Source organism: Listeria sp. LM90SB2, from assembly GCF_028867355.1.
In the GTDB taxonomy this organism is placed as follows: domain Bacteria; phylum Bacillota; class Bacilli; order Lactobacillales; family Listeriaceae; genus Listeria; species Listeria monocytogenes_B.
The window spans coordinates 2410001-2525343 of sequence record NZ_CP046449.1 but is presented as its reverse complement, the minus strand read 5'-3'; the positions used below and the strand labels follow the sequence as shown (position 1 = coordinate 2525343).

At 38.0% G+C, this 115343-nt stretch carries 112 protein-coding genes, 3 tRNA genes, 2 rRNA genes, 1 other RNA gene and 1 riboswitch (2 of these 119 running past the window's edge); of the genes, 86 read left to right on the top strand and 32 right to left on the bottom strand.

Annotation, left to right across the window (positions count from 1 at the left end; all coding sequences use genetic code 11):
* Positions 1 to 891, top strand: partial view of an NADPH dehydrogenase NamA gene (namA, locus tag GL301_RS12485; protein ID WP_003725406.1) — the 3' portion only. It extends 126 nt beyond the left edge of the window; 891 of the gene's 1017 nt are visible here — the last part of the coding sequence; the start codon falls outside the window, past its left edge; its stop codon occupies positions 889 to 891.
* A 52-nt stretch (positions 892 to 943) separates the two neighbouring features.
* Here namA and inlP read toward each other — a convergent pair whose 3' ends face one another.
* On the bottom strand, positions 944 to 2110 hold the full coding sequence (gene inlP, locus GL301_RS12480; RefSeq protein WP_010959054.1) for a class 3 internalin InlP: 1167 nt from the start codon (positions 2108 to 2110) through the stop codon (positions 944 to 946).
* 216 nt (positions 2111 to 2326) lie between these two features.
* Between inlP and GL301_RS12475 the strand changes: the two genes are divergently transcribed.
* The gene (locus tag GL301_RS12475) at positions 2327 to 3718 is read left to right on the top strand and encodes a branched-chain amino acid transporter BcaP (RefSeq protein ID WP_003734497.1); all 1392 of its coding nucleotides are present in this window, start codon (positions 2327 to 2329) and stop codon (positions 3716 to 3718) included.
* A gap of 49 nt (positions 3719 to 3767) precedes the next feature.
* On the opposite strand, the gene clpP is transcribed toward GL301_RS12475, so the two are convergent.
* The gene (gene clpP, locus GL301_RS12470) at positions 3768 to 4364 is read right to left on the bottom strand and encodes an ATP-dependent Clp endopeptidase proteolytic subunit ClpP (RefSeq protein ID WP_003722600.1); all 597 of its coding nucleotides are present in this window, start codon (positions 4362 to 4364) and stop codon (positions 3768 to 3770) included.
* Positions 4365 to 4520: 156 nt separating this feature from the next.
* On the opposite strand from clpP, the gene GL301_RS12465 reads away from it, so the two are divergent.
* Together GL301_RS12465 and GL301_RS12460 are read left to right on the top strand one after the other, a co-directional pair.
* Positions 4521 to 5957 (top strand): lytic polysaccharide monooxygenase, encoded by a 1437-nt coding sequence (locus GL301_RS12465; protein WP_010959053.1) that lies wholly within the window; start codon positions 4521 to 4523, stop codon positions 5955 to 5957.
* Positions 5958 to 6076: 119 nt separating this feature from the next.
* Positions 6077 to 6148, top strand: a tRNA-Arg gene (locus GL301_RS12460).
* 56 nt (positions 6149 to 6204) lie between these two features.
* Here the strand turns inward: GL301_RS12460 and GL301_RS12455 are convergent.
* Positions 6205 to 6540: a YjgN family protein gene (locus tag GL301_RS12455; protein ID WP_003725402.1), complete on the bottom strand. Its 336-nt coding sequence runs from the start codon at positions 6538 to 6540 to the stop codon at positions 6205 to 6207.
* 232 nt (positions 6541 to 6772) lie between these two features.
* Here GL301_RS12455 and GL301_RS12450 point away from each other — a divergent pair, with 232 nt between their 5' ends.
* The 18 genes from GL301_RS12450 (at position 6773) to smpB (ending at position 26757) form a co-directional block, all read left to right on the top strand.
* Positions 6773 to 7171: a hypothetical protein gene (locus GL301_RS12450; protein ID WP_003741138.1), complete on the top strand. Its 399-nt coding sequence runs from the start codon at positions 6773 to 6775 to the stop codon at positions 7169 to 7171.
* Positions 7172 to 7187: 16 nt separating this feature from the next.
* Positions 7188 to 7796, top strand: coding sequence for a TetR/AcrR family transcriptional regulator (locus tag GL301_RS12445; RefSeq protein WP_003727916.1), 609 nt, complete (start codon positions 7188 to 7190; stop codon positions 7794 to 7796).
* A 79-nt stretch (positions 7797 to 7875) separates the two neighbouring features.
* Complete coding sequence (locus GL301_RS12440; RefSeq protein ID WP_003725399.1) at positions 7876 to 10038, top strand: MMPL family transporter; 2163 nt, start codon at positions 7876 to 7878, stop codon at positions 10036 to 10038.
* A gap of 78 nt (positions 10039 to 10116) precedes the next feature.
* Entirely contained in the window at positions 10117 to 11043 is a 927-nt protein-coding gene (locus GL301_RS12435; RefSeq protein WP_003725398.1) for a dipeptidase, read from the top strand.
* Between the two features lie 159 nt (positions 11044 to 11202).
* A complete protein-coding gene (rpoN, locus tag GL301_RS12430; protein ID WP_003725397.1) occupies positions 11203 to 12546 on the top strand; it encodes an RNA polymerase factor sigma-54 in 1344 nt (447 codons plus the stop codon).
* A gap of 440 nt (positions 12547 to 12986) precedes the next feature.
* Entirely contained in the window at positions 12987 to 14033 is a 1047-nt protein-coding gene (locus GL301_RS12425; protein ID WP_003727920.1) for a sugar-binding transcriptional regulator, read from the top strand.
* A gap of 32 nt (positions 14034 to 14065) precedes the next feature.
* On the top strand, positions 14066 to 15076 hold the full coding sequence (gap, locus tag GL301_RS12420) for a type I glyceraldehyde-3-phosphate dehydrogenase (protein WP_003726583.1): 1011 nt from the start codon (positions 14066 to 14068) through the stop codon (positions 15074 to 15076).
* A gap of 134 nt (positions 15077 to 15210) precedes the next feature.
* The gene (locus GL301_RS12415; RefSeq protein ID WP_010959052.1) at positions 15211 to 16401 is read left to right on the top strand and encodes a phosphoglycerate kinase; all 1191 of its coding nucleotides are present in this window, start codon (positions 15211 to 15213) and stop codon (positions 16399 to 16401) included.
* Between the two features lie 45 nt (positions 16402 to 16446).
* A complete protein-coding gene (gene tpiA / locus GL301_RS12410) occupies positions 16447 to 17202 on the top strand; it encodes a triose-phosphate isomerase (RefSeq protein WP_003726581.1) in 756 nt (251 codons plus the stop codon).
* A gap of 1 nt (position 17203) precedes the next feature.
* A complete protein-coding gene (gene gpmI / locus GL301_RS12405) occupies positions 17204 to 18736 on the top strand; it encodes a 2,3-bisphosphoglycerate-independent phosphoglycerate mutase (RefSeq protein WP_003726580.1) in 1533 nt (510 codons plus the stop codon).
* A 135-nt stretch (positions 18737 to 18871) separates the two neighbouring features.
* Positions 18872 to 20164, top strand: a complete 1293-nt coding sequence (eno, locus tag GL301_RS12400; protein WP_003726579.1) for a phosphopyruvate hydratase — start codon at positions 18872 to 18874, stop codon at positions 20162 to 20164.
* A gap of 102 nt (positions 20165 to 20266) precedes the next feature.
* Positions 20267 to 20440: a hypothetical protein gene (locus tag GL301_RS12395; protein WP_003772391.1), complete on the top strand. Its 174-nt coding sequence runs from the start codon at positions 20267 to 20269 to the stop codon at positions 20438 to 20440.
* A 132-nt stretch (positions 20441 to 20572) separates the two neighbouring features.
* Positions 20573 to 21292: an alpha/beta fold hydrolase gene (locus tag GL301_RS12390; RefSeq protein WP_003726578.1), complete on the top strand. Its 720-nt coding sequence runs from the start codon at positions 20573 to 20575 to the stop codon at positions 21290 to 21292.
* Between the two features lie 182 nt (positions 21293 to 21474).
* Positions 21475 to 22218 (top strand): alpha/beta hydrolase, encoded by a 744-nt coding sequence (locus tag GL301_RS12385; RefSeq protein WP_003727925.1) that lies wholly within the window; start codon positions 21475 to 21477, stop codon positions 22216 to 22218.
* 89 nt (positions 22219 to 22307) lie between these two features.
* The gene (secG, locus tag GL301_RS12380; RefSeq protein ID WP_003727926.1) at positions 22308 to 22541 is read left to right on the top strand and encodes a preprotein translocase subunit SecG; all 234 of its coding nucleotides are present in this window, start codon (positions 22308 to 22310) and stop codon (positions 22539 to 22541) included.
* A gap of 574 nt (positions 22542 to 23115) precedes the next feature.
* Complete coding sequence (locus GL301_RS12375) at positions 23116 to 23862, top strand: alpha/beta hydrolase (RefSeq protein ID WP_003726178.1); 747 nt, start codon at positions 23116 to 23118, stop codon at positions 23860 to 23862.
* A gap of 33 nt (positions 23863 to 23895) precedes the next feature.
* Positions 23896 to 26277, top strand: a complete 2382-nt coding sequence (gene rnr / locus GL301_RS12370; protein ID WP_021495867.1) for a ribonuclease R — start codon at positions 23896 to 23898, stop codon at positions 26275 to 26277.
* Positions 26278 to 26292: 15 nt separating this feature from the next.
* The gene (gene smpB / locus GL301_RS12365) at positions 26293 to 26757 is read left to right on the top strand and encodes an SsrA-binding protein SmpB (protein ID WP_003723350.1); all 465 of its coding nucleotides are present in this window, start codon (positions 26293 to 26295) and stop codon (positions 26755 to 26757) included.
* A 55-nt stretch (positions 26758 to 26812) separates the two neighbouring features.
* Here smpB and GL301_RS12360 read toward each other — a convergent pair whose 3' ends face one another.
* A complete protein-coding gene (locus GL301_RS12360; protein WP_003726176.1) occupies positions 26813 to 27721 on the bottom strand; it encodes a helix-turn-helix domain-containing protein in 909 nt (302 codons plus the stop codon).
* A 382-nt stretch (positions 27722 to 28103) separates the two neighbouring features.
* Between GL301_RS12360 and GL301_RS12355 the strand changes: the two genes are divergently transcribed.
* The 9 genes from GL301_RS12355 to GL301_RS12315 all read left to right on the top strand — a co-directional run bounded on the left by GL301_RS12355 (position 28104) and on the right by GL301_RS12315 (position 40910).
* The gene (locus GL301_RS12355; RefSeq protein ID WP_070298259.1) at positions 28104 to 31379 is read left to right on the top strand and encodes a TIM-barrel domain-containing protein; all 3276 of its coding nucleotides are present in this window, start codon (positions 28104 to 28106) and stop codon (positions 31377 to 31379) included.
* A gap of 60 nt (positions 31380 to 31439) precedes the next feature.
* Complete coding sequence (locus GL301_RS12350; protein ID WP_003726173.1) at positions 31440 to 32384, top strand: lmo2445 family class 3 internalin; 945 nt, start codon at positions 31440 to 31442, stop codon at positions 32382 to 32384.
* A gap of 14 nt (positions 32385 to 32398) precedes the next feature.
* Positions 32399 to 36331, top strand: a complete 3933-nt coding sequence (locus GL301_RS12345) for a TIM-barrel domain-containing protein (RefSeq protein ID WP_003731282.1) — start codon at positions 32399 to 32401, stop codon at positions 36329 to 36331.
* A 50-nt stretch (positions 36332 to 36381) separates the two neighbouring features.
* Positions 36382 to 37443, top strand: a complete 1062-nt coding sequence (locus GL301_RS12340; protein ID WP_010959051.1) for an internalin N-terminal domain-containing protein — start codon at positions 36382 to 36384, stop codon at positions 37441 to 37443.
* Between the two features lie 115 nt (positions 37444 to 37558).
* Positions 37559 to 37928, top strand: a transfer-messenger RNA (tmRNA) gene (gene ssrA / locus GL301_RS12335).
* A gap of 437 nt (positions 37929 to 38365) precedes the next feature.
* Positions 38366 to 38785 (top strand): hypothetical protein, encoded by a 420-nt coding sequence (locus tag GL301_RS12330; RefSeq protein ID WP_274758809.1) that lies wholly within the window; start codon positions 38366 to 38368, stop codon positions 38783 to 38785.
* A 175-nt stretch (positions 38786 to 38960) separates the two neighbouring features.
* The gene (locus tag GL301_RS12325; protein ID WP_003726169.1) at positions 38961 to 39530 is read left to right on the top strand and encodes a YdcF family protein; all 570 of its coding nucleotides are present in this window, start codon (positions 38961 to 38963) and stop codon (positions 39528 to 39530) included.
* A 44-nt stretch (positions 39531 to 39574) separates the two neighbouring features.
* Positions 39575 to 40471, top strand: a complete 897-nt coding sequence (locus GL301_RS12320; protein WP_012681444.1) for a helix-turn-helix transcriptional regulator — start codon at positions 39575 to 39577, stop codon at positions 40469 to 40471.
* A 55-nt stretch (positions 40472 to 40526) separates the two neighbouring features.
* Positions 40527 to 40910, top strand: coding sequence for a GyrI-like domain-containing protein (locus GL301_RS12315; protein WP_003726167.1), 384 nt, complete (start codon positions 40527 to 40529; stop codon positions 40908 to 40910).
* A gap of 31 nt (positions 40911 to 40941) precedes the next feature.
* Here the strand turns inward: GL301_RS12315 and GL301_RS12310 are convergent, their stop codons facing one another.
* Positions 40942 to 41283 carry a YxeA family protein gene (locus GL301_RS12310; protein WP_003726166.1) on the bottom strand — a complete coding sequence of 114 codons (342 nt, stop codon included), beginning with the start codon at positions 41281 to 41283 and terminating at the stop codon, positions 40942 to 40944.
* A gap of 123 nt (positions 41284 to 41406) precedes the next feature.
* On the opposite strand from GL301_RS12310, the gene GL301_RS12305 reads away from it, so the two are divergent.
* Positions 41407 to 41919 (top strand): ClbS/DfsB family four-helix bundle protein, encoded by a 513-nt coding sequence (locus GL301_RS12305; RefSeq protein WP_012681443.1) that lies wholly within the window; start codon positions 41407 to 41409, stop codon positions 41917 to 41919.
* Between the two features lie 22 nt (positions 41920 to 41941).
* Here the strand turns inward: GL301_RS12305 and GL301_RS12300 are convergent, their stop codons facing one another.
* The gene (locus tag GL301_RS12300; RefSeq protein WP_003726493.1) at positions 41942 to 42352 is read right to left on the bottom strand and encodes a VOC family protein; all 411 of its coding nucleotides are present in this window, start codon (positions 42350 to 42352) and stop codon (positions 41942 to 41944) included.
* 267 nt (positions 42353 to 42619) lie between these two features.
* Between GL301_RS12300 and licT the strand changes: the two genes are divergently transcribed.
* Complete coding sequence (licT, locus tag GL301_RS12295; RefSeq protein WP_003727937.1) at positions 42620 to 43474, top strand: BglG family transcription antiterminator LicT; 855 nt, start codon at positions 42620 to 42622, stop codon at positions 43472 to 43474.
* Between the two features lie 60 nt (positions 43475 to 43534).
* Here licT and GL301_RS12290 read toward each other — a convergent pair whose 3' ends face one another.
* Positions 43535 to 43843 carry an SdpI family protein gene (locus GL301_RS12290; protein WP_003726491.1) on the bottom strand — a complete coding sequence of 103 codons (309 nt, stop codon included), beginning with the start codon at positions 43841 to 43843 and terminating at the stop codon, positions 43535 to 43537.
* 126 nt (positions 43844 to 43969) lie between these two features.
* On the opposite strand from GL301_RS12290, the gene GL301_RS12285 reads away from it, so the two are divergent.
* Positions 43970 to 45373 carry a glutamate decarboxylase gene (locus GL301_RS12285; RefSeq protein WP_003726490.1) on the top strand — a complete coding sequence of 468 codons (1404 nt, stop codon included), beginning with the start codon at positions 43970 to 43972 and terminating at the stop codon, positions 45371 to 45373.
* Positions 45374 to 45412: 39 nt separating this feature from the next.
* Here GL301_RS12285 and GL301_RS12280 read toward each other — a convergent pair whose 3' ends face one another.
* On the bottom strand, positions 45413 to 46171 hold the full coding sequence (locus GL301_RS12280) for an alpha/beta hydrolase (protein WP_003726489.1): 759 nt from the start codon (positions 46169 to 46171) through the stop codon (positions 45413 to 45415).
* 132 nt (positions 46172 to 46303) lie between these two features.
* The gene (locus GL301_RS12275; RefSeq protein ID WP_003731287.1) at positions 46304 to 46468 is read right to left on the bottom strand and encodes a hypothetical protein; all 165 of its coding nucleotides are present in this window, start codon (positions 46466 to 46468) and stop codon (positions 46304 to 46306) included.
* Between the two features lie 155 nt (positions 46469 to 46623).
* On the opposite strand from GL301_RS12275, the gene GL301_RS12270 reads away from it, so the two are divergent.
* The 15 genes from GL301_RS12270 to GL301_RS12200 all read left to right on the top strand — a co-directional run bounded on the left by GL301_RS12270 (position 46624) and on the right by GL301_RS12200 (position 59393).
* A complete protein-coding gene (locus GL301_RS12270) occupies positions 46624 to 47595 on the top strand; it encodes an ABC transporter substrate-binding protein (RefSeq protein WP_010959049.1) in 972 nt (323 codons plus the stop codon).
* Positions 47595 to 48605, top strand: coding sequence for a FecCD family ABC transporter permease (locus GL301_RS12265; RefSeq protein ID WP_003726486.1), 1011 nt, complete (start codon positions 47595 to 47597; stop codon positions 48603 to 48605). Before GL301_RS12270 ends, GL301_RS12265 begins: the two co-directional genes overlap by 1 nt.
* Positions 48602 to 49393 (top strand): ABC transporter ATP-binding protein, encoded by a 792-nt coding sequence (locus GL301_RS12260; RefSeq protein WP_003726495.1) that lies wholly within the window; start codon positions 48602 to 48604, stop codon positions 49391 to 49393. The genes GL301_RS12265 and GL301_RS12260 overlap by 4 nt, the downstream gene beginning before the upstream one ends.
* Before the next feature lie 141 nt (positions 49394 to 49534).
* The gene (rodA, locus tag GL301_RS12255) at positions 49535 to 50704 is read left to right on the top strand and encodes a rod shape-determining protein RodA (protein ID WP_003723330.1); all 1170 of its coding nucleotides are present in this window, start codon (positions 49535 to 49537) and stop codon (positions 50702 to 50704) included.
* A gap of 75 nt (positions 50705 to 50779) precedes the next feature.
* The gene (gene rodA / locus GL301_RS12250) at positions 50780 to 51955 is read left to right on the top strand and encodes a rod shape-determining protein RodA (RefSeq protein WP_274758808.1); all 1176 of its coding nucleotides are present in this window, start codon (positions 50780 to 50782) and stop codon (positions 51953 to 51955) included.
* A 156-nt stretch (positions 51956 to 52111) separates the two neighbouring features.
* Positions 52112 to 52465: an arsenate reductase family protein gene (locus GL301_RS12245; RefSeq protein ID WP_003725611.1), complete on the top strand. Its 354-nt coding sequence runs from the start codon at positions 52112 to 52114 to the stop codon at positions 52463 to 52465.
* 40 nt (positions 52466 to 52505) lie between these two features.
* Entirely contained in the window at positions 52506 to 52883 is a 378-nt protein-coding gene (gcvH, locus tag GL301_RS12240) for a glycine cleavage system protein GcvH (RefSeq protein ID WP_003725610.1), read from the top strand.
* Between the two features lie 84 nt (positions 52884 to 52967).
* Positions 52968 to 53252, top strand: a complete 285-nt coding sequence (locus tag GL301_RS12235; RefSeq protein ID WP_010959048.1) for a thioredoxin family protein — start codon at positions 52968 to 52970, stop codon at positions 53250 to 53252.
* 191 nt (positions 53253 to 53443) lie between these two features.
* Entirely contained in the window at positions 53444 to 54319 is an 876-nt protein-coding gene (locus tag GL301_RS12230; protein ID WP_003725608.1) for a cation diffusion facilitator family transporter, read from the top strand.
* Between the two features lie 74 nt (positions 54320 to 54393).
* Entirely contained in the window at positions 54394 to 55089 is a 696-nt protein-coding gene (gene cesR, locus GL301_RS12225; protein WP_003725607.1) for a response regulator CesR, read from the top strand.
* Positions 55079 to 56221, top strand: coding sequence for a histidine kinase CesK (gene cesK / locus GL301_RS12220; RefSeq protein WP_003725606.1), 1143 nt, complete (start codon positions 55079 to 55081; stop codon positions 56219 to 56221). Before cesR ends, cesK begins: the two co-directional genes overlap by 11 nt.
* A gap of 78 nt (positions 56222 to 56299) precedes the next feature.
* Positions 56300 to 56488: a hypothetical protein gene (locus tag GL301_RS12215; protein ID WP_003725605.1), complete on the top strand. Its 189-nt coding sequence runs from the start codon at positions 56300 to 56302 to the stop codon at positions 56486 to 56488.
* A 108-nt stretch (positions 56489 to 56596) separates the two neighbouring features.
* A riboswitch (SAM riboswitch) is annotated at positions 56597 to 56715 on the top strand.
* A gap of 89 nt (positions 56716 to 56804) precedes the next feature.
* The gene (locus GL301_RS12210) at positions 56805 to 57827 is read left to right on the top strand and encodes a methionine ABC transporter ATP-binding protein (RefSeq protein WP_003725604.1); all 1023 of its coding nucleotides are present in this window, start codon (positions 56805 to 56807) and stop codon (positions 57825 to 57827) included.
* A complete protein-coding gene (locus tag GL301_RS12205; protein ID WP_003725603.1) occupies positions 57824 to 58498 on the top strand; it encodes a methionine ABC transporter permease in 675 nt (224 codons plus the stop codon). Before GL301_RS12210 ends, GL301_RS12205 begins: the two co-directional genes overlap by 4 nt.
* A 64-nt stretch (positions 58499 to 58562) precedes the next feature.
* Complete coding sequence (locus GL301_RS12200) at positions 58563 to 59393, top strand: MetQ/NlpA family ABC transporter substrate-binding protein (RefSeq protein WP_003725602.1); 831 nt, start codon at positions 58563 to 58565, stop codon at positions 59391 to 59393.
* A 41-nt stretch (positions 59394 to 59434) separates the two neighbouring features.
* Here the strand turns inward: GL301_RS12200 and GL301_RS12195 are convergent, their stop codons facing one another.
* Complete coding sequence (locus tag GL301_RS12195) at positions 59435 to 60511, bottom strand: Lmo2079 family surface lipoprotein (RefSeq protein WP_003727944.1); 1077 nt, start codon at positions 60509 to 60511, stop codon at positions 59435 to 59437.
* 339 nt (positions 60512 to 60850) lie between these two features.
* On the opposite strand from GL301_RS12195, the gene sufC reads away from it, so the two are divergent.
* The 7 genes from sufC to GL301_RS12160 all read left to right on the top strand — a co-directional run bounded on the left by sufC (position 60851) and on the right by GL301_RS12160 (position 67473).
* Positions 60851 to 61636 carry a Fe-S cluster assembly ATPase SufC gene (sufC, locus tag GL301_RS12190; protein WP_003722442.1) on the top strand — a complete coding sequence of 262 codons (786 nt, stop codon included), beginning with the start codon at positions 60851 to 60853 and terminating at the stop codon, positions 61634 to 61636.
* Between the two features lie 18 nt (positions 61637 to 61654).
* On the top strand, positions 61655 to 62956 hold the full coding sequence (gene sufD, locus GL301_RS12185) for a Fe-S cluster assembly protein SufD (protein ID WP_009928064.1): 1302 nt from the start codon (positions 61655 to 61657) through the stop codon (positions 62954 to 62956).
* Positions 62957 to 64183 carry a cysteine desulfurase gene (locus GL301_RS12180; RefSeq protein WP_010959046.1) on the top strand — a complete coding sequence of 409 codons (1227 nt, stop codon included), beginning with the start codon at positions 62957 to 62959 and terminating at the stop codon, positions 64181 to 64183.
* Complete coding sequence (sufU, locus tag GL301_RS12175) at positions 64180 to 64623, top strand: Fe-S cluster assembly sulfur transfer protein SufU (RefSeq protein WP_003722439.1); 444 nt, start codon at positions 64180 to 64182, stop codon at positions 64621 to 64623. Before GL301_RS12180 ends, sufU begins: the two co-directional genes overlap by 4 nt.
* Positions 64624 to 64645: 22 nt before the next feature.
* Positions 64646 to 66040 (top strand): Fe-S cluster assembly protein SufB, encoded by a 1395-nt coding sequence (gene sufB, locus GL301_RS12170; RefSeq protein WP_003722438.1) that lies wholly within the window; start codon positions 64646 to 64648, stop codon positions 66038 to 66040.
* A 134-nt stretch (positions 66041 to 66174) separates the two neighbouring features.
* A complete protein-coding gene (locus GL301_RS12165) occupies positions 66175 to 66489 on the top strand; it encodes a DUF5713 family protein (protein ID WP_003725599.1) in 315 nt (104 codons plus the stop codon).
* 141 nt (positions 66490 to 66630) lie between these two features.
* Entirely contained in the window at positions 66631 to 67473 is an 843-nt protein-coding gene (locus tag GL301_RS12160; protein ID WP_010959045.1) for a DUF72 domain-containing protein, read from the top strand.
* A gap of 32 nt (positions 67474 to 67505) precedes the next feature.
* Here GL301_RS12160 and GL301_RS12155 read toward each other — a convergent pair whose 3' ends face one another.
* Together GL301_RS12155 and GL301_RS12150 are read right to left on the bottom strand one after the other, a co-directional pair.
* On the bottom strand, positions 67506 to 67871 hold the full coding sequence (locus GL301_RS12155) for a DUF1634 domain-containing protein (RefSeq protein ID WP_003722429.1): 366 nt from the start codon (positions 67869 to 67871) through the stop codon (positions 67506 to 67508).
* The gene (locus GL301_RS12150; RefSeq protein ID WP_003727947.1) at positions 67872 to 68711 is read right to left on the bottom strand and encodes a sulfite exporter TauE/SafE family protein; all 840 of its coding nucleotides are present in this window, start codon (positions 68709 to 68711) and stop codon (positions 67872 to 67874) included.
* Between the two features lie 135 nt (positions 68712 to 68846).
* Between GL301_RS12150 and GL301_RS12145 the strand changes: the two genes are divergently transcribed.
* Genes GL301_RS12145 through GL301_RS12125 form a run of 5 tightly spaced genes read left to right on the top strand, consistent with a single transcriptional unit; the run spans position 68847 to position 73132 of the window.
* On the top strand, positions 68847 to 70235 hold the full coding sequence (locus GL301_RS12145) for a bifunctional metallophosphatase/5'-nucleotidase (RefSeq protein WP_010959043.1): 1389 nt from the start codon (positions 68847 to 68849) through the stop codon (positions 70233 to 70235).
* Complete coding sequence (locus GL301_RS12140) at positions 70232 to 70507, top strand: YutD family protein (protein ID WP_003722426.1); 276 nt, start codon at positions 70232 to 70234, stop codon at positions 70505 to 70507. Before GL301_RS12145 ends, GL301_RS12140 begins: the two co-directional genes overlap by 4 nt.
* 19 nt (positions 70508 to 70526) lie before the next feature.
* Entirely contained in the window at positions 70527 to 71294 is a 768-nt protein-coding gene (locus GL301_RS12135; RefSeq protein WP_003725595.1) for a TIGR01457 family HAD-type hydrolase, read from the top strand.
* A gap of 48 nt (positions 71295 to 71342) precedes the next feature.
* Positions 71343 to 71786, top strand: a complete 444-nt coding sequence (locus GL301_RS12130) for a GNAT family N-acetyltransferase (RefSeq protein WP_003727949.1) — start codon at positions 71343 to 71345, stop codon at positions 71784 to 71786.
* A 35-nt stretch (positions 71787 to 71821) separates the two neighbouring features.
* Positions 71822 to 73132, top strand: a complete 1311-nt coding sequence (locus tag GL301_RS12125) for a hemolysin family protein (protein WP_003725593.1) — start codon at positions 71822 to 71824, stop codon at positions 73130 to 73132.
* Between the two features lie 24 nt (positions 73133 to 73156).
* Here GL301_RS12125 and GL301_RS12120 read toward each other — a convergent pair whose 3' ends face one another.
* The 3 genes from GL301_RS12120 to GL301_RS12110 form a co-directional block, all read right to left on the bottom strand.
* A complete protein-coding gene (locus tag GL301_RS12120; RefSeq protein WP_003725592.1) occupies positions 73157 to 73657 on the bottom strand; it encodes a phosphatidylglycerophosphatase A family protein in 501 nt (166 codons plus the stop codon).
* Positions 73658 to 73769: 112 nt separating this feature from the next.
* The gene (locus GL301_RS12115; RefSeq protein WP_003725591.1) at positions 73770 to 74006 is read right to left on the bottom strand and encodes a NifU family protein; all 237 of its coding nucleotides are present in this window, start codon (positions 74004 to 74006) and stop codon (positions 73770 to 73772) included.
* A gap of 172 nt (positions 74007 to 74178) precedes the next feature.
* Positions 74179 to 76566: a MucBP domain-containing protein gene (locus tag GL301_RS12110; RefSeq protein ID WP_010959042.1), complete on the bottom strand. Its 2388-nt coding sequence runs from the start codon at positions 76564 to 76566 to the stop codon at positions 74179 to 74181.
* 500 nt (positions 76567 to 77066) lie between these two features.
* On the opposite strand from GL301_RS12110, the gene GL301_RS12100 reads away from it, so the two are divergent.
* The 3 genes from GL301_RS12100 to GL301_RS12090 all read left to right on the top strand — a co-directional run bounded on the left by GL301_RS12100 (position 77067) and on the right by GL301_RS12090 (position 78071).
* Positions 77067 to 77249, top strand: a complete 183-nt coding sequence (locus tag GL301_RS12100; RefSeq protein ID WP_031285223.1) for a hypothetical protein — start codon at positions 77067 to 77069, stop codon at positions 77247 to 77249.
* 240 nt (positions 77250 to 77489) lie between these two features.
* A complete protein-coding gene (locus GL301_RS12095) occupies positions 77490 to 77816 on the top strand; it encodes a YuzD family protein (protein ID WP_003728403.1) in 327 nt (108 codons plus the stop codon).
* A 21-nt stretch (positions 77817 to 77837) separates the two neighbouring features.
* Positions 77838 to 78071, top strand: a complete 234-nt coding sequence (locus tag GL301_RS12090; protein ID WP_003725587.1) for a YuzB family protein — start codon at positions 77838 to 77840, stop codon at positions 78069 to 78071.
* A 45-nt stretch (positions 78072 to 78116) separates the two neighbouring features.
* Here the strand turns inward: GL301_RS12090 and GL301_RS12085 are convergent, their stop codons facing one another.
* Together GL301_RS12085 and GL301_RS12080 are read right to left on the bottom strand one after the other, a co-directional pair.
* A complete protein-coding gene (locus GL301_RS12085; RefSeq protein WP_003725586.1) occupies positions 78117 to 78746 on the bottom strand; it encodes an SDR family oxidoreductase in 630 nt (209 codons plus the stop codon).
* Between the two features lie 87 nt (positions 78747 to 78833).
* Positions 78834 to 79829: an NAD(P)/FAD-dependent oxidoreductase gene (locus tag GL301_RS12080; protein ID WP_010959039.1), complete on the bottom strand. Its 996-nt coding sequence runs from the start codon at positions 79827 to 79829 to the stop codon at positions 78834 to 78836.
* Positions 79830 to 80278: 449 nt separating this feature from the next.
* On the opposite strand from GL301_RS12080, the gene GL301_RS12075 reads away from it, so the two are divergent.
* From GL301_RS12075 to GL301_RS12065, 3 genes are all read left to right on the top strand, one after another.
* Positions 80279 to 81490, top strand: a complete 1212-nt coding sequence (locus tag GL301_RS12075) for an NAD(P)/FAD-dependent oxidoreductase (RefSeq protein ID WP_003725584.1) — start codon at positions 80279 to 80281, stop codon at positions 81488 to 81490.
* A gap of 84 nt (positions 81491 to 81574) precedes the next feature.
* Positions 81575 to 82393, top strand: a complete 819-nt coding sequence (locus tag GL301_RS12070) for a YwqG family protein (RefSeq protein ID WP_003734933.1) — start codon at positions 81575 to 81577, stop codon at positions 82391 to 82393.
* A gap of 137 nt (positions 82394 to 82530) precedes the next feature.
* Positions 82531 to 83160: a cyclic nucleotide-binding domain-containing protein gene (locus tag GL301_RS12065; RefSeq protein ID WP_003734932.1), complete on the top strand. Its 630-nt coding sequence runs from the start codon at positions 82531 to 82533 to the stop codon at positions 83158 to 83160.
* 26 nt (positions 83161 to 83186) lie between these two features.
* Here GL301_RS12065 and GL301_RS12060 read toward each other — a convergent pair whose 3' ends face one another.
* On the bottom strand, positions 83187 to 84407 hold the full coding sequence (locus GL301_RS12060) for a chloride channel protein (protein WP_003731682.1): 1221 nt from the start codon (positions 84405 to 84407) through the stop codon (positions 83187 to 83189).
* A 111-nt stretch (positions 84408 to 84518) separates the two neighbouring features.
* Positions 84519 to 84992 (bottom strand): divergent PAP2 family protein, encoded by a 474-nt coding sequence (locus GL301_RS12055; protein ID WP_003722412.1) that lies wholly within the window; start codon positions 84990 to 84992, stop codon positions 84519 to 84521.
* 127 nt (positions 84993 to 85119) lie between these two features.
* On the opposite strand from GL301_RS12055, the gene menI reads away from it, so the two are divergent.
* Complete coding sequence (gene menI, locus GL301_RS12050; protein WP_003725580.1) at positions 85120 to 85491, top strand: 1,4-dihydroxy-2-naphthoyl-CoA hydrolase MenI; 372 nt, start codon at positions 85120 to 85122, stop codon at positions 85489 to 85491.
* 44 nt (positions 85492 to 85535) lie between these two features.
* Here the strand turns inward: menI and mnhG are convergent, their stop codons facing one another.
* The 8 genes from mnhG to GL301_RS12010 all read right to left on the bottom strand — a co-directional run bounded on the left by mnhG (position 85536) and on the right by GL301_RS12010 (position 93080).
* Entirely contained in the window at positions 85536 to 86129 is a 594-nt protein-coding gene (gene mnhG / locus GL301_RS12045) for a monovalent cation/H(+) antiporter subunit G (RefSeq protein WP_003731683.1), read from the bottom strand.
* Positions 86113 to 86400 carry a Na(+)/H(+) antiporter subunit F1 gene (locus GL301_RS12040; protein ID WP_003722409.1) on the bottom strand — a complete coding sequence of 96 codons (288 nt, stop codon included), beginning with the start codon at positions 86398 to 86400 and terminating at the stop codon, positions 86113 to 86115. The genes mnhG and GL301_RS12040 overlap by 17 nt, the downstream gene beginning before the upstream one ends.
* Positions 86397 to 86876, bottom strand: coding sequence for a Na+/H+ antiporter subunit E (locus tag GL301_RS12035; protein ID WP_003722408.1), 480 nt, complete (start codon positions 86874 to 86876; stop codon positions 86397 to 86399). The genes GL301_RS12040 and GL301_RS12035 overlap by 4 nt, the downstream gene beginning before the upstream one ends.
* A gap of 6 nt (positions 86877 to 86882) precedes the next feature.
* Positions 86883 to 88367: a Na+/H+ antiporter subunit D gene (locus GL301_RS12030; RefSeq protein WP_012681431.1), complete on the bottom strand. Its 1485-nt coding sequence runs from the start codon at positions 88365 to 88367 to the stop codon at positions 86883 to 86885.
* Positions 88360 to 88707, bottom strand: a complete 348-nt coding sequence (locus GL301_RS12025; protein WP_003722406.1) for a Na(+)/H(+) antiporter subunit C — start codon at positions 88705 to 88707, stop codon at positions 88360 to 88362. Before GL301_RS12025 ends, GL301_RS12030 begins: the two co-directional genes overlap by 8 nt.
* On the bottom strand, positions 88707 to 89132 hold the full coding sequence (locus GL301_RS12020; RefSeq protein ID WP_003769105.1) for a Na(+)/H(+) antiporter subunit B: 426 nt from the start codon (positions 89130 to 89132) through the stop codon (positions 88707 to 88709). Before GL301_RS12020 ends, GL301_RS12025 begins: the two co-directional genes overlap by 1 nt.
* Positions 89116 to 91524 (bottom strand): Na+/H+ antiporter subunit A, encoded by a 2409-nt coding sequence (locus GL301_RS12015; RefSeq protein ID WP_274758805.1) that lies wholly within the window; start codon positions 91522 to 91524, stop codon positions 89116 to 89118. The genes GL301_RS12020 and GL301_RS12015 overlap by 17 nt, the downstream gene beginning before the upstream one ends.
* A 344-nt stretch (positions 91525 to 91868) precedes the next feature.
* The gene (locus tag GL301_RS12010; RefSeq protein ID WP_003728411.1) at positions 91869 to 93080 is read right to left on the bottom strand and encodes a lmo2377 family MFS transporter; all 1212 of its coding nucleotides are present in this window, start codon (positions 93078 to 93080) and stop codon (positions 91869 to 91871) included.
* Between the two features lie 231 nt (positions 93081 to 93311).
* Between GL301_RS12010 and GL301_RS12005 the strand changes: the two genes are divergently transcribed.
* Entirely contained in the window at positions 93312 to 93896 is a 585-nt protein-coding gene (locus GL301_RS12005) for a peptidylprolyl isomerase (RefSeq protein WP_003726864.1), read from the top strand.
* Between the two features lie 40 nt (positions 93897 to 93936).
* Here the strand turns inward: GL301_RS12005 and GL301_RS12000 are convergent, their stop codons facing one another.
* Positions 93937 to 95658: an ABC transporter substrate-binding protein gene (locus tag GL301_RS12000; protein WP_223196937.1), complete on the bottom strand. Its 1722-nt coding sequence runs from the start codon at positions 95656 to 95658 to the stop codon at positions 93937 to 93939.
* 164 nt (positions 95659 to 95822) lie between these two features.
* Here GL301_RS12000 and GL301_RS11995 point away from each other — a divergent pair, with 164 nt between their 5' ends.
* The 8 genes from GL301_RS11995 (at position 95823) to GL301_RS11960 (ending at position 103361) form a co-directional block, all read left to right on the top strand.
* On the top strand, positions 95823 to 96905 hold the full coding sequence (locus tag GL301_RS11995) for a U32 family peptidase (protein WP_014929114.1): 1083 nt from the start codon (positions 95823 to 95825) through the stop codon (positions 96903 to 96905).
* Between the two features lie 17 nt (positions 96906 to 96922).
* Positions 96923 to 97213 (top strand): chorismate mutase, encoded by a 291-nt coding sequence (locus GL301_RS11990; protein ID WP_003734841.1) that lies wholly within the window; start codon positions 96923 to 96925, stop codon positions 97211 to 97213.
* Entirely contained in the window at positions 97210 to 98457 is a 1248-nt protein-coding gene (locus GL301_RS11985) for an ATP-grasp domain-containing protein (protein ID WP_061106812.1), read from the top strand. The genes GL301_RS11990 and GL301_RS11985 overlap by 4 nt, the downstream gene beginning before the upstream one ends.
* Positions 98450 to 99676, top strand: a complete 1227-nt coding sequence (locus GL301_RS11980) for an ATP-grasp domain-containing protein (protein ID WP_003734839.1) — start codon at positions 98450 to 98452, stop codon at positions 99674 to 99676. Before GL301_RS11985 ends, GL301_RS11980 begins: the two co-directional genes overlap by 8 nt.
* Entirely contained in the window at positions 99663 to 101072 is a 1410-nt protein-coding gene (locus tag GL301_RS11975) for an anthranilate synthase component I family protein (protein ID WP_003734838.1), read from the top strand. The genes GL301_RS11980 and GL301_RS11975 overlap by 14 nt, the downstream gene beginning before the upstream one ends.
* The gene (locus tag GL301_RS11970) at positions 101047 to 101619 is read left to right on the top strand and encodes an anthranilate synthase component II (RefSeq protein ID WP_003734837.1); all 573 of its coding nucleotides are present in this window, start codon (positions 101047 to 101049) and stop codon (positions 101617 to 101619) included. Before GL301_RS11975 ends, GL301_RS11970 begins: the two co-directional genes overlap by 26 nt.
* A gap of 13 nt (positions 101620 to 101632) precedes the next feature.
* Positions 101633 to 102856, top strand: coding sequence for an ATP-grasp domain-containing protein (locus tag GL301_RS11965; RefSeq protein WP_274758804.1), 1224 nt, complete (start codon positions 101633 to 101635; stop codon positions 102854 to 102856).
* A 109-nt stretch (positions 102857 to 102965) separates the two neighbouring features.
* Positions 102966 to 103361, top strand: coding sequence for a hypothetical protein (locus GL301_RS11960; RefSeq protein WP_003731684.1), 396 nt, complete (start codon positions 102966 to 102968; stop codon positions 103359 to 103361).
* A 41-nt stretch (positions 103362 to 103402) separates the two neighbouring features.
* On the opposite strand, the gene GL301_RS11955 is transcribed toward GL301_RS11960, so the two are convergent.
* Positions 103403 to 104764, bottom strand: coding sequence for an aspartate kinase (locus GL301_RS11955; protein ID WP_003734835.1), 1362 nt, complete (start codon positions 104762 to 104764; stop codon positions 103403 to 103405).
* 244 nt (positions 104765 to 105008) lie between these two features.
* On the opposite strand from GL301_RS11955, the gene GL301_RS11950 reads away from it, so the two are divergent.
* On the top strand, positions 105009 to 105323 hold the full coding sequence (locus GL301_RS11950; protein WP_003741107.1) for a PTS sugar transporter subunit IIB: 315 nt from the start codon (positions 105009 to 105011) through the stop codon (positions 105321 to 105323).
* 42 nt (positions 105324 to 105365) lie between these two features.
* On the opposite strand, the gene GL301_RS11945 is transcribed toward GL301_RS11950, so the two are convergent.
* The 3 genes from GL301_RS11945 to GL301_RS11935 all read right to left on the bottom strand — a co-directional run bounded on the left by GL301_RS11945 (position 105366) and on the right by GL301_RS11935 (position 108454).
* Positions 105366 to 106046, bottom strand: coding sequence for an ABC transporter ATP-binding protein (locus tag GL301_RS11945; RefSeq protein WP_003728415.1), 681 nt, complete (start codon positions 106044 to 106046; stop codon positions 105366 to 105368).
* Positions 106046 to 107149 (bottom strand): ABC transporter permease, encoded by a 1104-nt coding sequence (locus tag GL301_RS11940; RefSeq protein ID WP_003728416.1) that lies wholly within the window; start codon positions 107147 to 107149, stop codon positions 106046 to 106048. Before GL301_RS11940 ends, GL301_RS11945 begins: the two co-directional genes overlap by 1 nt.
* Positions 107150 to 107287: 138 nt before the next feature.
* Positions 107288 to 108454 (bottom strand): MalY/PatB family protein, encoded by a 1167-nt coding sequence (locus tag GL301_RS11935; RefSeq protein WP_012681429.1) that lies wholly within the window; start codon positions 108452 to 108454, stop codon positions 107288 to 107290.
* A gap of 153 nt (positions 108455 to 108607) precedes the next feature.
* On the opposite strand from GL301_RS11935, the gene yugI reads away from it, so the two are divergent.
* The 8 genes from yugI to GL301_RS11895 all read left to right on the top strand — a co-directional run.
* The gene (yugI, locus tag GL301_RS11930) at positions 108608 to 108961 is read left to right on the top strand and encodes a S1 domain-containing post-transcriptional regulator GSP13 (RefSeq protein ID WP_010959034.1); all 354 of its coding nucleotides are present in this window, start codon (positions 108608 to 108610) and stop codon (positions 108959 to 108961) included.
* A 147-nt stretch (positions 108962 to 109108) separates the two neighbouring features.
* The gene (locus GL301_RS11925) at positions 109109 to 109516 is read left to right on the top strand and encodes an NUDIX hydrolase (protein ID WP_003722394.1); all 408 of its coding nucleotides are present in this window, start codon (positions 109109 to 109111) and stop codon (positions 109514 to 109516) included.
* Positions 109517 to 109617: 101 nt separating this feature from the next.
* A complete protein-coding gene (locus GL301_RS11920) occupies positions 109618 to 110970 on the top strand; it encodes a glucose-6-phosphate isomerase (protein ID WP_003728418.1) in 1353 nt (450 codons plus the stop codon).
* Between the two features lie 104 nt (positions 110971 to 111074).
* The gene (locus GL301_RS11915) at positions 111075 to 111833 is read left to right on the top strand and encodes a DeoR/GlpR family DNA-binding transcription regulator (protein WP_003722392.1); all 759 of its coding nucleotides are present in this window, start codon (positions 111075 to 111077) and stop codon (positions 111831 to 111833) included.
* A gap of 350 nt (positions 111834 to 112183) precedes the next feature.
* Positions 112184 to 113733, top strand: a 16S ribosomal RNA gene (locus GL301_RS11910).
* Between the two features lie 129 nt (positions 113734 to 113862).
* Positions 113863 to 113936: transfer RNA gene (locus GL301_RS11905), tRNA-Ile, on the top strand.
* A 46-nt stretch (positions 113937 to 113982) separates the two neighbouring features.
* Positions 113983 to 114058, top strand: a tRNA-Ala gene (locus GL301_RS11900).
* 172 nt (positions 114059 to 114230) lie between these two features.
* Positions 114231 to 115343, top strand: a 23S ribosomal RNA gene (locus GL301_RS11895) (it continues 1819 nt past the right edge of the window).
* Together the 16S and 23S rRNA genes with 2 tRNA genes alongside form the textbook arrangement of a ribosomal RNA operon.

Genomic DNA, 115343 nt, shown 5'->3' with positions numbered 1-115343 from the left:
CACTATGTCTCGAGAGCTGCTGGTGGTACAGGGCTTGTCATCTTAGAAGCTACGGCTGTTCAAGAAGTAGGACGGATTTCTGAATTTGATTTAGGACTATGGAATGACGAGCAAGTTCCAGCTTTGAAAAAATTAGTAGATGGACTTCATTATCACGGAGCAAAAGCAGGAATTCAATTAGCACACGCTGGAAGAAAAGCTGTTTTACCAGGTGAAATAGTGGCTCCTTCTGCTATTGCTTTTGATGAAAAATCAGACAAACCAGTAGAGCTTACGAAAGAAGCAATTAAAGAGGTTGTGGCTGATTTTAAACGTGCCGCTTATCGTGCAAAAGAAGCGGGATTTGATGTTATTGAGATTCATGCTGCTCATGGTTATTTAATTCACCAATTCTTATCACCAATTACGAATCGTCGCGAAGATAATTACGGTGGACCTGCTGGCAATCGATATAAAATTTTAAGTGATATTATTAAAGCAGTGAAGGAAGTATGGGACGGCCCGATTATCGTTCGAGTATCCGCTACTGACTATGCACATGGCGGTTTGCAACTAGAAGATCATATTCCTTTTGCAAAATGGATGAAAGCAGATGGCGTGGAACTAATTGATGTGAGTACAGGTGGTTTAGTTAATGTGGCTCCACCAGTTTTCCCAGGTTATCAAGTGCCATTCGCGGATGAAATCCGTCGCGGGGCGGGTATTGCGACTGGAGCGCTTGGGCTTATTACACGAGGCGAACAAGCGGAAGAAATTTTATGCAATGAACGAGCGGATTTAATTATTGTTGGTCGTGAATTATTACGAAATCCTTATTTTGCTAAAGATGCAGCCAAACAATTAGGCGAAACAATTGAAGGACCAAAACAATATTCACGCGCGTGGAAATAAATAAAAAGCTGGAAGTTCAGAGTTTTTGAACTTCCAGCTTTTTTAGTAGAAATTAATTAATAGTTACATTCCAATCATAAGAGCATACGCCTCCAGTGGCATAATTGTGATTATACGAGATGTCTAATTTATACTCACCAGGACTTAGAGCGGATGTATCCACTGTTATAGAGTTGTCCTCCGCATTAACTGTCGTCGGAAGTTGGACTATATTAGTCCCGATATATTCTCCTGTAACTTCTGGGCTGACTAACATGTTAATTTCTTCCATTTGGAAATAAATAGGTAAATCAATAGTACATGTATTGCCCTGATTAATAGTTTGATCAGGAAGCTCTCCATTTTGACTTTGAACATAAATAGTATCTAATACATTAGAAGGTAGTTCAGTTAAAAAATTATAATCTAAGTTTAATGATTCTAAACTAGGTAAGTTGGTGAAGTTAACCATCGTACCGGTTAAATTGTTATGTCTTAAATTTAAATCAGTTAAGTTAGGTAAATTTTGAAAATCTGGTGTATTGGTTAATAAATTTGCATTTAAATCTAAAAATGTGAGATTTGGTATATTTTGAAAATCAGGAATAGTTGTCAATTGGTTAGAACTTAGATCCAACGTAATAAGTAAAGGAATATTATTAAAATTAGGAAGTTCATCGCTTGTAATTGACATATCAGACATATAAAGCTGTTTTAAAGCAGGCATCCCGGTAAAGTCAGGGATAGAGCCGACTAAATTATTTCCGCTCATTGTAATGGTATCCATTTCAGGATAATTTTGGTAGTTTGGAAGGGATAAGTTTCTAGTTAATCTTCCAGGTGAATCAGCAAAAAATAACGTTTTTAAATGTGGAATTGTAGTAATATCAGGGAACTCCGTTAATTTAGCCCCAAATTCCATAATACTTACATCTGTGACATTGTTAAACATGGCACGCTCTAGTAATTGCATGGAATCATTCGTAATCGTATGTGTTTCAAACCCTAAACTAGTTAATGCATCCAAATCATCTTGATCAATAACATCATTCACAGAGTCTTTGTTTAAGTTTCTAGCCATATCTTTGGCTAATCCATCATCTGGGAAAACATCAATAATTGGAGCGGGTAGTGGATATAAATCAGAAGCAGCTTTTGCCTTCAGATCTAAACCAGTAAAGCTTAGTGACAAAATGGCTAATAATAAAGCTGTGCTTAAAAACATGAAAACTTTTCTCAATGTATTCAGTCCTTTCTTTTTTAGAGGTCTAAAGGATAACACGAAAAAACCAAGAAAAAATATTTACACCATATATGAACATTTTTTGTACGAAAATCTACAAATGTTGTATATTTTTCAATCTATTTATGGTACTATGAATAATAGTTTTCAAGTTAGTTTAAAAATACACATATAAATTAACTGAAAATTGGAATTTAAGAAGGAGGAATTTTTATGACGAAAGTTAATTCTTTTTTCAGAAAAAAGAGTTTTCATAACCCAGCGACAGATAAACATCATCTGAACAAAACGTTAGGAGCGTTTGATTTAACGATGCTTGGAGTCGGAGCGGTTGTTGGGGGAGGGATATTTATTCTTCCAGGGCAGGTAGCTTCTGTCATTGCGGGACCAGGAATTATTATTTCTTTTATTATTGCGGGAATTGCTTGCTGTTTGGCGGCATTATGTTATTCGGAATTTGCTTCTAAATTACCAGTCGCAGGTAGCGCATATACTTACAGTTACCATGTGTTCGGGGAAGGTGTTGCATGGATTTTAGGGTGGTCGCTGATTTTAGAATATGGTCTGGCTGTTGCTGCAATCGCAAGTGGTTGGTCTTCTTATATGAAGAGTCTACTAGCAGGATTTGACTTACATATTCCAACGGTGATTTCTTCAGCTTATGACCCGAGTGCCGGAACCTATTTTGACTTACTTGCATTTGTAGTAGTTATGGTAATTGGTATTTTACTTAGTTTTGGTATTCGTGAATCCACACGAGTGAATAATATTATGGTGTTAGTAAAAATTGCAGTGGTTGTATTATTTATTTTAGTAGGAGCTTTCTATGTGAAACCTGATAATTGGACGCCGTTCTTGCCGTTTGGTGTACAAGGAGTCATTACAGGAGCTTCCACAGTTTTCTTTGCTTATATCGGCTTTGATGCTGTATCAAGTGCCGCGGAAGAAGTGAAAAATCCACAAAAAAATATGCCAATAGGAATTATTTCTTCACTGGCAATCTGTACACTACTTTATATTTTACTTTCTGCAGTACTTACAGGGGTTGTTCCTTATACGGATTTAGTTGATGTTAGTGCACCAGTTGCTTTCGCGCTTCAAGCTATTAATCAAAACTGGATAGCGGGCTTGTTGTCAGTTGGTGCGATTGTTGGGATGACAACGGTTGTACTTGTTATGTCTTATGGTGGTACACGCTTGTTATTTGCAATGGGACGTGACGGATTATTACCAAAATCGTTCTCAAAAATAAGCAAAAATGATACACCTGTGAGAAATACGATGATTTTTGCGACAGTAATGGGACTAATTGCTTCTACTGTACCGATGGCAGATTTAGCACAATTAATTAATATTGGTACGTTGTTTGCTTTTGCGATGGTTTCTATTGGGATTTTCTTTTTACGGAGAAATCCAGACTTGAATCAAAAAGGATTTAGAACGCCATTTTATCCAGTAGTACCAGCACTTTCCTTTTTGCTTTGTGTATATTTAATGATTAACTTATCTAAAACAACATGGATTGCATTCGGTATTTGGTTTGTGATAGGAATACTAGTGTATACATTCTACGGAAGAAAACATTCAGCGCTTCGTATAAAATAAGGTATAAAAAAAGAGGTTTTGCATTTTGTGCAAAACCTCTTTTTTTTTATTAGCCTTTTAAGCCAGATTTGTTAATGATGATATCATCAATTAAGCCGTAATCTTTTGCTTCTTGTGCAGTCATGAAATTATCACGATCTGTATCACGAGCAATGACTTCATACGGTTGACCAGTTTTCTCAGCCATAATCGTATTCATACGTTCTTTGATTTTTAAAATGTGGCGAGCAGCGATTTCGATTTCAGTCGCTTGACCTTGAGCGCCACCAAGTGGTTGGTGAATCATAATTTCAGCGTTTGGCAAGGCAAACCGTTTGCCATTTGCACCAGCTGTTAGTAAGAATGAGCCCATGGAAGCTGCCATACCCATGCCGATAGTTTGTACGTCCGCTTTAACGAAATTCATTGTATCGTAAATGGCCATACCAGCTGAAATACTTCCACCTGGTGAATTGATATATAGGAAAATATCTTTTTCAGGATCTTGTGCATCTAAGAAGAGTAATTGAGAAACGATCGAATTCGCCACGTTATCATCAATTGCAGATCCTAACATAATAATTCTGTCTTTTAATAAACGGGAATAAATGTCGTATGCACGTTCACCGCGGCTAGTTTGTTCGATTACTGTTGGAATTAAGTTCATATCAAGATTCCTCCTGTTAAATGTGAATTTTAAATTAGCTTTGTTTATATCATACACGAATGGTCAAACTAGGTCAAACGATAAAGTCTGAGGCGAATTATTTCTATAAAATTTAACAAAAAGGTATAATGAACTATGCTGAAAGGAAGGTGCATCATGAAGAAAATGACGAAGATTGGAATGTTTTTTGCGGTGTTTACGTTAGCTGTAGTTCTTTTTCAAACAACTGCTTCAGCTCATGGATACATATCAAAACCAGCAAGTCGTGTATATTTAGCCAACAAAGGGATTAATGTTGGGGTTGGATCAGCACAATATGAACCACAAAGTGTGGAGGCTCCAAAAGGATTTCCAGCAAGCGGACCTGCTGACGGGAGTATTGCGGGCGGTGGGAAATATTCACTGTTAGACGCTCAAACTGCAAACCGTTGGGCAAAAGTAGATATACAATCAGGCCCATTAACTGTAGAATGGACATTAACTGCGCCACACAGAACAAGCAGCTGGCAATATTTTATTACTAAAAAGGGTTGGGACCCAAATAAACCGTTAACTAGAGCATCATTAGAGCCACTCACAACGATTGAAGCGGATGGAAGCGTACCAAATGCTTTAACAAAACAAGAAATTAATATTCCAGATGATCGTTCAGGATACTACGTTATTTTGGGCGTTTGGAACATTGCTGATACAGGAAATGCATTCTATCAAGTAATTGATGCAAACATTATTAATTCTAGTGTAACACCAGCTGTTGACAACGAAGCGCCGACAGAACCGACTAATTTAGCAGCAACTACTACCGCTAAGAATGTAAGTTTGACCTGGACTGTTTCTACCGATAACGTAGGAATAAAAGGTTATGAAATTTTACGTGATGGCGTAGTACTCGGAGAAAGTCAAACAGCTTCTTATGAGGATACAGCTGTAGAATCAAATACCGCATACACTTACACTGTTCGAGCAAAAGATTTCGCCGGAAACAAATCTACATTAAGCGACAGTATTGATGTGACGACAAAAGAAGCCCCAGCAGTAGATAATGAAGCACCAACTGCACCAAAAAGTTTAATGTCTCATGGACAAACGGAGACAACTATTGCTCTTTGTTGGCAAGCCTCCACAGATAATGTAGAAGTGAAAAATTATGAAATTTATCGTAACAATACAAAAATTGCAACATCCACGAAAAACATGTTTGAAGATACAAAATTAGCCAGCAATACAAGCTATAATTATAAAGTGTATGCAGTAGATACATCTGGCAATCGTTCATTAGTAAGTAATGAAATCACTATTAAAACAAAACCGCTAGATCCACTGAACACCTGGAAATCGGACCAAATTTACCATGCAGGTGACCAAGTTTACTATAACGGAGTAGCTTATACAGCGAAATGGTGGACAAAAGGGAACACTCCAGATACAAGTGATGTTTGGCAAACAGCAAGTAGAGATATCCAAATCTGGAATGCTCAAAAAGCCTATAATGGCGGAGATAAAGTTACGTATAACGGAAAAACATACCAAGCGAAATGGTGGGTACGAGGCGAGAAGCCTGACAGTTCATCAATTTGGACATTATTAAATTAATACTTGAGCCAGCAAATCTTTGGAGGCGCTGGCTTCTTCATTTAAAATAAAACTTGTAAAACACTACGAATTTCGCTATAATTATTATTCGTACGGTAAGCATTTCTGGCCTACATATAGCCCTCGTGGTGCAACGGATAGCACGTAAGATTCCGGTTCTTAAAATGGGGGTTCGATTCCCTCCGAGGGCATACTAAAAAAACATCCCACATCTGGCAAAAGCCATGTTGTAAGATGTTTTTTCATTTTATTTAAAAATCGTATTTTTTACTTTCCAATCTTCTAGTTTAATGAAAACCCAGAAACCATAAATTCCGATAGTAATGATTGTTAGGAAGAGCCATTTAATCCAGTGACCAAAAAGTCCAACCGCAGAACCTTGGAATTTCAAGCGTCTTCCTTCAATAACTGTATGATTGATTTTCCAGCCATAAACCATACATAAAGCCCATGGATAGCAAATACCAATCGTACAAATCGTCACCAAAGTGCCAAGAATTGTCCAACCAATATATTGCAGTAAACCTCCGTCAAAAAATGATGTTCTCCCGTTTCGTGTTTCGATATTACCTAATTCTCCCATTTTGCAAACCAACTTCCCTTTATTATTTATATAATCGTTAGAACGTTTATACCCGCTTAATAAACACTAATATTGATATTAACATGAATGAATCAAGAAGAGAATACTTGATTTGACTTTTTTATGAATTATGAAGGGAAATAATTTAATCCTTTTTAAGTATCAAAAAACTTTCCCTACTTCAACCCGCCATTTTCTGGTAAAATATAAATCAGCAAGGGAGGCGCTTATTTTGGCTGCTAGTTTGAAAGACCGATTAGAAAAAGAAGTAAGAACATATAGTGCTGACAATAATTTGACCGTTCAAACGATTGATTTTTTATATGCAGGGCCCCATATGCGAGGGAGACATTCGCTTATTCTCGCGTTCACGGAAGCGGGAATTTTTACATTTGTATTTAAATTAAGTGATGCGGAAATGCACTTTTTGGATGGGGAAACGGTTCAGCAAATTGCGCTTGAGAAAAAGAAATTAGTTTATCGGTTATATATTCGTGCAGTGACCGAAGAAGGCGAGCTGGAGGAAGGAAAATATCTTGTTAGTAAGCGTGTTCTAGGTCGTAAATGGCATAAAGAAACACTAGAAAAGCTCATTAATAAAAACCTTCCATTACTAACTGCAACAAAATAAGAAAGGTGGGGTGATGATGGAAAAGAAGCGGACTCGGGCAGAAGAATTAGGAATAACTAGAAGAAAAATTTTGGATACAGCACGTGATTTATTTATGGAAAAGGGTTACCGGGCAGTTTCAACAAGAGAAATAGCTAAAATTGCCAACATTACCCAACCGGCACTATATCACCACTTTGAAGATAAAGAATCCCTATATATTGAAGTGGTTCGTGAATTGACGCAAAATATCCAAGTGGAAATGCATCCAATTATGCAAGTGACCAAAGCAAAAGAAGAACAATTACATGATATGTTAATTATGTTAATTGAGGAACATCCAACCAATATTCTATTAATGATTCACGATATTCTTAATGAAATGAAACCAGAAAATCAATTTTTACTTTATAAATTATGGCAAAAAACCTATTTGGAACCATTTCAACTATTTTTTGAGCGTCTAGAAAATGCTGGCGAATTGCGTGATGGTGTCAGTGCTGAGACTGCTGCGAGATACTGTTTGTCCACTATTAGCCCTCTTTTTTCTGGGAAAGGCAGCTTTGCGCAAAAGCAAACGACTACAGAACAAATTGATGAATTAATCAACTTAATGATGTTTGGTATATGTAAAAAAGAGGTATAATTTAGCGTGCTTCTTTTTTTGGTGTTTCACTTATCGAATGATAAACGAAAAAAATAAGCAAACTAAAGGGGGATTTATAATGAAAGATGGATTTTTAAGTAAAATTGCCAGTGGGGTTGGTGGCAAGAAAGGCCGGTTTATAACATTAGGTATTTGGATTATCGCAATTATTATTTTACAGTTTTTCTTTCCAAAAGCAGCTGATTACAAAGATGACGCTGCGAAAGATTTACCGAATTCAGAGCCTTCTGTTGTCGCCCAAAAACTCATTGACGACAAATTTGCTGGAACGGACGGGGTACCAGCGCTTATCACTTGGTATCGTTCAACTGGTTTAACAACCGAAGACTTAGTTAATATTCAAAAATACAGCAAAGAATTGACCGAAAACCCGGTAGACTATCAAAAAATGGCGGTTCCTTACGATAAAATGCCACCCGTGGCGCTCAAACAACAAGTTTCTAAAGACGGAACTACTTTTATCCAAACCGTTATTATGAAAGACAGTGCGACTTCAGATCAACTAACAGAGAGCTTCAAGCAACTTGAATCAGCGGCTAAAACAACCATTGGAGAAAATCCATTTGCACAGAAAGTATCTGCTGATGATGCGCTTGTTGCTCGGACAACTGGACCGGCTGGTATTAGCGTGGATGCGAGTGGACTATTTAAAGATGCGGACGTTTCGCTGCTAATCGGAACAGTACTACTTGTTTTAGTCTTTTTACTAGTAATTTATCGTTCGCCAATTTTAGCGTTAATTCCTTTGATTGCAGTCGGTTTTGCCTACTTAGTAATTACGCCGATTCTTGGGTTACTCGCGAAAGAAGGTATTATCACATATGGCTCACAAGGGCTCTCGATAATGACCGTATTACTATTTGGCGCCGGAACGGATTATTGTTTATTCTTAATATCCAGATTCCGCAGCCATCTGCACACAGAGAAAAACAGATTCCAAGCATTTAAAGAAGCATTTAGCGGAACAGCCGGCGCAATTGCACTTAGTGGATTGACCGTAATGGCCGCACTACTTCTATTATTAGCAGCAGAATATGGTTCATTCCACAATTTCGCCGTACCATTTAGTTTAGCGATTTTCATTATGATGATTTCCTCGCTAACACTTGTCCCAGCACTTCTAGGCATATTCGGTCGTGTGTCATTCTGGCCATTTGTCCCAAGAACCCTAGAAATGGAAGAAACACGCGCGAAGAAAAAAGGCAAAACACCAAAACACCACAAAGAAAACCGTTTTTGGCATAAAATTGGTGAAATGTCTGCGAAACATCCTGTACGAATTTTAATTATCACATTGATTATTTTAATTGGATGTGGGATTTTTACAACTCAGGTGAAATACACGTATGACACACTTTCAACGTTCCCAGAAGATATGCCATCTCGGGAAGGATTTACCTTAATTAGTGATCATTTTGGTGCCGGTATGCTTGCGCCAATGGAAGTAGTGGTAAACTCCAAAGAATCAATGAAGAGTTCGCTTGAAAATGTGGATGGAGTGGCTTCAGTGACTGGTCCAGAACGAAGCAAAGGTTATCAAAAATATACACTTATTTTAAAAGATAACCCTTATAGCAATGAAGCAATGGATGTCGTTCCAAAAGTACGTGCCGCAGCCGACAAAGGAAATGACGTATATATTGCGGGACAAACTGCGACACAATATGATGATCGCGCGGTGACAGAGCACGATGAAAAAGTGATTATTCCGCTTGTTATCGCTTTGATTGCGATTTTACTTTTATGCTACTTGCGCTCGATTACAGCAATGCTTTACTTAGTCGCTACAGTTCTCTTGTCCTTCGTTGGAGCGCTCGGCCTTGGTTGGGTCATCATTCATTACGCGATGGGAGTAGAGGCGATTTCTGGCTTAATTCCTCTCTATGCCTTTGTTTTCATCGTCGCACTCGGGGAAGATTACAATATCTTTATGATTTCTAGTATTTGGAAAAACAGCAAGAAAATGCCACTTAGAAAAGCGATTACAGAAGGTGTTGGCCAAACTGGCGGGGTTATCACGTCTGCTGGTTTAATTTTAGCAGGAACTTTCGGAGTCCTAACTACACTGCCAATTCAGCTCTTAGTACAATTTGGCTTAATTACGGCAATTGGTGTCCTACTCGATACCTTCATCGTCCGCCCGTTCCTAGTTCCATCAATTACTGTGCTCCTTGGAAAATGGGCGTTCTGGCCAGGTAAACAGCATAAGATGACAAAATGAAAACGACTTTGAAAAATCTCTTGTCTATTCCTCTGAAAAGTATATAATAGATGTATCTAAAAGGAGGAACGACAGAAAATGAGAGTAATTGATACCCACTGTGATGCGCTTTACAAGCTACAGGCTGGAAAAGGAAAATACACTTTCCAAGATGCAGAAGAACTTGATGTGAATTTTGAACGGCTTATAGAGGCTAAAATGTTACTACAAGGATTCGCTATTTTTCTTGATGAAGATATCCCTGTTGAACATAAATGGAAGAAAGCGGTTGAACAAGTTAATATTTTTAAACAACACGTACTGCACAAAGGTGGAATCATTCATCATGTGAAAAAATGGTGTGATTTAGAAAATCTACCTGAAGATAAAATTGGCGCGATGTTGACGTTAGAAGGCATTGAACCAATTGGACGTGATTTAGATAAATTAACGCAATTACTTGATGGTGGCGTATTATCTGTCGGACTAACGTGGAACAACGCCAATTTGGCAGCGGATGGCATTATGGAAGAACGTGGCGCAGGACTAACCCGCTTCGGAAAAGACATTATCCATCTTTTAAATGAAAGAAAAGTATTCACGGATGTTTCTCACTTGAGTGTAAAAGCTTTTTGGGAAACGTTGGAACAGGCTGAATTTGTGATTGCTAGTCATTCAAATGCCAAAGCAATTTGTTCTCACCCTAGAAACTTAGATGATGAACAAATCAAAGCGATGATCGAGCATGATGCGATGATTCATGTAGTCTTCTATCCACTTTTCACAACAAATAATGGTGTGGCTGATACAGAGGATGTTATTCGTCATATTGATCATATATGCGAGCTTGGCGGATTGAAAAACATTGGTTTTGGTTCAGATTTTGATGGTATCCCAGATCATGTCAAAGGCCTCGAACACGTCGGTAAATATCAAAGCTTCCTTGAAACACTCGAAAAACACTACACTAAAGAAGAGATAGAAGGATTTGCATCGCGCAACTTCTTAAACCATTTACCAAAATAAACGAAAGTCCAAGCACTGTAAGAAGTGCTTGGACTTTTTTTGAAATAGAACAAAGAGAATCTGCTGTAATTTGAAAAATGGCATGTTATAATGAAGACAATAAATGGAATTTAGTTTGGTATAAGGTATATCAGACGAATTTTTAATGGAGGTTTTAATGTGCGTTTAGAATCTAATTTCGTCCAAAAGCAACAACAAAAGCAGTCGCAGAAATTAAATATGACGCAACAATTGTCCCAGTCTATTGCAATGCTTCAATTTGCAACGGCTGATCTAGTGGCATTTTTAGAAGATAAAGCACTCGAGAACCCATTAATTGAAGTGATTCCAGGCTCGGATTTTGCAACAGACTTTTCTTACAGTAGTCGAAAAAGCGCTGGAAGTTCTGATGATACAGATTGGCTAGAACAAATAGCTGACAATAAGCTGACGTTAGCCGATGCGCTAAAAGAACAGCTACATTTAATGGATGTAACGCAAACACAAAAAATTATCGTCTTATATTTAATAGAAAGCTTAAATGACAATGGTTATTTACAAATAGATTTGAAAGATGTCAGTGCGGCGCTTTTAATGGATGATTCTAGTGTGTTAGAAGGCCTAGAAATCTTGCAAAGCATGGAGCCAGCCGGCGTTGGGGCAAGAGATGCGCGTGAATGCATTTTACTACAGATCGAACGCTCGCCGGATGCTCCTTATATTGCCTATGACGTTATCCAAAAATTCTTCACGGAATTTGCAGAGAAAAAATGGAAGAAAATCGCTGCAGAAATGGATGTTAGCTTGCAAGACATTCAAGAAGTTTCCGACTACATTCAAACCTTAAATCCAAAGCCGGGTTCTGAATTTGAGTCTGAACGCGTTCAATATGTTGTCCCGGATTTAATTTTACTCCAACACGAAGATGAATTTGCTGTTTCACTAGCAAAACAATTTCTGCCACAAGTGCGTTTCCAAGAAGCATACTACGAAACGATGCGAGCAACCGAAGAAAAAGACGTCGCCCAATTTCTACGCGAAAAAGCCGGCGAATTTGATTGGATAAAAAAAGGCATCGAACAACGCGAAAACACCTTGCAAAGAGTTGGAGAGGCGATTGTCAATCATCAGAAAGCTTATTTCCTAGATAATTCCGCGCATTTACAACCATTAACCTTAAAAGAAGTAGCGGAAGAGCTTGGTGTACATGAATCAACCGTGAGCCGTGCGGTGAATGGAAAATACATGGAAACAACGAATGGTGTGTACGAATTAAAACGCTTCTTTGCATCCGGTTTACAAAAGAAATCTTCCGAGAACGAAAACACAGGTGATATTTCAAGTACAACTATCAAAAAGCTAGTACAAGAATTTGTAGCAGCAGAAGATAAATTAAAACCACTCTCCGATCAAAAGATAGTAGATATGCTCGCAGAAAAAGAAATTCAAGTTTCAAGAAGAGCTATCGCAAAGTATCGTTTAGAATTAAATATTCCTTCTTCCTCTAAAAGAAAAAGATTTTAAAAGACGTTTTTTGCCTCACGAGCCGTGTGTGGGACAAAAAACGTCTTTTTAAAACAAAAAAATAACTAAGAGCATGTTTCGTTTTTTGAAGAGGTGGAAAACAACTAGTATAGCCTATTTAGAAGTTTGCAGTTTAAGATTTAATTGTAAATTTCAGGTGAATATTTCATAAATGTCCCACTTAACACTTGAAGATTTGTGCCAAGACTGTTAGAATAGGGAACGTAGGGTAGTTAAAGAACATAAAAAAGATTCACCAGCGTAAGCAGAAAGAGAAGGGGTAAAAATCACATTGAGAGACACTTTGTTAACAAGCTGAAGTAGCTAGTTTAATAGTCTTGAAAGTTGTAAAAACCTCTATCTCTACTTTTTTTAGTTCTAACGGGACGTCAGATGACTAAGTGGGTCGTTAAGCGTCCAAAGATGAGGAGCAATTAAAAATGTCAGACTTAATTAACATTCAGAAAAAGTTATTGCCCGACGTTTTGATGATTATGCAAAAACGCTACCAAATCCTACGCTCGATTTATTTTTCTGAACCAGTTGGGAGACGGACACTTGCCGGAATGCTAGGCATGAGTGAACGCGTCCTGCGCGGCGAAGTAGAATTTTTGAAAGCACAAGGTTTAGTAGAAATTGCTTCTTCCGGAATGACCGTTACTAAAGAAGGCTTGGTCGTTTTTCGCGATTTGGAAAATGTCATGAATCAGCTTTCAGGGTTACATTCAATGGAAGAACAATTAGCGAAGAAATTGCAAATCAAAAAATGCTTGGTGGTGCAAGGTGATAGCGATGATACTCCATGGGTCCGCGAAGAAATGGGACGTGTGGCGGTTGAACAATTAGACATGGCGCTCACCGAAAAAAGAAACATCGTCGCAGTTATGGGCGGCTCTACAATGGCTACTGTTGCCGAAATGATGACAACTGATTTCGCAAAAGGCAGAGAACTACTTTTCGTTCCCGGTCGTGGAGGTATTGGTGAAGACCTTGACAATCAAGCGAATACAATTTGTGATAAGATGGCAACAAAGACAAACACAAAACACCGCGTTCTCTATGTTCCGGAGCAATTAGGCGAAGAAGCCTATCGTTCTTTACTGAAAGAACCGGCAATTCAAGAAGGCTTACGATTAGTACAATCTGCAAATGCTATTATTTTAGGCATAGGTGATGCGCTCGCGATGGCGAAACGCAGACATACCGGCGAAGATGTACTTGAAAAAATCATCCGTCGTAAAGCTGTAGGTGAAGCATTTGGTTATTATTTTGATGAACAAGGCGAGGTTGTACATAAGGTCCCTACATTCGGTCTTCAATTCGAAGACTTAGCGCAAATCCCGCACATTATCGCTGTTGCAGGCGGTACATCGAAAGCCAAAGCAATCAAATCGTATATGAAAAGTGCTCCAAAAAATACGATTTTAATCACGGATGAAGGAGCAGCAAAATCGCTTTTAAAAGGGAGTAATACCCTTTTGAAATAAAAAAACACTATTTTCAAGGAGGAAATTGACTTATGACAGTTAAAGTTGGTATTAATGGTTTTGGACGTATCGGACGTCTAGCATTCCGTCGTATTCAAAATGTGGAAGGAATTGAAGTTGTTGCAATCAATGACTTAACAGACGCTAAAATGTTAGCTCACCTGTTAAAATATGATACAACTCAAGGCCGTTTTGACGGTGAAGTAGAAGTACATGATGGTTTCTTCAACGTAAACGGTAAAGAAGTTAAAGTATTAGCTAACCGTAACCCAGAAGAACTTCCATGGGGTGACCTAGGAGTAGACATCGTTTTAGAATGTACTGGTTTCTTCACAGCGCAAGACAAAGCTGAATTACACATTAAAGCTGGCGCTAAAAAAGTTGTTATCTCCGCTCCAGCAACTGGCGACATGAAAACAATCGTTTACAATGTAAACCATGAAACATTAGACGGAACTGAAACAGTTATCTCTGGCGCAAGCTGTACTACTAACTGTTTAGCTCCTATGGCTAAAGTTTTAGAAGACAAATTTGGTGTTGTTGAAGGCCTAATGACTACAATTCACGCTTACACTGGTGACCAAAATACATTAGATGCTCCACATCCAAAAGGTGACTTCCGTCGTGCACGTGCTGCTGCCGAAAATATTATCCCTAATACAACTGGTGCTGCTAAAGCTATCGGTGAAGTATTACCAACACTTAAAGGTAAATTAGACGGAGCTGCTCAACGTGTTCCAGTTCCAACTGGTTCCCTTACTGAATTAGTAACAGTTCTTGACAAAAAAGTTACTGTTGATGAAGTAAATGCAGCTATGGAAGCAGCTTCTGATCCAGAAACATTCGGTTACACTAGTGACCAAGTTGTTTCTTCTGACATCAAAGGTATGACTTTCGGTTCATTATTTGACGAAACTCAAACAAAAGTTCTTACAGTTGGCGATCAACAATTAGTTAAAACTGTAGCTTGGTACGATAACGAAATGAGCTACACTGCTCAATTAGTACGTACTTTAGAATACTTTGCAAAAATCGCTAAATAATTAGCAGATTAATTTTACTGAAGTGCTAGTCACATCAGCAATAACAAGAATAAGCGGAGACACTATTGTTTCCGCTTATTTTCTGAAATAACGGGGGCGACCCCAATCCTTTAAAATTAATGGAGGAACTCTAAATGGCTAAAAAAGTTGTAACTGATTTAGATTTAAAAGACAAAAAAGTTTTAGTTCGTGTTGACTTTAACGTGCCAATGAAAGACGGCAAAATCACTAACGACAACCGTATTGTTGCTGCACTTCCAACAATTGAGTACATCTTAGAACAAAACGGTAAAGCAATTCTATTTTCTCACCTTGGAAAAGTAAAAACAGAAGAAGATAAAGAAGGAAAATCTCTTCGTCCAGTAGCCGCTCGTTTAAGCGAATTACTTGGAAAAGAAGTGAAATTCGTTCCAACTACTCGTGGTCCAGAACTTGAGAAAGCAATTGATGAGTTAAAAGACGGCGAAGTACTTCTTTTTGAAAATACACGTTTTGAAGATATTGATGGTAAAAAAGAAAGCAAAAATGATCCAGAACTTGGAAAATACTGGGCTAGCCTTGGCGACGTTTTCGTAAATGACGCTTTCGGTACTGCTCACCGTGCGCACGCGTCTAACGTTGGAATCGCTTCTAACTTAGAATCAGCGGCCGGATTTTTGATGGAAAAAGAAATTAAATTCATCGGCGGTGTAGTTGATAATCCAGCACGTCCACTAGTAGCAATCCTAGGTGGCGCAAAAGTTTCTGACAAAATCGGTGTTATCGAAAACTTACTTACAAAAGCAGACAAAGTTCTTGTCGGCGGCGGAATGACTTTCACTTTCATGGCAGCTCAAGGTCAAGAAATTGGTAAATCTCTTTTAGAAGCAGATAAAGTTGAACTTGCTAAAGGCTTACTTGAAAAAGCTGGCAATAAATTAGTATTGCCAGTTGATGCAGTTGTATCTAAAGAATTCAGTAACGATGCTCCTTTCCATACAGTGAGTGCAGATAGCATTCCAGCTGATGAAATGGGACTAGATATTGGTCAAGCTACAATTGACTTATTTACAAAAGAACTTCAAGGCGCTAAAACAGTTGTATGGAATGGTCCAATGGGCGTATTCGAACTTAGCAACTTTGCTAAAGGTACAATTGGCGTTTGTGAAGCTATTGCAAACTTAACGGATGCAACAACAATCATCGGTGGTGGGGATTCCGCAGCAGCAGCTATGGACTTAGGTTTTGCTGACAAATTCACACATATTTCCACTGGTGGCGGTGCATCATTAGAATATCTTGAAGGTAAAGAGCTTCCTGGCGTTGCTTCTATTAGCGACAAATAAGCTGAACCAAAAATAATTTTTAATATCGAGAGGATGTTTATCCAAATGCGTAAACCAATTATTGCTGGTAACTGGAAAATGAACAAAACTGCTGCAAAAGCAGGACAATTTGCAGAAGACGTAAAAAATAACGTGCCATCAAGCGATGCTGTTGAATCAGTAGTTGCTGCACCGGCGCTATTTTTACAAGAATTAGTTCGTCTTACTGAAGGAACTAATCTTCGCGTAGCTGCACAAAACTGTTATTTTGAAGACGAAGGTGCTTTCACTGGCGAAATTAGCCCGTTTGCACTTGCTGATTTAGGTGTTTCTTATGTTATTATCGGACACTCTGAACGTCGTGAGTATTTCCACGAAACAGACGAAGATATTAACAAAAAAGCACATGCAATCTTCAAACACGGCATGACACCAATCATTTGCTGTGGTGAAACATTAGATCAACGTGAAGCTGGTCAAACAGATACTTGGGTACGTGGTCAAATCCGTGCAGCTCTTGCTGGATTAACGGAAGAACAAGTAATCAAATCTGTTATTGCTTATGAACCAATTTGGGCAATCGGTACTGGGAAATCTTCCACAAGTGCTGATGCAAACGAAACTTGTGCAGTTATTCGTGCAGAAGTTGCAGACGCTGTATCTCAAAAAGCAGCAGACGCAGTTCGTATTCAATACGGCGGTAGCGTAAAACCTGAAAACATTGCTGATTATCTTGCAGAGTCCGACATTGACGGCGCTCTTGTAGGTGGAGCAAGCTTAGAACCAGCATCGTTCTTAGCATTATTGGAGGCAGTAAAATAAAATGAGTAAATCACCTGTAGCAATTATTATCCTCGATGGTTTTGGTAAACGTGCAGAAACAGTAGGTAATGCTGTAGCTCAAGCAAACAAACCAAATTTCGACCGTTATTGGGCTAATTTTCCTCACGGGGAACTTAAAGCTGCCGGCCTTGATGTTGGTCTTCCAGAAGGTCAAATGGGTAACTCTGAAGTTGGCCATACAAACATCGGAGCTGGACGTATTGTCTACCAAAGCTTAACTCGTATTGACAAAGCTATTGAAGAAGGCGAATTCCAAGAGAATAAAGCCCTAAACAATGCTTTCACTCATACAAAAGAAAACAACTCGGACTTACATCTTTTCGGTTTACTATCAGACGGCGGCGTGCATAGTCACATTAATCACCTCGTTGCACTTTTAGAAACTGCGAAAGATAAAGGCGTGAAAAACGTTTATATCCATGCATTCCTTGATGGACGTGACGTGGCACCACAATCCTCACTAGAATATTTAGAAACACTACAAAAAGCTATTAGTGACTTAAACTATGGCGCGATTGCTACTGTTTCTGGACGTTTCTACGCGATGGATCGTGATAAACGCTGGGAACGTGTTGAAAAAGCATACAAAGCAATCGTAAACGCTGAAGGTGAAAAATTTGAAGATCCAATCGAACTTGTCAAAGCTTCTTATGCTAATGACAAAAATGATGAATTCGTTGTTCCAGCTATCATTACTAAAGATGGCAAACCTGTTGCAACAGTTAAAGACAACGATGCAGTTATTTTCTTCAATTTCCGTCCTGACCGTGCGATTCAACTTTCTAATGCATTCACTGATAAAGAATGGGATCATTTCGACCGCGGGGCTAACCACCCTAAAAACATCAAATTCGTTACAATGACTCTTTACAACCCAAGCATTGATGCTGAAGTTGCTTTTGAGCCAATTGAAATGAAAAATGTTATCGGCGAAGTACTTTCTAATGAAGGCTTATCGCAACTGCGTATCGCTGAAACAGAAAAATATCCACACGTAACATTCTTTATGAATGGTGGACGAAATGAAGAATTCCCTGGTGAAAACCGGATTCTAATCAATTCGCCAAAAGTAGAAACATACGATTTGCAACCTGAAATGAGCGCATATGAAGTAACAGATGCACTTGTTGAAGACATTAAAAACGACAAACACGATGCGATCATCTTAAACTTCGCAAACCCAGATATGGTTGGTCACTCAGGTATGCTTGAGCCAACGATTAAGGCAATCGAAGCAGTAGATGAAAATCTTGGTCGTGTAGTAGACCTTATTTTAGAAAAAGGTGGATCAGCTATTATCTTTGCGGACCATGGTAACTCTGAAACAATGTCTACTCCAGAAGGAAAACCGCACACTGCGCACACTACTGTTCCAGTTCCAGTAATTGTAACGAAAAAAGGTGTAACGCTTCGTGAAGGTGGTCGTCTGGCTGACGTTGCGCCAACTATGCTTGATTTACTTGGCGTTAAAAAACCTGCCGAAATGACAGGTGAAAGTTTAATTCAAAAATAATTTTAGTTATTACTTTAGTTTTTTTGCAAACAGAGCTACAATAAATACGAATTTAAAAACGGATGGGTCTTTGAATATGAAGTGAATTTTTTGTTCATTTCATTCAATTAATCCCAACAAAGGAGAGAATTATAAATGTCTATTATTACTGAAGTTTATGCTCGCGAAGTCTTAGATTCCCGTGGTAACCCAACTGTTGAGGTTGAAGTTTATACTGAAGCTGGTGCGTTTGGTCGCGCTTTAGTTCCAAGTGGTGCTTCAACTGGTGAATACGAAGCTGTAGAATTACGCGATGGCGACAAAGCTCGTTACCTTGGAAAAGGTGTTTTAAAAGCTGTTGAAAACGTAAACGACATTATTGCTGACAAAATTATCGGTTTTGACGTAACTGACCAAATCGGAATTGACAAAGCAATGATCGAACTTGATGGTACACCTAACAAAGGTAAATTAGGTGCTAACGCTATTCTTGGTGTTTCTTTAGCTGCTGCTCGTGCTGCTGCTGACGAACTAGGCGTACATTTATATGAATATCTTGGCGGAGTGAACGGTAAAGTTCTTCCAGTTCCAATGATGAACATCCTTAACGGCGGAGAACATGCTGATAACAATGTCGACGTTCAAGAATTTATGGTAATGCCTGTTGGAGCTCCAAACTTTAAAGAAGCTCTACGTATGGGTGCTGAAATCCTACACGCACTTAAAGCTGTACTTAAAGGTAAAGGCTTAAACACTGGTGTTGGTGATGAAGGTGGATTCGCTCCAAACCTTAAATCCAATGAAGAAGCTCTTGAAACAATCATGCAAGCAATTAAAGATGCTGGTTACAAACCTGGCGAAGAAGTTAAACTTGCGATGGATGCTGCATCAAGTGAGTTCTATAACCGCGAAACTGGTAAATACGAACTTAAAGGTGAAGGCGTAACTCGTACTTCTGAAGAAATGGTAACTTGGTATGAAGAAATGATTACTAAATACCCAATCATCTCTATTGAAGATGGCCTAGACGAAAACGACTGGGACGGATTCAAACTACTTACAGAACGTATTGGTGACCGCGTTCAATTAGTAGGTGACGATCTATTTGTAACTAACACAACTAAACTTAAAGAAGGTATCGAAAAAGGTATCGCTAACTCCATCCTAATCAAAGTTAACCAAATCGGTACTTTGACTGAAACATTGGATGCAATTGAAATGGCTAAACGCGCTGGCTACACTGCAGTTATCTCTCACCGTTCTGGTGAAACAGAAGATTCCACAATCGCTGACATTGCAGTAGCTACAAACGCTGGTCAAATCAAAACTGGTGCGCCTACTCGTACTGACCGTGTTGCAAAATATAACCAATTACTCCGCATCGAAGACAATTTGGCTGATCTTGCTGAATACCATGGTAACGAAACTTTCTACAACTTAAAAAAATAAGTTGATTGAATAAAACGCTAAGCTCCGCGAAAAGTAACATTTTCGTGGAGTTTTTTCTGTTTTAAAAATAGCGAGAGGGGTAATGATTTGGAAGAGGAGGTAATGCTGATGAAAGTAAAAAATAGTCAGGCCTCAAAAGTGCTCGAAACTCCAAAAATCAAAGACGCTGTGGTGCATGAAAAAAGCCACCCCTTAGCGGAAAAACATTCTGTGCAAAAGAAAATCATTAACGCAGATATGCCCCAACAACAGTTTCACCGAAGACTTATGAAATAAACGGTGCGCCTGATTCTAGTTTTAAAAGAATCAGGCGTATTTTAATGAAAATGGAAGCTTTTTTATAGGAAATCAAGTATAATCAGGTGTAAAATAAGGGTAGAAAATGTTTTCAGCAAGGAGAAATGCTATATGATTGCAGAAATCAATGGAATTAACTTGTTTTATCAAATAATCGGTAAAGGCGAACCAATCTTGCTTATTCACGGGAATGGTCAAAATCATCGTTCTTTAAAGCGGATGATTGATGACCTCTCTACTAATCATCAAGTAATCGCCGTAGATAGCCGCGCACACGGGAAAAGTGAAGCGGGAAATACACCGCTTGATTTTGAAGTAATGGCGCTAGATATGCTTTCGTTACTCGATTATTTGAAAATTGATAAATATAAAGTTATCGGATATAGCGACGGCGGTATTGTTGCTCTCGTAATGGGGAAATTGCAACCGAACCGTCAAATCGCATCCGTTGTTATTGGAACAAACTATCATGTAAATCAAATACGATTTTTACCAGATTTATTTTGTCGTGTCGCCTACGGGGCTGCATTTCTTTTAGCGCCATTTAGTCGCTTTTTTGAGCGGATGAAACGACAACTTGCTTTAACGATTTATCATCCACATATGTCAGAAGCGGATTTGCAAAAAATAAGCGCGCCACTTTTAGCTGTTGTGGGTGAATATGATTTAATATCTTCCAAAGATACAAAGAAAATGGTGCATTCTGTTCAACACGGTGAAATGGTTATTGTAAGAAATGGACTTCATTATTTACCAAGGCAAAAACCGAAACAATTGTTACAATTAATTCATAGTTTCTTTTCTAATTTAAGCGCAGAAATTCACAAATGAAACCTCCGGAAAAGCCTTTGGTAGCAACGCGTTTGAGCTTTGTGAAAAAAGTGTTTGACAAGTTCCTTGGATAGCGTTAATATTGGTCTATTGGTCAGAACTCAAAAGGTAGCTTATTTAGTTCAGATGGGCTACAATAGAGTGGATTATAAAAGTGATGATATTAGGAGGATTGCGTAAAAATGAGTGCGGATCGTAGCTTTACGTTAAAAGCGGGAAATCGTGCTGTTTTGCTCTTGCATGGCTTTGCAGGGACTACAGAAGACGTAAGAGAACTTGGAGAAATTCTAGCAGAAAATGGATACACAGTGCATGCACCAAACTTCAGAGGTCACGGGGATGAACCCGCTATTTTCTTGAAAACAACACCGGAAATGTGGTATGAAGATGCGGTGGCTGGATATCGTCAACTTGAAAAAGACGGATATAATGAAATTGCAATTGTCGGTGTCGCAATGGGCGGAGTTTTTGCGCTTAAAATGGCAGAATCGTTTTCACCAAAAGCGATTGTTCCACTATGCGCCAACGTCAACCGCAAAATGCGCTATATCCCAATCGAAAACTATTTAACTAAACAATTAAAGAAACAAGGTATAGTAGAACAAGAAGCAGATCAAATGCTAAAAAACTACCTTCCTGAAATAGACGTAATGACGGAAGCACGTGCTACTTTCTACAAAAACGTAGCGCGAGACATTGAAAAAATTCATGTACCAACCATGATTGGCCAAGGCTGTCAAGATGAAGAAATCGACGCAGATAACGCCAATTATATCTTTAAGCACATTCATACAAATGATAAACAATTGTGTTTCTATGCAGGGTCAGGGCATGACATCGTGAACGACTGTGAGAAAGACATTTTAGAAGAAGACTTAATTTACTTCTTAGACGATTTAGTTTGGCTAGAGGAAAAAGTTGTTTAACTATTGTATAGAAACAAACCTTTACGTATAATACCAAATATGGTAAAATTAATCTTAGTCAAATTGGGCGGTTTTAGGAGGAAAGAACAATGAGTACAGTTTTAACGGTCTTACTCATCATCGTATCAGTACTGTTAATTACAGTTATCATACTTCAACCAGGTAAAAGTGCTGGCTTATCCGGCGCCATCTCTGGTGGAGCTGAGCAATTATTCGGTAAGCAAAAAGCAAGAGGACTAGAACTTATTCTACATCGTACAACCATCGTTCTATCCGTTGTTTTCTTCGCAATACTAATTGCACTGGCATATTTTGTACAGTAACGAGATGTTAACCACCTGAATGAAAATTTAGGTGGTTTTTTATTGGAGTTCTAAAGAAGCGTATTCCGCTTCCCTAGAACTCCAATACAAGGCGTAACGAAGTGGAGCGTTGTTTCCATAAAAAAAAGTGGACGAACAACTCAAAAAGGGGAGCACAAATTATTAAATACAGCCAATCCCCTAGAACTCCAATACAAGGCGTAACGAAGTGGAGCGTTGTTTCCATAAAAAAAAGTGGACGAACAACTCAAAAAGGGGAGCACAAATTATTAAATACAGCCAATCCCCTAGAACTCCAATACAAGGCGTAACAAAGTGGAGCGTTGTTTCCATAAAAAAAGTGGACGAACAACTCAAAAAGGGAAGTATAAATTATTAAATACAGCCAATCCCCTAGAACTCCAATACAAGGCGTAACGAAGTGGAGCGTTGTTTCCATTAAAAAAAATGGACGAACAACACAAGAAGGGGAGTACAAATTATTAAATTCAACAATCCCCTAGAACTCCAACAAAAATAACATCCAACCCAGATCAACCAAACCTCCAAAAAGAACCAAGGAGCGATATTTACTATGAAAATAACACCACCACAACCATTCCTATTCGAAAAAGGCAAAAGAGCAGTGTTACTCTTGCACGGTTTCACAGGTAGCTCAGCGGATGTAAGAATATTAGGTAGGTTTTTACAAGAAAACAATTATACTTGCTATGCACCTCAATACAGAGGCCACGGTGTATCTCCTGACCTACTGTTAAAAACGGGACCAAACGATTGGTGGGAAGATGTTCTTGAAGCCTATGATCACCTAAAATCACTTGGTTACACGGAAATAGCTGTGGCGGGACTTTCACTCGGTGGGCTTTTTTCACTAAAATTAGGTTTTTCTAGGCCGTTAAAGGGAATTATAGCCATGAGTACTCCAACAAGAATGGACAGTTCATCACCAATAATTCAAGGCTTTTTAGATTATGTGCGTAATTATAAAAAATTAGAAGGTAAAACACCTGAACAAATCGATGCTGAAATGGTTGCCTATAAAGACGCCCCAATGAACACAATCGCTAAACTAAAGGACGAGATAAATGGCGTCGTGGCTGAAATAGATATGATTTATGCGCCAATAATGGTCGTCCAAGGTGAAAAAGACGATATGGTTGATGTGAGCGGAGCACAGCTAATTTATGATACAGTAGAGTCAACGAAGAAAGAATTGCACTGGTTTAAAGAATCTGGGCACGTCATCACATTAGACAAAGAACGAAAAGAAGTAAATCAAGCCATTTTAACATTTTTAGATAGTTTAGATTGGCAAGAATAGACAATTTTTAAAACAGAGAGAGGAGGGACAGAAGTGGAACAAAAACAAATGGAAGAAAAAATTATGAATCTATTAACTTCAGCGCCTGATAAAACATTTGCGCTTGAAGATTTGGAAATAGAAATAGCTTTAAACAATGCGGATGACTTTAAATTAATGGTGAAAGCTTTAGTGAAACTGGAAGATTCCGGAACTATTGTCCGCTCAAGGAAGAATCGGTATGCATTACCAGAAAAAATGGACTTAGTAAAAGGAACATTTCGTGCACATGAACGAGGTTTTGGCTTTGTTCTCCCAGAAGAGAAAGAAATGGACGATATTTTTATCCCGCCAAATGAAGTTAAAGATGCAATGAACGGTGATTTAGTTTTTGCAACAATCACGAAACGTAAAGGCGATAATTTGGCAGAGGGTACGATTAAGAAAATTGTCGAACGGAAGACAACGCAAATCGTCGGAACTTATATGGAAGACTTAGCTGGTACTCCAATTGTGATGCCAGATGACAAGCGACTTTTTGGTGAAGTGGAAATTGATTTAGAAGACGGCTTAAAACCAGTTGATGGGCATAAAGTTATCGTTGAATTGACGGAATATGCAACTGGGCATGCGCGTGCAAGAGGGGTTGTTAAATCAATCATCGGTCACCGTAATGATCCAGGAGTGGATATTTTATCGATTATTCATAAACACGGTATTTCAATCGGGTTCCCGGAAGAAGTAATGGAGCAGGTAAGTAAAGCGCCGGATGTGGTGGATGATTCGGATATTGGTAACCGTCGTGATCTTCGTGACCAAATGATTATTACAATTGACGGGGCAGACGCTAAGGATTTAGATGATGCTGTTACTGTTAAGCAACTTTCGAACGGTAACTGGAAGCTGGGCGTTCATATTGCGGATGTAACGCATTATGTGACAGAAGGCTCGCCGCTTGATGTCGAAGCGCAAGAACGTGGAACGAGTGTTTATTTGGTTGACCGCGTAATTCCGATGTTGCCACATAAACTATCGAACGGAATTTGCTCGCTTAACCCACAAGTAGATCGTTTTACTATGAGTTGTGAAATGGAAATCGATGAAGAAGGTCATGTGGTTAATCACGAAATTTTTGAAAGTATTATTAAAACAACAGAACGTATGACGTATACGGATGTAAATGATATTTTAGTTGAAAAGGACGAAGCTTTACGGGAAAAATATGCGCCAATTGTTCCAATGCTTGAAAAGATGCAACATTTGGCCGAAATACTTCGTCGTAAACGTGAAAAACGTGGTGCGATTGATTTTGACTTTAAAGAAGCACGTGTAGTTGTTGATGAAGACGGTCATCCAGAAGCAGTCGTTATGCGCGAACGTTCAGCGGGAGAGCATTTGATTGAAGAATTTATGCTTGCTGCCAATGAAACAGTTGCAGAGCATTTCCACTGGATGGATGTACCATTTATTTACCGTATCCATGAAGATCCAAAAGAAGATAAATTAGCGCGGTTCTTTGAATTTATTACGAACTTTGGTTTGATTGTGAAGGGGACTGCTAACGATATTCACCCAGCTGCTTTACAACAAGTACTAGAAGAAGTAAAAGGTAAACCAGAAGAGATGGTTGTTTCGACTGTTATGCTGCGTTCGATGCAACAAGCGAAGTATGACACAGTAAGCGCCGGACACTTTGGTTTGTCTACTGATTTTTATACACATTTCACGTCACCAATTCGTCGGTACCCGGACTTGATTGTTCACAGGTTGATTAGAGAGTATTTAATTAACGGGGATGTTCGTCCGGAAACGTTAGAAAAACGCGCTGAGGAGCTTCCTGAGATTGCTGAACACAGCTCGAAAATGGAGCGCCGTGCCGTTGAAGCAGAGCGCGAAACAGACGAACTGAAGAAAACGGAATTTATGGTCGACAAAGTGGGCGAACGTTTCATCGGAATCATTAGTTCGGTAACCAATTTTGGCTTATTTATCGAACTTCCAACTACGATTGAAGGTTTAGTTCATGTGAGCGCAATGAAAGGCGATTACTTCAAATTCCACCAAAATCAATTAGCGATGATTGGCGAAAGAACAGGCCAAATTTATCGTATTGGTGATGAAGTGGAAGTCGAAGTAACCAAAGTAGACGTGGATGCTCGTGAAATCGATTTTGCGCTTCGTAGTGAAGGTAAACCAGGTCCAGTGAGCGATAAACAAAAACGCCAACGCGAAAAACCGATTGATAAAACAAGAAATTTCAAGAGTAACCAGAAAAAAGGTCGTAACAAACGTAGAGCTGGTAAATCAGAAGACGTGAAACCAAAATCAGAACGTAAAGAAGACGAATGGCATACAAAACCTAAAAAGAAAAAGAAGAAAAAACCTTTTTATCAAGGTGTAGCAAAAGAAAGCCCGAAGAAGAAAAAACGTCGCTAGAAAGGATGGGGAGTTATGCCAAAAGGTGATGGTAAGCTAGTTGCGCAAAATAAAAAAGCGCGCCACGATTACGCAATTGAAGAAACTTTTGAGGCTGGCATTGTCCTGCAAGGTACTGAAATTAAATCCGTAAGAAACGCACGGGTAAACTTAAAAGATTCCTATGCACGTATCGACAAAGGGGAAATTTTCTTACACAATATGCATATTAGTCCTTATGAACAAGGGAACCGCTACAATCATGATCCACTAAGAACGCGCAAATTGCTTTTACATAAGAAGCAAATCAGCCGTTTAATTGGAGAAACGAAAGAGTCCGGTTATTCGATTGTTCCGCTAAAAATGTATATTAAAGATGGCTACGCAAAAGTACTCATCGGTGTAGCTCGAGGTAAAAAGAAATACGATAAACGCCAAGACTTAAAACAAAAAGAAGCAAAACGTGATATCGAACGCGCTTTTAAAGAGCGCCAACAATAAAAGCCTAAATCTAGTCATTCAACCAAAAGTTGGAGAAGCTAGATTTAGGCTTTTTTTATATGTCGATTTTGGTGAATTCGTTTAAAGAGAGATTTTGAAGTTCATCGTGAAGAAAATAATCTATTTCATTTTTGATACCATTTAGAATACGCTCTTCTTCAAGCACTTTAGCCACTCTAAGTGCTCGTTGCATAAAGTGTTTACCTTTTTGTTTTTGGCCGAGCTTATACAGCACAATTCCTTTTTTCGCAATAGCCATACAGAATTGTAAGTAGTAATGGTTATGCTTAGCGATTTTTATAGATAATTCAATGTAGTGCAAAGCTAGTTCATATTCTTCGTCTAAAATTAAATAAGTAGCACGATTAACATGAAGTGAAATCTCAATCGAAAGGGTTGGATATAGGTAACGATATTTTTTAAGTTGAGAGATAAGGCGATTTACAATATGTTGAGCGGTTTCATTTTCAAAAATAAAGAAAATATTTCTTAAAATTAATATGTCATTCCAAAATAATTCATCCGCTTCCGAAAGTCTGTCCCAAATGTAGGTTACTTTTTCTCGAGCAAGTTCAAAATTATGTTCTTTTTCAGCAAGTAAAATACCTTCAAGTGAGGCTTTAATATCAGAAATAAAAATATCGGTGTGGTTTTCTAAGTAATCATCGCATTTGGAAATAACATTAAGTATCATATCTGTTTCGGAGGAGGTAATAATCTTGGAGTATAGATAAAGGATATTTTCTTTTGGAGAAGGTGTAAAGTCCCGTTTTACAAATTCAAATTCTTCTAACGTCATATTGAAATTAAGTAAGATTTGGATAAAACGATCCATACTAGGCATGATTTTATTATTTTCGATTTTTTGATAGTTAGAACGACTGAGGGCATTCGTACAAGTCTCTTGTTGTGTTAAGTTTTTACTTTTCCGAATAAATTTTAATGTGTCTCCAATATTTTGCATAAAACTCAGCTCCATTTGTTCAAATTTGATGCTTTTTAATTTTATGTAAGATTTGTGAGTTAGTATTTCTGTATAGATGAAAAAGGAGGGAGAAGACATGTTAACTTTGTTAAAAAGTATTAACTGGTTGTTTTAAAGTTTTTTAAGCAAGGTCTTCTGATGAACGCAATTATTGTTTTTCCATGAAGAATGGTCTGGCATAGTTGCGTTTTTTTGTAGAATTATTAGTAATTTGAACTTTTTTAGTATATCTGTGAAAGCATTATAACATTATGTGATTATTTCTACAATCGCCGATATGCAAAAATTAATAATTTTGCGAAATAACACATCAAAAGTAGTATGTTTTTAGTAAAAATATACATTAAGGGAGGAAAGAGAGATGAAGCGAAAGGGAAAGAAATCTAGTTTAATTTTCATTTTGACCATACTAATATTTAGTTGTTTAAGTGGATTTGGGACAAACGTTTTCGCGATGGATGGTGAATATCACTCACCATATGGAGATGATGATTTATATACTGTCCAACCAACAGAACGTTCTCCTAGAGATCCCAAAGCTGGTGAAGATGTGACATTAAATATTACTACCTGGCCAATTGAAGATGGACAAAATGTTTGGGTAGAATGGACTAAAAACGGGGTAGCACAAGAGAATGTTACAGCAGCTTATGATTATAATAGCGGGAACAATACTTACTGGAAAGCAGATTTAGGAAAATTTGAAAAAGGCGATGAAATCACTTATACAACAAAAGGCTCTACTGACGGAGGAACTGCTTATGAAAGTGGTCCGTTTACATTTTACGTGACAGACTGGGAGTATGTGCAAGATGTTAGTAGCGTTGTAGATAATGGAGATTCTATTACATTAAATATGACAGCCACTGCAGGTGAATTTACTCCAAAATTATATCTTTCATTTGAGGATTTAGATACGCTTCGTATGGAGCTATCACCAACCGGTAAAGAAACTGGACATGCTGGAAAAACTGGTTACACAGTAGATGATGGTGCAGATAAAGTAACAGTTACAACGGAGGATTTACGAGTAGAAATTCAAAAATCTCCTTACCGCATGGAAGTGTACCAGGCAGACGGAACTTTACTTACAAGCGAATATACAACTGCCAACAGCTTAGGTTGGTTAACAGATGGAAAAAATGTCATCAATCAATATCAAAATAACTTTATGACACCGAGCGACGAAGCATTTTATGGTTTTGGTGAACGTTATGACACGATTAACCAACGCGGAAAAGATGTAGAGACATACGTATACAATGAGTATCAAGATCAAGCGCAGACAGAAAGAACCTATTTAGCGGTACCATTTTTTGTAAGTGCTAATAAATACGGGATGTATGTCAATTCTGATTTCCATTTACAGTTCCAAATGGCTTCTAAAGTAGAAGATAAATATAGTTTTGTATTGGACAATGATGGCGATATGACGAATATGCTTGATTACTATGTTATTAGCGGGAAAGATCAAAATGATATCGTAAATAACTACACGGATATAACAGGGAAAACGACTTTGCTACCAAAATGGGCTTTTGGACTTTGGATGTCAGCAAACGAGTGGGATAGAGAATCCGATGTAAGCTCTGCACTTTCTAATGCAAAAGCAAATGATATTCCAGCAACTGGCTTTGTATTAGAACAATGGAGTGATGAAGAAACTTACTATATTTGGAACAATGCGACCTATACAGCAAAGAAAAACGGGGAAGCATTTAGCTATGACGATTTTACTTTCAACGGGAAATGGACTGATCCTAAAGCTATGGTGGATAGTGTCCATGATGCAGGTATGAATATCGTTTTATGGCAAGTTCCAGTATTAAAAGATGACGGTACAGTATATGAACAAAGAGATAATGATGAAGCATACATGATAAGCCAAGGGTATAGTGCGGACGATGGAACAGGGGCTCCTTACCGAGTTCCGGCATCTCAGTGGTTTGGAAATGGGATATTACTAGATTTCACTAATAAAGATGCTGTAGATTGGTGGACGTCCCAGCGTGAGTATTTATTAACAGAAGTAGGTATTGACGGATTTAAGACAGATGGTGGAGAAATGGTGTGGGGACGTGATACAACTTTCTCTAACGGCGAAAAAGGACAAGAAATGAGAAACCGTTATCCAACTGACTACGTTTCAAGTTATTTTGATTTTGCGAAAAGTATTAATCCAGAAGCAGTTTCGTTTAGTCGTTCAGGAACTTCTGGAGCACAAAAATCTGGTATTTACTGGTCAGGAGATCAAACTTCCACATTTGACTCTTTCCAAGCTTCATTAAAAGCTGGACTTAGTGCTTCAACTTCAGGTGTTTCTTACTGGGCGTGGGATATGGCTGGATTTACGGGAGACTATCCAACAGCAGAACTATATAAACGCGCAACTGCGATGGCAGCTTTTGCACCGATTATGCAATTCCATTCGGAAAAATCAGATCCATCGCCAAGTGAAGAACGTTCACCTTGGAATGCAGTAGCCAGAACAGGCGACGAAACAATTTTACCGACATTCCAAAAATATCTATACACACGAATGAATTTACTTCCATATATTTATACAGCGGCAAAAGATACGGCGGATAATGGTAAATCGATGATGCGCCAAATGGCCATGGATTATCCGGAAGATATCAATGCGCGTGATCTAGATGAACAGTATATGTTCGGTGACGATTTACTTGTAGCGCCAATCGTTCAAGAAGGTCAAACAGAAAAAGAAGTTTATCTACCAGAAGGCGAATGGGTTGATCTTTGGAACGGCGGGATTCATCCAGGTGGCGAAACCATTTCGTATTATGCAGATGTAGATACGCTTCCTGTATTTGCAAAAGCTGGAGCGATTATTCCGATGAATATGACAGATGGCTACCAACTTGGCCAAAATGTCGGAAACGATTTAAAATCCTATGATAATTTAACATTCCGAGTTTATCCATCTGGAGATAGCGAATATAGTTTCTATGATGATGTAAACGGCGGAGAAATGCGTGACATCAGTGTTTCTGAAGACTTTGCAAATGAAAAAGTTTCCGTAGATCTTCCAGCAATGGCGGATGAAACAACGATGCAAGTTTTCAGTACAGAACCTACAAGTGTAACGATTGACGGGGCAGATGTAGCTAAAGCGGATACGCTAGATGCATTTAACGAAGCAACGACAGGTTACTACTATGATACAGTACAAAACTTAACATATGTAAAAGCAGCGGCAAAAGATGCCAAACAAGCAATCGTATTAAACGGTGTAAATCATGCACCATACGAAGCGGAATTTGCTCATCTGACAAATGTAAGTACTGCAAGTGATCACGCGGGATATACTGGTACTGGTTTTGTAGCCGGCTTTGATGCAGAAAAAGAAGCGGTAGAGTTTGATGTAGACGCAGTGGATGGTGCTTCTGATTATACAATGGAAGTTCGTTATAGTGCTGGCGTAGAAGATGCAACTAGAACCGTATATATCAACGGTAAAAAACAACAAATTACTTTACCGAAAACGGCTGATTGGGATACTTGGAGCACGATAGAAGTTCCAGTAACCTTGCAAGCTGGTAATAACCAAGTTGTATTTGATTTTGAAGCAGATGATACAGCGGGAATAAATTTTGACCATGTAGTATTTAAGAAATAAATCCAATAAGCCACCCTTTTATGGATAGAGAGGGTGGCTATGTTGAAAGGATTGAACTGAATGAAAAAAATAATTGGGCTAGCATTTATAGCTTTTTGTTGCATATTATTTGCACCAACTATAAAAGCACAAGCAGATACAGTTCCCTTACCAGCGCCTATTATTGAGGCTTTTCCTGTGGAAGCGATAGCGGAGGCGATTGCGGGAGAACTAGATAAAGATTCTGTAAATGACACGATTACGCAAGCAGATTTGGATACAATGACTCTTATTCCTTTGCCCTCATTGGGTTTAACGGGGGAAGACTTAAGCGTACTAAACAATGAAGTATTTACAAACGCGATTGAATTAGCGATTTGGAGTAATAATATTGGAGAACTGCCTGATTTATCTGATGCGCTTCCTGCTTTAGAAAATATTGAAGCAAATGGGGCTAATATTACTCTTTTTCCAGATGCAAACTATCCTAACTTAACCAATGTTGATTTGAGTCAAAATAATTTTGGCTTTAATATTCCAAAATTTGTTGGAATGGAAGGACTAGTAAGTATTAATATGGAGGATGCTGGACTTTCTGGTTATGTAGCGGAAGATATTTGGATGAACATGCCTAACTTAGATTCACTACTTCTTAATGAGAATCATTTAATTTCTATTCCGGAAGATATCTTTCTATCAGAACAATTAAGTACACATTCATTTGCTAACCAGACAGCAACTTATCCTCACACAACGATTAAACAAGGAGAGAACTTGGAAGTTTTTGTTCCTTTTATTTACCAAGCATTAGATTTTATCGCACCAAGCAGACACGATTTAATTATTATTAAGGACAATGGTAGAACGCTTTATGAACCACCTTATCCGACCTATGATGGTTCATACATGTACAAGATTGAAACAGCTGGCTTACAACCGGGAGAGCATTTGCTAGAAATTTCATTAGGTTATAACTCTGGAGAATATACGGGTTGGTATGATTTTCCAGTAACTATTACAGAATAAAAAGGGGCGAGATGATGAAAAAAGGTATGAAACAAGTTTGTGTCAGTATGGCTGTTGTACCACTAGTTTGGCTGAATTTAGGGATAACTCAGCCGTTACAAGTGGAAGTGAAGGCGGAAGAAACGAAAGAAAAAGAAGTGAAAAAAGAAGCGAATACAGGAGCCGCGAAGCAACTTAGCAAAGAAGAATATGCGAAATTAAGTGCGGAGGAAGGGCTTGGAAATGTCCTTGAAGCAACGGTGACTGATAATGTCATCACGCTTAAAATTGATAACGGGGATGAAGCAGAAGATGATTACTTGGAAATTTCCCCGCTAGCGAATAATTTGCTTAAGGTGAATTTGCGACCACGCAATATCGAAAACAGTCCATCTACACCTATGATTGATCCGAATGCAACTTTCACAGCGATTGGTGCGACCATTGACTTGGAATCAGATCCGATGATAATTTCAACAGATGAATGTACGCTAGAAATTGCTAAAGAGCCAGCACGAATGACTTTTAAAGATAAAAATGGGAAAACGTTATTGTCTGAATCAGCGGACGGCGGGATTTTTGATGGCGGTGTTAGATTTAAGCGCGGCGCTTCTGACCATGTTTATGGTGCCTATGGAATTAGTTTTAGTGACGGAGACCTGGGCATGGAACGAGATAATACTGCTGCCGATAGTAATAAGACTGCACAAGCGGGTCAGCAAGGTAATGCAGGCGGTCCGTTCATGTGGTCTACAGCAGGATATGGCTTACTTGTAGATAGTGATGGCGGGTACCCGTATTCCGTTTCAGATGAAGAAAAATTAGAGTTTTATTACGGCGATACAGTGGTTGAAGGCCGTCGCTACGTGAAAGAAAATGTAGAGATGTATTTAATGTCTGGTGAGCCCGAAGAAATTATGTCTTCTTATGCTGATGTAACAGGGCATACTCCAATGATGCCAAAATGGTCGCTTGGATTCTCTAACTTTGAGTGGGGAACAAATGAAACAGAATTTAGAGAAAACATTAATACGTATCGTGCGAAAGGGATTCCGATTGATTCCTTCGCGTTTGATTATGATTGGAAATTCTACGGAGATCCTACGTATGGTGGCGATTATGGCGAGTTTGCTTGGAATACAGAAAACTTCCCATCAGCAAAAGACACAACGTTAAAATCCGATATGGATGCACTTGGTGTAAAAATGATTGGGATTACAAAACCGCGTGTCGTAACTAATTTAGAAGATGGAACAGCCACGCAACAAGGGAAAGATGCAGAAGCAAATGGTTACTGGTATCCAGGGCAATCTGCGTATGAAGACTATGCATTCCCTGTAACGGTAAGAAGTATTGACCCATACAACGAAGATGAACGTAATTGGTGGTGGTCACATTCTGAGGATGCCCTAGATAAAGGAATTGTCGGTTGGTGGAATGATGAAACAGACAAAGTATCTTCTAATGGAGCCGATTATTGGTTTGGTAATTTCACAACTGGATTTACATCAGAAGCTATGTATGAAGGCCAACGCGACTATACAAATGAACGTGTTTGGCAAACAGGAAGAACCTTCTACCCAGGCGCACAGCGTTATTCTACTTCTACTTGGTCCGGCGATATCGGCGTTCAGTGGAAAAAAGGCGAAGTTATTGACTGGGCAAATGGGATGCAAGAACAACCTAGTACAATGCTTTCGACAATTAATTTAGGACAGACAAAATGGGGCATGGATACAGGTGGTTTCAATGCCAATTCGGGCCAAGTGTTAAACCCGGACCCAGAACTTTATAGTCGTTGGATGGAATTTAGTTCTCTAGTTCCAGTTTTCCGTACGCATGGGAATCAAAATCAACAACGTCAACCTTGGTTCTATGGTGGCACGGCGGAAGAAGTTGCTAAAAGTAGCATGACTTGGCGCTACTCAATGATTCCTTATATGTATGCTTATGAACGTCAAGCATATGACTCTGGTGTTGGTCTAGTTCAACCACTTACGTTTGATAATCCTACTGATGAAAATGTGGTTAATTTAACAGATGAGTGGATGTTTGGTGATGGATTACTTGCGGCACCTGTTTTAGAAGAAGGAGCGGGTTCTCGTGATATTTATTTACCAGCAGGAACATGGATTGACTACAACCGTGGCGACGTATACGAAGGAAATCAAACAATCAGTTATGAAGTGAATGATGACGACTGGACAGATGTGCCGATGTTTGTTAAACAAGGTGCCATTATGCCAATGCAACAACCACAAAACTATGTTGGCGAATCCGCAGTCAAAACAATTTATTTAGACACTTTTGCATCAGATAAAGAGACATCCTTTACACATTACGATGACGACGGAAAATCTTTTGATTATGAAAAAGATACCTATTTAAAACAAAAAATGACTACTTCAAAAACTGCTGATACTAGTACTTTCACGATTGGTGCGAAAGAAGGAAGTTATAAAGCAGACACAGAGAATTACATTGTAAAACTACACGGAAATGCGGCTGAAAGCGTCCAAGTAAATGGCGCAGATAGCAAAGTTTATGACGATTTATCCGCTTTAGAAAATGCTGATGGTAGCGGATATGCTGTAGGTAGCGATGTATACGGAGCAGTAACATACGTAAAAGTACCAGCTCAAGCTGATGCAGATACTGTCATTACAACTTCAGGTTCTGCAAGTGTCGTACAAACAGGAACATACGAAATGGAAACAGGATCCAATTTTGCTGATACAGTTGCTGATAAACCGGTTGCTGAAAAAACGTATGTGGATGGCTACGATAAAGACGGCGCCGGAACTACTATCTATGCAAATGTAAAAGACTCTGGTGATTATAATGTGGACCTAACTTACAAAAATGCTTCCGCAGATAACCAATCATTAAGTATTTTTGTCAATGGTGATTATGTAAAACAAACCACGCTAAAACCAAACACCGATTGGTCAGTTCAGTCCGAAGCATTACCACTTTCAGCAGGGAAAAATAGTATTTCTTATAAAGTGGTAACGGACACAGGCGATAAAGCTGATCAAGTATCACTAGACAAAGTAAATATTGGTTTCACACCAACTGTAGCAAAAGTCGAAGCAGAAGAAGCGGACCTTGCCGGCACTTTAAAAGTGGCGAACGATCACTGGTTCTATAGTGGAGAAGGTTTTGTTGGTGGATTTGGAGCAGCAGGAGATGAAATCAAGTTTGAAGTGGATGTACCAGCTGACGGCGAGTACGTACTAAACACACGAACAGCAAATGGAACTGGCATGCCACAAACACTCGATTTATATACGAATGGTGACTACAACTCTCGCGTAACTTTCCCTTCCGAAGGTGAAAACTGGAATATTTGGTCAGATACAGAAAAAGCTGTGAACTTAAAAGCAGGAACCAATAAAATTACCTTCCTAAGAGACGGCGAAACTACTGGTAATGTAAATATCGATAGAATTCTTGTTTCGGCTGAGCCAATCAATTCACCAGTACAGTCGGAAGTAAATCTACTCGATAACGGCGGATTTGAGCGGGATGCAGCGGCAACGACCAATTGGGTAGAGTCTCATCCTGATGGGCAAGACAAAGCATACGGCGTTGATAGTGGCTCAGGTGTCAATCCTCCAGAATCACCAGCATTTGGTAAACAGAGCGCTTATTTCTATTTACCTGGCGCTTACAAACAAACACTCGCTCAACAAATCGCAGTTCCAGTTAATAATGCGAATTACGACGTTGAAGCATGGGTGAAAGTAAGCAACGATGATGCAGCAAAAGCACAAATGACGGTTAATAATTATGATAGCAGCGATGGTAAAACAATTGACTTAGTTGCAGATGACGTTTGGCATTATGTAACAATGAAGGATGTCAAAGTAACAACAGGCAATATTAATACTAGTTTCCAAATGGATTCCCCAGGAGGAACGAGCATTCACATTGATAATGTAAGAGTTATGCCATCCGCAGAATAATATAGAAGGGCGGGGAATTTCCTCGTCCTTTATAAATTGGAGGAGATAGGATGAAAAATCTATTTAGACTATTCTTGGTATTTAGCATAGTTATTATCGGGGTTGTCTCATTTAAAGCGGTAGATGCAAGTGCAAATGAGACAGATGTATATCCTCTACCAGCTAGAATAATTGATGTTTTCCCAGATGAAAATTTAGCAGAAGATATGGTGGAGAACTTTGGTAAAAAAGATGTGACCGATGTCATTACCCAGGATGATGTGGATGCGGTGACATCTCTAGGGTTGGGTTATTTTACCAATTACCTCACAGATGAAGATTTACAAATGCTAGGAAATGCTTATTTTACCAATGTAAATAATATTATGATTTATCCTACACAAACCATGTTTACTGGCTTTCCTGATTTACCAACCTTGCCCAAATTAGATACTTTGAGAGCAGAAGGAAATCTATCAAGCGAGGTACTACCTGAAAACATTACAGTTCCCGATTATCAAAACTACCCAGAATTAAAGTATCTTGATCTTAGTAATCGAACTATTGTTGGGGGCTTACCTAACTTTTCTAATATTCCTAAATTAGAAACCTTGTTGATGAGCAGTTGTGGACTAGCTTCGGAAGACGTTCCAGATTTTACAAACTTGAAAAATTTGCAGAAAGTAAATTTTCAAACGAACCAATTTAGAACAGAAATGACGGATTTCACTCATTTGGACAGTTTGGTAAGTATGGATTTAAGTTATAATTATTTAAATGTGTTGCCGCCTACTATTGTGGATAAAGTAATCGTACTAGGTCAAATCGGAACTTTGCCAGATCAAAATGTTGTTTTTGGTGAGGATACAAATATCACGCTACCAGTTTATACGCAACTAGATGATTTAGGTAGAATTAGTGGTTTTCAAGAAGTTTGGATTCGTGATTCAAATGAGAAGGAAATTTACAACGTGGCAAAAGTGGATTACGACGAAGTGACGAAGCAGATTATTGTGCCAACAAATAACCTTGATAAAGGTGAATACACTATTGGAATTGATTTTAATGGAATAGAGCCTTATATAGAAGAAGGCGAAGTTATGAATTACTCAGTAAAAATAACCATTAATTAATGGAAAACTTGTGACATGCTAAATAATAGTTGCGCATTTGGCTATGTCACAAGTTTTTTCTGTTTGTAAAGCCTCGTTTTTTCCTGTATAATAACTACTGTTAGACTTTAACTCTGGGGATGTTACGGATTCGACAGGGATAGTTCGAGCTTGAGTTGCGAGTCGGGGGGATCGTCCTCGTTATCAACGTCAAAGCCAATAATAACTGGCAAAGAAAAACAAAACCTAGCTTTCGCTGCCTAATAAGCAGTAGCATAGCTGATCCTCCGTGCATCGCCCATGTGCTACGGTAAGGGTCTCACTCTAAGTGGGCTACACTAGTTAATCTCCGTCTGGGGTTAAATAGAAGAGCTTAATCAGACTAGCTGAATGGAAGCCTGTTACCGGGCCGATGTTTATGCGAAATGCTAATACGGTGACTACGCTCGTAGATATTTAAGTGCCGATATTTCTGGACGTGGGTTCGACTCCCACCATCTCCATATTTTATGGAAACTGAGAAGTGATACAAACTGCTTTTTTAAGCTGTTTGTATCACTTTTTTATTTGGATGCTAAACGATGGAGTCAAGAAAATAATTACGATTTTAGAATAATCATGTGGATTGAATAAATATACATATCCATTCAAATGTAATTTTTTCTTTACTACTAAAATTAATAAAAAATGATAAATGAATAGTATTAAATGAATGTTTTATGGCGCTTTTTGCTGTTTGATTTACAAACTGAATAATTTTTGAATAACGACCACATATAGGTGTGGAATTTATCTAAAAAGAGCAAATTCAACACATAAAGTGTAATAATTACTATAAAAAAACATTTTTTTGCTTATTTAAAACGAAGAAAAGCCATTCTTGAGCAGTTTTTTTATACATTAACTTTTTATGCTAATATGTACCAAGGGAGGAGGTTTGCTTATGTATAGATTATTAAGCATTGCATTTTTTTTAATAGCAGTAATTTGTTTGTTGTTCCCGTGGATGGCTAGCGGGATAGATGCAGCAACATTTGAATTAGTATATGAGCCTGCTTATAAATTAATTTGGATGCAACCAATCATCATTGTGGGATATTTGGGATTTTTGTGTACTATATTTATTCCAAAATTTCAGCGAGGTAAAAATAGAATTGTACCATTTATAGGAATTTTAATATTGGTTTTAGGTTTACTTAATTTGGCAGTTCGGCCATTATTTGGATTTGATTCATTCACCTTTAGTATTATAGCTACTCATGTCTCTGAATTAGTAGAACCAGCATTTCTCATCGCGGTGTCAGCAAGTATTTTATCTTTAATTATGTATGCGATATATTTAAAAAAGCCGGAGAATTTATGATAATACTGAATAGAATCAATCACATGTGAGTATTTTTAGTAGAACTAATAATGCAAAAACACCTCAAAACTGTTTCGGGGTGTTTTTTAAATTTCCCTTAACTTGATTATTTCTTTCTCTTTTATTTAAAATCTTCTGCTAAGCTATTAATTAAGAAGTAGGGAGGACGAACTAGATGAGAAGTCTGAGGAAAATTGTCATTATTTTAATCATAATTGGTTTTATGTATTTATTAATCGTCGCGGCCTTTATGTTTGGTGGTTCTAGGACGAAACCAAGTGAAAATGCTGATACAGTGTTGATTTTAGGTGCAAAAGTGAATGGGACCCCAGCAGTTCCTTCATTAGTTTTGCAAGAAAGATTGGATGCGGCAGTCGCTTATTTAAACGAATATCCAAAGGCGAAAGTGATTGTTAGTGGTGGCCAAGGGGCTGATGAAAGTGCGACTGAAGCTTCCGTTATGGAAGAATATTTGGTTAATGAAGGAATTGCAAGAAAGCGGATTGAAACGGAAACGAAATCTAAGAGAACAGAAGAGAATATTAAATATAGTAATGCGAAATTTAATTTAGGAAAAACAGTGATTGTGACAAGTGATTATCATATGTATAGAGCGCTAATGTTAGCAAAGCGTCAAGGGATTGATGCATCAGGCCTTCCTGCAACATCAAAGACGTTTGCAAAGTATAAAGGAATGATGCGAGAAGTTTTATCCATCACATATGCATGGGTTTTTGATCACTAATAGTGCATGGTATAATAAAGCTAAAAGGTGTTGGAGGTTTTGGGGTGAAACTAGAACGGATTTTAGCAATACTAGTCATGATTTTGGAGCGAAAAGTGCTGGCAAGTGAGCTGGCTGAAAAATTTGAAGTAAGCACAAGGACGATTTATCGCGATATGGATACGCTACTTTATGCGGGATTTCCAGTTGTTGCTTTGCCGGGAAAAAACGGCGGGTTCACAATGCTCGATACATATAAGCTGGCGACATTTACTTTTTCGGAGGCGGAAAAACAGATTTTGCTGGAGGCATTAGAGGCGCGTTCGGAGTTTATGCTGAATGATAGCCACGAGATTTTGCGAGAAAAAATCACGCTATTACAGACTGAAAAACCAACTAGTAAGCATATTTTCTTTGATTCAGCGACACAACATCGCCAGCAAATTGAAGCAGAAGTGAAACGAAAAGTCGCCTATATCCAGAAAGCTTTTACGACAAATAAACAACTTAAAATTACGTATATCGCTATGAGTGGCGCGGAAACAACGCGGGAGATTTCGCCGCAAAAATTAAACTTGATGGATGGAAGTTGGTATTTAGAAGCCTATTGCCACAAAAGAGCAGCGATTCGTCATTTTAAATTAACGCGAATAACTTCTTTGAAAGAAATAGGTAAATCGATTATGTACGTTGAAGAAACGGAGCACCAGCCTGCAGAAATGAAGAAAATTGTGTTGGAATTTCCGAAAAATCAGCTCGGGAAATTGTTGGATTATTTTTTGCAAGAAGAAATGGAGACTGGAGACGATTATGTCCGTGTAAGCTTTTTCTATGATTTGGAGCGCAATATAATACCGTTTTTATTGATGTTTGGAAGTGCCGTGAAAATTTTAGAACCTGCATCGCTTCAAAAAGACTACAAATCCGAAGTGGAAAAACTTTATTTTAATTTGAATTGTTGACAGATAGTTGTCAGGTTTTGTTCGCTATAATGGTTTTAAAAGGAGGCGGCAAATAATGATTTTACAAGAAAATATAGAGATTTTTGGGAAAAAGATACGTGTAAACAATGATAATTTTAGTCCGATTGCAGAGCTTTGGGGTGATGTAATGGTAGATAAGCCTGCAGGAGATATTTTTGCGGTATATAGTAATTATGCAAGTGATTACAAAGGTGACTATGATTTGTTGGTAGGAACAAAAGACTGGGATGAAGAGAAGAGTGTCTTAATTAAAGCTGGAGATTATTTAGTTTTTTCTGTAGATAATGCGAGTCATAAAGGCGTGGAAGAAACTTGGCAGAAGATTTGGGCGCGAGATAGTGAATTAAAACGAGCGTACAAAACAGATTTTGAATGGTATCATACGAGTGGCGAGATAGATATATATATTTCAATATGAAAAATCCCCTCGCAAGGAGGAGATTGGGTGATTATTTAAGTTTTTCTGCTGCTTTAGAGGGAACTTCTTTTTCTGGGACTTCTTCATAGGAAGTTACGCCTTTGTCTTCTTTAATATACAATTTTAAATAAGCACCTTTGCGTAAATTTTTGTCTGCAGAAAAAGTAACTTCTGTTTCTTTCCCGGCTTCATCATATGCTGGCATTGTATAGGAATAGTTGAAGCTTACGTTTTTGCCTTTTTCGCCGTCCGTTGTGATTTTAACATATGATACGTCTGCACCTATATGATTGGCATTTTTAAAGTAATATACACCGAATCCAATCCCAACGAGTAATAGTAAGCTTATAATAAGTATAACGATTTTTTTCATATCCATCATCCTTTGCAAAAGTGTTACCTTTATTGTATAGGGAAATGACATGTAAATCCCTCGCGTAAAGCGACAAAATGATAATTTAAACTTACATAATTGTTAGAAAGGGGTAATGTTTCTATGGTAAGACCAAAGAACAAAGTAGAATTACTTCAACAAAGCACGGAAAAGTACCAACAATTGAACGATTTAATCAACTCTATTCCAAAAGAAAAGCAACAGCTCACGTTTCCATTTGAAGACCGGGATAAAAATATTCGGGATGTCGTAATACATTTGCACGAATGGCATAAGATGGCGCTGGATTGGTATGAAGTTGGAATGGGTGGAAAGAAAGCATTGATGCCAGCAGAAGGTTATACGTGGAAAACGACACCAGAGCTAAATTTGGTCATTTGGCAGAAATACCAAGAGACTGATTTAGCGCAAGCAAGGGAATTACTGGATGAAACCCATAACAAAGAAATGGTTTTAATTGCAGGGCATTCGGAGGAAGAACTATTTACAAAAAAATATTATAAATGGACCAATACAACTTCACTAGGCGCCATTTTTATTTCAAGCACATCAAGTCATTACGACTGGGCGATTAAAAAAATACGGAAATTCAAGAAAGCCGCTGGAATCAAATGAATTCCAACGGCTTTTTTTGTAATTATTGTAAAGCGGATTCGTCTAAATAAGCGATTTCCCATAGATGGTTGTCTAAGTCAAGAAAACTTCTGCTATACATAAAGTCGTAGTCTTGTGTTTCGCCTGCTGGTTTTGCGCCGATTTTTAGTGCATGATCGACCAGCGTATCGACTGCTTGGCGGCTATCTTGGGTGATGGTGATGAGGACTTCGCGTGCTTTTGTTGTGTCAGCGATGCCTTCTTTATGGAAAGTCTGGAAGAAATCTTCTTTCAAGAGCATGGCGAAAATATTGTCTCCGATGAGCATTTGGGTAGCATTTTCGTCTGTGAATTGCGGATTGAATTCGTAGCCAAGTTCTGTGAAAAAAGCGACGGTTGCTTGTAAATCTTTTACAGGCAAATTAATAAAAATTTGTTCCGAGCGTGTTGCCATAATTTATCACCTCCAGCCAAAAATAGCATGCAGAAAACTACATGTCAATGAATAAGTTGTGGTAAAGTAGGGAAGATATAAAGTAAACCAAAATTGAATATCAAAAAACCACTTGTAATCGGTTTCTTTTTGTACTATAATGTTAGAGAAAAGCATAGGATTGTTACTGCTAAGGCGGGCAAAACCTGAATTAATTCAAGTGCTATTTTGATATTAATAGCATTGGAATTAGTTTGGGTTTTTTTCTTTTGAAAGAGGTGAAAATGCATGATTATCAAAAAAATACTGAATAACAATGTTGTAATCGCCGAGGGTAAAAGTGGCAAGGAGTCTGTAGTGATGGGTCGTGGTCTTGCTTTTCAAAAGAAACTTGGAGATGAGGTGGAGGTATCCAAGATTGAAAAAACATTCGTAATGGAAACACATGAACTTTCAGAAAAGCTCTCTGAGTTACTTAGTGAGATTCCACTGAAACATTTACGTGTTGCGGATGACGTGGTTCAGTATGCGCAAGAAACTTTGGAAACAGATTTAAGTGACAATATTTATTTGACCCTAACTGATCATATTAACTTCGCTGTGTCACGGTATAATCAAGGTATTAATTTGAAAAACGCATTATTATGGGAAATAAAACGATTTTATCACGCAGAGTATTTGGTGGGAATGAAAGCACTAGATTTTATCGAGCAAGAAGTTGGAATTCGTTTAGATGAGGATGAAGCTGGTTTTATCGCGCTTCACATTGTAAATGCTAGACAAGATGGGCAACAGATGCACATGACTGTAGCGATGACTCAAATTGTTCAAGATATTTTAAGTATTGTTACGTATCATTATGGTATGGTATTGGATGAAACTTCACTGAATTACACGCGTTTTATTACACATTTACAGTATTTCGCGCAACGTTTGCTTCGAAAAGAGATTGTCGATTCCGGCGATGACTTTTTATATGAACAAGTGCAAATTAAATATCCAGAAGCTTTTAAATGTACGAAAAAAATTGATGCCTATTTAATAAATACGCATCATACAGAACTAACGAGAGACGAGCGTGTCTACCTTACTATTCATATTTATCGTGTCACCGAACGAAATACAATTATAAAAGAAGAGTAAAATTTTTTTGGACTTATATGTAATGGATTACAGAAAAGTACTGCTTAGCGCGGTGCTTTTTTATTGTAGTTTTTTTTCTACTAAAATGACAGAAAGTAATACGGCAAAAATACTTGTTGTTAATAAAATCGAGCTACGAATAAAGGCATGCATCGGGATAAAAGCAAGTACAAGTGACAAAACTAGAAGAGAAACCCCGATAACTATCCAGTAGATTCCTAGAGATTGATGCGCTTTTTGCCAAGAGATTTCATTTTTTAAAGATGCTTTCGTTCGATAACTAAAGCGACTTTCTTTATTTTTAGGTGGATTCACCCGGTAGATGACACCGAGAATAATAAGTAAAAGTGGAAAGATTAAATCAAACATAACGAACCTCCTTATAAGTACCATCGTAGTATAACAAATTATTGTGAAAAATTGAACGGTTTGTCTCTAAGGTTTAATGGGTATTGGTGAGAGAAGATGATCAGTTATTTTAAAGGAGGAAAAAAGATGCTTTATAGTGAAGACGACAAGCGAAAACAGGAAAGTTATCGAATCCCACTCTTTGGATCTGAGGAAGAAAGCACGAGTATCCCGAAATATGTATTAAAAAAGGAACCGATGGAACCACGTATTGCGTACCAACTAGTGAAAGACCAGTTGATGGATGAGGGAAATGCGCGGCAAAACTTAGCAACTTTTTGTCAGACATACATGGAAAAAGAGGCAGAAATACTGATGGCAGAAACGCTCGAGAAAAATGCAATTGATAAATCCGAATATCCGCAAACAGCTGAACTGGAAAATCGCTGCGTCAATATTTTAGCCGATTTGTGGAATGCTCCAAAAGATATGTCTTACTTGGGGACTTCGACAGTAGGCTCTTCGGAAGCGTGTATGCTTGGCGGTTTGGCAATGAAATTTCGCTGGCGTAACCATGCGGAAAAACGAGGTCTAGATATTCAAGCGAAACGACCGAACTTAATTATTTCATCAGGCTACCAAGTATGTTGGGAAAAATTCTGTGTGTACTGGGATGTAGATATGCGTGTTGTGCCAATGGATAAAGAGCATCTCAGTATCGATGTAGATAAAGTGTTTGATTTGGTTGATGAATACACAATTGGGATTGTCGGGATTTTAGGCATTACTTATACTGGTAAATTTGATGATATTCAATTATTAGATGAAAAAGTAGAAGCATATAATGAAGCGAACGAGCATCAATTAGTCATTCATGTTGACGGAGCAAGTGGCGCGATGTTTACACCATTTGTAAATCCGGAATTACCTTGGGATTTCCGCCTTAAAAATGTTGTTTCTATAAATACTTCCGGTCATAAATACGGATTGGTTTATCCTGGCGTTGGTTGGATTTTATGGAAAGACAAAGAATATTTACCAAAAGAGCTTATATTTGAAGTCAGCTACTTAGGTGGTTCGATGCCGACGATGGCGATTAACTTCTCTCGTAGTGCCAGTCAAATTATTGGTCAATATTATAATTTTTTACGATATGGTTTTGAAGGTTACCGAGAAATTCATGAAAAAACAAAGAAAACAGCCCTTTACTTGGCAAAAAGTGTAGAAAAAAGTGGCTACTTTGAAATTATTAATGATGGCGCTAATTTACCGATTGTTTGTTACAAAATGAAAGAAGGACTGGATGTAGAGTGGACGCTATATGACTTGGCTGATCAGCTTTTAATGAAAGGATGGCAAGTTCCAGCCTATCCACTTCCGGCCGATTTAAGTGATACGATTATTCAACGGTTTGTTTGTCGGGCGGACTTAGGCTATAACGTGGCTGAAGAGTTTGCGGTTGATTTTGCAGACGCGCTTCATAATCTGGAACATGCTAGAGTGCTGTATCATGACAAAGAACGCAACGACTCATACGGATTTACGCACTAAAAAAGAAGACTTGGATGGTGAGTCCGAGTCTTCTTTTTATTAAAGTGGAAGCCAGTCGATAATTTCTTTGATACTCTTATCCCAAAAATCCCAATCATGGTCACCGGGGCCTTCGCGATACTCTAGCGGAGCATTTTTCTCAAGCGCAAAATCTCGGAAACGAAGATTATCTTCATATAGAAAATCTTCCGTGCCACAATTTTGGAAAAGGGCTGGTAATGGCACTTGGTTTTGGAGATTAGTTTCTAATAAATGAAATAAATCATTTTCCGTACCAGTTTGGCTAGCCATTTCACCCGTGATGGCACGCGTGCTGAAATTTTCGAAGCAGTCTTCTTTAATGATATAATTAATATCCATGACGCCGGACATACTGGCCGCGGCTTGGAATTTTTCTGGAAAAGTAAGTGCAACCTTGAACGCACCGTAACCTCCCATGGAATGACCAGCTATAAAAGTATCTTCTTTTTTATCTGAAAGTGGGAACCAGTTTTTCATAACGTGCGGCAGTTCCGTACTAACAAACTCAAAAAAGTCGCGACCATGAACCATGTTAGAATAAAAGCTATGATCTGCTGCGGGCATGACAACAGCGAGCCCTTTTTCAGTGGCATAGCGTTCGATATTTGTATTGCGTACATAAGTAGTGTGGTTATTCGACAAACCGTGAAGAATATATAATGTTTTATATTTCGGAATTGAGCCATGATAAAGTGCATCTGTTTCGGGCAAAATCACCGTTACACTTGTTTGCATAGCTAAACAAACTGATTTGAAATTAAGTTCTAAAATAGCCAATGTAGGGGCCTCCTGACGTGTCTTTTTTTCTAGTATACATGATTTTTGAGCGAAATAAAATAAATATAACTTATCTTATGAGTTAACTCGGAATTAAATGTAAAATAAAGAACCTGCGCGAACAGGTCCTCGTTATTTTTTAATACTTGGTTTCTTTTTATCAACGATGTTTAAGATTTCTTCGAGTTTAAGATTCTTTTCGAGAATGGCTGCTTCTTTGAATTGTTCTGTTGTGACTGGGGGCATCGTTTCTTTGCAATTTTCATGCGCTAGATTAGGAAAAAGATTATCGGTCATTTTTCATCGCCTCCTTAAGTTAATTATAAAGTATCGGCTGAGAAATATCGACTATTTGAACATAGATGAAAATAATTCTCAATTAGGGGTTCGTCTTTTTGAATATCGTGTTATAATTTAGTAAAATGAAAAGGACAGTGTTGTGGAGGGGAATTATGAAGAAAATAACTATATTGACGTTAAGTATAACAGCCGCACTACTCCTTGCATCGTGTGGAAATGATACGGCAACTGATACGAATAATGAAACAACTAAAAGGGAAAATAAATCGCAAGCGGCTCTAACGATAACAGATATGGCTGGGCGTGATGTTTCTTTTGATAAAAAACCAGAACGGATTATCGCACTGACGAATGCGGATATGAATATTATCTATGCACTTGGTGGAACGGTGGTAGGTCGCCAAACAACAGACGCGAGTGGTGTTCCAGATGGTGCGAAGAAAGCTACAGAAGTGGGCAATACCCATGATTTGAATTTAGAAAAAATTGCCTCTCTTGGTGCTGATGCTATTGTCGCAAGTTCAGAACAAAACTTAAAAGATGTTCCTGCGATGGAAGGCGTCGGACCGAAAGTCGTGTTGACCGGAGCCAACTCAATTGACGAAATTAAAAAACAAACAGCCGTGCTTGGCGAGCTTTTAGGCAAAGAGACAAAAGCCAAAGAGTTAGAAGCGAATATTGACCAAAAAGTGGCGGAAGTGAAGAAGAAGCAACAAGGTAAAAAAGTGCGCTCATTACTTGTTCTAGGGGCTCCTGGCAGTAATTACGCGGCGCTACCATCCTCATTAAGTGGAAATGTTTTAGAAATTGCTGGTGGAGAAAATGTAGCGAAAGATTTTAAAGGCGTTGAAAACTTCCCACAATACGCTTCGATGAACGTAGAAAAGATTGTTGCTGCTGACCCGGAAGTGATTTTCTTAATGATTCACGGTGGGGACGAAAAAGAAACAGAAGCAGCATTCAAGAAAGAAATGAAACAAAATGAAGCTTGGAATTCAACAAGCGCCGTTAAAAATGATCATATTGTCGTACTTCCTGCAGAGCTATTCGGAACAAATCCTGGAATTAAGATTGATCAAGCATTGGATTATATGACAGATGAGATAAATAAGGTGGATAACTAATGACAACTGTGAAGGCGCATGATCCGCGGCGAAAACGTAGACGGATAACTTTTATTGTAGTAATCATTTTACTTATTTTAGCTTTTTTCTACGGACTGACAACGGGGTCCGTGAAAATTACATATAGTGATGCTTGGCAGACGCTAACTGGCGGGGGAAGTGACCTAGCGAACCAATTGATTTGGAACTTGCGCTTGCCGCGGTTATTAATTGCTTTCTTAGTAGGAGCAGCGCTGGCGATTGCTGGATGCTTGCTGCAAGGCGTGATGCGGAATCCATTAGCTGACCCAGGCGTAATTGGGGTTTCAGCCGGTGGTGGCTTCGTGGCCATTTTAATGACATTAGCATTTCCTGCGTTAGCTTCCTTTGTGCCGATTGGTGCGTTTTTAGGGGCGTTTGGAACAGCTATTTTGATTTATTTGCTTGCATGGGATCGCGGTGTTTCTCCTTTACGTGTAATTTTGTCTGGGGTGGCAATTAATGCGTTTATTGGTGCGATGACATCTGGCGTAATGGTGCTTTATAGCAACCGGGTTCAAAGTGTTATTTCTTGGATGACAGGGACACTTTCCGGAAAAAGTTGGTATCATTTGGATATGATTTGGCCGTATATGCTGGTCGGGTTTGTTTTAAGTGGTTTTGCGATTCGTTCTTCTAATGTATTGCTACTTGGGGATGATGCGGCGAAATTACTTGGCTTTTCTGTGGAACGGCATCGCTTTTTTATTATAATGTTGGCGGCCTTTCTCAGTGGGGTTGCGGTTAGTGTAGCTGGACTTATTGGCTTTGTTGGACTTGTTGTGCCACATATTTTCCGTTTGATCATTGGAAATGACTATAAATACTTACTGCCACTATCCGCACTCGGCGGGGCTTTATTAGTTGGCTTTGCTGATACAGCAGCTAGAAGTTGGTTCGGATCCATCGAGCTTCCTGTTGGAATCCTGCTTGCAATGATAGGCGCACCATTCTTCTTATTCTTACTTCAAAGAGGGAGGGTTGCTTCATGAAATCAGCATTAGAACTAAAAAATGTTTCTTTCTCACGTAAAAGAGATTTCGAAATGAAAAACGTGAGCGCGAGTATTCCAGAAGGGAAAATCACTACGCTTATCGGTCCAAACGGCTCGGGAAAATCGACTATGCTGCGTTTGATGATGCGCCTTTTGACACCGGATAGCGGGGAGATTTTCTTAAATGATAAAAACATTACTGAAATCCCATCTAAAGATTTAGCGAAAAAAATGACGATGTTATCACAAGCTCCAGAAGGTTTGGTAGATGTGATGGTGCATGATTTAGTGGCGTATGGCCGTTTGCCGCACCGAAGCTGGCTCTCCACTTTGCAAGAGGAGGACGAAGCGGTCATTCACTGGGCTATTAAAGTGTGCAACTTAGAAGAATTGGCTTATCGCCCGCTACATTCGTTATCAGGCGGAGAACGACAACGCGCTTGGCTCGCCATGGCTCTTGCACAAAAAACACCGATTTTATTACTAGATGAGCCCACGACTTATTTAGATATTGCGCATCAACTGGAGCTTTTAGATTTACTCGTGCATTTAAATAAAGAATATAATTTAACTATCGTGCTCGTTTTACATGATTTAAATCAGGCAGCAATTTACAGTGACCATGTTTTTGTATGCGAAAATGGACAATTAGTCAAAGATGGCTCGCCTACAGAAGTTTTCACGACAGAGCTTCTTCGCGAGGTTTTTCATATTACGGCGGATATTACCGAAAAAGACGGAAAGCAGCATATTCATCCACTTGCTTCGACTCGTTTTGAATATTAAAGAAAACAGAAAGAAGATTAGAATTTGGTGAAAAAGCTTCCTATCCAAGGTAAACTTTATTATAATAGATGAAGGCTGTTGCTCTTTTTAAGAATAGCAGCTTTTTTACATTTAAATTCAAACACAAAAGGACGGAAAATAATGGCCAGAAATAGAAAAAAGGCAGTTCGAATAGATTATTCGATTATATTTTTAATGATGTTGCTGTGTATTATTGGTCTAGTAGCGATTTATGTCGCGGGGCTTGTTAACGACCAATATACAAATAATTTCTTATTGCAACAGTCTATTTGGATTGTTATTTCTACTGGGGTCGTTGTTGTTATTGTACTTTTTTTCGACTATGATAAGTTGCAATGGGCGGCGTATTATCTTTATGGGATAGGAAACTTATTGCTTGTACTCGTACTTATCGTTGGTGACGAGCGAAAAGGATCCAAGAGCTGGATTAGTATCGGATCGCTTGGGAGCTTGCAACCATCGGAATTAATGAAAAGTTTTTTGATTTTAGCACTTGCAAAAGTCATTTGGGACCATAATAAAAAATATAAATTACATACCGTGAGCTTAGATATGCAGTTACTGTTAAAAATAGGTATTGTTTCTATTCTTCCGCTTGGTCTTGTAGCACTTCAACCAGACCTTGGGACGATTCTAGTATTTATTGCTATTATTATCGGTATGGTATTTATTAGTGGTGTTACATGGAAAATTTTATTACCAGTTTTTAGTTCGATTGCGCTCATTGGTGGGACATTAATCTACTTAGTTATGTATAATCAAGAGTTCTTACAAAAACTAGGATTTAAACCTTACCAATTTAAACGGATTACTTCTTGGTTAAGGCCGGAAGAGGATCCACTTGGTGACGGAATGCAGCTACTTCGGTCGATGCAAGCGATTGGTTCTGGGCAGTTACAAGGGAATGGAATCGGTAATCAAGCCATTGCGATCCCGGAAAACCATAATGATTTTATTTTCTCCATTATTGGTGGGAATTTTGGTTTCATTGGTGGCTGTGTACTTATTATGTTATACTTTTTACTGATTTACCAAATAATTCGAGTGGCATTAGATATTAATATTCCTTTTTATTCGTATATTTGTACGGGTGTTTGCTCGATGATTTTGTTCCATGTTTTAGAAAATATCGGGATGACAATTGGTCTTCTTCCAATTACCGGTATTCCGCTACTTTTTGTCAGTTATGGGGGAAGCTCACTTCTTGGTGCATTTATGGCACTTGGGCTCGTGTTATCGGCGAGATACAATGCTCCAGAAGTTAACTTAGGGAAAGAAAATCGTTTCTGATTTTCTTTTTTAAACTGTTTGGGAGAAAGCGTTCGTTTTGTTTATACAAACCAACCAGTAAGGAGTAATTAAATAATGAATCAACAAAATAAACTAGCTGGACGCATTGATTACGGGATTGTCCTATCTATGATGTTACTCATGATAATCAGTTTGGTGTCCATTTATAGTGCGCAATTAACAAATAATCAATATGATACAAACTTTGTGGTCAAACAAGCCATGTGGTTTGTAGTGTCGACATTTGCAATTATTGTCGTGATGCAACTAGATTATGATCGTCTGACGAAATGGGCTTACTACTTTTACGGACTAGGTCTATTTTTACTCGTATTTGTATTGCTTTTTGGGAAAGAAGTAAAAGGAGCAAAGAGCTGGATTGTTATCCCGTTCTTAGGGAACATTCAGCCATCTGAGGTTGTTAAGGTTATCTTAATTGTCGTTTTAGCAAAAGTGATTTGGGATCATAACCGAACTTATAAGGTCCACCGCTTTAGTTATGATGCTTGGTTACTTTTAAAGATTGGCTTATTTACATTAATGCCGCTTATTCTTATCATGCTGCAACCCGATTTAGGGACCGCGCTTGTATTTATCGCTATTATGTCGGGAATGATTCTTATTTCCGGAATTACATGGAAAATTATCGTGCCACTTTTTGGCTCGATTGCGGCAATTGGGACGGCGCTTATTTGGATGGTTATTTATCACCAAAATTGGCTGACGAGTCTAGGCTTCAAACCCTATCAATTTGAGCGGATTACGACGTGGATTAATCCGGAGAATGATCCTCAAGGCGGGGGTTATCAAGTGCTGCGAGCGATGACGGCAATTGGTTCTGGTCAGATTTCTGGGAACGGTGCGGGATATGATGCCATTGCAATTCCAGAAAATCACAATGACTTTATTTTTACGATTGTAGCCGGAGATTATGGCTTTATTGGAGCTAGTATTTTATTAGCAATTTATTTCTTATTAATTTATCAAATTATTCGTGTGGCGCTGGATGTTGGCGTACCGTTTTACTCTTACATTTGTACGGGGGTTGTAATGATGTTAATGTTCCACGTACTGGAAAATGTTGGTATGAATATTGGTTTGCTGCCAATTACAGGTATCCCGCTTCCGTTTATTAGTTACGGTGGTAGCGCCTTGCTCGGGAACATGATGGCTGTTGGCCTGGTGCTCGGGATAAGGTTTAACTTTAAAAAATCGATGTTTGAAGTGAAAGAAGAAAATCACGCGTCTTAAAAAAGAAAATACAGAAGTCGAAAATGGCTTTTGTATTTTTAAAACCACGAATGAATACGCTTTCAAATGCTCTGTTTTTTTCTAAGTGTTGCCATTTGTACTTTCGGAAAAAATGCACTATGATAGTAGTAGAATGCAATCGGAGGGAGAGGCAAAATGATTAATTTTTATTGGTATCCAAAATGTAGCACCTGTAAGAAAGCAAAAGCATGGCTTGAAAATGAGCATGTTGATTTTAATGAAGTAGATATTAAGACAGAAACGCCAACTGCGGAAGAAATACAAAAATGGCATGAAGTAAGCGGGCTTCCAATCCGCCGTTTCTTTAACACAAGTGGTATTAAATACCGCGAACTTGGACTGAAAGATAAATTAGATACACTTTCGCCGGAAGAAGCTTATAAGTTACTTGCATCAGACGGTATGTTAATCAAACGCCCACTAACTACGAACGGCAAAGAAGTGACGCTTGGTTTCAAAGAAGAAGAATTTGAAGCAACTTGGAAATAGTCAATATAGATAATTGCACGAAAAAGGAGGAGTTTTGAAAATGAGTTTACCAAAAGACTTATTGTACACAGAAGAACATGAATGGGTGAAAGCAGACGAGGGTAGTTATGTTATTGGGATTACGGACTTTGCTCAAGATCAATTAGGGGATATCGTATTTGTTGAATTGCCAGAGGTTGGCGACACTGTAGCTAAAGGCGACTCTATTGGTAGCATTGAGTCTGTAAAAACAGTATCTGATTTTTATGCACCAGTAACTGGTAAAGTAGTTGCTGTTAACGAAACATTAGAAGATGAACCAGAATTAATTAATAGCAATCCATACGATACAGGCTGGATTTTAAAACTTGAAGAAGTAGAAGAAGCGGATGTAAAGGCTCTTTTATCAAGTGACGATTACGAAAAAGTATTAGATTAATTTTTAGGAGGCCGGCTTGGGATAACCGAAGCTGGTCTTTTTTGATAGGAGGCGTTTTTCCTGGAAATTTGGGAAAAAGAAAGTTTGCGGACGGCGCAAAAAAACGGGGAGGACTTCGTTGTTTTCTTTTTTACTCCGATGTGTGGTAGCTGCCAAATAGCAAGCCGCCTTGTGGATGTGGTTTTAGAAGCGGACGAGGTTCATACAGAAGTTGTGAAAGTAGATTTAAATTATGTGCCTGATATTGCGCAAAATCTTGAAATTACATCAGTCCCGGCGCTAGTTAAATTTAGGAACGGTCAACCGGCCGATTTAAGCTACCAATTACATGATGCAACGGCCATTTTTGAATTCCTGTATAGTGAGTAATACAGGGATTTTTTCTGTGTTAAATTTTGCCCTGGAGCAAAAAAGTTTCGCTCCCGATATAGAACTGTATTTAACTAAAAACGTTGCTATAGACACAATTTGGCTGCTTGTGGTAAGATAATTCGAGTTGTTAAATTAGTGTTTTATAAAGAGAAATTTTTAGTGAAACATAAAATATCGGAGGCTTTTTTATGAACCATTCTAATCTTACTATTTTATCTGTGTGTAGTAATTTTGTTATTGTTGTACTTAAATTGATTGTCGGCTTTTTTACAGGTTCTGTGGCAGTGATTTCGGAAGGGATTCACTCGTCCATGGACTTATTTGCGTCAATCATCACTTTCTTCTCGATTCGGATTTCTAATCAACCGGCCGATGAAGACCATCCATATGGACATGGAAAAGCAGAGAATATTGCGGGAACCATTGAAACTTTACTTATTTTTGTAGCGGGGATTTGGATTATTGTGGAATCAGTTAATAAACTTGTAAATCCTCACGAAATTCGTTTTCCAGCGCTTGGTATTATGGTAATGCTTTTTGGCGCTATCGTGAATATTATCGTGTCTCGTATCATCAAAAAAGCGGCTGATGAAGCTAATTCAGTAGCGATGAAATCCAATGCATTACATTTATATACAGACGTGTTCACATCGCTTGGGATTGCGCTTAGTTTGTTCCTTGTATACATAACCGGCTGGCTTTGGTTAGATCCTGTCATCGCGATTTTAACGGCGTTTTATATCATGTATGAGGCTTATAAATTGTTAAAAGAGTCTTTCCCTCCATTAATGGACAAACGCTTGTCTGCGGACGAAGAAGAGGCTATCAAGCAAATTATTTTGGCTCATAAAGCAAGATTTATTGAATTTCATGATTTTCGCTCGAGACGGGCAGGAGCAGAAGAGTATATTGATTTTCATTTAGTTGTATCTTCATCGATGACGATTGAAAGTGCTCATTCGCTATGTGACGAAATTGAGGCAGAGATTATGAATTTTTATGCTAAAGCGGAAGTCCTTATCCACTTAGAGCCGGAAGAAGAACGGGTTCTTACCAGAATTTAATCCGAGCTCTTTCTATTCGATTTGTTGCTAAAGTGTTACAATAGGTAGAAATAAGACTGGAAAGGACAATGAGTATGACAACTTCTATTTTAATTGCTGATGATGACAAAGAAATTGTTGATTTAGTAAAATTATATTTACAAAATGAAGGATATACGATTTATCAAGCTTATGATGGTGCGGAAGTATGGCGTTTAGTTCAAGAAAAACAGCCAACTTTAGTGATACTAGATATTATGATGCCTGAAATGAACGGCTTAGAAGTATGCCGATTAATGAGAGATAATGGGATTTTGACTCCCATCCTAATGCTTAGTGCCAAGGCTGAAGACAACGACAAAATCATGGGTCTTTTAACAGGTGCGGACGATTATATGGTCAAGCCATTCAATCCATTAGAGCTTTCTGTACGCGTGAAAGCTATTCTAAGAAGAATGCAGCAAATGAGTCAAGCAGAGCCTGTTAGTCAAGATAAAGTCATCATTGGGCCGATAGTAGTTGACCGTGGCCTTCACGTTGTAACTGTTAGTGGCAAAGAACTTCATTTGACGACTTCTGAGTTTGATATTCTATTTTTACTAGCGAGTGAGCCAGGGCGCGTTTTTAGTTCAGAATATATTTTTGAGAAGATTTGGCAAGAAAAGGCCCTTGGAGCGAGTAAGACAGTAATGGTCCATATTAGTAATTTGCGTGATAAGTTACGCGAGGCTATGGGTGGAGAAAATGTGATTAAGACTATTTGGGGAGTAGGGTACAAAATTGAAATCTAAACTGGAACTGTTGTTTACGAAAATTAGCCATGTGATGAATGTTTGGCAGGCGACTTTTTTTGCAGCTGTTTCTTGGATTTTGGCGTTGATTACCATCCAAACTATTTATTTATGGAGCATTTCCATTCGGGATGATTCTTTGTTTTTACGGGAAGTGTCACAAGCTATTGTTCAATTATTTGGAACGAATAAATATACGCGAATCATGCAATCTTTTTGGATGATGTCGCTAAAATTTCTGATTATCTTTTTAATAGCTTGTCTATTCTTTGCTTTTTTCTATCGTTTGATGCGTCAAAGAATTTTGAAAAAACAACTGCGTACGATTAATTTTGCGCTTAACGACGGGAAGCCAGTTGACACAGAAAGTTTTGTGCCGGAAATTCAAGAACTGGAACGTAACATCGAAAATATGCGGGAACGGCAGAAAAAATTAATGCAGCAGGAAGAACAGGCCCAGCAAGCCAGAAATGATTTGATTACGAATGTTTCGCATGATTTGCGAACACCACTTACATCCATTTTAGGCTATTTAAGTTATATACATGAAGACCGTTATCGCGATGAAATTGAGCTGCGTTATTACACCGAGCTTGTGTACGGGAAAGCGCGTCACTTGCACAAACTTATTGATGATTTGTTTTCTTATACAAGGCTCGATAGCGTGGATTACCAACTAAAGAAAGATGAGTTAGACATTATTGAGTTGCTACGGCAATTAGTGGCGGAGTACGACGGGCGAGCTGCAGAACGAAATATGCAGATTGTCGAACATTTTGATGCTAACAAACTAATTATTGGCGGTGATGGCAACCAAATCATGCGCTTATTTGAGAATTTATTTTCGAATGCCCTTAGATACGGAGAAGGCAACAAACAAATTGATGTTAGTGCTAAGAAAGAAGATAATATGGCTGTTGTGCGCGTAACGAATTATGGTGAAGAAATTCCTAATGTCGATTTACCTTACTTGTTCGAGCGCTTTTACAAAGTAGATAAAAATCGGACGACGACTGGAACCGGATTAGGCCTTGCGATTGCTAAATCTATTGTTGAAAAACATGGCGGAATTGTTACTGCAGAAAGTAAAAAACGCCAAACCAGTTTTATCGTTAAACTGCCACTAATTTAATCTTTAACAATTCTTAAAAGTTTCTTTCCGCGTGATTTATGTTCTTTCTGTAGAATATAAATCACGGAGGAGAGGAAAATGAAAAAACATATTGTTTTAATTGTTGTTGCTTGTATTACGGTTATTGCGGTATTTATGTACATAGTTCAAATTAATAATAGCGAACTCAAATATCAAAATAGGGCCCAAATTAAAATAGCCTCTCAAATGGCTAGTCAGAATGAACAGACAGATAATAGTATTATTAGTGAAATAACTTACAAATAAATTAACATAAGTGAGAAAGTTATTGACAAAGTCTACTAGACAAGGTAATATGAAAAAACAAGAAACGTCACTATAGTCACAAATGAAGTGATTTAATAATATGTAGAAATCTTATCCAGAGTGGTGGAGGGAAATGCCCTGTGAAACCCAGCAACCTAAACAATAATTCATTATGTGTTTAAGGTGCTAAGTCATGCAGAACAACTAATTGTTCTGAAAGATGAGAAGGAAGTTAGTCCATTTGAAAAAATGCTGCCTTTCTGCTCATCAGCAGAAAGGTTTTTTTGTATATCAGAATGTAGAAAAGGTGATAGAGATGATTACGTTACAAAACGTTGTAAAAGAATACACGTCCAGAAACAATAAAGTTCTCGCAGTCGACCATGTCGATTTAGAAATTGAACAAGGCGAGATTTTTGGAGTAGTTGGATATTCTGGAGCTGGTAAAAGTACGCTAATCCGGATGTTTAACGGACTGGAACTACCGAGTGCCGGGACGGTGGAAGTAGACAATTTACTTATTAGCCAGATTCGCGGTAGTAAGCTTAGAAAAGCTCGTCAGCAAATTGGAATGATTTTTCAACATTTTAATTTATTATGGTCACGTACAGTGGCAGAAAATATCGCGTTTCCACTAGAAATTGCAGGTGTACGAGGTGAAAAAAGACGTTTTCGAGTAAATGAACTCATCCGCCTTGTTGGCTTGGAAGGAAAAGAAAATGCCTATCCATCTGAGCTAAGCGGCGGTCAAAAGCAGCGTGTCGGTATCGCAAGAGCACTGGCGAACAACCCAAAAGTATTGCTTTGTGATGAAGCAACTTCCGCACTAGATCCACAAACTACCGATGAAGTTTTAGAACTCCTCCTAGATATTAACAAACGCCTCCATTTAACTATCATCGTTATCACCCATGAAATGCACGTTATCCGGAAAATATGTAATCGCGTCGCAGTAATGGAAAACGGAAAAGTTGTTGAACTCGGTGATGTTTTAGATGTTTTCCGTCATCCACAAGAAAAAGTAACACAGCGCTTCGTCCGCCAAGTAACCGATTCAGACGAAACAGAAGAATTAATCCATCTATTACTCGATAATTATGCAGAAGGAAAAATTGTTAAATTACTCTTTATGAGCGAAAATGCAACTCAACCAGTCATTTCTCAAGTAGCAAAAGAAAATGATGTTATGCTAAATGTTCTCCACGGGAACTTAACGCAAACGCAAAATGGCGCATACGGAACGCTTTATGTACAAGTTTTAGGTACAGAAGATGCGATAAATGCGAGTCTAACACAGCTACGTCAACTTAAAGTAGAAACGGAAGTGTTAGAACGATGACGAAATTACAAGAATTATTTCCAAATGTTGATTTTCAAATGATGTGGGTCGCAACACAAGAAACATTATACATGACGCTTGTTTCATTATTTGCGGTTTTTTTACTCGGGATTGTGTTAGGATTATTACTATTTTTAACTAACAATAAAAAACATGCCGGAGCGCGCATTCTTTACTGGATTACAGCCATTTTAGTCAATGTGTTCCGCTCGATTCCTTTTATTATTTTAATTGTATTACTATTACCGATGACAAAATCGCTTGTCGGAACTGTAATTGGGCCGAAAGCGGCACTTCCAGCTTTGATTATCTCTGCTGCTCCGTTTTATGGTCGGATGGTAGAAATTGCCTTTCGTGAAGTGGACAAAGGAGTTATCGAAGCAGCCAAATCTATGGGAGCGAATATGTTTACCATTATTGGTAAAGTACTTATCCCAGAAGCACTTCCAGCGATTATTTCCGGTATCACAGTGACAGCAATTTCGCTCGTTGGTTTTACCGCGATGGCTGGTGTCATTGGCGCTGGCGGTCTTGGGAATACTGCCTATCTTGAAGGGTTCCAACGTGGACAACCTGATGTAACAGTACTTGCGACAATTATTATCTTAATTATCGTCTTTATTTTCCAGTTTATCGGCGACTTCTTAACAAAACGAACCGACAAACGCTAACCAATGTATATGAAGAAATTTATATAAAAAAACGCGGAATCCCCGCAAAAAAGGAGAGAATTTCATGAAAAAGGTTCTTGGTTTCATTTTCACATTAAGTTTAGTTTTAGTACTTACAGCTTGCGGTGGCTCCTCAGATAAAGCTTCATCTAGTAAAGACGATAACCAATTGGTAGTGGGTGCGTCCAATACACCACATGCCCAAATCTTAGAACAAGCAAAACCAATTTTAAAAGATAAAGGGATTGACTTGAAAATTGTTAAATATACAGATTACGTTATGCCTAACAAAGCGCTAGAAGAAGGCGATTTAGATGCTAACTACTTCCAACATAAACCATATCTTGAACTAGAAGAAAAAGAAAAAGGCTACAAATTTGCTGATGTTGGCGCGATTCACATCGAACCAATGGGTATCTACTCTAAAAAAGTTAAAGACATTAAAGATCTAAAAGACGGCGCGCAAGTTTTACTTTCTAACTCAAAATCTGATTGGCCGCGTGTTATTGGTATTTTTGTGGATAACGGACTATTAACGCTGAAAGATGGCGTGAAACCACAGGATGCAACTTTTGATGATATTAAAGACAATCCGAAAAACTTGAAATTCAAATACGATTTTGATCCAGCTTACTTGATGACTGCCTACAATAACGAAGAAGGCGACGTTGTAGCGATTAACTCTAACTTTGTTGTAGATCAAGGCTTAAACCCTTCTAAAGACGCTATTGCAATCGAAAGTAAAGACTCTCCTTATGCGAATATCGTTGTAACAACAGAAAAGAAAAAAGATGATAAAAACATTAAAGAGCTAGTAAAAGTACTTCATTCAAAAGAAATTCAAGATTACATTACGAAAGAATGGGACGGCGCTGTTGTTCCAGTGGATAAATAAAATAGAAAAAATCCTTTTACCGTTTCGGTAAAAGGATTTTTTTATTGAGCGCTACTTAAATATAATTTCAGTCCATCGGAAATGGCTTTATCCAATTCTTTTTTGGATACAATTTCTTTTCCTTCTGGCATTGGAGGAACTTTTTCGTAGTCTAGCATATCAATCGTTGTTGTGAAGTCCATTAAGTCTTTTGTTTTGGTATCTTCAAAATTAGTAGTGATAATCGCTTTACTAAATCCTTTTTTGCTGTCAGGAGTTAATGTTAATTTGAAATCTAATGTTTGTGCTTTGTTTTCTGTTAGAGCTTTTAAGGATGATTGGATACTTTTTTGAGCATTGTTCCATTTTTTCTTTGCTGCTTTTTGAGTGCTACCGTCAATTTCTCCAATAAGTGCTACAACACTTCCGTTATCATCAAGTTTGGTGATAACGGAATTAACTAAATCGCTAATCTCGTTTTTAGATAATTTTAGGACGATGTCACCATTATCTTTTGAAGTGAAGTGTTGGTCATCTAGGTCGTTTAGATAACTATAAATCGCAATGCCGGCAGTTTCTTCCATTTTTTTCAATACTTTTGCTTGGCGGTCTACAGTTTCTGTATCAATTGTTTGATTGGAAAAATTTTGAATTGTTTCGAATAGGTTTAAATACTTCGACTCCAAGTCTTTGTTTTGATCTAGTACCTGGTTGAAAATTCTAGCTGCTGAATCCGGTAATAAACTGGAGATGCTATCAGAAGCGTCGTAGAAATCAGATACAGGAATATAAGCTTTTCCGTCATCGCTGTTTTGAAGTGCATGTATTGTTAAATCAAGTGGTTTTTTTCCTTTCCAGTGAATAGAAGATGCGCTGTAGGAAGATGCGGAATCACTATCAACAGAAATTTTATATTGGATGTTCGATTTTTTAAGTTGATTTAAGTCGATTTCAGGACCAAGTTTTTTTATGTAACTTTCTGAGAGGTTATTTACTTGGAATGTCACATTTGTTGTATATTGTCGGTTTTCAGCTGTTTTTTGCAAGGCGGCAGTGAAGTCAGATTTAGGGGAGCTACACCCGGATAACGTGGCTAAAAGCAATACAAAGATGGTCGCAGCCATTATTGCTTTCTTCATATTTTAAATTCTCCTTCAATAAGTAATCGTTTATTACAAAAAAGTTATTATGTTGCAATTTTGTTACGTTACAACAATACCATATATAAATAAGATATACAATCCCTTTTTTAGGATGAAAAATCCCTTTCATTTATTGGTATGACACGTTGTATTTTTTTAGGGACGGATTCTCAAATAAAATAGAAACAGTGATAATGCTAGAAAACTGGTAAAAAACCTTTATTAATAGTAGAATGAAGGGGAGAATGCGAAGAATACTGGTTTTTATAGTTGTAATCAGATTAGAATTATACTAAACTAGGATTATGCAAATTTTACACTAGGGAGGACTTTTTTATGGCAACTTTAAAGATTCAAGATTTACATGTTGAAATAGAAGGAAAAGAAATTTTGAAGGGTGTTAACCTGGAAATTTCAACTGGCGAAATCCACGCTATCATGGGACCGAACGGAACAGGTAAATCTACGTTGTCCTCAGCTATTATGGGGCATCCAAAATATGAAGTAACACAAGGAACAATCACGCTTGACGGGGAAGATGTACTCGAAATGGAAGTAGACGAACGCGCTCGTGCTGGTCTTTTCTTAGCGATGCAATATCCAAGTGAGATTAGTGGTGTTACAAACGCTGAATTCATTCGTGCAGCAATCAATAGCCGCCGCGAAGAAGGCGACGAAATTCCAGTAATGCAATTCATCCGCAAACTAGATGCCAAAATGGATATTTTAGATATGGACGAAGAAATGGCGGAACGTTATTTAAATGAAGGATTTTCAGGCGGAGAGAAAAAACGTAATGAAATCTTGCAATTATTAATGATCGAGCCAAAATTAGCGATTTTAGATGAAATTGACTCTGGTCTTGATATCGATGCGCTTAAAGTTGTCTCTAAAGGTGTAAATGAAATGCGCGGCGAAGGATTCGGTTGCTTAATCATTACCCATTACCAACGTTTACTGAACTACATCACGCCAGATTTTGTTCACGTAATGATGCAAGGTAAAGTAGTAAAAGAAGGCGGACCTGAACTTGCGAAACGTTTAGAAGCAGAAGGTTATGACTGGATTAAACAAGAGCTTGGTATCGAACTTGAGGAAGAAGAAGCAGTAGACCAACAATAAGGAAGTGAGGTTAAAATCATGGCAGAAAATATGACGATTAAAGATGATTTTATCCACGCTTTTTCAAGTAATGCGAATGAACCGGATTGGTTTTTAGATATCCGTCGCAATGCTTTTAAAGCCTACGGGGAACTGGACTTGCCTTTTGTGGATAAAACAAAAATTACTCGCTGGAATTTCACAAAGTTTGAGACGTTTATACCTTTTAAAGAAGGCGTAACGAATGAAACTCTACCGGAAAAAGTAGCGAATTTAGTTGATTTAGATAATAAAGAAGCCAATTTTTACGTTCAAATGGATGAAAGACCTGCGAGACTTCAGTTGCAACAAGAACTAGTTGACCAAGGCGTTATTTTCACAGATATTATTTCGGCTGTGAAAAACCATCCTGAACTTGTGAAGAAATATTTCATGAAAGATGCAGTTCAAGTGAATGAACACAAACTGACTGCTTTTCATGCGGCGCTTGTGAACGGTGGGATTTTCCTTTATGTTCCTAAAAATGTCGAAGTGAAAGCACCAATTCAAGCTGTTTTCGTACAAGATAAAGCGGAATCTCCACTTGTTAACCATGTGTTGCTTGTGGCGGATGATAATAGCTCAGTCACTTATGTGGAAAACTACGTAACGGTAGATAACGCACCTAAAGGGATTGTTAGCATTGTGGAAGAAGTAATCGCTGAGAAAAATGCGCGCATTACTTTTGGCGGTGTAGACAATCTTGCAAGTGATGTTACGACATATGTGAACCGTCGTGGACACATTGGAACAGATAGCCAAATTGAATGGGCGCTTGGCCTGATGAATGATGGCGATACTATCAACGAGAACGTAACAAACCTAATGGGAGACGGCTCTTCTGCTGATGTGAAAACGGTGACTGTTGGACGCGGTAAGCAAACGCAAAACGTGACAACGCGCGTGACGCATTACGGTAAAGCTTCTAATGGTACGATTTTATCCCATGGTGTTATGAAAGAAAGAGCGACAACTATTTTTAACGGAATTGGTCACATTAAACATGGCGCTTCTAAGTCAGATGCACAACAAGAATCACGTGTACTGATGCTTAGTCCTGAAGCACGCGGTGATGCGAACCCAATTTTATTAATTGATGAAAATGACGTAGTAGCAGGGCATGCGGCTTCTGTTGGACGCGTTGATCCACTACAATTATTCTATTTGATGAGTCGCGGGATTTCTCAAAAAGAAGCAGAAAGATTAGTTATTCATGGCTTCTTAGACCCTGTTGTTCGTCAGTTACCAATCGAAAGTGTGAAAACGATGCTTCGTGAAGTAATCGAAGGGAAAGTGCGCTAAATGATTGATATCCAAAAAATTCGGGCGGATTTTCCAATTTTAGCTCAAGAAATAAATGAAAAACCGCTAGCTTATTTAGATAATGCTGCCACTTCACAAAAGCCGAAACAAGTTATTGAAGCTTTAACACATTACTATGAGTTTGATAATGCGAACGTTCACCGCGGTGTGCATACACTTGCAGCAAGAGCGACGGATGCTTATGAAGCAGCTCGAGGTAAAGTAGCCAAGTTTATTCATGCGCGTGAAGTAGCAGAAATTATTTTCACAAGAGGTACTACTTCAGCGATTAATTTAGTTGTAGATAGTTACGCGGAAGCAAATATTGAAGCGGGCGATGAGATAGTTATTTCTTATCTAGAGCATCATTCCAATTTGATTCCGTGGCAACAACTAGCTAAACGCAAGGGCGCGGTTTTGAAATATATCGAACTAGAAGAAGATGGCACGATTTCTGTGGAACAAGCGAAAAAAACGATTGGTGAAAAAACGAAAATCGTTGCATTAGCTCATGTTTCTAATGTACTCGGGACTATCACGCCAATGAAAGAAATCGCAGCAATTGCTCATCAATTTGGAGCAGTCATTCTCGTTGACGGTGCGCAAGCGGTGCCTCACATGGAAGTTGATGTAGTTGATTTAGATGCTGACTTTTATGCTTTTTCAGGGCACAAAATGATGGCTCCTACTGGCATTGGCGCCTTGTATGGCAAACGTGAATTGCTTGATGCGATGGAACCTACCGAATTTGGCGGAGAAATGATTGATTTTGTTGAATTATACGATTCGACTTGGAAAGAACTGCCGTGGAAATTTGAAGCCGGAACACCGATTATTGGCGGAGCGATTGCGCTAGGTGCGGCGATTGATTACTTGGCAGAAGTCGGACTCGCAAATATTCACGCACATGAACAAGCATTAGCCAGCTACGCGATAGAAGAAATGAGCAAAATCGAAGGCATTACCATTTATGGACCAAAAGACGCGAGTAAACGATGTGGCTTAGTGACTTTCAATTTAGAAGGCGCACACCCACACGATATTGCGACTATTTTGGACGAAGACGGAATTGCGATTCGAGCTGGTCACCACTGTGCGCAACCGTTGATGAAGTGGCTTGACGTTTCTTCCACAGCTCGCGCAAGCTTTTATATTTATAATACAAAAGAAGAAATTGATGCGCTTATAGATGGCCTCAAGTTAACAAAGGAGTATTTTGGATTATGACAAGCCGGAAATTAGATCAGCTTTATAGACAAGTCATTATGGATCACTATAAAAATCCGCGCAATAATGGAGAGCTCCCAGATAGCGATGTAACAATCGACCTCAACAACCCAACATGCGGTGATCAAATTCATCTTCATTTAAAAATGGATGGTGATAAAATCGTTGCGGCAAAATTCACTGGTAGCGGCTGTTCGATTTCGATGGCCTCTGCTTCGATGATGACGCAAAGCATTATTGGGAAAACCGAGAAAGAGGCACTAAAAATGTCACGTGAATTTTCAGAAATGGTGCAAGGTCATGACCATGAAACGATTGATGAATACGGCGACGTTGAGGCACTTGCCGGAGTTGCGAAATTCCCAGCAAGAATCAAATGTGCAACCCTTTCTTGGAAAGCAATGGAGAGAGCGATTTTTGAAAAAGAAGGAACAAAATAAGTAGCGAAAAGGAGGATACGACATGACTGAAATTCCAGAAATTGGCGAATACCAATATGGATTCCATGACAAAGATACCTCTGTGTTCCGTACAGAACGCGGATTAACAGAAAAAGTAGTAAGGGAAATTTCGAATATTAAAGAAGAACCAGAATGGATGCTTGAATTCCGTTTGAAGTCTTTGGAGCAATTTTATAAAATGCCAATGCCGACTTGGGGTGGCGACTTGTCAGAACTGAAGTTTGAAGACATCACTTACTACGTGAAACCGTCTGAACAAACAGTGCGCTCTTGGGATGAAGTTCCTGAAGAAATTAAACGTACTTTTGATAAATTAGGTATTCCTGAAGCCGAACAAAAATATTTGGCTGGGGCATCTGCACAGTATGAATCCGAAGTAGTTTATCACAATATGAAGCAAGACCTAGAAGATTTAGGGATTGTCTTCAAAGATACAGATTCCGCGTTAAAAGAAAACGAAGATATTTTCAAAGAATATTTCGCAAAAGTAATTCCACCAAGCGACAACAAATTCGCTGCGCTAAACTCGGCTGTTTGGTCAGGTGGTTCATTCATCTACGTACCACCAGGTATCAAAGTAGATACGCCACTTCAAGCCTATTTCCGCATTAACTCGGAAAACATGGGTCAATTTGAGCGGACACTAATTATTGTGGACGAAAATGCCAGCGTGAACTACGTGGAAGGCTGTACTGCTCCCGTTTATACTACGAATTCCCTTCACTCTGCTGTCGTGGAAATCATTGTAAAACCAGGCGCTTACTGTCGTTACACAACCATCCAAAACTGGGCAAATAACGTTTACAACCTAGTAACGAAACGTACTTTCTGTGAAGAAAATGCGACAATGGAATGGATTGATGGCAACATTGGTTCGAAATTAACAATGAAATACCCAGCTGTACATTTACGAGGCGAAGGAGCACGCGGAACGACCCTTTCTATCGCGATTGCTGGTAAAGGCCAACGTCAAGACGCTGGAGCAAAAATGATGCACTATGCGCCGAATACGTCCTCTACGATTGTGTCGAAGTCGATCTCGAAACAAGGCGGAAACGTAACGTATCGCGGAATTGTTCATTTTGGTCGTAATGCAGACGGCGCACGTTCGAATATCGAATGTGATACGCTGATTATGGATAACCTGTCCACATCGGACACAATCCCGTACAACGAAATCCTAAACAGCAACATCTCATTAGAACACGAAGCCAAAGTTTCCAAAGTATCCGAGGAACAACTTTTCTATCTAATGAGCCGTGGTTTAAGCGAAGAAGAAGCGACAGAAATGATCGTTATGGGCTTCATTGAACCATTTACGAAAGAATTACCAATGGAATATGCCGTTGAGATGAACCGTTTGATTAAGTTTGAAATGGAAGGCTCGATTGGTTAAATAAAGCAAAAGACGAACTTTTTAGTTCGTCTTTTTTTGATGAAATCCAAAAATAGCAGGGAATAAATCTGGCTTGTATTTTTATAAATGAAGTGATATATTGGTTCCAACAATTTAGCAAAGGACTGATAATTATGACAGAAATTAAATATTTAGAGGGAATGTATCAAGATCCATTCTTTCCACCGTTTCTAGTAGATAAAATTAAGCAATGTATTTTCGATACGGTTCAATTTTTAGAACAAGGGAATCATGATACAGAAGCGATTCAAGCTAAATTTGATGAAATGACATTAGCAATTAATGCATTGCAAGATGAGTTTTATGAAAATGAGAGCGAATTAGAAACAGGAGCAAGGGATTCCATTGCTGAAACAATCATCCCGATTTTAGCTCATTATAAGATAGATATCGATATTGAAGAATTACTTAGAGAGCGCGAGTGGTAATATATGATAAAGACTTCAACTGCTAGACAGTTGAAGTTTTTGTTTTGTTTCGAAGTAAAAACGAGGACCAAATTAAAGGCTTCTCCCTCCTTTTTGCGTTATAATAAACATAAATCATAACGATAGAGAGGGTGGCAGTTGATGGTAACAATCGGGTTAACTGGGTGGAGTGATCATGATTCTTTATTACAATCAAAAAAATTAACATTGGCTGATTATGCGGCACATTTTCCTGTGGTGGAGGTTGATACGAGTTTTTATGCGATTCCTTCTCCACGAACAACGGCAAACTGGGCGGCACAAACTCCGGATGAATTTCGTTTTGTGATTAAAGCATTTTCGGCGATGACGAAACATAAGGAATGGTCGCAGTATTTTGATAGTGAAAATGCGATGTACACGGCTTATATGGATATGATTGCACCGATAAGTGAAACGGGGAAACTACAGGCAATTTTATTTCAATTTCCGCCGTATTTTAATTGTACGAAAGAAAATGTGATTTATTTAAAATATATTGCTTCGAAAATGGGTGATTTACCGGTGGCGATTGAATTTCGCCATAATTCTTGGTATAACGAGCAAAACACCGAGAAAACACTGGAGTTGCTGCGAGAATTAGGTTTTATTCATACAGTCGTTGATGAACCGCAAGTTGGTTCTGGGAGCGTGCCGATTGTGCTGCGTGAGACGAATAGCGATATGACATTAGTGCGGCTTCACGGCCGGAATCAGTATGGTTGGATGAAAGCAAGCAGTCCAGAATGGCGCGAAGTTCGGACACTTTACCGTTATAATGAGGAAGAAATTAACGAATGGGCAAAATATGTGGAACATTTACAAAAATTGTCCAAAGAAGTTGTCGTGATTTTTAATAATAACAGCGGCGGGGATGCGGCTGATAATGCGAAACATTTACAAAAGGCGTTACAAGTTGAGTTTCAAGGCTTGGCTCCGATGCAAATGGATTTGTTTTCAGAATAAAAAAAGATGGCGCATCGCTAGCGCCATCTTTTTTATGCTTTTATACCAATTAAAAAGCTAATAACTAAAATAATTAATACAATCCCAGTTATCCCAACGTACAAATAATCTTTTTCTTTCAAAAAAGTAAATAACGATACAACGACACGAAGGACGGGCGTTAAAATTAAGCAAAAGAGGCCAAACATCATAATCGCGTATGGTTTAAGCGTCCCTAGCCCGCTGAAAATCGCCGTAAGCGAGGTTGGATAAGTTTCCCCAGGATAGCCACTTTCGCCGGTGATAAATAGCATAACAAGACCGAAAACAATAATAATCGCACTGAGGACAACACCGATTCGTAGCAGTGCGCTAACAATTAGCTCCACGCGGTACATTTCTTCTTTTTTCTCTGCCATTTAAATCCACCCCAATCCTTCTAAAATCATTTGGAAGGCAACATATAAAATGACGGGAATAAAAATAATCCGAATAACTTTGCTTTTTAAACGTTGCATAATGCGCGTTCCAAGTGTTGCACCGACAAGTACGCCAATCGCAACTGGAGCTGCAATAGCGGGCTGGATGTCGCCTTGGAAAAGGTACACGGTTGCACTGGCAGCCGCGGTTACGCCCATCATTAAATTACTCGTTGCGCTACTTACTTTTAGTGGCATTTTCATAAAGACATCAAGTGCCATGACTTTAAATGCGCCACTACCGATTCCAAGTAAGCCACTAGCGATTCCGGCGCCGTACATCACACCAAAACCAGCAGGAACATTTGCCACTTGATAGTCAACTGTTTGCCGTAAAGATTTATCGTAATAAGAATCATGTAAGTTTAGTTTGGTTGCGAGTGGGTCTGGTTTCACATTGGTAGGAAATTCTGTACCGACCTTTTTAATCATGTTGAAAGCAGAATAAAGAAGTAAAAGTCCGAAGATGATGTAGAGTGCCGTGGCCGAGAGCAGTCCGCTGACGAAAGCCCCAGTGATTGCACCAATTGTTGTGGCAATTTCGAGAAACATCCCGACACGAAGATTGGTGATGCCGTCTTTGATATAAGCGATGGCAGAACCACTACTTGTTGCGATGACGGAAATAATACTCGCACCAATCGCATACTGAATATCAATCCCGAAAATAAGAGTCAAGGCAGGTGTCACGATAATTCCGCCACCAAGCCCGAGCAAAGAGCCTACTACCCCTGCAAAAACAGAGATTAGAAGAATTTCGACTGTTTGCGTAATATCCAAAAAAATCACTTCCCTTTAAAACAATATATCCTATCATAACATAAAATGAAAAGGGAACAATTCATCCAGTCCTAGTGCGTGTAAAAAAAGCTGTTTTACGCTACAATAGTTATAAGTAGGGAGTGAGATGGATAGATGAAACATTTAACTTTATGGCATACAAATGATGTTCATAGTCACTTGGAACATTGGCCACGCATTTTTAATTTCTTAAAAGAGAAAAGAACTGCTGCAGATAAAGAAAATCAGTCGGCGCTCTTTTTTGATATTGGTGATTTTTTGGACCGGGTCCATCCGCTTACTGAAGGAACGAACGGGCTTGCGAATACGGACTTACTTAACCAACTGCCGTATGATGCGGTGACTTTTGGTAATAATGAAGGAACGACTTTGGCCCATGAAGACTTGGATAAATTATATGAACATGCGGCCTTCCCAGTAGTTTGCTGTAATTTTTATGCGAATAAAGAGTGTACAAAGCAGTCGGACTGGGTGAAATCGATTGTTTATAAAGAAGTAGAACAAGTGAAAATTGCTATTATCGGTGCAACGGCGCCGTTTCGGGAATATTACGAGGCAATGGGCTGGGGAGTAGAAGAACCAATTAGCGCGATTAAAAAGCAAATTGCTGGCTTAGACGCGAATACAGATGTAGTTATTTTACTGAGTCACCTTGGCTTGCCGACAGATGAAAGAATTGCTTTAGAATTACCAGAAATTGATATTATATTAGGTGGGCATACCCATCATTTACTTGAAAATGGAAAAATAGAAGGAAATGCATTACTGGCTGCTGCCGGAAGATGGGGCGAGCATTTAGGGAAAGTTACTATCGAGCTAGATGAAAATAATCAGATTATCTCTAAAAAAGCAGTAACTTTCGCAACCGAAAAACTTCCAATCCCACCAAATGAAACGGCAGAAATTCAAGCTTTCTTCGATAAAGGACGGGAGGAACTCTCTGAAAAAGTAGTTGCGATTCCCAGAAAGTTAGCGCATAATTGGTTTGATGACTCGGAAATTGCGCACATTTTGAATGAAGCGGTTTGTGAATGGACTGGGGCAGAAACATTTGTGATGAACGCAGGCATTTTTATGACAGACTTTGAAGCAGGGATTGTGACGGAATTTGATATCCACCAAATGTTACCTCATCCGCTCAACGCGATTGCTTTAACGATGTCTGGTGAGGAGCTTGAAATACTTATTGACGGAATCTACCGAAAGAAAGCTGAACTGCAAGATATTCCGCTTCGAGGTTTTGGTTTCCGAGGCGAGTATTTTGGCACCGTTTTGATGGACAGAGCTGGTTTTGATGCGGAAAATCAAGTGGCACTTTTTGATAATAAACCGATTGATAAAACGCGGGAATACCGGATTGCGACGCATGATACGTTTGTGTTCGCACCATTTTTCCCGATAGTAAAGCAAATTAAACGAAAAGAAGTATATACACCGGAGTTACTCCGAGATATTTTAAAATGGAAACTTAAAAAAATGTACGGACAGGAGGAAGACAAGTGACGATTACGATTCAAGATTTAAACTACGAGATTATCACCAATTATCGCGACGCTTTTGACGAGGAGAAGTTAAATGAACGGTTTAGCGATATTCTTGGGCGATATGATTATATAGTAGGCGACTGGGGTTACGATCAACTCCGTCTCAAAGGCTTTTTTGAAGACGATAACCGCAAAGCCGCATACGACAACAAAATTAGCACGTTAAAAGAATATATTTACGAATACTGCAATTTTGGTTGTGCGTATTTTGTTATTAAAAAAGTAAAATAGTAAAAGAGGTAATTAGGAATTGAAGAATTATAAAGCGTATTTAATTGATTTAGATGGCACGATGTATCGCGGGGCAGAAGTTATTCCTGAGGCGATCATTTTTATCGAAAACTTAAAACGTGCGGGAATTCCGTATTTATTTGTAACAAACAATTCAACAAAAACACCTGGGCAAGTAGCAGAACATTTAACTGACATGGGGATTCAAGCTGTAAGTGAGGATGTTTTCACGACGTCACAAGCAACCGTGCAATTTATGATAGAACAAAAACGCGAAAAATCGGTTTATGTTATCGGTGAACGTGGAATAAAACAAGAACTAACAGATAATGGATTTGAAATAACTTCTAGTAATCCAGCTTTTGTTGTCGTTGGGCTTGACCGGGAAGTCAATTATGAGAAATTTTCAAAAGCAGCGCTTGCGGTTCGCGGTGGAGCGATGTTTATTTCGACGAATGGCGATGCGGCAATTCCGACAGAGCGTGGTTTGCTTCCGGGAAATGGTTCCATCACATCTGTCGTTTCCGTAGCCACAGAAACAGCGCCAGTTTTTATTGGGAAGCCTGAATCCATTATTATGGAGCAAGCACTCGCAAAACTCGGTGTCCATAAAGACGAGGCAATCATGGTGGGTGACAACTACGAAACCGATATTATGGCGGGCATCAATTATGGCATGGATACGTTAATCGTACACACTGGCTTTACATCAAAAGAAGCATTATTAACGAAAGAAATCCAACCTACATACGCTGTAACCAAACTAACTGATTGGAAATTTAACTAGAAGAGCGGAATTTTTCTGCTCTTTTTTTAATAAATAGGAGGTTAGAAAATGGTCTCAATTCAAAAGTTAACGAAAGACAATTTTCACGAAACAGCAAAATTAGAAGTGCATCCACACCAAAAAACATTTGTCGCAGAAAACTGGTATTCCATTATCGAAGCAAGTTTTGAAGAAACGTATCATTCGCTTGTAATATACGCGGATAATATGCCGGTTGGCTACGCAATGTATGGAATGGATACAGATGATGGTGAGTTTTGGTTGGTACGATTTATGACTGGGAAAGAGCATCAAGGTAAGGGCTACGGCGGAGATGCGCTAGAACAAATTATCGAGATAGTGAAAAATCTACCAGAAAAACCAGCACGTCTGCGTCTATCTTACGAACCAGATAATACGGTAGCAGAGAAATTTTATGCAAAATATGGATTTGAAAAAACGGGGGAGATCATCGACGGCGAGGCAGTGGCCGACTTGTGGTTCAAACGTTAAAATCGGGTATAGAATGGGGATAAGGAGGATGCTAAATGGACATTTTTAATGATTTCTTTGTGATATTTTTAATTGCAGCGACTGCCTTTTTCGTGGCAAGTGAATTTGCCATTGTCGCAATCCGGAAACCTACTGTCCTGCAACTAGTAGCCTCAGAGGACCCGCGAGCGAAATATGTAAAAAAAGTTACTTCGAATATGAATGATTATTTGGCTGCCTGTCAGTTAGGTAATACACTTGCCGCACTTGCTATGGGGTGGGTTGGTGAAGCAACAATGCGTGGCTGGTTGGAGCCGTTATTTTTAATGTTACCTGTACCAGAATCCGTTGAAAAGCCGATTTCGATTTTTGTTTCGTTTATTTTAATTACATTCTTAAATGTGGTACTCGGGGAACTTGCTCCGAAAACATTTACAATTCAAAGCACAGAAAAAGTAGCTCTGTTTATCGCGCGCCCGCTTGTGTATTGGTATCGCCTGACTTTTCCACTCAATTGGCTTTTAAATAACTCGGCGAATTTAATCACGCGGATGTTTGGGGTAAAACAAACAGTTGATGCGGACCAAATGACACCGACCGAACTGAAGATTATTTTTGAAGATAGCTATAGGCAAGGACTTTTGAATCCACAAGAGTTTCGTTATATGAAAAATATTTTCAAACTCGGGGACGTGCCAGCGAAAGAAGTAATGATACCGCGAATGTCAATGATTGCGATTGACCAAACGGCGACCGTAAGAGATTTACTGAAATTAACTTCTGAACATACATATCATATTTTTCCAGTTACGGAAGATGAAGATAAAGATCATATTATCGGAATGCTACGAGTCAGTGCGGTTATGGCTGGACTTGGAAAAGATGAAACGATTGTGACGCAATCTATTCAACCATTTATTACACCTGTTTTAGAAGTGTTTGAAGGCATGATTTTGGAAGAGTTACTTGTGAAAATGCAGCAAGAAAGTGAGCCGTTTGTCGTTCTCACGGATGAATACGGCGGGACTTCGGGGATTGTGACGCTAGAAGATGTCATGGAAGTAATTGTTGGTGATATGGAAGAAGCAAAAGGTCCGAAAGGGATTCGAAAAGTAGCTTTGAATCATTATATTATTGAAGGATCTGAGCCGCTTCTTGAAGTCGAGGAAGCACTGGGGGTCCCAATTGAAGGGCCGGGTGTTCATACGTTATCGGGATGGATGTTGCTCGAACGTTTTGACTTAGAAGCTGGTGATGAGATTGAACATGAGGGATACCGCTTTATCGTTCGTTCAATGAATAAAAACTCGATTCGGCAAGTAGAAGTAAAATTAGGGAAAGAAAAACCAGTAAAATTGGAGGAATAAGCCTCTTGTTTTACTGGTTTTTGTTTAATTAACGATGTCGTCGTGATAACTATGCGCAAGCCGACTTGCAGCGGCCGCAGCGATAGCGCCAACAATATCATCGAGAAATGTGTGAACGGCGATACCATCGTGTTCATTTAATTTTGCAAGAATACCTGGTTTTACTTTATCGATATAACCGTAATTGGTAAATCCAATAGATCCGTACACATTGACGATGGAGAGCGCAAGTATCTCGTCGACGCCGTACAGCCCCTCATCAGCGCTAATGATATTTTGTAGTGGTTGGACGAGTTCTCCTTTTTCAGCCATCACATCAAGCTGTATGCCTGTTAAAACTGCATTTTGAACTTCACGCTTGCGAAGAACATGCTCCACATTTTGACGGCAAATATCTAATTCCAATCCAGGGTGATATTTTTGCTGTAAAAATAATACAAGTTCTGCGATATCATCAATTTCTACGCCCCGTTCGATGAGCCAACTGCGTGCTTTTGATTCTAAGGCACTTTGTTTTTCTACCATTTTTTCTTACCTCCTTCTAACTGTATGTATATTGTATGATAGACGTTTACAGGATTTCTAAACCTTTTTATACAAAAATAGCGACCGATTGTTTGGTCGCTAAAATATTTGTTTAAAAAACCTGAACAACTTCTTTAAAGCCGATAATTTTTTCTGCTAAAGTTAATTCGATACCCATTTTTAAAGTCATATCAGAACTGGGGCAAGTCTCGCATGCACCAAGTAGTTTAATTTTTACGACACCGTCTTGTGTGACTTCGATAAGTTCATAGTCCCCGCCATCACGAACTAAAAACGGACGGAACTTTTTTAAAGCTTTATCAACTTCGGCGTAGCTAATTTCTTCCATAGGATATAGTTCTCCTTTCGTGAGGCATTGTTATATTTTCTATTATAACAGGATATGGGGAAATTTAAAGAAATTAAATTGGGTTTTCTGAGGTTGGAAGTAGTGCAATATGAAATAATTACCAAACAAAAACTCTCTTATCCAATTGATAAGAGAGTTTTAGCTATTTATTTTAGCTGTTTTTCTTAGAGATAGAGTAAATTCCTAAGAGAACGAAACATGTACCAATTAATCCAAACAATATACTATCTTGTTGATTATCACCAGTTTTCGGTAATTTTGTTTGTTTTTTGATTCTAGTTACTTTGCTTGCTGTTGGTTTGTTTTCGCTGATTTTAATAGGTGTTTTGTTTTTATCCTCTTTTTTAGGATTGTCTTCTTGTTTAGCATATACAAAGGTGACTGTTTGAGCATCAGTTGTAAATACGCCATTAGCGTTGGCTGGTGTGGCTGTTAGCTTCCAACCACTCAAGTTTTTAGCTGTTGCCGCGTAAGATGTATCTAGCTTACCGTTCAATGTATCTGGAGTAGCTAATTCGTTGCCGTCCGCGTCGACGTATTTCACGGTAACAGGAGCGCCGTCCGCTTTTTCGTACACATAAGTGACCGTTTGGTTAGCGTTTGTGAATACGCCCGTTGCATTGGCAGGAGTCGTTTTGACCGTCCAACCAGTGATGCTTTTGGCTGTAGATTGATAAGGAGCATCAATTTTGCCGTTCAGTGTGTCGGAAGTAGCTAATTCGTTACCATCCGCGTCGACATATTTCACGGTAACGGGAGCGCCGTCCGCTTTTTCATACACATAAGTGACCGTTTGGTTAGCGTTTGTGAATACGCCCGTTGCGTTGGTTGGAGTCGTTTTGACCGTCCAACCAGAAAGACTTTTAGCGGTAGTTTGATAAGGAGCATCAATTTTGCCGTTCAGTGTGTCGGAAGTAGCTAATTCGTTGCCATCCACGTCGACATATTTCACGGTAACAGGAGCGCCGTCCGCTTTTTCGTACACATAAGTGACCGTTTGGTTAGCGTTTGTGAATACGCCTGTTGCGTTGGTTGGAGTCGTTTTGACTGCCCAACCAGAAAGACTTTTAGCGGTAGTTTGATAAGGAGCATCAATTTTGCCGTTCAGTGTGTCGGAAGTAGCTAATTCGTTGCCATCCGCGTCGACATATTTCACGGTAACAGGAGCGCCGTCTGCTTTTTCGTAAACGTAAGTGACTATTGCATCACTATCGCCAAATTGTCCTGAAGGCTGGCCTTCAATTTCTTTTAATGTGTAGTTAGTAATTGTTTTTTCTATTGTTTGATAATTTTCTCCGGATTTACCAGAAATTGTTTCACTTGGAGCTAATTCATCGCCATTTTCATCTTTGTAAAATACGTTTACTGTTGAATCGGATTGTGCAGATACATTAATTGGTTGCGATACTTTAATAGAATAACTAAGTGGTACTCCTTTAGTGGAGGTAGCTGTGAATGTTGCTTTATAAGTAACAGTTTTATTTCCAACTGGTAAGTTAGTAAAAGAAACGGTTTTATTATCGGTAGATACTGTTCCGCCATCAGAAATGCTAGAAACAGGCATTTTTTCGCCATCAATATCTAAAGTAGGGTTATTTGAAATAGCTGTTCCACCTTCTTTGATATTAATAGTTGGAAGTGTGATAGTTTGGTTGTTAACTTGTAAACCTTTATAATCTCCAACGACATCCATGCCTTCAAAAAAGTCTTTTAAATTACTCAAATCAGTAATGTTATTATTATCAGCATAGGCTATAGTTAATCCTCTTAGTGTATTTAAAGAATCAATGGAAGTTAGGTTGTTATTGTTTAAATAAAGGACTTTAAGTTCTTTCATTGTAGCAATTGGAGCTATATTAGTGAACTTATTGTAACTTAGATTTAAGTTTGTAATATGATCATTTGCAGTTAATGATGATAAGTCGGTAATGTTATTCCAAGTTACATCTAAACTTTCGAGTGATTTAAGGTTTGTAAATTTTTTAAATTCTTCATTATCAATTTGGTGATATGCTGGATTTAACCAAGCATACGAGTTATAAGAAAATGATTTTAAATTATCTTTTTCAAGTAAGGGAGTGAAATCAGTAATATAATCCCCACCTAATTCTAGTTCTTCGAGTGCGGGCATTTCACCAAGGGCTTTAATATCATTTAAACCTGTAGTAACACCAACAATTTTCTTCAGATTAGGTAAATCTTTTATTTGATTTAAATTTTTAATTTCTGTTTGGTTTGAAAAATATAATTTGGTCATATTAACTGCTTTTTCAAGTCCGGTTAAATCACTAATTAAACCAGTGACAGCATAACCAGGTACTCCATTCATATAAGAGATATCAGCGACACTAATGGTTTCAAGATTCGCTTCAGTCAATTCGGTTAAGAATGGATTTCCTACGATGCTCTTAAGACCTTCGTTTAAATACGGATCTGGTATATTTACTACATCAGTTGATGCTGCCCGAACATTACTAAAAGGTAAAAATACGGTTGTCATTAAAAATAAAACTAACATTATTTTGATTGCTTTTTGCATATGTTTAATTTCCTCCTTGTTTTTTTGAAATGTATTCGTAATTATTTATTCGTTAAAATTAACTATTTCAACAACAAAATTAATTGATTAAAGTAGTATTTCCAACCGAATACATTTCTAAGCAAGGTTATAATATCATGAGGAATCTTTATTAAGCATGGTTTTTTTGATGGGATTTACTTAAAATAGAGTGAGGTTCAAGGTTTCGACATAATTGTTTTTAGTACTGTTTTACGATGGGAATGTGTTGATGGAGCTAGGTTTTTCTTCAATAGACAGACGTTAAAAGTATGTAGATGGATATATATAACATATAAATCGGGCAATGATTTTATATTATTCTGAAAGTATTGAAAAGTATTTGTTTGGAGGATATATTTTTCGGGAAGAATTACATGCTCGCATGCATATTTGGCCCGTAACTCGCTTTGCTTCGAACGGGTGAATGGGAGTGTGGGTTTTCGATAGATGGTGGAAGGATTTTGATGCTGGGTGAAAGGTTGTGTGGTGGACGCACTTTACAGGAAGGATTACATGCTCGTTTCACTCGCATGCATATTTGGCCCGTAACTCGCTTTGCTTCGAACGGGCCAAACAAAAACACGTTCCTAAGGCTCAGAAAGGAACGTGCTCTTTCAACTGGTAAGGTTGAAAGACAATTGGGTTGCGCGCCCAATTGTTAAAGGGAGTGTTACTTATATGTTGACCGTGAAATCACGGGTACAACCTAGAGATAATTTATCATATTAATACACTACTGCTTTAAAGATTAGCAATGTATTGGAAATATTATAATATATCTGTAAATTCGTGTCAATTCATATCTTTATAAAAATTCATAAAATTTAATAGTTATGCTTCGTGAAACAGCTTAGTCGCTTTTTTTGGTGGGTTTTTGTACAATAATAGTGAGGTGAAGCGTGATGGTAAATGAAGCGAAATTATATGTTTATGGTTCAACGACTATTTGTGCGAGTTGTGTCGGAGCGCCATCCTCGAAGGAAACAGAGGAATGGCTTCGAGCTGCAATTGGTCGGAAGTTTTCAGGGCAGCCGTTTGTGGTGGAGTATGTGGATATTTTTAATCCGCCGAATGAGAAGGCTTTAGCGGATATGGCGAATAAAATTGTCGAGGAAGATTATATGTACCCAGTCATTGTGGTTGATGATGAAATTATCGCGGAAGGCAATCCTCGGTTGAAAGATATTTATCAAGTAATGACCGACCGTGGTTACTTGGCAACGATGTAACAGTCTAGGAGGCAAGTGGAAATGAATCCGATTGTGGAATTTTGCGTGAATAATTTGGCGAGCGGCGCAGATGCAGCTTTTGCGAAATTAGATGCGGATGATAGTTTAGACGTGATTGAATATGATTGTCTGACATATTGTGATTTATGCGCGACGAGTTTGTTTGCTTTAGTGGACGGGGAAGTGGTCCGCGGAGAAACAGCAGAAGAATTGGTTGCGAATATATATACATTTTTGGAAGAGAATCCGTTTTAATATAGAAAAAAGCGATGAGCGCGTAATTTGGCTCATCGCTTTTTATTAATCAAAAAAATGTTTAATGGGTGTGTCGCCACTTTCGATGGTATAGGTTTTATAGAAACTAGATTTTTCGGATAAAGCTTCACTAATAAAATCTGCAACATCAGCGCGCGGGATAGTCGTTGTAGGTTTTTCGGAAACTTCAGCGATTTTGCCAGTAGCTGGATCATCTGAAAGGCCAACTGGGCGGACGATGGTGTAGTCGAGACCGCTTCTTTTTAGTTCTTCATCGGCTGCTTGTTTGGCTTTTAAATAATGGATGAGGGATTCGGGACCGTTTTCTGGATTGTCGGCGCCATAAGAGCTAACAATGATGAACCGACGTACACCTTTTTCTTTAGCAGTTTCGATGGCTTTGATGGCGCCGTTTTGGTCAATGTTGATAGTTTCGGAAGCGGGCGTATGACCACCGGATCCTGCTGTGAAAATAACAGCTTCAATTTCATCATAGGCATAGTGGAAATCTTTTTTTAAATCGGCGATAATCGGTTTAGCGCCAAGTTTTTCAAGTTCGCTTACTTGTTCGGCTTTTCGAACCATTGCTCGAACGAAAAAGCCTTTTTCCATGGCGAGTTTTTCTACTAAAAGACGGCCGATTTTGCCATTTGCGCCAATTACGAGTACATTCATTGCTAATCTCCTCCTAAAAAATATCTACAAAGAACTTTTCCCGGTGAGTAAAAAATAAAACCACAAGTCGCCTCGTGGTTTCGGTTGTTATTCGAACAAAGATGTGGAGTGCATTGGTTGCACGCGTGTTTTTGGATCAATGAAATTCATCGCGTTATTAATGGCTGTTGGAGCTTCACCGAATCCGGTCGCGATTAGTTTTACTTTACCGTCATACGTGCAAATATCACCTGCACAATAAATTCCTGGGATACTCGTTTCCATTTTTGAATTAACGACAATCGAATTGCGTTCTAGCTCTAGGCCCCAATTTTTAATTGGACCAAGCGAAGAAACGAAACCATAGTTAATGATGAAATCGTCAATCTCCAGTGTTTCCCTTGTATCACCTTTGACTTCTTGCAAAGTAATATGCGTTAATTTATCACCGTTACCAAGTACTTCAGTTGGGATAAATGGTGTTTTGATAGCAATGGAAGATTTTTCTAAATTGTTTACGCTATGTTCGTGCGCACGGAAAGCATTGCGACGATGAACGATCGCGACAGAACTGGCTACTTTTTCAAGCATGAGCGCCCAGTCCACTGCGGAATCCCCACCACCACAAACGGCAACGCGACGGCCCGAAAAGCGACTTAAATCATTGATGAAATAATGAATGTTTTTCCCTTCGTATTGCTCTGCTTCTGGAAGATCCAAACGTCTTGGTTCAAATGCGCCATTTCCAGCGGTAATAATAACAGCTTTACTGTAATGTGTATCTTTCTTCGTGATGATTTCAAATGTGCCATCAACTTGTTTTTCTACGCTTTGAACCGCTTCCTCTAGCGCAATGGTTGGATCAAATGGTTTCATTTGTTGAATCAAGTTATTAACAAGTTCCTGTGCGCGTACAGCAGGATAGCCCGGAATATCATAAATATATTTCTCGGGATAAAGCGTGGAAAGTTGTCCACCTAATTGCGGTAAACTTTCTATTATTTTCACACTCGCATTGCGCATTCCGGCATAAAACGCAGCAAATAGCCCAACCGGTCCACCACCAATGATCGTGATATCATAAATTTTTGTTTTTTCATCCAAAATACATCACCCCCTAGTTCGTAATTTCCCTATGAAATCGCTAAAGTTGCAATAAGCATATTTTAGCATATATTGTTGAAAAAGAATGTTTACGGGATTGTCTCCATTAAAATATGGAAAAAATGAACTAGACCAATTATGTGTCAAATAAAAGATTTTTGCGAAAACCAAGTCATCTCAAAGCTTTATTGTGAAAAAAATCGTATACCACTCGAACCATGCTACAAAGAAGCTTAAACCCTTGAGTTCGCTTTCTTGAAAATGAATGTGAAAAAGTCTATGATATAGTTTGTAAGCTGTGAAATAGGGAATATATTGGTACTTACCATTTTCACTTTATTCATTGTTTGCAGTAGATTTTTAGCGCAATCTACATAGGTGCAGTAAGAAATTCTTAATGCAATTTTTTTTGTGAAGAAAAATATAAGGGAAAGTAGATGTGATAACAGATGAGTAAACCAAAAATTGTCATTCTCGGAGCAGGATACGGGGGACTAAAAACTTTACGCAAGTTACAACAAAGAAACTTGGAAGCCGAAATCGTTCTAGTGAATAAGAATGACTATCACCACGAAACGACTTGGTTACACGAGGCAGCAGCTGGAACAATTGAGCCAGAAAAACTAATGTATCCACTTGATAAAGTCGTAAACAATACGAAAACTACATTTATCCAAGATACTGTAGTAAAAATTAATAAAGACGAAAAAACAGTCACACTAGATGCAAATGGCGATATCAGCTATGACTATTTATTAATTGCTCTTGGGTCAGAAGCAGAAACATTTGGAATCAGTGGTTTGAAAGAATATGCCTTCACTATTACAAGTGTAGAATCCGTCAAAAAAATCCGTGCGCACATTGAAGCGCAATTTGCTAAATGGAAAACAGATCCACGCGATGAATTATTAACAATTATCGTTGGTGGCGCTGGCTTTACTGGAATTGAGTTTCTTGGGGAATTAACTAATCGCATTCCAGAACTAGTGAAAGAGTACGATGTGCCTCGCGAAAAAGTGCGCATTTATTGTATGGAAGCAGCTCCAAAAGTATTACCACAATTTGATGCGAAACTGGTTGATTATGGTGTTGGTGTACTGGAAGATCGCGGCGTAGAATTCCATGTCGGTAAACCAGTCAAAGAAGCTACCGCTGATGGCGTAAAATATGCGGAAAGTGAAAATGAAGTTCGTGAAATCAAAGCAGCAACCATTATTTGGGCTGCAGGTGTTCGTGGCAATAGCGTAATTGAAGCATCTGGCTTTGAAGCTGGTCGTGGTCGTGTGAAAGTAAACAACAATTTAACTGTTCCTGGTAACGAGGAAATTTTAATTGTTGGTGACTGCTCACTAATCATCAACCCAGCAAACGACCGTCCATTCCCACCAACTGCCCAAATCGCAATGCAACAAGCCGATGTGGCTGCAGTGAACTTAGCTAAATTAGTTAAAGGCGAAACAGATCTACAAGACTTTGTTTATCATGAAAAAGGAACAGTTTGCTCTCTAGGCGATAACGATGCAATTGGTGTCGTTTTCGGTAAAAACTTGAAAGGCTATCCAGCTTCCGTTATGAAAAAAGTCATTGATGACCGCGCGCTATTACTAATTGGTGGTTCAGGCGTCTTGGCAAGTAAAGGTAAATTCAAATTCTATAAATAAAAACTCAAGAAGCGCTGTATCTGCTTTTGTCAGATATGGCGCTTTTTTCATGTTATAATTAGAAAAAAAGAAAGAAGGTAAGTCATGGAACAACTTTTTGATATACTTCCTAGTGAATGGGCCGAACGATTTTTAGAAACAGAGAAAGAGCGTATAGAACTGCATTTTAAGGATGTTGGTAAGCTTTCATTGTTGCAAAGTAAAGCTGGTGGGCGTGGTTACTTGCCGAGAGAGCATGGCTATCCAGTGACCGAAGAAGGTAAACCGCTGTCTTTATTAACACAAATTAATTTTTCAGAAATGCCACAAATGGAAAATTATCCGGAATTTGGCTTACTCGCTTTTTATGTGGATTATCAAGATGATTTGTACGGACTTAATTTTGAAAATCCAACGAGCCAAGAAGGTTTTCGAGTGTTTTTCTTTGATGACTTGGGAAGTGAGAGCTTAACTGCTGAAGAACAAGATGCATTTTTTGAAGATGTAGCAAAGTCGGACTTTTACCCCGTTGTTAATGGTGAGTTTAAAATAGCTGGGCAAGTTTCAGATCAGATTCTATTACAAGATAGCTTTGATTTTGAAAATGAATTTGGAAGTAATTTTTATGAGCTGGCTGACCAAATTTTCGCGGAGGATGAAGATAAATCTGAAGCATTATATCAACTGGGTAAAGAATGTAGTCAAATTGGCGGATATCCTTTTTTTACACAAGAAGATCCGCGTATGTATACAGAAAACCCGCATCATGACACGCTTTTGTTTCAATTAGCATCTGAGGATTTTGATGAGAGTAGAATGGCAATTATGTGGGGCGACTGCGGTGTTGCGAACTTCTTCATCAATAAACAAGATTTAATCAATCGTGATTTTTCTAACATTATGTATAACTGGGATTGCTCATAAAGAAGTACTATTTTTTGAATATAGATATATCCACTGTAATAAAATCTATATAAAGATACCAAAATAGTGTGTAATTTCCACATAGGTCTTAACTCTAATCCTGCTAAACTAAGTAAAACTAGTAGGAGGAGATACATTTGTTTAATGAAAAAGTAAAAGAAATGATCCGAGAATTGGATAAATATAAATTACAAGATAAATGGGTTCGCTTTGAAAAACTTTCTAAAAACAAGAAAATTGATAGTGAAACTTTTCAAGATGAATTTATTATTATAACAAATGGAATTCTTCATGTGGAAAATAAAAAATTCCAGATACTTCATTTTTTTTCTAATGGAGATATAATTAACCAACAAGTTGCCAAAATTAGCGGAGAAAATGAATTAAGATTAGTTTGTGATACAGATGTTTCCTTAATTTTTATTGATAGGGAATATTTCTTAAACTATGCTACCAATAAGCCTTCTTATATGGAGTGGCTTTTAGAAGAAACATTAATAAACAATAAGAACCTTTATAATGAGTTAATTAAGTATGACTTGTCCGCAGAAGAAAGAATAGTCTATGCCCTCCAGTACCTATGTGACAAATTAGAAATTGAAAGTGAAAATGGCTACCAACAAATACCTAAATATATTAATAAGATAAAAATGGCGAAATACGGCAAAATATCTCGCAAACAACTAAACGAAAAAATAATACTTCTCCTCGATAAGGAAGTATTAAAAGAAAAAAAAGGAAGATTCTATATAAAAAAATCAGCATAAAAAAACTAAGGATTTCTCCTTAGTTTTTATGCTGTTTTTTTGAAGTTAACTAACCAATTTCTATTCACTATAAATGCAGTTAATAAAATAAATGGAAAGAATTGAAGTGGGAATATAAATAATAAAATAGAGGCAGTTAGAACCGGTTTTCCTATGATTTTTGTACAACTTGCAGTAACAAAAATAGTGATTAAGAAACCAGTTGATCCATCCATCCAAAATGTTGCTATGTACCCCATAATCGTACTAGTAAAAATCGCCGGGAAAATTGCACCGCCATTCCAGCCAGTTGCTAAACAAATAGCGACCAAAACAGGTTTTAACAAGGCGATAATAAGTAAAAAGGGAATCGAATAATTTTGGACAGTTGTTGTCAATTCAATCAGCTGATGCTCACCGGAAAATAACATGAAGGAAGAAATTATCCCAAATAAACCAATGCTCAAACCGCCAATAACCGCCGCGACCATTTTATTTTTAATGACAGAAGCTGCCTTCGCGATATAGACTTGCAATTGCTGGAAATAAACACTAAAGAGCCATCCAAGAATAATCATAGGGATAAAAAGTAAAATAAACCACCAAGACCAACCCATGTCAGGTAGCCGAATCGCAAAAATACTCGCTGGCATTTTTAAAAAGGATTTCAGCCAAAGGAAAGATCCGAGCGCGCTAAAAGAAATAAGAAGCGACAACACTAATTTAGAGTTTTTGGGAATTTTCTTCGCTTGACTACTTTCATCAATTTCCTCGGCTAGTCCGCTAAACGGAGCGTGGAAAATACTGGAAATAATCGCGCCGACACTCAAACTAACAAGTTCTTCCTTATGCGCCATAGATAATTTTAAATGGTCAATAATCCAAGTCGTGGCACCACCAACAATACCAATCAAAGCAGCTTCCGGACCAACGCTCGCCCCAAATGTTAAAATAATCCAAGCGCTAAGTATCGTAGGAAACAGAACTTTGCGATATTCCATCCGTCCTGTTTTCTTCGCCTCAGCAACATTGTCATGCATCGACCGCGGATAGTCACCAAATTTCAGCTGAACCATTCCTACAAAAAAACTCCCAATCAAACCGATTAGTAGAGGATAATACCATGAAAAATCAAACTGATTAGGAAGATAATCCCATAAAAAAGTCGTGGCAAAATGAACCATTGCTAAAAATAAAGCGGCAATTATTCCCACTATGATTCCGAGGATAAAAGTATAAATGCCAAAAATAAGTGTTACCTTTTTCACTGAAACTCGCCCCTTTTGTAAAATCTGTTGATATCATGATTTTCCCTCTAACATAAAGCTGTAAACTAACGACAAACAAAAAAAGTTGACTACAAGGAGTCAACTTTTCATTTACATAAACATTTCTAAAATGAATCCAATCGCAATCCCGGTAAGTGCTCCGAAGAAAACTTCCATCGGTTTATGGCCAAGTAATTCTTTTAAATGCTTCGTTTTTTCTTCTTGTTCAGGTGCCGCGAGCCCTTTTGCATGTTCCACGAAGTCTTGGAAATCCGTTACTAATTTGTTTAAAACAACTGCTTGTTCACCGGCTTGTCTTCTAACGCCAGTCGCATCGAACATCACGATAATACCAAATACAACAGCAATCGCGAAATAAGGTGAATCGAGCCCGTATTCAATTGCGAGTGTTGTCATTAGCGCAGTAACCGCAGCCGAGTGAGAGCTAGGCATACCACCAGTGGAAAACATTAGTCCGAGGTTAAACTTCCGGTATACTAAAATATGAATCGGAACTTTGACCACTTGGGCAAACACAATCGCAATAATAGATGCAATTAATGGTGTATTCGTAAATATCGACATCAAATCTCTCCTGTCAAAAAGTCTATTCTTATTTTACCACAATGAGCTTATTAAAAACCTTTTCTAGAGTTTTTCTACCAACTCTTATATAATAAAGTATAAATCAAATTCGGAAAGAAGGGAACATATGGGACTTCAAGAAACTATTGGCATTGAAATTGTTTCAGTAGAAAAAGGAAAAGCCGTTGTTCAATTAGAAGTGACAGAAAAAGTCCATCAACCGTTTGGCTATTTGCATGGAGGGGTTTCTGTTGTTTTAGCGGAACATGCAGCAAGTATTGGTGCTGCTAAATCAATCGAACCCGATGAAATCGTCTTTGGTTTAGAAATTAATGCCAATCACTTGGCATCAAAACAAGAAGGATTAGTAACAGCGACTGCAGAAGCAATCCACCTTGGCAAAAGTACCCAAGTATGGGAAATTAAAATCACTGACGAAACGGAAAAACTAATTTGTATTAGCAGATGTACCATAGCAGTCAAAAAGAAACGAAAATAAAAAGCATGGCAGAGGTCAATTGATGAACTCGCGCCATGCTTTTTTTATTTCTCCGTTTTATCATCGTCTGATTCAGTTTCACTTTCATCCTGCTCGATGATTTCATGCTCGGAATCATCCGACTGTTCTTCAATCGTTTGTTCCTCGCGTTCCCGTTCTTGTTCTTCTTGATCTTCACGCTCATCGATTTTTTCTTCGCGTCGTTCCCATTCCATTCGTTCTTCCAATTCTTCCCGTTCTTGTCGTGCTTTTTCAATTTGTTCTTGACGGATAATAAGATTTTTCTTTTTCTTAATATCGTCTTTTTTCACCGAACGCAATTGGTCACGAATTCGAATAGCTAGCGGAACACCGGTATCATAAGCAGCCCGGTTAATAAGGTGAGAAGCCACTGGTGTAGTTAAGAAAATAAACAATACGGCCAGAAGTACTCGTGCATTAAAACCTTCGCCTGAGTGGAAAAAGTAACCAACCGTTGCAAACAGAAGTAAGCTAACACCAAAAGTATTACTAATCCCGGCAGCATGCGTTCTAGTGTACACGTCAGGCAATCTGATAACCCCGATTGCGGCAAGAATACTAAGCAAACCGCCAATTAAAATCATAATAGAAATAATAATCTCAATTATCACGTTCACGATCAATCACCTTCCCTTTCTCAATAAATTTGGCAAAGGAAACCGTTCCGATAAATGCAAGAAGCGCAATAAGTAAAATAACATCCAAAAAGGCATGCGTATCATAAAACATCGAAAGTAGCGCTACAATGGCCACTAAGTTCATTCCAATAGAATCCAGCGCCACCACTTTGTCAGAAGTAGTTGGTCCTTTTAAAATACGGTAAAGATATAAGAAAGTTGAAATCGAATAGAGAAGTAAACCAATGGATAAAGCGATTTGAATAATCATCCGTGGAACACCTCCATAATCGCGCCTTCATAAGACTTACGAATTGTTGCAATTTCTTCTTCAATATTAGGGACGTGAAGCGAGTGGACATAGATTGCTTTATAATCATCCGAAATATCAATCGAAAGTGTCCCGGGCGTTAACGTAATCAGTAGTGCGAGCATCGTCACTTCCCAGTCTGTCTCAAGCGTCGTATCATATCTGAAAATCCCCGGTCGAATGTTCATGTCTTTCTTTAAAACAATCCGACTTACATGAACTGTAGAAACAATTAAATCATGCAAAAAGCGGAAAACCAGTTTGACAAGGGCGAATAACCGGAAAAGGTAAAATCTTGATCCAAGGAAACGTCGCATAAAGAATAGCAAGAAAATCCCGATGATAAAGCCAATGATAAATGTTGCAAAACTAAATGATGACTCAAGAAACATCCACAAACAAGCAAGTATTATATTAAGAATAAGTTGAAAAGCCATCTTTTATCACTCCTTTATCACCGCATGGATATAAACAGAAGGGTCAACAAGAGGGTCAACCGCCTGTTCAATAAACGGATAAATTGCATTACTAAACACACCATAACCAATCGAAATCGCAAGTAGAATAACTACTGGCACAAGCATTTTTTTATACGGAATTTGTAAATTGAATACGCCTTTTTTCTCGCCCCAGAAGCCTTTTGTAAAGACTTTGATTAAAGACATAAGGACGAATAAGCTGGATAGTAAGATGATTATTCCGCCGACTATTTGACCGGCAGAGAAAGCACCTTCCACAATCAATAATTTTCCAATGAAGCCGCTAAGAGGTGGAATTCCTGCAAGGCCAAGAGTAGCAATGAAGAAAATCCAACCGAGCGAAGGCTTCACGCTCATCAACCCACTGAATTTTTTTACACTAGAATAACCAGTAATCGCCATCACAATCCCGACAATAAGGAACAGCGCGGCTTTAATAATCATATCGTGAATCAAGTAAAAGACAGCACCAGTCATTGATTCGCGTGTCATAATCGAAACGCTAAACAGAATAACACCAATCGCAATCATAATATTATAAATCACAATCGTTTTCATATCATAGTAACTAATTGCCCCAATAACCCCAAGAACAATCGTCACAATCGCGAGAATTCCAAGTAGCGGAACAACAAAATCTGTTAACGAACTGAAAAATAGTGTGTATGTCCGGATAATTGCATAAACCCCAACTTTTGTCAGAAGTCCACCGAACAAAGCAAGCACCGGAATTGGTGGAGCAAAGTAAGATCCTGGTAGCCAGAAGTAAAGCGGGAATAGTCCGGCTTTTAGTCCGAATACAAACAAGAACAGAACCGCGACAACGCTAATCATTCCTGTATTTGCACCATTTAAGTCCGTGATTTTTTGCGAAATATCTGCCATGTTGAGCGTTCCAATCATCGAATAAAGTAGCGCAATTGCTACAACGAAAAATCCGGAACCAACCACATTAATCAACAAGTATTTAATCGTCGCTTTGAGCTGAACTTGAGTCCCACCAATGACAAGTAGTACATAAGACGCCATCAACATAACTTCAAAGAATACGAACATATTAAAAATATCGCCAGTTAAAAACGAACCATTAACCCCAACAATCATAAAGAGAATCGCTGGATAATAAAGAAATTTCTCTCGTGGTTTCCCAATCGTATAAAAAGAATAAAGAATCACGCAGAATAAAACAATACTCGTCGTTGCCGTAAGCAAGACAGCAAGCATATCGCCAACCATCGTAATCCCAAAAGGAGCCGCCCAGTTACCAATATTCACAGTTGTAATCCCGTTTTCTCGAATATAAAATACAAGTCCAAGTGTCGCTACAACCAAAATACCACTAAAAATAAGGGCGAATACCCGTTGAATGATTACTTTTTTCGGAAGCAACATTAACGTAATTGCTCCAAGGAAAGGTATCAAAATCGGCATTAAAATTATATTATTCATCATCGGCTTCATGTCCTCTCGTCTTGGATACACTCTCGCTATCAAGCTCCTGATACGCTCTATAAGCAAGAACAAGGAAAAAGGCAGTTACACCAAAGCTTATAACAATCGCAGTCAAAATAAGTGCTTGTGGAAGGGGATCATTATACGTTCCCGCTCCCGGTGTACCAAGAATTGGCACGCGACCTTTTTTCAGTCCACCCATCGTAAGTACAAGCAAATTGACACCGTGGCTTAGGACAGCCGTTCCAATAATAATCCGTAGCAAACTTTTAGAGAGAATTAAGTAGACAGCAGCTGCAAAAATCAAGCCGATTAATATAGACATTAATAGTTCCATCAGTCACTCTCCCCAATCGTTTGAATTATCGTAAGTGTTACACCGACAACAACTAAGTAAACCCCAAGGTCAAACAAAGTCGCCGTGTGTAACGCAGTATCTCCTAAAATGGGCAAATCAACATGACCAAATTTATGCGTTAAGAAAGGGTCTCCTGTAAAAATCCCAATCATCCCAGTACCAAGGGCGAATACAAGCCCAACCCCGGTAAGCATAATCGTATTGATATTAAGCATACTAGCCACCGTTTTTGTATCATAAGCAAGTAGCGTTAATGTAATTGCGCCAGCCGTTGTAAGCCCGGCCACAAACCCGCCACCAGGATTATAATGTCCTGCAAAGAATAAATGGAGTGAGAATAAGAAAATAATGAAAGCAACTACTTTCGTTACATTTCTCAGTAGAACATCATTCGTTTTCATCATTCTCACCTCGTTTCGTCAGTCGTAATTTAATCATCGCGTAAATACCAATCGCCGCAATCGAAAGCACAGCTGTCTCAAACATCGTATCAAAACCACGGAAGTCAACTAAGATAACATTTACAATATTTCGTCCCGCCGCTTCCACATAAGCATTGTCCACATAGTACTTCGAAATCGAATCATAAAATGTTGTATTATACGCTGAAAGAGAGACAAGGGTGATAATTACACCAACCCCGATACTCAAAAATGTCTTCATTGATAACCATTTCGGCTTTTCCTCAATATTACTAAACTGAGGAAGATGATAAAACACAAGTAGATAAAGCACAACGGAAATAGTTTCAATAATAAGCTGTGTTAAAGCAAGGTCTGGTGCTCTAGAGATAACAAAGAAAATACTAATCGTGTATCCCATTGCTCCAAGTAAAATAATCGAAGTAATCCGCGATTTGGAAAAGACAATCCCAACCAACGTCACTAAAATCACTGCCGCTAAAACAAAATCAACAACTGTCACTTTCGTCATACTTGAGAAATTGAAATCAAGTGCTTGTGTGAAAATCATGACCGAAGCCATCATTAAAATAAAAGCCGATAACATGTAATTCAAGTAAGTCCGAAGCCAACCAGTCATAATAAACATTGTCATACGATACGAGCCTTGTTCTAAATAATACATCCCATTATCATACGTTTTCCCAATTCGAAGTGCTTTTGGAACCTTAGTCGTAATCCAAGGTTTCCAGTATTTATGTGTAAGAAACAAGACAATCCCCACTGCAACAACACCGAACGTCATTAACAGAGCAGGCGTAAAGCCGTGCCACAAACTAATATGAATCGAGAAATCCGTAGAAAGCCCAGGAACAATTGCTCTTACAGCAGGCTCCAAAATCGGCTCCGCAATTAAATTAGGGAAGAGACCAATACCAACCACGAAAATCGATAAAATAATCGGTGGTAAAAGTAGTCCGAATGGCGCTTCATGCGGTTTTTTCGGAAGTAAGTACGGTTTCACTTTTCCAGTAAATGTTTTAAAGAAAATAATCATACTATAAACAAACGTAAACACACTAGCAACCCAAGCTACAACAGGGAGCAGAACGCCCCAAGTACTTGCATCAAACAATTGCAATTGCGTAATATTTACCATGCTTTCAAAAAACATCTCTTTACTTAGAAATCCATTAAACGGTGGAATACCGGCCATTGCGAAAGTTCCGATAAACGCAATCGTCGCCGTAATCGGCATAACTCGCATTAAGCCACCAAGTCGCCTAATATCCCGCGTCCCTGTTTCATGATCGACAATCCCAACCATCATAAACAAACTACCTTTAAATGTCGCGTGATTAAATAGATGGAATACAGCTGCGACAATCGCCATCACATAAATATCATCACTAAGCGTGTCAAAGTGAAGGGAGGCAGCACCGACACCAAGAAGCGCCATAATGAGACCAAGCTGACTTATCGTCGAATAAGCCAAAATTGCTTTTAAATCATTTTTCTTCGTGGCATTAAGTGAACCCCAGAAAAGGGTCGTAATCCCAACGAGTGATACCGTCCAAAACCATACACCCGAACTTGCAAATAGTGGCGTGAACCGAGCGACAATATAAATCCCAGCTTTTACCATCGTAGCAGAGTGGAGGTAGGCACTGACCGGAGTAGGAGCTTCCATCGCATCTGGCAACCAAATATGGAATGGAACTTGCGCAGATTTCGTAAATGCCCCGAGCAAGATAAGAATCATCGCAGGAATGAATAAACTATTATTACTAATTACATCCGCGTTACTAATAATCTCCCGAATGGAAAAAGAATCGCTCATAATATGAAGCAAAATAAATCCGCCAAGCATCATCAGTCCGCCGAAGACTGTAATCATCATCGATTTACGAGCCCCGTACCGTGAACGCTCACGATGATACCAATACCCAATCAATAAGAACGAACTAATGGAAGTAAGCTCCCAGAAAAGATACAACACAATCAAGTTATCACTCAAGACAACCCCGAGCATTGCCGTCATAAAAATAAATAAAAATGTATAGAAATTGCTAAGTCGTTCTTTCTTTTTCCCTAAATAATAAATAGAGTAAAAGGTAACGAGTGAACCAATCCCCGTAATAAGTAGCGCAAAAAGCAAACTAAGCCCATCTACTACTACCGTAAAATTAATCCCAAGTCGCGGAATCCAAGGCATTGAAACAATCGTTGCCCCGTCCATCGTTTTTGGGATAAATGTTAAGAAGTAAATAAACAAAATCACTGGAATTGGAAGTACTAACCAGCCAGTATGAACTTGTTTGGTCCACCGGTAAAAAAGTGGAATTAGCAGTGCCACAATAAATGGCAGAACAATTGCTAGATGAAGAAATGACAAAATCGGCTCCTCCTCGAAGAATTTTTATACGGAAACTCATCCTGGAAATGTGAAAATAAAAACAGGAAATCATTATTTTTTAAGCAAGTACTTACATTTAATGAAACATAGTTATAACTAAAATTTTAGAAAACCGTGCTAACTCATCAAATTTCAACAACTTTACTATTCACGAAGTACCCAAATAAACGCCGTACTTTTTATATTTTTTATTATAACATACTTTTTTATCTGAAAAAAAGGCAGGAAACTTAACTTTATAAATCAATTTACCGAAATTTAAAAAACAATTTAATAGGAAGAACAAAAAAACAAACCTAAGAAAAAACTTAGGTTTGTCAAATTCAATCCACGTTCACATGCCGTTTCCGGTCGGAATGAAGGGCATAAAGCAAAATGAAAAATGCCACGAGGAACATAAAACTCATAAATAAGAACACACTCGGAATTCCTGTGAAACCAGCGAGCGTCCCACCGAGGATTGGTCCGATAACATTTCCTAAAAAGCGAGCACTTTGATTATAGCCAAGCATTTCGCCTTGCATAACACCAGGCGCCGCAAGCCGAATATAAGCTGTCGTACATGGCACCATACCACCAATCGCAATCCCGAATAAAAAGCGGAAGAAGATAAACACCCAAAGATTCGTCGCGAATGCCTGTGGAATAACAAAAACAGCCGCCATAATCAACAATATATTTAGTATTTTCTCATACCCATATTTGTCTCCAAGCTGTCCCCATTTTCGCGTCATCACCAAGTTCCCGAATCCCGTCGCAGAAAACGCCAGCCCGGACAAGAAAGCAATATTGTCTGATTGCGTCATATCTCCTACATAAAGCGCAAGCAACGGTTGAACACTAAAGTTCGCAATTTGGATAAGTGCTGTAATAACCATCACCGTGAATAGAACTCGTAGCGTAAAAATTTGTTTTAAAACTGCACGACGAGAATAAACGACTTTGGCAGCTTCTTTTTGTTCTTCTGTACGAATTTCCTTGACACCAAAAGCGACAATTAAAGCCGCAACCATCATCGCAATTCCGGTAATTGTAAAGGTATCTTTAAAGCCAAATAAATCCGCCATCGCGCCGCCAATCAAGGGACCAAACAGCATCCCAGTCACGCCTCCGAGTTGCAAAGTACCGAGAATTTTTCCAGCTTCATTACGAGGAGTTTGCCGTGCAATAAAGGCATTACTAACGCCAATAAAGCCAGTCACAACCCCCATGAAAATTCGTAAAATCAGTAAGTAAGTGACAGAATGCGCAAATCCCATCAGAAAAATACAAATCGATAAACCAACTGAAGTCAGAATCAAAATCCCTTTATAACCGTGCTTATCACCAATACGTCCCCAAATCGGCGAAAAGATAAAGGCAATTAAAAATGTTACGCCAAAAATATAACCGGCCCACCTTTGCACGTAAGCATTGCTATAATCACCAAATGTTTCAATGTAAAGAGATAAAAAAGGCATAATCATTGTCATACTGGCTGACATCAACAGGTTTGCCAGCATTAAGATGTACAAATTCCGTGTTCGAGTTGTCATAAAAGAATCATCTCTATTCGTATTATTGTTAAAACTGTCCTTTTCATTATAGAATAAAAGATAGCGAATGAAAAATAAAGTGAAGGATGTGCATTTTTGGTTAAAAAAATTGTCATTTGGGTTTCAGCTGTTATACTAGTACTGTATCTGATTGCTGTCGTTGTTAATTTGCTTATTATTTGGCTACGTTAGTAAACAATAAATTTAAACAAAAGAAGGAGTTTTTACAATATGACTTACCCACAATTATCAAAAGAAGTGGCACCTAACGAAATTGAAGCAGAAATGATTACAAACCGAGGAACTATCCGCATCAAATTGTTCCCTGAAATTGCACCAAAAACAGTAGAAAACTTTGTTACACATTCCAAAAACGGCTACTATGATGGCCTTATTTTCCACCGTGTTATTCCTGAATTCATGATCCAAGGTGGCGACCCAGACGGCCGTGGTACTGGTGGCGAAAGTATTTGGGGCGAATCTTTTGAAGATGAATTCTCTACAGAAGCTTTCAACTTACGCGGAGCTTTATCCATGGCAAACGCTGGTCCAAACACAAACGGCAGCCAATTTTTCATCGTTCAAAAACCAGATATGCCTGCTGACATGCTTGGTCAAATGGAACAAGCTGGATTCCCAGTAGAAATTATCGAAGCATACAAACAAGGCGGAACACCATGGTTAGACGGCCGCCACACAGTTTTCGGTCACGTAATCGAAGGCATGGACGTAGTAGACGAAATCGCCAACCTACCAACTGGCATGCAAGACAAACCAGTGAATGATGTTGTGATTGAGAAGATTAATATTAAATAATGAATGAAGAGCACTTTCTATGAAAGTGCTCTTTTTTTATTCACCACCACAATTTATCTAAAGCGATATTACCATTACTATCAAATTCCACCCCATTGATGAAGCTATGGATATCATAGTATTTTAATGGATGATATAAATAAATAAGTATATTTTCTTGATTAATGTAATCTTCAATTTGATTTATTAAGATAGCTTTTTGTTCGAAAGAAACAGAAGTTCTATATTTATCAGTGAGTGAATTTATAGTGTTTTTTTGTGTTTTATTGATAAATTTTTGAAATAACAAATTTTTGTTTAATAAAAAATCGAGATAGCCTAATTCAATATCAGTTACAGGAATATCTGTTGCTAAGACTATATCAGAATCAAGTATAATTTTCTCTGTGAAAAAATCATCATTGAATGAATATGTTTTTATTTCTAATTTGATTTTAAAAGAAGCAGCTTGTTTTTTTAACCATGAGGCTTCACGTATGAATCTAGGATGATCATAAACTGCTAATTGAATTGTTCTATCTGAGTCATCTGGGAAATTGAAAGTATCAACCCAATCATTTTTGGAAGCTTGTTCTTTAGTTTTAGAATTCTTATAAAAATAACTGTAGGCCTTAGGTGTTTTATTATCATATAATTCAGACACAAAATGCAATGAATTAAAGGCGGCTTTTAAATAATTTATTATAAAAGGTTCAACTGGATTTGCTTTATTTTTATTGAAAATTAAATAAGATACTCCAGATCTTGTTACTCCTATGGGGTTAATAGCATTAGTGTTAGTAGTGATATTTTTTTTCTGTGGGACAATTAGCCATTTTTTGAAATTAGAATTCATTAACCAGAATTCTACTCCATCTATAAGAGGGAGTTCTTTAAAATATTTTGAAAAACTTTTTAGGCATACGTAATTACTTTTACTTTCGATAAGCTTAAACTGCCCACAGCCGATAAAGCTTTTACTGTTTGAAAGAACAGGTCTAATTACAAGTGAATAATGTGTTACTAATTTTAAAAAGGCTGGCTCAGGTGTTTTGAATTCAAAATGTACAGAAAATTCAGAGGTGCAATACATATTTTTTAAATTACACAGTAACCATTTTCCAGTACTGCTTTTTATAGCTTCTTCAAATGTAAAGAGAATATCATTACCGTTTAATCTTTTTTCGTTATGGAATAAAATATTTTTTCTAATGTTGAAGTTCCATGTTGTGAATTTTTCATTGTGAGACCAATCAATTGCAACTGAAGGGGTAAATATATCTTCTTCTTCATTATAGTTAACTAGTGTATTGCTTATTTGTTTGATTAAGGAAGCCTCGAAATGCAAGGAAACAGTTGTTGGGTCTAGTACAGTGATTTTTCTATTAATTATAAATCTAAGAATATTATCTTCATTTTTACTACCATCATTAAAAAGGGTGTGTATCTTTTCTAAAAATGGAGAGAACCAATCTTGAGGTATTGATAATTGAGATAGTTGGAGTGCAAACTTAATATCATTATTTTCAATGCAATTAGTTAATACATTATATACTTCAGAATGAAAATTATTCCTGAAAATTATTGTCGATAAATTACCTCGCCCTTTTCCTGGAATATACTCTAATAAGTTTCTTTCTTCATATTTTTTAAGTTTTTTTTTTACATTTTGTTTGGAATAGTACCATGTTTCAGCAAGACTTCCTATACTGAAATGAACGATGTTGTCTATTTCGTGCTCATGGAGTATAGATCTTAATTCAAAATAATTCAGATCTTTCAAATTGTTCACTTCCTAACTAATAAAAGGGGTACCTTTTTCTATCATTATACACTTTTTTTAAATTCTAATAAATAAGATAATTTAGTGGAGATAAAAAATTTCATTTATTGAACGAAGTTGCTTAATTCAATACAAGATTTCTTAAAATGACAAGGAGGGAAAAAATGAAAATATCAGTAGCAACTAATTTTGACGGTAAATTAATCGAAGGTATTAAAGGAACTAATGTAACTAATTTGTTTGGAAAATTAACAAATGATTTTGTAGGAGGAGGCTTAGAAACTACTAATTTAAACTTTATAGATCAAAAAAAAGTTGCAGAGCATGTAAAGCAAGCACATGAAAATAACTTAACGTTTAATTATACCTTTAATAATCCATTTTTGAGTAATGAAGAATTTACTCAACGTGGGAAAAATGAACTGAAGGAGCTTCTTAATTGGTTATATGAAATAGAGGTGGATTCTTTAACTGTATCAATTCCTATTTTATTACAATACGTGAAGAAAAATTATCCAAAAATGGAAGTAAAGATTTCTTCTAGTGTTTGTGTTAACTCTGTTAGTAAAATCAGAAGTTGGGAAGAAATGGGAGCAGATTGCATAGTATTAGATCCAATGACAGTTAATAGAAATTTTAGTCTTCTAAAAGATTTAAGAAATTCAACTAATATTGATTTAGAACTGATTGTTAATAATAATTGCCTTTATGAATGTCCTATGCTACCTTATCATCAAGCTTTTCTAGGACAATCTTCACGCGTGAAAGGAAATAAAATCAATGAGGATTATTGTTATTTAGGGTGTTCAAAAAAGAGAGTATTAGACCCAGTAAATTATTTAATTTCAGATATTATTAGACCGGAGGATGTTCAAAACTACGAGGAATTGGGGTATAACAATATAAAAATAATTGATCGTGCAACTCCTACAGAATTATTAGTGAAGCGTTGTAAAGCATATACAGATAGAAAATATAATGGGAATTTGTTAGATTTAATACAACATTTTGGTTATCATGATGTTTCGGATCCTTACCAATATTTAGATAGTGTTTTTATTGATAATTCCAAATTAACTAAACATTTAACTAAATTTCTAACAGGTGAATGTAATAAACTTGAATGTGGTGAAAAATGTAAACATTGTTATTCTTTTGCGAAGAGGGCCATTTCTATTGATGAAGCGTTTAGGGAAAGACATTTATCCAATATAGATTATCAAGCAAAAAAAATAGAAAAGCTATAATTAGGAGGCGTTTTTATTTGGAAACGATTAAAGAATACAGAAAACTTATCAATGAAATTGATTTTAAGTTAATTAGAAATATCAAAGCACGCAATTTGATTGTACAATCAATAGGCAAAATAAAATCAGATAAAAAAATTAATATTATGCAAGAAGATAGAATATCTGAATTAATGAATGAAAGAAAAGAAATTGCTAGAAAAATGCAAATAGATCAAGAATTTATTGAGGATATTTTTAAACTAATAGTTTCACAGTCATGTAGGCTAGAAGAAGACATATTTAAAGCGGAGGTGAATAATAAATGAAAAGAATCTTGATTATTGGAAATTATATTTTTGGTAGAAAATATATGGAGCATTCAAAAAGATTAGGTTATGAAGTTATTCTTGCAGCGACAACAGCTGAAGAGGAATTGAGTATTACTGAAAAATCCAATATAGATTATTATATTCAAATCGATTACTTTCGAGAAGAATATAGTCTTGCAAAAATAACAGAATTTTATAGAAAGATCCCATTTGATGGCGTGTTAGCTGGCCATGTGTTTCTACCTTCTCTCGTAAATTTAGTTTCTAAAAGATTAAACTTACCCTTTTTTGGAACTGAAGCTATAAAAAATACTACATCAAAAGAAAAGACTAGAGAGATAATGAAGGAGATGGAAATGTTTGAAGCAAACTATTTTAAATTTTCTTCAAAAGATGAAATCATAAAACATAAGGATAATTTGGACTATCCATGTATAGTGAAACCTCTAAATGGATTTGGAAGCATAAATGTAGAAAGAGTAAATTCATTAGATGACTTGTTAGTATCATTTAAAAAACATACGAGTAATCTTAATTATAGCATACTAGGACCAGTTTTTTCTGAGCAAATATTAGTTGAACCCTATATTGAAGGAAAGGAATTTTCAGTAGAAAGTATTGTCGAAGAAGGAAACGTAAATTCAATAATGATTACTGAAAAGATATTCAATGAAAAATTTGAAAATGTTGAAAATGGTCATATTATGCCAGCAATAAGCTTGAGTAATATAGAAAAAAAAGAAATTATTTCATACGTAAATAAAATTCATAAAATTTTTGATATAAATACAGGGATTACACATACTGAAATAAAAGTGAACAATGATGGAATTCATTTAATTGAATTGAATCCGAGAGTTGGTGGAGGGTTTATTGCCGAAATGCTTAGTAAAGTCTTGAATGTAGACTTTTATAAAATAATAATTGAAAATTGTATAGGCGAAAAATATAATCAAGTATTTAAAGGAAATGGTTATGGATATATTCGATTTATTCATGCACCTAAGAAAGGAATATTTTTGGGGTTTAAAAATATAGAAAATTTAATTAACGATAAAAATTTTTTAGATATGGAATATAAAATTGAACCCAATAGTCTGGTGGAAAAACTTGATGATAACCGAGGAAGATTGGCGTTGTTTGCTTATTTTAATTCTGATAATTTCGAATCAGTAGAAAGGTCCGTTTTGTTGTTACAAAGAAATGCTAAAATTATGATGAAGGATGATACGCATGCATGAGGAATTTTGTGTTTGTCTTGGGCGGAGAGAAGAAGTTCTTATAGCTATTAAACAAAGAGGCTTAAAAACAATTGTATTCGTAGACAAACAAATGCCTACTCCAAATTTAAATTTATGTGACTATTTTTTTCATTTGGATAATTTAGCTGATACAGAAAAAATAGTTATGATTTTAGCTGGTTTTGATAAAAGTAAGATTAAAGCAATTATATCTCCAGGAGAAAAAGGAGTTCGTACTGCTGCTGAACTGAGAGCTAAATTGTCAATTGTTGGAATTGGTCCGGATGAAATTGAAAAGTTTCGTGATAAAGCAATAATGAAAGATATTTTACTAGAAAAAAAGTTTAGGGTACCTAACTATATTGATGTTAAAAAAAGTGAAACAGGCTACCAATTTCTAGAAAAATTTGTAGAAGTCATAGCCAAACCTAAACAAGGTATGGGCTCTGTCGGAGTTAAGAGAATAAAGACAGAAAAAGATTGGTTAGAATATTACGAAAAATTCAACCGAGAAAAAGAGCAGTATCACTTTTCAAAAGGGATTTTATTAGAAGAATCTATACAAGGAGAAGAGTATCATATTGATGCAATTATTCAGGATGGGGAAATTAAATTTGCGCATGCCAGTATGTATTCAATGCCTTTAATTGATTTCCGTAAGTATAATTTTGTTGGAACTATTGCTTTAGATGCAAATACTGTTCTTTTTAAAGAACTAATTGAGTATAATAGTGAAATTCTCAAAGCTTTAGAAGTGAAAAATGGTGTTACACATTTGGAATGTTTTAAAAACGATAGAGAAATATGTTTTTGTGAGATTGCTATTAGACCTGCCGGAAGTGCAGTTCCAGAAAATTTGAAGATTCAAACTAATATTGATATCATTGATAGTTTTGTTGCTGTAGAAATTGGAGAAAAATTTATTCCAGATATAAAAATGCTCAATGGAGTCACGGGTTCTTTACAGATACCTATTTATAGCAATGGAATAGTAACTTCACTTTTAAGTGAAAAAGAAATAGATATGAAAGATATAATAAAAATTAATTACTTAGTAGATATTGGCCAAAGGATAGAAACACCTATTGCAGCACATGAGAGAATGGGAGATATTTTTGTTCACGCTGATAATTTAGATGACATGATAAGAAAATTCAAAAACATTCACCTTAATTTTGATACTTACGTAAAAGTGGAGGAAAATTATGAAGATAAATAGCACTCGTTTTAAATATCAAAACAGCGATGTATTTAATTTAGTAAGAAGTTTAGATAAAAAAAATAAAAATATTTTTTTCTTGGATAATTCTAGCTCAATTGGAAAAGAAGAGAAAAGTTATATTGGATGGAATGTCATTGATTCACTTGAGTTATTCTTAGGAGAGAAAAAAGCAGAAAAAATAATTGAAGAAATTGATACATTTATTGATAAGTGGTCTTCTATTATAAACGAAGATGAGGAAGTAGATTTAATGCCAAATCTATATATTTATTTAAGTTATGATTTTGGTGAAAGTATTATGGGAATTACAAATAATAAAGAGAAACAGGATTCTTTCTTCGATGTTGCTATATATGTTTGTAAAGATAATTTAATTTATGATTGTCATACTGAAAATTATGTATATATAAATATTAATGATTTTGTCATGAGTAAGGATGATTTGATTTTGAGATTTAAACGAGAAATCAAACTTAAAGATACTCAAGTATGCAAAAATATACTTGAAACAGATTATACAAATAAAATAAAAAGTAATTTCAAATACAATCATTATATTGAAAAAATTAAGGAAATCAAAAATTATATTTATGAAGGACATATTTATCAAGTTAATATGAGTCAGAAATTCACATGGACAAATAATGAACAACCAATAGAAATATATAGTAAAATTAGAAAATCAAATCCGGCGCCTTATTCAGCATATTTTAAAAATAATAGCTTGGCAATTTTATCAACAAGTCCGGAATGCTTTTTAAAAAAGAGGAAAAATAAATTGAAAACTGAACCAATAAAAGGTACCCGCCCACGAGGTATTAATAAAATAGAAGAACAAAAAAATTACGAAAGTCTTCTGAATTCAGAAAAAGAACGATCAGAAAATACGATGATTGTTGATTTACTTAGAAATGATATTGGCAAAATTGCGAAACCAGGAACTGTTCATGTAGAAGACTTAATGTTTATTGAAAAATATGCATCAGTATTACAGTTAGTTTCTAAAATTTCGGCTGAAGTAAATGAGGAAATTACTTTTGGCAAAATAATATATGAAACTTTTCCTGGGGGCTCAATAACGGGTTGTCCGAAAAAGAGAGCAATGGAAGTAATTGTAGAAAGTGAAACTGTAAAAAGATCATTGTATACAGGAGCATTAGGTAGAGTTTCTTTTGGAAGTATGGATTTTGATTTAAATATATTGATAAGAACAATCTTTCTTGATAAAAACAATGCTAGTTTATCACTTGGTGGTGGAATAGTCTTTGATTCAGTAGAAACAAAAGAGTACCAAGAAACGCTTGATAAGGGGGAGGCTATACTCGCTGGATTGAGTAACAGGTCTACTATATTTAAGGAGAAAAGATATGATTCTAATAATAGATCACAATGATTCATTCACATATAATTTGATGCAATATGTACTTGAATTGACTTCCAAAGTTAAAGTAATAAATTATGACAAACTTTCGATTAGTGATGTTAAAACAGAAAATATTAGTAAGATAATACTCTCACCAGGACCAAAAGCTCCAAAGGATTATGAAAAAACAAAAAAAGTTATAGAATATTTCAAAGGTGAAATTCCTATTTTAGGAGTTTGTTTAGGTCATCAAATAATTGCTGAATTTTTTGGCGGAGAAATAAAGCATGCACCTTATATTTGTCATGGCAAAGCAACACAAATAGTGCATGATAACAGTGGGATATTTGAAGATATACAGTCGAAAACGAATGTTGCTAGATATCATTCCTTGATTATTAGTGAGAATAATTTCCCAGGAAAAGAATTAAAAATAACTTCTCGGACAATTGATGGTTTAATAATGGGAGTTAGGCATTGTATCTATAATATTGAAGGGGTTCAGTTTCATCCAGAGTCCATTCTAACTGAACAAGGATTTAAAATGATTCAAAATTTTGTTTTAAGTGAAAGGTAGTTGTGAAGAATATATGAACATTATACTTATCGGGAAAAACAAAGCATTTATAGATGAATTTTGTACTATGCCAGAAATTAATTCGGTCATAATTATTGAATGTAAGAAAGTATATAATAACTTAGAAGAATATGAGATTGACTTAAATCATAAATTAATTTATTGTGATTATGTGAACAATGATAGATTTTTAGAAGAAATAATCCCATATATAGCTACTAGTAAGATAGATGGAGTTATTCCAGGATTTGAATACAGTGTTCCAGCTGCTAATGAGTTAGCGGAATATTTATGTTTACCATGTGTTGGAAAAAAGGGAGCAAGTATTTTTTCTAACAAAATTAAATTTAGAGAATTTAGTAAGAACACTAATCTAAACCATCCTAAATTTATTAAAATAAAATCAATAATAGACTTAAATACATTTTTTGATGAGAAGAAAATTATTTTAAAACCAAGCAATAGACAGGCTTCAATAGGGTTATATATCATTTCAAGTAAAGATGAACTAAAAGAAGCTTTTACAGATGCGTTAATTATGAAAAACGAAAAAACTGTAGATGAAGATAGACTGGAATGGGAATATATGGCTGAAGAATTTTTATCTGGTTATGAGATGAGTTCCGAATACTTGGTTAAAGATGGTAAAATAGTTTTTAAAAATATAACTTATAAAGAAGGAATTGATAATCAAGAGTGTATTGAAATAGCTCATCATATACCAGCGATCAAAAATGTTGAGGTAGAGAAAGAGATGTATAATCAAATTAACAAACTTATAGAGAAAGCAAATATAGGGACTACTGTTCTTCATGCTGAATGGAAAGTTGAAAAAAATATTCCTGTTTTAATTGAATGTGCTGCTCGAATGCCAGGCGATTATATATCGAATGGTATAAGTTCATCTTATAACTTTAATTTTAGAAGAGCGTATATTAATTTAATGATTGATGTTCCTTTTGAAATTAATAAAATTTTTCAGCGATACACAATTATTCAATTTTTTTATACAGAAAAAATTGGTATACTAGCAGAGGTTGAAAACTTGAATTTAATGCATGAGCATAAAGAATATATCCTGTCTTATAAAGTTACGAAAGAAATAGGCGCATTTGTAAAGCCCCCTGATTCGTCGTGGGATAGGTTGGGGTACTTTATTATAAAAAGTGAAAGATATAAAGATCTTTTGTTTAAGAGAGATTATTTGCTGAATAATATTAAATTTTCGATTGTTTAATCGACTTATCAATCAGAATAAAGTAATAGAATGAATTTACAATTAATAATATTATAGATATTATCGTATAAAAAATTTAAACTACACACAAAAGAAGGTAATAACTACAGTGGAAAAATCCCATCCAATAAAAATCAACAACCAACTAATTTACGGCAGAGACAAAACATGGCTTGAAAGCTTACACCAAAACACCAACCAACTTATAATAACGGTTGAAATTGATTTTGAAGATGAAAGCACGCTCCAAAAAATGGTTTTTAACGGACTTATTTTCTATTCATCCACCGAACTCGACACCTACGAAAAAAGTAAATGGAGTTCTAGTTGGTTACAAAGCCAAAGCAATTTCGAAATAATCGAGCAGTCAAATTTAATAAACGAGCGAGTGAAAATAAGAAGTGACTACAACATCCAAGATTTCAAGCATTACCGGATTAGTACGTATGACTACATTATTGATGTAATAGCAAAAAACTATCAATTAAAGGAAGCTCATAAATAAAACAAGTTTCTCGTCAGTTAAGATGAGAAACTTGTTTTATTTTAAACGAATACTTCTGAAAAGAATTCATTATATAGTGAGCGAACCGCAGTATTTTCCTGCTCTTCCTTCACGCCAAACATTATGCTCACCTCAGAAGAACCTTGGTTAATCATTTCAATATTTACTTTCGCATCGGATAAAGCTTTTGAAGCACGAGACGTAATCCCGACATTATGGCGCATGGTCTCACCAACAACCATAATCAGCGAAATCCCGTGTTGCATAATCACTTGATCTGCGTTCAATTCTTCTTTCAAACGAGACATAATTGTCTGCTCGGTATCTTCGCCAAACTGATTTTCGCGAATAATAATCGTTAAATCATCAATCCCAGACGGCATATGTTCATAGTTCAACCCAGCATCTTCCAGAATTTGCAACACTTTCCGTCCGAAGCCGATTTCTCGGTTCATCAAATATTTACTAATATAAATGCTACAAAAGCCGTCATCACTAGCAATTCCAACGACTGGACCATTGTTATTTTCGCGTTCATGAACGACACGCGTACCACAAGAATCAGGATTGTTCGTATTTTTAATATGCACCGGAATACCTGCATGGAAAGCCGGAATTAAAGCTTCATCATGAAAAACAGAGAAGCCGGCATATGAAAGTTCACGCATTTCCCGGTAAGTTAGTTCAAGAACTTTCTTCGGATTTTTCACGATAGCGGGATTGACTGCGTAGACTGCATCCACATCCGTAAAGTTCTCGTATAACTCGGCTTGGGCGCCGTTTGCCACAATCGCTCCAGTAATATCAGAGCCACTTCTAGAAAACGTGCTAATTTCGCCGTCTTTCGTATAACCGAAAAATCCTGGGAAAACAATAATGCCTTCTCTTTCTCGAAGTGCAAACAAACGATCATAGGATTCTGGTAAAACTTGCGCGCTAGCATGTTCATCTGTCACAAGTAAACCGGCATCTTTTGGATTTATATAATTGGCGTTTAAGCCTTTAAATTTAAAGTAAGCGGCGATTAATTTTGCGTTATTATCTTCGCCACTAGCTTTCATTCGATCTAAAAATTTATCAGGATCGCTTTTGTCCGATGAGATAGTTGCTTGTAAATCTGCGCGAATTTGATTGATAATTTCGTCGCTCATCCCTGTATCTAGCGCTATCCCTGCATATCTTGCAATGACAGATTCAAACAATTCACTTGTATCTTCCCCGAGAAGTGCCTTTGCCGCGCAATCAATAAGTAGGTCAGTCACTTTTGTATCTTCCTTGAAACGTTTACCTGGTGCAGAAACAACAACGATTTTCCTATCAGGATCCTCCGCTACAAGTTGGAAAACCTTATTTAATTGGATCCCCGATGCTAAAGAGCTTCCGCCAAATTTAATTACTTTCATGCAACACACTCCTGATCTGAATTTTTTATCTCCCGAAAGTGTTGTTTTTGGATGATGCGAAATTTTCTGACCTTTCGGATAAAGTTATTGTCTATTATCGCTCTTTTTCCGTGAAATCGCAATGTTTTTTCGTGTTTTTAATTATTTTCTCTCGACTTCGGTAGTTTACTTGTTTAAAAAGCTAAAGGTAGTTATAATAAGAGTGTACAAAAAAAGCAGCCTTAATCTGAAAGGAAAGATTACGATGAAAAATATTGTTTTAGTATGTGCGGCAGGGATGTCAACAAGCCTTTTAGTAACAAAAATGCGTAAAGCAGCAGAAGAACGCGGAGAAACTTGTGAAATTGAAGCGTACTCCATTGCTGAAGTAAGTAACTTAATTGACGATGCAGATGTTGTACTTTTAGGACCACAAGTGCGTTACCAGAAAAAAACAGTTGATGAACTAGCTGCTGGGAAAATTCCAGTAGATGTAATCGACATGGCAGCTTACGGTACGATGAACGGTGAAAAAGTACTAGGTCAAGCATTAGACTTAATCAACGGTTTCCAAAAATAAACAATAAAAAAACCTGTGTGGCACTTAAGCCACGCAGGTTTTTTAGCTTTCTTGGGTAAGTATTCCGTCTTCCATACGATACACATGGTTGACTAAATCTAGCATACGCTCATCATGTGTTACCATGATTGCTGTTCGGCTTGTTTGCACAACTTCATTCCGTATAAGCTCGACAACTTCACGACTTCTTTCAGTATCAAGACTCGCAGTTGGTTCGTCGGCTAAAATAACGGAAGGTTGATTAATAAGCGCACGAGCAATAGCGACACGTTGCTTTTGACCGCCAGATAAATCTTTTGGATAGAAATTTGCGCGATCACTAATGCCAAGTTGGCTTAGAAGTGAAGCTGTATCTTTTTCAAGCTCCGCCGCACTTTTCCCAGCCATTTTTCCAATAAAGCTGATTTGATCTTTTACGTGTAAATAAGGAACTAAGTGAGCTGCTTGGAAAATAAAGCCAATTTCTTCTAAACGAAGAGCAGTTTGTTCTTTGGAAGATAAATTCCCGACTGATTTTCCGTTAATAGAAATCGTTCCACCAGTCGGTGTTAATAGCGCTCCAGCCAGAGAAAGGAGCGTACTTTTACCAGAACCACTCGGACCAACAATCGCGATTAGTTCACCTTTTTTAGCTTCAAAGTTTGTTTCCTTCAGTGCATGAATAATTGAAGGACCGGACGGGTAGTCTTTATACACTTTATCAAAAGATAGTAGAGTTTCCATTATTCATCACCTCCTCGAATGGCATCTAACGCATCTACTTTAGCAATTCGTCTAAGTGATAGAAGGGCGCCGAACAGAGCAACTAAAAAGAATAAACCACTATAAAGCGCAATCGTCATCGGACTTAATCTAAACGGCATCGCTGCTGGCATAATACTTGGAAGCAGGAGCGTTACACCGACACTAATTAAAATACTAATAATTGAAATAATCACCACTTGAGTAATAATGCTCTTAACTAAGTAACTTGTTTTCGTACCCAGTGCTTTCAAAATACCAAATTGTGTTGTTTTTTGAAGCGTCATGACATAGAAGAATGCAGTTAAAATAAATCCGCCAATAATGATTAAGAAGAAAATCATCATGTTAAGCGTCATTTGTTCCGCGGAATAACCTGGAATTTGATTTAAGAAACCTTTATGATCAATCGTTGTTAAATCTTTATCCGAAAGGGTTACGCCTTTATCAGGATTTTCTGTTTTAATCGCAATAGTACTTGTTTGCGGGATTTTTTGGTGATATAAAACAGGATTGATTTCTTGCCAAGTCGCGATATTAATATAAACAACGGGAGCATGGCTATATTTTTGATTTTCCGTAAAGCCGACAACCGTTAATTCTCTATTCAAAATATCATCCATCAAAACATCGCCAATTTTGATTCCGTCTGATTTCAAGGAAGAATCAACGACGATTTCGTCAGGTTTTGTCACTTGTATGTTAGCTCCATCAGAAATTTTTGGAGCGAGAAAGCTATCTGGTTGAATACCGAAAAGTGCGACGCTAAACTTTTTATCGTCACTTTCCCGTTTTAACGTTTGCATAGATTGACCGAGAACCGCAGCATCTTTTACATTAGCATCTTTTTTCACATCAGCGAGTTTGGATTCTGGGAACTGAGATCTAGATAATTTGTCTTGGGCGTCTTTGCTGAGAACATAATATGGAACCCCGTTATCTGCTACAGATGAAGCATTATCGTAAGCCAGCCCGTTTGCCAGCCCTGATAAAATAAGTGATAGTAACATAATTAAGACCATGATGCCTGTTACTAAAATATAGCGCAACTTAGAATAAACTAATTCACGAAGCCCTAAAAACATCGGTTATACCAACTCCTTTAAATTTATGTAAACGGAAAATGAACATTATTTCACTTTCCAAAGAATAGTATACCAAAGCTATATTCAATTTCCTAAAAAAAGAAACTAAGTATTTGCTACTTAGTTTCCCAGAATAAACTATTTTTTTAAGCCTTGAATCAGAAGTTTTACCCCTTTTTCTAAAGTTTCTTTAGGACATGCAATGTTGAGGCGGACAAAACCTTTACCGGAATGTCCAAATCCAGAACCCATTTGAACACCAACACCAGCTTCGATTAAATCAGCGTAAATCGTTTTTTCGTCTTTTGGAAGAGCGCGACAATCAAGCCACATCAAGTAGGTTGCTTCTAAGTCGGTCACACCAACTTCGGGTACTTCTTTTTCGAGTGCTGCTTTGACATATTCATAGTTGCTATAAATATATTCTTTCAACTCTTTTAGCCAAGGCACGCCGTGGCGATACGCTGCTTCTGTACCAACAATCCCAAAGACATTGAGCCCATTAGTTGTGGCGTACTTTTGCTCCGCAGCGAATTTGGCCTGATAATCTTTATTCGTAATAATATAGTAGGAAGCTTTAATCGCCGCCAAGTTAAATGTTTTCGTAGCCGCCATTAAAGTAATAATTTGATCTTGATAAAACGGTGCTGCGACCATCATTGGCACATGTTTATGATTTTTCATCACTAAGTCAGCATGAATTTCATCCGAAACAATCGGAATTTGGTATTTTTCACATAGTTTCGCTAATTCCACCAGTTCTTCCTTGGTGAAACAACGACCACCAGGATTTTGCGGATTACATAGAAGGAATAATTTTACCTTTTCTTCTTTCATCCGTTTTTCCAAATCGTTAAAATCCATTCGATATTGACGGTTCTCATATATAAGTGGCGACATAACCACTTTTCTCTCAGTGGCTTTCGTTACATTGAAAAATGGTGGGTAAATCGGCGAAACCATTAGAACTGCATCGCCTTCATTTGTGAGAGAGCGAATCGCTAACGAAATTGTCGGAACAACCGCTCCATTAAAAAATAACGTGCTCGGATCGATTTCAAACTGATGCTGCTCTTTGTTCCAATCGATAATAGCTTCGACAAGTGCCGCTGACTTGGTCGAATAACCAAAAATCCCATGATCGATTTGACGCTGAAATGCATCAAGTACTGGCTGCGGCGCACGGAAATCCATATCCGCTACCCACATCGGAATAATATTTTTTCTGCCAAATAATTCTTCTGCCCCATCCCACTTCTCTGAATTAGTTCCAATACGCGGAATGACTTCATCAAATTGACTCAAATATGTCACGCTCCTTCTCTTTCATTCGCCTCAATTATAGCATAAATTTCACCTTTAAAGCTCGCCATAGAAGGATTTAGAATAATTGTTAAAGTTTCGCCTAAGTGTTATAATTTATAAAATATTGTAAGGTTGAAAGTAGGTGGAATGAGGATGAGTACATTCAAAGTAGGAGACGTAGTTTCTGGGAAAATCGCAGGAATTCAAAGCTACGGAGCATTTGTAGCACTAGATAATTCGACACAAGGCTTAGTTCATATTTCAGAAATCACGCATGGTTTTGTCAAAGATATCCATGATTTTTTAGAAGTTGGCCAAGAAGTCAAAGTCAAAATTCTAGATATTGACGAAGAAAAAAATAAAATCAGTCTTTCTATTAGAGCGACAGAGGAAGCACCAAAAGAACAACCAACTAAAAAGAAACAAGTTTCATCTAGCGAAAACGACGAAGGTTTTAACACTTTACGCGATAAACTAGAAGAATGGATTAAAAAAGCAGACAAATAAAAGTCCCAATCAGCTTGGTAATATACCCATTTTGGGATAAATTGCTAAGCTGGTAAATTTAATTGACTAAAATTTTAGAAAAAGGGAATAGTTAGTAGTAATTTTCTATTTATTCAATATTATAAAATAGTCAAAAGGGGGATTTACGTGAAAAGATCTATTCATGTGCAGGCATTTGTATATAACGAAAAGAAAGACGAGATACTAGTGGTGAGAGATCGCAATTTGACATGGGCATTTCCAGGGGGACATGTGGAAACAAACCAAACAATGGAAGAAGCACTTGCAAGCAAAGTGAAAGAGCAGACAAATATCGATATAGAAATAGAGTCTATCCTACACTGCAAAGAGCGCCGTGCTACATGGGAGCATGTTTGTACATTCGTTTTTCGAGCAAAACCTGTTGGTAATGCACTTCTTGCTTCCAATGATGACAATGTGTTTCGAGTGAAGTGGATACCTATCCCGCTCGCAGATGATTTATTAGCTGTAGACCAATTATCATTAAATGAACTAGTAAGAAGCGAAGGCGTCTTGTATGAAAACTATACCTAAATTTCAAAAAGGCTCAAATTTCACAAGGTCAAGCCTTGCTAAAAAGCACTGATTGATATAAAGTTAATAAAGAAACTTTTTTAAAATTTGGAGGGAAAACAATGACACATATTAAATTTGATTATTCCAAAGCGCTCCGTTTTTTTGAAGAACGCGAACTTGATTATCTTGAACCAGCAGTAAAAGCAGCTCATGATTCATTACATAATGGTACGGGTGCTGGTAATGACGCACTTGGTTGGATTAACTTACCAACAGATTACGACAAAGAAGAATTTGCTCGTATCAAAAAAGCAACAGAAAAAATCCACAGTGATTCTGACGTATTAATCGTTATCGGTATCGGTGGTTCTTATCTTGGGGCACGTGCTGCAATCGAAACTTTAAATCATTCCTTCTATAATGTACTTGAAAAAGGTGCTCGTAAAACACCTCAAGTATTCTTTGCAGGAAATAGCATTAGTTCCTCTTACTTACATGACTTAATTGAAGTAGTTGGCGACCGTGACTTCTCTGTTAACGTTATTTCTAAATCCGGAACAACAACAGAGCCAGCAATCGCTTTCCGTGTTTTCAAAGAACTTTTAATCAAAAAATATGGCGAAGAAGGCGCGAAAAAACGCATTTACGCTACAACTGATAAAGCAAAAGGCGCTCTAAAAACATTAGCTGACAATGAAGGCTACGAAACATTTGTTGTTCCAGATGACGTTGGCGGACGTTTCTCTGTTTTAACTGCAGTAGGTTTACTTCCAATCGCAGTTAGTGGTGTTGATATCGATGCTCTTATGAATGGAGCAGCAGCAGCAAGCAAAGATTTCGACAAACCTGAACTAAAAAATAACATTGCATACCAATACGCAGCAGCTCGTAACGTTCTTTACCGTAAAGGCAAAGTAACAGAACTTCTAATCAGCTATGAACCAGGCTTACAATACTTTAACGAGTGGTGGAAACAATTATTCGGCGAAAGTGAAGGTAAAGACAAAAAAGGTATTTACCCATCCAGCGCAAACTTCTCCACTGACTTGCACTCTATCGGTCAATATATCCAAGACGGCCGTCGTAACCTTTTTGAAACAGTTATCAAAGTGGATAAACCACGCCACAACTTAACTATCAATAAAGAAGAGGTAGATCTAGATGGCTTAAATTATCTTGCTGGCGAAACAGTTGATTTCGTTAACACAAAAGCATTCGAAGGAACACTTCTAGCACATACAGACGGCGAAGTTCCAAACTTTGTTGTAGAAGTTCCAGAACTAGATGCATACACTTTCGGTTACCTAGTATACTTCTTTGAAAAAGCAGTAGCTATCAGCGGCTACCTAAATGGCGTAAATCCATTTGACCAACCAGGCGTAGAAGCATACAAAGCCAACATGTTCGCATTACTTGGCAAACCAGGCTTCGAAGACAAAAAAGCAGAATTAGAAAAACGCTTAAACGATTAATTTTCATTTCCAAACCTTGGGGCCAATCGCTCCAAGGTTTTTTGTTTGTTTGCGATTTTCTTCCATTGGAGTTACCATATAGTTAAACAAAAGGAGGGGAAGAAGTGCTATCTATCGAACGAAAACGCGCCATCGTCCAATATGTCAAAAGCCGAAAAATAGCAACAGTTAGCGAATTAGCTAAACATTTTGAAGTCCACGAAGCAACCATTCGCCGCGATTTAACCTCTTTAGAAAAAGACAAAAAGCTAAAAAGAACCCACGGCGGAGTTATGATAGAAGAAAAAGTAGTTTCCGAACCAAATTGGAAAAAACGAAGCGAAGTGCGCTATGAAGAAAAACAACGCATCGCCACGTTAGCAGCGACAATGGTCAAAGACGGCGATACAATCATTCTTGACGCCGGAACAACAACCGGACACATCGCAACCGCATTAAAAGACCGATCCAAACTAACCGTCATAACAAACGATATCAACGTAGCTTCCATTATGCGCTTTTCCCCGTCTAAAGTAATTGTGACAGGTGGCGTCATCTACCCAGAAACTTTCATCCTTAACGGTATGATTACAAGCGGAACCTTGCAGAGCATTCACGTACATAAAGCATTTGTAACCACGCCAGCGCTCGATATCGACAAAGGCCTAATGCATTACGACGAATACCTAATCCCAGCTAAGCAACAAATGCTCCACTCAGCCGATGAAGTCATCTTAGTAACAGACCACACCAAGTTCGGCCGCATTTCACTATACAAATACGCAGCCCTAGACGAAATCTCTTCTATTATCACTGGAAAAGAAATAGACCCAGTATTAAAAGAACAATTTGAAGAAAAAGGAATGCAAATTTATACAACATAATGTTTTAAAAACTCCATTTAATCACCAATTTATGCACCAAATTCATCTTTTTTCATCTTTATTTAAAAAACTTTGTAAAAAGTATTGACGAAAGGCAAAAATCTTGGTATATTTATAAACGTTGCTGATGCGGACAAAACGCTTTCGCAACAAAAGAAATTGACCTTTGAAAACTGAACAAAGAAGAAGACGAAAAGCAATGAGACGTAAAGTCTCACTGGTAATCGCAGGGCAGAAAACAGAAAGCTGTTTTCAACAAAACAAACTAGTAATTTAATTGCTAGCGAAGTCAATTTGACGCAAGGAATCTTATTCACGGTGTTGAATAAGTATTCAAATTCAATTTATATTTTAAAGAGAGTTTGATCCTGGCTCAGGACGAACGCTGGCGGCGTGCCTAATACATGCAAGTCGAACGAACGGAGGAAGAGCTTGCTCTTCCAAAGTTAGTGGCGGACGGGTGAGTAACACGTGGGCAACCTGCCTGTAAGTTGGGGATAACTCCGGGAAACCGGGGCTAATACCGAATGATAAAGTGTGGCGCATGCCACGCTTTTGAAAGATGGTTTCGGCTATCGCTTACAGATGGGCCCGCGGTGCATTAGCTAGTTGGTAGGGTAATGGCCTACCAAGGCAACGATGCATAGCCGACCTGAGAGGGTGATCGGCCACACTGGGACTGAGACACGGCCCAGACTCCTACGGGAGGCAGCAGTAGGGAATCTTCCGCAATGGACGAAAGTCTGACGGAGCAACGCCGCGTGTATGAAGAAGGTTTTCGGATCGTAAAGTACTGTTGTTAGAGAAGAACAAGGATAAGAGTAACTGCTTGTCCCTTGACGGTATCTAACCAGAAAGCCACGGCTAACTACGTGCCAGCAGCCGCGGTAATACGTAGGTGGCAAGCGTTGTCCGGATTTATTGGGCGTAAAGCGCGCGCAGGCGGTCTTTTAAGTCTGATGTGAAAGCCCCCGGCTTAACCGGGGAGGGTCATTGGAAACTGGAAGACTGGAGTGCAGAAGAGGAGAGTGGAATTCCACGTGTAGCGGTGAAATGCGTAGATATGTGGAGGAACACCAGTGGCGAAGGCGACTCTCTGGTCTGTAACTGACGCTGAGGCGCGAAAGCGTGGGGAGCAAACAGGATTAGATACCCTGGTAGTCCACGCCGTAAACGATGAGTGCTAAGTGTTAGGGGGTTTCCGCCCCTTAGTGCTGCAGCTAACGCATTAAGCACTCCGCCTGGGGAGTACGACCGCAAGGTTGAAACTCAAAGGAATTGACGGGGGCCCGCACAAGCGGTGGAGCATGTGGTTTAATTCGAAGCAACGCGAAGAACCTTACCAGGTCTTGACATCCTTTGACCACTCTGGAGACAGAGCTTTCCCTTCGGGGACAAAGTGACAGGTGGTGCATGGTTGTCGTCAGCTCGTGTCGTGAGATGTTGGGTTAAGTCCCGCAACGAGCGCAACCCTTGATTTTAGTTGCCAGCATTTAGTTGGGCACTCTAAAGTGACTGCCGGTGCAAGCCGGAGGAAGGTGGGGATGACGTCAAATCATCATGCCCCTTATGACCTGGGCTACACACGTGCTACAATGGATAGTACAAAGGGTCGCGAAGCCGCGAGGTGGAGCTAATCCCATAAAACTATTCTCAGTTCGGATTGTAGGCTGCAACTCGCCTACATGAAGCCGGAATCGCTAGTAATCGTGGATCAGCATGCCACGGTGAATACGTTCCCGGGCCTTGTACACACCGCCCGTCACACCACGAGAGTTTGTAACACCCGAAGTCGGTAGGGTAACCTTTATGGAGCCAGCCGCCGAAGGTGGGACAGATAATTGGGGTGAAGTCGTAACAAGGTAGCCGTATCGGAAGGTGCGGCTGGATCACCTCCTTTCTAAGGAAAAGGAAACCTGTGAGTTTTCGTTCTTCTCTATTTGTTCAGTTTTGAGAGGTTACTCTCTTTTATGTCAGATAAAGTATGCAAGGCACTATGCTTGAAGCATCGCGCCACTACATTTTTGACGGGCCTATAGCTCAGCTGGTTAGAGCGCACGCCTGATAAGCGTGAGGTCGATGGTTCGAGTCCATTTAGGCCCACTTTTTCTTTCTGACATAAGAAATACAAATAATCATACCCTTTTACGGGGCCTTAGCTCAGCTGGGAGAGCGCCTGCTTTGCACGCAGGAGGTCAGCGGTTCGATCCCGCTAGGCTCCACCAAAATTGTTCTTTGAAAACTAGATAAGAAAGTTAGTAAAGTTAGCATAGATAAGTAATTATCTATGACACAAGTAACCGAGAATCATCTGAAAGTGAATCTTTCATCTGATTGGAAGTATCATCGCTGATACGGAAAATCAGAAAAACAACCTTTACTTCGTAGAAGTAAATTGGTTAAGTTAGAAAGGGCGCACGGTGGATGCCTTGGCACTAGGAGCCGAAGAAGGACGGGACTAACACCGATATGCTTTGGGGAGCTGTACGTAAGCGTTGATCCAGAGATTTCCGAATGGGGGAACCCACTATCTTTAGTCGGATAGTATCCTTACGTGAATACATAGCGTGAGGAAGGCAGACCCAGGGAACTGAAACATCTAAGTACCTGGAGGAAGAGAAAGAAAAATCGATTTCCTGAGTAGCGGCGAGCGAAACGGAAAGAGCCCAAACCAAGAAGCTTGCTTCTTGGGGTTGTAGGACACTCTATACGGAGTTACAAAAGAAAGTTATAAATGAAGCGGTCTGGAAAGGCCCGCCAAAGACGGTAACAGCCCGGTAGTTGAAATGGCTTTCCCTCCAGAGTGGATCCTGAGTACGGCGGAACACGTGAAATTCCGTCGGAATCCGGGAGGACCATCTCCCAAGGCTAAATACTCCCTAGTGACCGATAGTGAACCAGTACCGTGAGGGAAAGGTGAAAAGCACCCCGGAAGGGGAGTGAAACAGTTCCTGAAACCGTGTGCCTACAAGTAGTTAGAGCCCGTTAATGGGTGATAGCGTGCCTTTTGTAGAATGAACCGGCGAGTTACGATTTGTTGCAAGGTTAAGCGGAAAAAGCGGAGCCGTAGCGAAAGCGAGTCTGAATAGGGCGCATAAGTAACAGGTCGTAGACCCGAAACCAGGTGATCTACCCATGTCCAGGATGAAGGTAAGGTAATACTTACTGGAGGTCCGAACCCACGCACGTTGAAAAGTGCGGGGATGAGGTGTGGGTAGCGGAGAAATTCCAATCGAACTTGGAGATAGCTGGTTCTCTCCGAAATAGCTTTAGGGCTAGCCTCGAGGTAAAGAGTCATGGAGGTAGAGCACTGTTTGGACTAGGGGCCCTTCTCGGGTTACCGAATTCAGATAAACTCCGAATGCCATGTACTTATACTCGGGAGTCAGACTGCGAGTGATAAGATCCGTAGTCGAAAGGGAAACAGCCCAGACCACCAGTTAAGGTCCCCAAATATATGTTAAGTGGAAAAGGATGTGGGGTTGCTTAGACAACCAGGATGTTGGCTTA

Bases quoted from the DNA above. Each gene is read 5' to 3' on its own strand.
- GL301_RS12475 (WP_003734497.1), top strand. From the start codon at position 2,327: ATGACGAAAGTTAATTCTTTTTTCAGAAAAAAGAGTTTTCATAACCCA.
- clpP (WP_003722600.1), bottom strand. From the start codon at position 4,364: ATGAACTTAATTCCAACAGTAATCGAACAAACTAGCCGCGGTGAACGT.
- GL301_RS12465 (WP_010959053.1), top strand. From the start codon at position 4,521: ATGAAGAAAATGACGAAGATTGGAATGTTTTTTGCGGTGTTTACGTTA.
- GL301_RS12455 (WP_003725402.1), bottom strand. From the start codon at position 6,540: ATGGGAGAATTAGGTAATATCGAAACACGAAACGGGAGAACATCATTT.
- GL301_RS12445 (WP_003727916.1), top strand. From the start codon at position 7,188: ATGGAAAAGAAGCGGACTCGGGCAGAAGAATTAGGAATAACTAGAAGA.
- GL301_RS12440 (WP_003725399.1), top strand. From the start codon at position 7,876: ATGAAAGATGGATTTTTAAGTAAAATTGCCAGTGGGGTTGGTGGCAAG.
- GL301_RS12435 (WP_003725398.1), top strand. From the start codon at position 10,117: ATGAGAGTAATTGATACCCACTGTGATGCGCTTTACAAGCTACAGGCT.
- GL301_RS12425 (WP_003727920.1), top strand. From the start codon at position 12,987: ATGTCAGACTTAATTAACATTCAGAAAAAGTTATTGCCCGACGTTTTG.
- gap (WP_003726583.1), top strand. From the start codon at position 14,066: ATGACAGTTAAAGTTGGTATTAATGGTTTTGGACGTATCGGACGTCTA.
- GL301_RS12415 (WP_010959052.1), top strand. From the start codon at position 15,211: ATGGCTAAAAAAGTTGTAACTGATTTAGATTTAAAAGACAAAAAAGTT.
- tpiA (WP_003726581.1), top strand. From the start codon at position 16,447: ATGCGTAAACCAATTATTGCTGGTAACTGGAAAATGAACAAAACTGCT.
- gpmI (WP_003726580.1), top strand. From the start codon at position 17,204: ATGAGTAAATCACCTGTAGCAATTATTATCCTCGATGGTTTTGGTAAA.
- eno (WP_003726579.1), top strand. From the start codon at position 18,872: ATGTCTATTATTACTGAAGTTTATGCTCGCGAAGTCTTAGATTCCCGT.
- GL301_RS12395 (WP_003772391.1), top strand. From the start codon at position 20,267: ATGCTGATGAAAGTAAAAAATAGTCAGGCCTCAAAAGTGCTCGAAACT.
- GL301_RS12390 (WP_003726578.1), top strand. From the start codon at position 20,573: ATGATTGCAGAAATCAATGGAATTAACTTGTTTTATCAAATAATCGGT.
- GL301_RS12385 (WP_003727925.1), top strand. From the start codon at position 21,475: ATGAGTGCGGATCGTAGCTTTACGTTAAAAGCGGGAAATCGTGCTGTT.
- secG (WP_003727926.1), top strand. From the start codon at position 22,308: ATGAGTACAGTTTTAACGGTCTTACTCATCATCGTATCAGTACTGTTA.
- GL301_RS12375 (WP_003726178.1), top strand. From the start codon at position 23,116: ATGAAAATAACACCACCACAACCATTCCTATTCGAAAAAGGCAAAAGA.
- smpB (WP_003723350.1), top strand. From the start codon at position 26,293: ATGCCAAAAGGTGATGGTAAGCTAGTTGCGCAAAATAAAAAAGCGCGC.
- GL301_RS12360 (WP_003726176.1), bottom strand. From the start codon at position 27,721: ATGCAAAATATTGGAGACACATTAAAATTTATTCGGAAAAGTAAAAAC.
- GL301_RS12355 (WP_070298259.1), top strand. From the start codon at position 28,104: ATGAAGCGAAAGGGAAAGAAATCTAGTTTAATTTTCATTTTGACCATA.
- GL301_RS12350 (WP_003726173.1), top strand. From the start codon at position 31,440: ATGAAAAAAATAATTGGGCTAGCATTTATAGCTTTTTGTTGCATATTA.
- GL301_RS12345 (WP_003731282.1), top strand. From the start codon at position 32,399: ATGAAAAAAGGTATGAAACAAGTTTGTGTCAGTATGGCTGTTGTACCA.
- GL301_RS12340 (WP_010959051.1), top strand. From the start codon at position 36,382: ATGAAAAATCTATTTAGACTATTCTTGGTATTTAGCATAGTTATTATC.
- GL301_RS12330 (WP_274758809.1), top strand. From the start codon at position 38,366: ATGTATAGATTATTAAGCATTGCATTTTTTTTAATAGCAGTAATTTGT.
- GL301_RS12325 (WP_003726169.1), top strand. From the start codon at position 38,961: ATGAGAAGTCTGAGGAAAATTGTCATTATTTTAATCATAATTGGTTTT.
- GL301_RS12315 (WP_003726167.1), top strand. From the start codon at position 40,527: ATGATTTTACAAGAAAATATAGAGATTTTTGGGAAAAAGATACGTGTA.
- GL301_RS12310 (WP_003726166.1), bottom strand. From the start codon at position 41,283: ATGAAAAAAATCGTTATACTTATTATAAGCTTACTATTACTCGTTGGG.
- GL301_RS12305 (WP_012681443.1), top strand. From the start codon at position 41,407: ATGGTAAGACCAAAGAACAAAGTAGAATTACTTCAACAAAGCACGGAA.
- GL301_RS12300 (WP_003726493.1), bottom strand. From the start codon at position 42,352: ATGGCAACACGCTCGGAACAAATTTTTATTAATTTGCCTGTAAAAGAT.
- licT (WP_003727937.1), top strand. From the start codon at position 42,620: ATGATTATCAAAAAAATACTGAATAACAATGTTGTAATCGCCGAGGGT.
- GL301_RS12290 (WP_003726491.1), bottom strand. From the start codon at position 43,843: ATGTTTGATTTAATCTTTCCACTTTTACTTATTATTCTCGGTGTCATC.
- GL301_RS12285 (WP_003726490.1), top strand. From the start codon at position 43,970: ATGCTTTATAGTGAAGACGACAAGCGAAAACAGGAAAGTTATCGAATC.
- GL301_RS12275 (WP_003731287.1), bottom strand. From the start codon at position 46,468: ATGACCGATAATCTTTTTCCTAATCTAGCGCATGAAAATTGCAAAGAA.
- GL301_RS12270 (WP_010959049.1), top strand. From the start codon at position 46,624: ATGAAGAAAATAACTATATTGACGTTAAGTATAACAGCCGCACTACTC.
- GL301_RS12265 (WP_003726486.1), top strand. From the start codon at position 47,595: ATGACAACTGTGAAGGCGCATGATCCGCGGCGAAAACGTAGACGGATA.
- GL301_RS12260 (WP_003726495.1), top strand. From the start codon at position 48,602: ATGAAATCAGCATTAGAACTAAAAAATGTTTCTTTCTCACGTAAAAGA.
- rodA (WP_003723330.1), top strand. From the start codon at position 49,535: ATGGCCAGAAATAGAAAAAAGGCAGTTCGAATAGATTATTCGATTATA.
- rodA (WP_274758808.1), top strand. From the start codon at position 50,780: ATGAATCAACAAAATAAACTAGCTGGACGCATTGATTACGGGATTGTC.
- GL301_RS12245 (WP_003725611.1), top strand. From the start codon at position 52,112: ATGATTAATTTTTATTGGTATCCAAAATGTAGCACCTGTAAGAAAGCA.
- gcvH (WP_003725610.1), top strand. From the start codon at position 52,506: ATGAGTTTACCAAAAGACTTATTGTACACAGAAGAACATGAATGGGTG.
- GL301_RS12230 (WP_003725608.1), top strand. From the start codon at position 53,444: ATGAACCATTCTAATCTTACTATTTTATCTGTGTGTAGTAATTTTGTT.
- cesR (WP_003725607.1), top strand. From the start codon at position 54,394: ATGACAACTTCTATTTTAATTGCTGATGATGACAAAGAAATTGTTGAT.
- GL301_RS12215 (WP_003725605.1), top strand. From the start codon at position 56,300: ATGAAAAAACATATTGTTTTAATTGTTGTTGCTTGTATTACGGTTATT.
- GL301_RS12210 (WP_003725604.1), top strand. From the start codon at position 56,805: ATGATTACGTTACAAAACGTTGTAAAAGAATACACGTCCAGAAACAAT.
- GL301_RS12205 (WP_003725603.1), top strand. From the start codon at position 57,824: ATGACGAAATTACAAGAATTATTTCCAAATGTTGATTTTCAAATGATG.
- GL301_RS12200 (WP_003725602.1), top strand. From the start codon at position 58,563: ATGAAAAAGGTTCTTGGTTTCATTTTCACATTAAGTTTAGTTTTAGTA.
- GL301_RS12195 (WP_003727944.1), bottom strand. From the start codon at position 60,511: ATGAAGAAAGCAATAATGGCTGCGACCATCTTTGTATTGCTTTTAGCC.
- sufC (WP_003722442.1), top strand. From the start codon at position 60,851: ATGGCAACTTTAAAGATTCAAGATTTACATGTTGAAATAGAAGGAAAA.
- sufD (WP_009928064.1), top strand. From the start codon at position 61,655: ATGGCAGAAAATATGACGATTAAAGATGATTTTATCCACGCTTTTTCA.
- GL301_RS12180 (WP_010959046.1), top strand. From the start codon at position 62,957: ATGATTGATATCCAAAAAATTCGGGCGGATTTTCCAATTTTAGCTCAA.
- sufU (WP_003722439.1), top strand. From the start codon at position 64,180: ATGACAAGCCGGAAATTAGATCAGCTTTATAGACAAGTCATTATGGAT.
- sufB (WP_003722438.1), top strand. From the start codon at position 64,646: ATGACTGAAATTCCAGAAATTGGCGAATACCAATATGGATTCCATGAC.
- GL301_RS12165 (WP_003725599.1), top strand. From the start codon at position 66,175: ATGACAGAAATTAAATATTTAGAGGGAATGTATCAAGATCCATTCTTT.
- GL301_RS12160 (WP_010959045.1), top strand. From the start codon at position 66,631: ATGGTAACAATCGGGTTAACTGGGTGGAGTGATCATGATTCTTTATTA.
- GL301_RS12155 (WP_003722429.1), bottom strand. From the start codon at position 67,871: ATGGCAGAGAAAAAAGAAGAAATGTACCGCGTGGAGCTAATTGTTAGC.
- GL301_RS12145 (WP_010959043.1), top strand. From the start codon at position 68,847: ATGAAACATTTAACTTTATGGCATACAAATGATGTTCATAGTCACTTG.
- GL301_RS12130 (WP_003727949.1), top strand. From the start codon at position 71,343: ATGGTCTCAATTCAAAAGTTAACGAAAGACAATTTTCACGAAACAGCA.
- GL301_RS12125 (WP_003725593.1), top strand. From the start codon at position 71,822: ATGGACATTTTTAATGATTTCTTTGTGATATTTTTAATTGCAGCGACT.
- GL301_RS12120 (WP_003725592.1), bottom strand. From the start codon at position 73,657: ATGGTAGAAAAACAAAGTGCCTTAGAATCAAAAGCACGCAGTTGGCTC.
- GL301_RS12115 (WP_003725591.1), bottom strand. From the start codon at position 74,006: ATGGAAGAAATTAGCTACGCCGAAGTTGATAAAGCTTTAAAAAAGTTC.
- GL301_RS12110 (WP_010959042.1), bottom strand. From the start codon at position 76,566: ATGCAAAAAGCAATCAAAATAATGTTAGTTTTATTTTTAATGACAACC.
- GL301_RS12095 (WP_003728403.1), top strand. From the start codon at position 77,490: ATGGTAAATGAAGCGAAATTATATGTTTATGGTTCAACGACTATTTGT.
- GL301_RS12090 (WP_003725587.1), top strand. From the start codon at position 77,838: ATGAATCCGATTGTGGAATTTTGCGTGAATAATTTGGCGAGCGGCGCA.
- GL301_RS12085 (WP_003725586.1), bottom strand. From the start codon at position 78,746: ATGAATGTACTCGTAATTGGCGCAAATGGCAAAATCGGCCGTCTTTTA.
- GL301_RS12075 (WP_003725584.1), top strand. From the start codon at position 80,279: ATGAGTAAACCAAAAATTGTCATTCTCGGAGCAGGATACGGGGGACTA.
- GL301_RS12070 (WP_003734933.1), top strand. From the start codon at position 81,575: ATGGAACAACTTTTTGATATACTTCCTAGTGAATGGGCCGAACGATTT.
- GL301_RS12055 (WP_003722412.1), bottom strand. From the start codon at position 84,992: ATGTCGATATTTACGAATACACCATTAATTGCATCTATTATTGCGATT.
- menI (WP_003725580.1), top strand. From the start codon at position 85,120: ATGGGACTTCAAGAAACTATTGGCATTGAAATTGTTTCAGTAGAAAAA.
- GL301_RS12040 (WP_003722409.1), bottom strand. From the start codon at position 86,400: ATGATTATTCAAATCGCTTTATCCATTGGTTTACTTCTCTATTCGATT.
- GL301_RS12035 (WP_003722408.1), bottom strand. From the start codon at position 86,876: ATGGCTTTTCAACTTATTCTTAATATAATACTTGCTTGTTTGTGGATG.
- GL301_RS12030 (WP_012681431.1), bottom strand. From the start codon at position 88,367: ATGAATAATATAATTTTAATGCCGATTTTGATACCTTTCCTTGGAGCA.
- GL301_RS12025 (WP_003722406.1), bottom strand. From the start codon at position 88,707: ATGGAACTATTAATGTCTATATTAATCGGCTTGATTTTTGCAGCTGCT.
- GL301_RS12020 (WP_003769105.1), bottom strand. From the start codon at position 89,132: ATGATGAAAACGAATGATGTTCTACTGAGAAATGTAACGAAAGTAGTT.
- GL301_RS12010 (WP_003728411.1), bottom strand. From the start codon at position 93,080: ATGACAACTCGAACACGGAATTTGTACATCTTAATGCTGGCAAACCTG.
- GL301_RS12005 (WP_003726864.1), top strand. From the start codon at position 93,312: ATGACTTACCCACAATTATCAAAAGAAGTGGCACCTAACGAAATTGAA.
- GL301_RS11995 (WP_014929114.1), top strand. From the start codon at position 95,823: ATGAAAATATCAGTAGCAACTAATTTTGACGGTAAATTAATCGAAGGT.
- GL301_RS11985 (WP_061106812.1), top strand. From the start codon at position 97,210: ATGAAAAGAATCTTGATTATTGGAAATTATATTTTTGGTAGAAAATAT.
- GL301_RS11980 (WP_003734839.1), top strand. From the start codon at position 98,450: ATGCATGAGGAATTTTGTGTTTGTCTTGGGCGGAGAGAAGAAGTTCTT.
- GL301_RS11975 (WP_003734838.1), top strand. From the start codon at position 99,663: ATGAAGATAAATAGCACTCGTTTTAAATATCAAAACAGCGATGTATTT.
- GL301_RS11970 (WP_003734837.1), top strand. From the start codon at position 101,047: ATGATTCTAATAATAGATCACAATGATTCATTCACATATAATTTGATG.
- GL301_RS11965 (WP_274758804.1), top strand. From the start codon at position 101,633: ATGAACATTATACTTATCGGGAAAAACAAAGCATTTATAGATGAATTT.
- GL301_RS11955 (WP_003734835.1), bottom strand. From the start codon at position 104,764: ATGAAAGTAATTAAATTTGGCGGAAGCTCTTTAGCATCGGGGATCCAA.
- GL301_RS11950 (WP_003741107.1), top strand. From the start codon at position 105,009: ATGAAAAATATTGTTTTAGTATGTGCGGCAGGGATGTCAACAAGCCTT.
- GL301_RS11945 (WP_003728415.1), bottom strand. From the start codon at position 106,046: ATGGAAACTCTACTATCTTTTGATAAAGTGTATAAAGACTACCCGTCC.
- GL301_RS11940 (WP_003728416.1), bottom strand. From the start codon at position 107,149: ATGTTTTTAGGGCTTCGTGAATTAGTTTATTCTAAGTTGCGCTATATT.
- yugI (WP_010959034.1), top strand. From the start codon at position 108,608: ATGAGTACATTCAAAGTAGGAGACGTAGTTTCTGGGAAAATCGCAGGA.
- GL301_RS11920 (WP_003728418.1), top strand. From the start codon at position 109,618: ATGACACATATTAAATTTGATTATTCCAAAGCGCTCCGTTTTTTTGAA.